Consider the following 115,343-nt stretch of genomic DNA (forward strand, 5'->3'; position numbering starts at 1 on the left):
AAACACTGGAAAATGGTGAATTTTATAATGAGGCAGCCGTTATTTATCTGAAAAGGTTGCATAATAAATCCGATGCTGCGGCTTGCTATGAAAAAGCAAAACAATACAGAAAAGCAATTGATCTTTATAAAGAACTCGATCAGAAAGAAAAAGTAGGTGATCTTTATAAAGAGATGAATGATATAAAAAATGCACATGTCTATTATCAGATGTTGGCAGATGATTTCGTGGATAACAGCCAGATGGTAAAAGCCTCGCTGATCTACAGAAAAAAGATGGAAATGCCTGATGAAGCACAGAAAATCCTATTAACAGGATGGAAAGAAAATAAAGATGCCTTCAATTGTCTGAATAATTATTTTGCAAATATTTTTGATTCTACAAAATTAGAAAGGGAAATTCAGCATTTATATGAAGAAACGCCAGCAGATAAAAAGCTGATTTATCTGGAGGCTATGAAGTATGAATTTAAAAAGAACTCTTCCCTTCAGACTGTCACGAGAAATATTGCTTATGAGATCATTTCCGAAAAGGTAGAAACCCATTCCGAAATTGTAAATGAGCTAAAATATTTTAATCCTGATGATTCGCTTATTTTAAAAGATATTTCAAGGTATAAGACTGGAAGGAATAAGATGTTCAGGAATTAATTGATGTTGGAATTAAAAGATTAAAAGACTTAAGAATTTCATAGTAATCTTTATAAATTCCTAACAAACATAATGGCTGAAGCTTTCAAAACCACCATTTTATCAGGAAAAATATTATCTTTGCGGACATAAAATTATGACAATACAAACAGCACATATCAGTTTAAATCTATGCGATAGCCCTGTACTAAAGGATTCGTTTGGATATGAATGCATGATATGGAATGAGGTAAAATGTGCTGACTTTGTAAATTATTTACTGTAAACTCGTAAAGATTTAATCAAAATACTGCAAAAACGCCTCGATTCCCGGGGCGTTTTTTGTGTTTTTAGAACAGAAATTATTTAGAATGAAAAAAAATAACCAAAAAAGTGAAAATTTTTAATTAGCAATGAAATTTTAATACAATAAAATAGAGTGATAAACAAACCGGTGAGAGACAGTCATTTAGGTAATTAAAGTATCTGCAATAATTTGCGGACAGGAATTTCTATTTCTTTTTATTTAATGTAACTTATTGATTTTTAAGTTATTATATCTGGGATTTATTTGCGAGTTAAAAAAAAACATATTTACTTTGCAATCGAAAATTGAAAGCAACAGGTTTTCAGAATTTCAAAAAGTGTTTAAAACAAAAAATATAATGAAACAATTGCATTACATATTTAATCCGTATTCAAGACTACAAGCAGAGGAACCGAAAGGTTACCCATGTCTTCAGGATAGTGAATTTGTGGATAAAAGGTGCTTATATATTTGGGTCAGCTATTGATCTGACACGTCAAAATATATACAGCACCTCCCGAAAAGAGGTGCTTTTTTTATGGTTTCTTTAGCTTATTTGGTAAAGCGTCGGTTTGTGGCACCGGAGAATAGGGTTCGATCCCCGGAGAAACCCAAAGTACAATTCCTTAGCTTAATGAACCTGACCACCGGTCTTTTAAAACCGGAAAAATGGGAGGTTTAATTTCTCTGGGATTAAAAGGAGAGTAGATAAATAAGGGTTGGTTGCGGCTTACTGCTCATAAGTTCTACGATAGTCGTGAAGGTTCAATTCCTTTGCTCTCTGCAAAAAAGGTCTATTGAGGTAATGGCTAACCTGCCCGACTGTCTCTTGGGCACTGCGAGTTCGATTCTCGCATAGACCGCAAGGTTCACGGAATATTTCGGCTCCGACTGTCTCTCGGAAAAGAAATAGGAAGCTGAACCTTATAACTGGAAAGATAACGGTGGTTGTTTACCCGCCTTGGACGCGGGAGGTCGCAAGTTCGAATCTTGCTTTCCAGACTATTTTTAATTGAACGCGAAAAGTTGAAATGCAGGTCAATTATCACTAATGAACGATCAATTATAATGAATAAAACCTGATGGTTCGCCGAAGTGGAAGAGTCGGGGCGGTCTGCAAAACCGTTGCGTAAGCTGAGTGGGTTTGAATCCCATAACCATCTCAAATAACTAAAATGAGATTAGTTCCGGAGAAAAGTTAAAAGGATGTCGGGCGCAGAAGTTCTTATATCAAACAAAAAATTAAGACAGGCCTTTTGCTTACTCCATTATAATGATCAGAAATTATGATGAAATCAAAACCTCTATTCATCTTTATCACTGATCTTTATACAAATCGGGAAGTGCGCCGGAGTTGGAGAGCCGGGGCAGACTGTAAATCTGTTGCTTTATTGCTGAGTAGGTTCGAATCCTACCACTTCCACTACAATCAACTGATAATGTAATGGCAGCATGCAGGAACTGTACTCTTGTCGCTTAGGTTCGATTCCTAATCAGTTGATTATTATTAATAAAAGATAAAAGATAAAAGATAAAAGATAAAAGATGATTCATAAATTTTAAGACTAATATCTTATCAATCAATGATCAATCATCATTGATCAATCACATAACGAAAGAGGAAAGAGAAGGGTTTGTCAAGCGCAGAAGATCTTTACAAACACTAACAAGCAAAAGTTTACACCGACAAACTTTCTCTAACCTTAATTAAAAGTGTTGATTGATCATAGATCAATGATTGCAGGTATTATAATTTATCTGTTAAAATGTCTCATCAATTATAATTTGTAAAAAATACGGGAATGGCGGAACTGGCAGACGCACTTGACTTAGACTCAAGATATTGAGGGTTCGACTCCCTTTTCCTGTACAAAATGTTAATTCATATAAAGATAAATAACCATTTGGTTTTTATAATGAATTTTTATTTATCTATAATCAACGATAATTACGAAGGTACAGGTTCGATCCTGTCTGTTCTGTAATTGCGGACAAAACTTATATGTAACTCAGTACTGCAGAATGATTCATGGTGTAATCGGCAGCACACAAGACTTTGACTCTTGTTGTTCAGGTTCGAGTCCTGATGAATCAACAAAATCTTTACTCAATCATCGCTTATCAATTATAAAGAACAATATGTAGAATTTAAAAAAATGTAAAAAAATGGAAACGCAACAAGAAATATGGCAGAATATGAGTGGGAAATTTTTCCACAAGCCTATCACACAGTTGATAGAAGAAGCCATCATCCGCGAAGAAGCTAATGGATACCGACTGAAAGTTTGTGTGGGATCAGATTCTCATGTGTATGGAGATACTATTAGTTATGCTACGGCAGTAGTATTTATTCGTGAAGGAAAAGGTGCGTTTACTTTTATCAGAAAACAAAAAGAAATTCAAACAATCAGCATCAAAGAGCGGATGCTTAATGAGGTGAATAAATCTGTAGAAATTGCTTATACCATCTGTCCTGTTTTAGATAAATATGGGGTCGAAATGGAAGTTCATGCTGATATCAATACGGATCCTGATTTTAAATCCAATGTAGCCTTGAAAGATGCCATGGGGTATATTTTGGGAATGGGATATGTATTCAAAGCTAAACCTTATGCTTTTGCGAGCTCCAATTGTGCAGATATGATGGTTTAATAATAAATCTTGATGATTTTATGAAAATGATACAAAAGCTTTTGTTTCTTGATGATATCAGGTGTCCGGAAGAAGCCTATCACTATACAAAACAGGATTTTTTCTTATTGAAAGACTGGATCATTGTTCGGAATTATAAGCAGTTTATCCATTGGATTTCAGAAAAGGGACTTCCGGAAATGATCTCTTTTGATCACGACCTTGCTGATGGAGAGCACACCGGTAACTGGGATTCCGAAAAGACTGGATATGACTGTGCAAAATGGCTGATAGAATATTGTATGGATCATCATTTGGATGTACCTCAATTTTACAGTCATTCCATGAATCCGGTGGGTAAAAAGAATATTATTAACCTGCTTGAAAATTTTAGAAGACAGAATGAGCTCTTTTCGGTTGATCTGACATAGGAACCAGAGCTCATTTGAAGTTGACCAATTATTAATAACAAAGTACATTTTATACATGTACGACAAAAACTATGAAAACAACAGATCATATACTTATTATAGACCTCGAAGCAACATGTTGGGACAGCCGGCCGCCAAGGGGACAAGAAAGTGAGATCATTGAAATCGGGGTTTGCGTTATGGATGCAAAGACCGGCGAGATCTCAAGAAACGAAGGGATTTTGGTAAGACCTCAATATTCAAAGGTGAGCCCATTCTGTACGGAGCTGACTACCATCACCCAAAAGATGCTGGATGAAGAAGGTGTTTTATTTGATGATGCCTTAGATATACTCCGGGCAGAATATCATTCAGAACATCTTACCTGGGCAAGTTATGGCAATTATGACTTGAACATGCTTCAAAACCAGGCCAGAAGATTTAATCTTGATTATCCCTTAAGTGATAGTCATATTAATGTGAAGACATTGTTCGGGTTTGTTCATCCTACGATCAGGAAAAGTGTAGGAATGAGCAGGGCTTTAGGGGAACTTAATCTTAAGCTGGAAGGAACCCATCACCGCGGTGTGGACGATGCTAAAAATATTGCCAAGATTTTACATTGGTGCCTGCAAAATAACTAATTACGGTAAAACTCCCTTTCTAAGAAGGGAGTTTTATTTTTCCGATAAATTTACAGTTTGTATAATCTTTTTGCAGATTGGGATATAAAGCTTTTCCGGGATGGAATGTCCCATTCCTTCGATCATCATAAGCTCTGAATTCGGAATAGTCCGGTAAAGATCCCTGGCAGATTCAGGATGAAAAATAGGGTCATCTGTTCCGTGAATGATAAGAACAGGTGCTAAAATTTGTTGCAGGTCATTGGGGTTGTATATCCAGGAGCCCATAGCCAACATTTGCCTGAACATACCATTTTTTGTTTTAGAACGGATTAATTCCTGTTCTATTAAACTTCTTTCCTGCATTTCGTTCAAAGGGAAATTGCCTGATATCCTTTTGGCAAAAATTATTTTTTCTTTAATATAAGCTTCTTTGTTGGTAAGATAATCAACAGGAGGTTGGGTCATCATTGCCATGACATCCGGATTTGCAGAAGGCAGCTGAGGATTGAGCGAGGTAGACATAATAATGGTGACCGATGATACTCTTTCGGGAAAGTAAGAGCCCAGCAATTGTGCAATCACCCCACCCATGGATCTGCCAATAATATGAGCCTTTTTAATGTGTAGATGATCCATAAGCCCTATAACGTCTTTTGCCATATCCTTCAGTGAATAGGGAATGTCTTCTTTTCTGATCTCTGAAAAGGTTTGCTCGATATTTCCTCCGAATTGGATTTCTTTTTCCGCAGTAAAAACAGAAGCCCCGGAATCCCTGTTATCAAAACGGATGACTTTGAAGCCTTGTGAAGAAAGCTGCTCGCAGAAAGAATTATCCCATCGGATCATCTGGCTGCCTAATCCTGAGATTAAAATTATAGAAGTACTATTATTTTCTCCAAAGATCTCGTAGCATAAATCTACATTGTTAATGATTGCTGTTTCCATTGTTGGGTTTTATCGATTGAAGCAGAATCTCTTCCAGTGGTAACAGTCGAGAATCTTCAATAGCTGCGGTGCGGTGGCCTGCGATTTTCATGTATTCTTCGTTTTGTTCAAAATTTAAAAAGTCGCCTACACTTTTTTGACGGATGAGCATGCAAATGTCCCAATACTCTTTTTCAGGCCCTATTAAAAAATGATCCCCTTTTCCAATAAAAAGAATTTCACCTCCACTGGCTGTGAGAAAGGGTTCTGTTTCCTGTATGTATCGGCAATATGCATCCCAGCCACTTGTGATCCCGGAAGATTTCAGTTCCGGATGAGATGAATAATCGGCTTCTTTTTTTAATTTAATAAGATTCAGATTAACGATAGAACCTTTTATATTTTTACTGAATAAATGTTTTCCTGCCTCGAAGGTAGGATATAGATAAGATGTTGTCATTTTTTTATAACTAATAAAGATTTTCCGGGAGCTCAATATCTTCGATACAATTCTTTTCTGCCTTTAAAACTTCCTGACGGTAATTGATATAAGGATTGTTCTGAGGCTCCACTACCGCAATACATTCGAATATAAATGCATTTTCACCGTACTCATTCCAGTCAGACTGCAATTGCCGATGCGTGTACTGGCCAATATTGAGTGAGAATTTTATTTTATTCTCCAATGCTTCCACATTAAGGGAGCCTTGGATAAACTGCTTTCCGTTTATGGTATTTTTAATAGAAAGAACTCCCATTGTTACAGGATGATTTTTAGCTTTTTCTCTAAGTTGCTGTTTAATTGTATTTTTCATTTAAATTCATTGTCTGTTTATTATTGTATCGATCCTCCCAGCTCAAATAGGAATTCTGAAGTAGCTTTAAGAGATTTGTTCTTCTTAAATGATAATACTTCTGCTGTAATATTTTCTGCTGTTTTTTTTGCTTCTTCAAAGACTTTTTTCCCGGTATCAGTGATTACAACATAGCTGATCCTTGCATCTCTCTCATTGGCTTCTCTGGATACAAGACCTATTCTTTCAAGGGGATTCAAAAGGCGTGTAATCCCTGAAGCTGTTAAACCTGTTTTCTCCGCCAGATCTATTCTGCGGATCTTATGTTCTGAAGACCCTATAAGAATATACAGGATCGTAAAATCACTGAAGCTAAGTCCATGCACACTCAATGCATCAAATTTTCTTGAAATAATGGCCTGTACTTTTGTAATGTTCATAAGCAGTAGTAAATCTGTACTTATCATTGAATTATATTTGAGTTGTCAAGTATTTTTATTGTGCAAATATAAACATTTTAATTAATTACGTATTATGGTTAGTTAATTTTATTATTTAATTGATTCAAAATGTGAATGACTGGATAGCCCAAATAGGTAACTAAAAAACAAGTCTTTTAGAGTAAGAGAATCGATTTCCTGTATAAATAATTTATTACGCAAAATGATTGCGTATTTCTATAATTACTTTGCATTATCAAAATGAAATAATAATAAGGTTTGGAAAAAAACAAACCTTAATGAAGATATCAGACAGGTCTTGTTGAGTGTTTCGGTATATCACCATTGCAGAAGGATTGTTGAGAAACATGATCTTATTCTGTTCAGCTTGATCTGAAGGTTTGAGGAGTTTTCCAAAAAACTTCTACCATGTGCTATGGGTCGAAGGTTCGAATCCTTCTGTTTCCTTATGGAAATATAACTCAGTTGGGTAGAGTAATAGCTTTATGCGTGGGTTCGATTCCCACTCTCATTTAGGATGAGATAGCTCAGTTGGTCAGAGCACTACGCTTTTAACGTAGGTTAAAATAGACTCAAAATCTATTTTGCAGAGTTTAATATTTCTCTTCAAAAAATGTATGTATGGAAAAAGTCTGAGCTTTTTCAGTTGTTCAGTCAATGTTTTGGAGAAGCCTGTAAAAAAGTTTTTTGTGAAAAAATAACCTGACGGATCATGATAAAAAGCTGTATGGTGTAAATGAAGTTTTTTTTGTGTAGCAGTGACAGTGAAAACGCTCAAAAGCCCGTGTACCCAGAAAGTAGTATTGTCATGTATGTCTTGAAATAATTCTTTCAGAAATGCTTATTTCCGCTGTTTTCAGAAGAAAAATCCTCAGTTTTTTCCTTTTATAAAGTATAAAATAACCTTAAAATATAATATGATGTTTAGAAATGTACAAATTAATGCATATCAGGTAGGTCTGGTATTTAAAAACCGGAATCTTATTGAGATTTTACGAGAAGGCCATCACTGGATTTTTGGAAATAAATCTGTGGATATCTATGAAATGAAAACACTTTTGCAGATAAATGACGACCTGCTGCTTTTACTAAAACATCAGGAGTTAAGCGCTATGCTTGAATTGGTTGAGGTAAAAGACGGAGAACTTGTTTTAGTCTATGAAAACGGAATCTTTAAAGAAGTTCTGCATGTAGGGCAATATGCTGCTTGGAAAGATGTCGTAAACAGGACCTTTCAAAAGATTGATATGACGAAAGTTGATATTACTGAAAAAATTTCCAAAACGATTCTGGAAAATCCAAAATTGAAAAACCTTGTGAGAAAATTTGTGGTAACAAGTCAATACAAAGGTTTGCTCATTATTGATGGAAAGCTGACAAAAGTGCTGGAAGCAGGGACTTATTATTTCTGGATGAATGAAATTTCTGTTGAAGTAAAAAGTGTAGATACCCGCATGCAACAAATGGAGATTGCAGGTCAGGAACTTTTAACAAAAGATAAAACAATGCTTCGTATCAATTTTTATGTCCGTTACCAGGTTGAAAATGTGGTGAAAGCATTGATGGATAATAAGGAGTATGATAAGCAACTATACATTATCATGCAATTGGCTTTGCGTGAATTTGTTGGGGCTTTAACACTGGATGAATTGCTGGTGAAAAAAGATAATGTAGGACAGGAGATTCTTGCTAATATGGGTAAAAAGGGTGAAGATCTTGGACTGAGAGCTACAGATGCGGGGATTCGTGACGTTATTCTTACCGGAGAAATGAAGGAGATCATGAATCAGGTTTTGATTGCCGAGAAAAAGGCTCAGGCCAATAGCATCATGCGTCGGGAGGAAACAGCTTCTACAAGGAGCTTGCTGAATACCGCAAAATTGATGGAAGAAAATGAAGTGTTGTGGAAACTGAAAGAAATGGAATATATGGAAAGGATCGCGGATAAAATCGGAGATATTACCGTATCCGGAAACAGCAATATTGTTTCCCAGCTTAAAGAGATTTTCGCAAGATAGAAAACTGCCCCAATTATTATATATGAGCAGGTTTCTGTAAAGAAATCTGCTTTTTTAGTACCATCTGAATAAGTAAAAGGAAATTTTAAAAATTATAGGTAATGAGAAAAAATACCGTTTTTAAGAATGATCAGGGAAGACAAGAGATCTTGACAATGTATGATGCTGCGCTGCTGGGTTGTGGTGTGGGAATTAAGCAAAGAGTATGTAAAACAAGTTTTGGAGATACATATATGGTAGAAGCCGGTGAGGAAAATGAAGACATTCTTGTGCTTTTACATGGCGCGTCATCCAATTCGACGTCATGGATCTCAGATTTCCATGTGTATGCTCAAAAGTATAAAGTAATAGCCGTTGATATTATCGGTGAACCCGGGAAAAGTGCGGAGACGCGGCTTTCCTATGAAACCATGGATTATGCCCTGTGGTTACATGAGGTGTTTGATGCAATGCAGATAAAAAAAGCACATATTGTAGGGTTGTCCCAGGGAGGATGGCTGGCAGTGCGTTTTGCAGGGTGTTTTCCTGAAAGGGTAAACAAAATGGTTTTGCTTTCACCAGCCGGTATTGTAAGAACTGCAGGGAGTTTTATATTTAAGGCGATATTCTACTCGCTGTTTGGAAAAGCGGGCAGGAAAAAAATCAACGAAATTATATTAGGAGAACAGTCCGTTGATCCAAAGGTTATAGAGTTTATGGATCTAATGCAGGATCATGTCAATGCACGGATGGATAAAGAGTATATCTTTCAGGATGAGGAGTTGGAGAACCTTACCATGCCGGTTTTGTTCATTGGAGGAAGAAGAGATGTTATCCGGTCTACAGAACAGATTTCAAAACGTCTTGGAGGTATATTGCCGGACTTGAAAACAATTATTGATGAAAATAAGGGACATGTACTCGTGGACACGTCTGAAGAAATTGTTAATTTTCTTCAGAATTGATGGTATGCCAATTTGAAAATTCTGGTCCGCAAACGGGCCAGAATTTTTAATTCAAAAAGATTTTGAGCGGATGAATTTATTTCCCCTCGTTATTTTTACTGACCCACTCTTCATAAGAAATTACACCCCATTCAGGTCTGCCTTCACCTTCTAAAACAGAGATGAATTCCAGTTGATTTCCGTCGGGATCATTAAAATAAATAGCTAAAGCCGGCATCCATGCAAAAACCATAGGCTTGTCTATCCCGTCTTTTAAGAAATTATAAGGTTTCAGATTTCTGTTTTGTAAATAGTCAACAGAATAGTTCAGGATGTCTTCCTTATCACTTGAAAAAGCAAAATGCCGTGGTTGTAAATTTTCTTTTTGCTCCCATAAACCCAGCATAAAGTCCTTTCCTTTACCAATCCATAAAAATGCAATAGGTCTCGTTTCGTCACGATGAGCCAGTGTGAGGCCTAATACTTGGGTGTAAAATTGAATGGCATTCTCCAGGTTACTCACTTGGATATGGGTTTCATATAATCCTTTGATCATGATTTTTTTGTTTAATGTGATGATACAAAGCTATACATAAAGACAGGAAAATAGGAGAGCCGGATTTCGGCTTAAGTGACCAATTTTACGGTTGCTGTCTAAGTTCTGTGGGAGTTTTGCCTTTCTGATGTTGTATGAAGCGGGAAAAATGCGTTGGTGAGTCAAATTGCAGCTCATTACTGATTTCTTTAATACTTTTCTCAGTATATTTCAGAAGTACCTCTGCTTCACGCAAAATTCTGTTTTGAATAACTTTTAAAGCCGGATATCCTAAATGTTCAGTTACACACTCGCTGAGGTATTTAGGGGTTATGTTCATTTGGTCCGCATAAGATGCCACGGCTTTATTTTCTTTGAATTGTACGTCAACAAGCTGCCGGAAGCGGTGCATAATCTGAAATTTCCGGTTGATCGAAGTATCGGAATTCAGCAGGCAGATTTCGCAAATCCTATTGTATTCAAATAAAATCTGTACAAGATAAAGTCGTATCATTTCCATTCCGAAGGGAGCTTCTGTGTCTATTTCCTGTGAAATTTTATTGAATTTGTACAGGAAATCTTTTTGTTGTTTTCCTTTCAGAGGAAATGTCGGAGGATAGTTGGGATTAATGAACATGAGATCATTCAGCACATGGTTATAAGCCCAGCCTTTTTTTAAAAATGAAGGTTCAAAAAAGATGAATTTTGCATCAAATGTTTTCTGGGGCTTTTCTAATGCTACCCATGATTCTGCCGGAATCACAGAAACACTGTTGGGCTTGATTAAAAATTGATGCGAGCCTGCTTTGATTCTGGTTTTACCCTTCACTCCTATAATAATCATATAAAAATGAATGCGGTTACCCTCAAGAGGTATTATCTCTTTGCCACTGACGGACAGGCATACAATGTCCATTTCCTTTTCGGGAAGGATGTAATTGAAATAACGACCGACAAATGATACAATATTCAGCTCGTGCTCTTCTTTCATGATGAACAAAGTTATCAATCTGTTGATTAAAAAAATCAATATTTTATTTCTTTATAGAAAAGCTATGATAGGCATTATGATTCGAATGTACAGACCTATCTAGCTTAAATAAAAAGCCGGCAAATAATCATTCGCCGGCTTTTTATTATTTTTTTTAACTGATTTCTTCTTCAAAGTTCTTTTTCCATTTTGCAATGGTAGTTCTGCTTATCTTGTACTTTTTAGACATATAACTTGTCGAAAAGCCATGCTTTTTTTGATATTGCAGCAGTTTAAGCATTGTTTTTTTGTCGTAGGTCTTTAGTTTTTGATTGTTTTTTGAGCTTTCTTTTGATTGTTCAAAAATTCTTTCATTGAATTTTAAAACATCATCAGAAGTGTTAAGTCTTTTCAGTAATTCTTTAATTTTGGGTTCTTCTAATTTATCCGGATGCTCCAGTCTGAGCATATCATGGTAAATCTTGCTGTAATTTGGTCGCATTATATCTTATTTAATGGGTGTGTTTATTTTTTGCAGCCAACGGTGAAGGGTACTTTTAGGAATAGAATATTCTTTAATGACCTCATTCAGAGTCATCTCTCCTGATTGAATTCTTTTAATGATGAATTCTTTTATTTCCTGTGTGTAAATGTTTTTTCTGAAATAAGGGATTTTGTCTGATTTCTCCGTATTCTTGTTTACAGCTGCCGGTGGAGCGTATAAAATAAGGTGAGAACTATATAATCTGAAAAAATCGTACTCCAGTAATTTGCTGCATCGTAGCAGAACTTCTGTATCTATCGATTTGCTGTTGTACATCTTTTCAACAAATTCTTCATCCTTGTTTAAGAAATTACAAATTCTTTCCATTGTAATTCCTTTATCGTCAACCCGCTCTTTCACGAATTGCCCGATATGTATTTCTTTGTATAACATTTTTATTAGATAATATTTTATAATTAGTGTTTGCTTAGATAGATTAGATAAAATAGTATATCAACTGTATTCTGAATATGTGATACGTATAGAAATAATAGAATATGTTACAAAATAGGTAATCAATTGCCCTTGTGAGCAGCGAAGATGGTAAAAAGCAAAACTTCTGGAATAGCATGGCTATTATTTGCTGAATTTTTTAGTATGTAAAGAATGACTTGAGTATCCTTCTAACCTCCATCGATGCTTTTAGCGATTATTTATCTTTTGTCTCGTCTAATAAAATACTATAGATATCAGATTTTATGACTGCAGTAGCAATAATATATTATCTAAAGCCCTTTCATTCAATTTTTTCTTTATATTGTTTACTCGTAGATTAATTTTTTTTATAAAAGTTAAATAAGAAAAATCTTATTTTAATTTAAAGTTATATAATAAAAAATCAACTTCTTGATTTTCAAATATAGAAAAATTTAAAATTGATGCAAAAAATATAAGTAATAAATAATGTTAAAAAATGACATTAACGGAAAAATTAAGGTTTTAAATTTTTATATTTTTAATAATATAAATTTATGTGTGAATTATTTGAAATAATGCTTATTCGTTTATGCTATTTTGAGAATTCGTTTATTGTGTATAATATTTCAAGTATTTACCTTTGTGATTAACTATGGATGCATTCACTAATATCTTCGATTTTCCTAAAAAAATTAATTATAAAAATGAATTACTTGCGGGATTTACTGTCGCAATGACCATGATCCCGGAGTCTCTTTCATTTGCGATTCTTGCGGGACTTTCTCCGCTTACGGGCTTGTATGCCGCTTTTTTAATGGGATTGATCACGGCTGTTTTTGGAGGGAGGCCGGGAATGGTGTCCGGAGGAGCAGGTGCTACAGTCGTGGTATTGATTGCTTTGGCTAAATCGCATGGAGTAGAATATCTGTTCGCAACCGTTGCTTTAGCAGGAGTTTTCCAGATATTGGTTGGTGTTTTTAAACTGGGGAAATTTGTTCGCCTTATTCCTCAGCCTGTTATGTATGGGTTTTTGAATGGTTTAGCGGTCATTATTTTTATGGCTCAGGTAGAACAGTTTAAATTTGTAGATGGCAACGGAGCCGTTCATTGGCTTCAGGGAAGTTCTTTATATATTATGGCCGGACTTACGGCTTTTACGATAGCCATTGTTTATTTTTTTCCTAAACTGACCAAAGTGGTTCCTGCCTCATTGGTTGCCATTATTATTGTTTTTGGACTTGTCCTGGGATTAAATATCCATACAAAGACTGTCGCGGATATTGCACACATCAGCGGAAGTTTTCCTCCATTTCATATTCCTGCCGTACCATTTTCATTGGAAACCCTGAAAATTATATTTCCTTACGCATTAATCATGGCTGGTGTAGGCCTTATAGAATCTCTTTTAACTCTTTCGATGGTTGATGAGATCACCAATTCCAAAGGAAATGCTAACCGTGAATCTGTGGCTCAGGGACTTGCTAATATTACCAATGGTTTTTTTGCCGGAATGGGCGGTTGTGCCATGGTAGCTCAGACGTTAGTTAATCTCAATGCAGGATCCCGAGCCAGGCTTTCAGGAATCATTGCATCAATAACGATTTTGATTATTATTCTGGTAGGAGCACCATTTATTGAAAAAATTCCAATGGCTGCTTTGGTAGGGGTAATGATGATGGTAGCCATCAGTACCTTTCAGTGGGTTTCGATAAGGATTGTCAATAAGATGCCAAAGTCTGACATATTTGTTGGGGTGATCGTCGCGATGATAACAATAGTTTTGCATAATCTGGCCTTAGCTGTTCTTGTAGGAGTCATCATTGCGTCGTTGGTATTTGCCTGGGATAATGCAAAAAGGATCAGAGCAAGAAAGTACGTTGATGAAGATGGAGTGAAGTATTATGAAATCTCCGGCCCTTTATTTTTCGGATCTGTAACCGCATTTGCAGAGAAATTTGATCCGGCAGCCGATCCGGATAAGGTTGTCGTGGATTTTAAAGAAAGCAGAATTGTTGATATGAGTGCAATTGATGCTTTGGATAAGCTGTCCAGACGGTATCATGAGCTCAATAAAACCTTACACCTACGCCATTTAAGCGAAGACTGCAGGAAAATTTTAAAAACAGCGGAAGCGGTAATTGATGTTAGCATAGAAGATGATCCCACTTATAAGGTAATGCCCAAGAAATAGACAAATGGTAGGTACGTGCCATGATGAGTTGTCGTTTTTTTCTTAATTATTAATCATAAATCTTAAAAAGTTATAAAAAAAACAGACTTTAATTTTAAAAAATTATCTTTGGGAGGAATTGAATAGATTCAAACTAAAAACTAACGACGAAAAAATGAAATTATATGGAGTAATTTTTAGCAATGCTCTGTGTAAATTGTAATACGTACCATTTTGAAAACAGATATTGACATCCACAACCACTATCATTTCTCTTTTGATTTGTGGCTTACTTTGATAAAATCTCACCCTGAATTTAAAGCAAAAAGAGTTGAGCTGTTCACCTCGTTTTTTACCATTAATCAACCCATAGAAACTGTTACAAAAACAGTAAAATATTATGATGATTTGTGTAATACGATGAATGAAGTAACAGGAGGGAATGTGGATACATTTGAAATTTATCTTCTTATATTAAGCGCTTTACAGGTTGATATAAAAGAAATCAATACGGATGATCTCAATGCATTTTATATAAAAAGCGAAGAATTGTTCCTGGAGTACAAACCGGTTATTATTTTTGACAATATACACCAGCTTTTCGACGAGATCAAAAACCAGGGGAAGACCATCAATATTTTAAGTAATACCGGCTTTATAAAAGGGAAAACGCTTAGAAAGTTTTTAATAGAAGAGAATCTGGACGATTATATCGATTTCCATATCTATTCAGATGAGATCAATTGTTCAAAACCCAATCCGATTGCTTTTCAGGAAGTGAAAAGTAAAATCAAGAACCAGGAGCTGGAACTTCGCCAGATTTTGCATATCGGTGATAATGCGATTGCCGATTTTAATGGAGCGAAAAGCTTTGGTTTCAATGCACATTTACTTAAACATTCAATATAATAACTATGAACACGAGGTACAGTTTACATCATATTCATTCTGCGGAAGAGTTTAGCTTTTCTCCGGCAGAATACAGTTATTTTAAATATGGAGATAAATCTTATGCCGAGAAGTTTGCTAAAGAATTATTCGAAGGATTTATTAGACATTATGAAGGGCTTTTTGATGCCGATAAAGAAATCGTGATTTTACCGAGTCCTTATATGGCAATTCCCACTGCTTCAAACTTTTTATGCTTTTATTTTAAAAAGTGCCTTGATTTCTATCTTTTTCAAAAAGGAAAGAAGTCAAGTATTTTATCCAAGATCAACCGTAATCATACCTATACGACAGATTATGGAAATCTTAATTTCGAGGATCGGAAAAATCTGATTGCTAATGATACGTATTATATTGACAAGGATTTTCTAAGAGGAAAACTTTGTATTTTTATAGATGATATCAAAATTACAGGAAGCCATGAGCATACTGTAAACAAAATATTGAATGAATATGACGTACAAGCTGATTTCATATTCTTATATTATGCGGAGTTAATGAATTTTAATATTGACCCGAAAATTGAAAACTACTTCAATTACTATGCAGTAAAAAATGTAGATCACATTGCTGAGGTGATGGCGAGGCCTGGTTTTCAGTTTAATACGAGAATTGTGAAATATATTTTAGGGTTGGATTCAAGTAATTTTGAGTATCTTACGTCTAAAGTAAAAAAGGAACAGATCGATAGCTTGCTTGAACTGGCAATCAGCAATAACTATCATTTAATAGAAGAATACGAAAATAACATAAATGCTTTAACACAAACAGAATTATATTATGGCTATTAACTTACAAAAAGGACAAAGAGAAAATATAAATGCACCTAAATTTACCGTAGGTTTAGGATGGGACATCAATAATACATCTACAGGAGGTTCTTTCGATTTAGATGCTTCTTTATTTTTATTGGGAGAAAATAAAAAATTGGTTTCAGATAATCACTTTATTTTTTACAACAACCTGGAATCTCCGGATAAAGCTGTAATCCATACGGGAGATAATTTAACAGGAGATGGAGATGGCGACGATGAGCAAATTAAAATTGATCTTACCAAAATCGATTCTGCTGTAAAGGAAATAACAGTGGTTGTTACCATTCACGAAGCTGAAGCAAGAAAACAAAATTTCGGACAGGTAAGAAACTCTTTTATCAGAATTTTCAATACCGATACCAACGAAGAAATTCTAAAATATGAACTGGATGAGGACTTCTCCATCGAAACAGCGGTAGAATTCGGAAGAATCTATAACAGAAACGGAGAGTGGAAGTTTGAAGCGGTAGGAAGCGGACAGAGAGAAGGGCTTGAAAAATTTGTATCACTTTATCAATAATTTATCATGGATAACGAACCCAATCAACCTATCGACCCACTTCAGTCAATTGAACCTCTTAAAACATTTGAGCCGGCACAGCCTGTTCAATCCAACCAGGGAACACCTGGGGTTCTGGTGGACCGCGATGGAAATGTGAATTTAAGCCAGATCAAAAATGATGATCTGCAAAAATATGAAAATGCAGCGAATGCCATAGATGAAACTAATCCCGGTTCTATCGTAAATTTTGGTTCTGAACTGCAGAAGACGCTTGCAAATCAGAGTGATAGCTTTCTGAATAACGTCAGGAGGTCCAATTCTGGTGAAGTAGGAGAGCTGATCAATAATTTATTGGTTGAGCTTAATTACGTGGATGTAGATGAAATCAATGGCGGAAATAAAGCGAAAAGCTTTTTAAGCCGTTTGCCATTCATGAAAAAAGTAATCACCCAGGTTGAGAACTTATTTGCGAAGTACGATAAGATTATCAATAATATTGATCAGATCTCTTATAAAGTAAATGCGGGGATCATTACTTCTACAAAGGATAATGCAGTATTGCAAACGATCTTTGACAGTAATGTGAACTCTATTAAACAAATAGAAGATCTTGTAATTGCAGGGAATCTAAGAATGGAGAGAGCGGGAAGAGAACTTGCAGAAATGGAAGCGAATATCCAGAATTATGCTGATTATCAGATTGCAGATAAAAGAGACTTCATTAACAGGCTGGACAGAAGATTGGCTGATCTCAAAGTTGTTCGTCTGATCATGATGCAGTCCCTTCCGCAAATCAGATTGGTACAGAACAATAATGTTTCCATAGCTGAAAAGGCACAGACTATCCTTACCACAACATTGCCGGTATGGAAGAATCAGCTTTCTTTAGCTGTTGCCATGCACAGACAGCAACAGAATATTGAAATTCAGCAAAAGGTATCTTCCACTACAGAAGAAATTTTAAGGAAAAATGCAGAACGTCTGGGGCAAAACTCCAGAAACGTTGCGAAAGCAAACGAGCAGACCATTGTATCCGCTGAAACCTTGAAAGAAACAACAGCCATGTTGATCAATACCCTGAATGAAGTAAAGCAGATCCAAAAGCAAGGAACAGAAAACAGAAGAAAGCTGGATCAGGACCTGCAAACATTAGAAAGCGAACTAAAAGCAAATATCAGAGGTTAATAATACGATACACCGGTGAATGATGAAGCTGTAACCATACTGTCTCAGAGTAAAAGAAGATTAACGAAACTTAAACTTCTTGCCAACTTCTTTGAAAATGTTAATATAATATCCATTTACATTAAAACAGATATTATACATAATCTGTTCAATGAAAATAAGACACTGGATTTTCAGAAGCTTGAGCTTTTTCACCTTCAGTATACGGACAGCCTGATAGAATTGTTGACCAAGATAAAGAAGAAAAAGGAAAACGATCTGCTGGCGGTTATTAATGAAATTGATATTAATAATCAATATATTTCAGCTTTTGAAGAAAGGAAAGTTGATAGTTTTGAAATAGACAGGAAAATGTACAGCGGTATATTTTCTACGCATTTGAAAAATTTGTATAAAGATCTTACAGAAGATAAATTCACCCTGAACTGGAATGATGTTTTATATTTTCATAAAAAATATGCAACGGAATTTTACAGAACGGAGGCAGATGAATCAAAACTTAAGCTTCATCCGGTTCCTTCTTACCAGTACAATGATTATTTTATTGAAAGGAAATTATTAGGTAAGCTTAATATACAAAACTTTAAAGTACGCTTTATGTGTGGTTACAAAATCGACAGAAATGAATATGAATTATTTCGGATCTTTCAATCGGATGAACACTTTATCTTCAACATTGAAGAGAAGAGATTATACCTGATCGATGATGAGCTTGCGTACTTAAATACTGCGGAAAATGAATCGAACCAGATTGTTATTATCAACCAGCTAAAGAGGAAAAATCAGGAGCTGGAGGAATCAATCGGTGAAAGAAAACGTACACTACCTGAAGATGTAGAGACTGTTTTAAAGGACTATCTTCGAAACTTAGAAAACGTTGATATTATGAGCAAAATATTTGATGTCAATGAAGAAACAAATATTCTGCGTGCAATGCTTAATTTGAATTTGAATAATTAGGAAGGAGGGAAAATGCAAATTTGCTGAATTGTAAAAAGGCCAAATTGCATTATTTGTAGAAACTGTAAAATAGTTACTATAAGATAAAAAAAGAAGCAATTTCACAATTATTCAGTTTAACGGATTAACTTAAAAAAGAAACTACCTTCAAAAAAGGTAGGATAAAAGTAATTTTGCGATTCAGCGGTTTCGCAGTTCACTAAAAAAATAATTAAACATAAAAAAATGGCTATTAACTTACAGAAAGGTCAAAGAATTAATCTTACCAAAGAAAACGGAACTACTCTTACGCAAGCCTGTGTGGGAATTAACTGGGGGGCGATTGAGAAAAAGAGCTTTTTCGGGGGAAGTAAAAAAGAAGCAGTAGACTTAGATGCGAGCTGTATTTTATATGATTCCAATAAAAATGCAACGGAAGTAATCTACTTCGGAAACCTAAAGTCTAAAAACGGATCTGTGAAGCATAGTGGGGATGATCTTACAGGGGATGTAGACGGAGATGACGGTTTGGATAATGAGGTTATTACGGTGGATTTCAATCAGCTGGATCCCGGTGTTGAGCATGTTGCCCTGGTTTTGAACAGCTACAGAGGTCAGGATTTCGGAACCATTCCGTTTGCGTCCATTCGTATTTATGAGGGAACACCGACTAATGTAAAAGAAGTTTTCGCTAAATACGATATTGCTAACGACAAATCATTCAGCGGGCATGTTGCGATGGTAATGGGAGTTTTTTACAGAAGAAACGGGGAATGGAAATTCAACGCAATCGGAGATCCTACCGCAGACAGAAAACTGGAGCAGACAATCCAGACCGTACAGCAAAAGTATTTATAAGAAAAAAATATAGCACATAGACTGATTTACAGGCGTAGTGAGCTGATTATTGTTGATTGTAAATTTATTAAACAAGACTTTTGTCAGGCTTAGTTATGCTGAAATTGGTTATATTTACGCGCATTAAAATAAATGGCAATAATTGTACTCCGTACAGCTATTGCTTTTGTCGTATATAAAAAAAACACATAGTAAAGTGGAAAAACATCAAAGTATTTTAGAACTGCATCCTGGTTTGGTGTGGGGATTTGCGGTAACGGTTGTTATCATGCTGCTTCTCGATTTGGGAGTTTTCAACAAAAAAAGTCACGAGGTTTCATCTAAAGAAGCAACGATCTGGTCTGTAGTGTGGATTTCATTGTCCATGATCTTTTCAGGAGTGGTATATTGGGTGTTCAACCAGGCTGATGGGCATCATCTTGCTGTAGAAAAGTTTACCCAGTATCAGGCTGCTTACTGGATAGAAAAAGCCCTTTCAGTGGATAACCTGTTTGTATTTATCCTTGTTTTCGGATTTTTTAAAGTTCCGAAATATTTACATCATAAAGTTTTGTTCTGGGGAATTATAGGCGCGTTGATTTTCAGGGCGATATTTATTTTTGCCGGAGTCGAACTGATCAATTTAACTTATTTACCTGAAATGCACATTTTTGGTGAAGCTGTTAAGATTAATATTGTAATGGCACTCTTTGGTATTTTCCTTATTTACGCCGGTATTAAATCCTGGGGTGACGGAGGCGATGATGAGGATGAAGATTTCAGTAATACTGCCGGGGCTAAGCTTATCAAGAGTTTCTGGAAAGTTGCCGATAACTATGATGGAGATAAGTTCTTTACCGTTAAAAACGGGATCAGAATGGCGACTCCACTTTTGGTTGTTGTAGGAGTAATAGAATTTACAGATGTTCTTTTCGCTGTAGATTCAATTCCTGCTATTTTTGCGATTTCTGATGATCCGTTCATTCTTTATACTTCGAATATTTTTGCAATTCTAGGACTTAGATCATTGTATTTCCTATTAGCGAATTTTATTCATATGTTCAGTAAATTACCTTACGGATTAGCTATCATCCTATCTTTCATTGGAGTTAAAATGTTAATTGCACCATGGATTCATATTTCATCACCAATCTCATTAGGGGTCGTGGGTGGAGTACTGGTGATTTCAGTTATTTTATCAATCATGTTCCCTGAAAAAGAGGACGAAGCAAAAGAAAAGCTTGAAGAAAAATAAATCATAAAGCCTTACTGAAAAGTAAGGCTTTTTTATTGAATCTAGTTTTTTTATTTCGTGCCAATTGTTTTCAAGGTTATCCATGCAACAGTTTATTGATCTTGCGCCGGGTTTGTACAGATACCTTATACGCTTCATCCCGGAGTTTCTGGATTTTACCAACGGGCTGGAAAATAGTCTTGCTTTCAAAAGGATTAAAAGACAGGAGTTCGTGTTCACACGATCGCTCAAGTATACTATCCCTTTTGATTAGTACTTCACCTATTTTAATAAGGGGAGCATTCTTCCATTCACGATTTAAAATATTAATGGGCTGATCCTTTAAATCACAACACAGCTGAACCAATACATCCGCCACATACTCATTGGAAGAAAAGTAATTTTCAATAGCTTCACGGGTACCTGTTTTTTTTCCAAAATTCTTCTCCGGAGATTGAGGTTTTAGCTGTATTTTGATCATATATTCGCCTAACCGGTAGGCTCCGATAGAGTGAAAATCAAATGAAAGGAAGAAATTGTTACGCCGGCTGATCAACCTGAACAGATGCTTTAAAAATGAAAAGGTGAATACTGATGGGGTTATTTTTATTATCTGGTAAGCAAGAGGAAATACATGGTTCCATTTTTTTATAAAAAATTGGTTTATTGAGGTAAAAAGCTTCAAAAATGTACTTACTGAGTTAACCGGGAACAAAGGGAAATTAACCAATGGATAATTGGCCAGAACATCGCCGGTTTCGTCTTTTATTTTTACTGAAAAACCGTAGGCTGGCATTTCTTTTTTCGATTTTGTAATTTTCAGATGTGCATTGGAAAACCTGATGATAAGATCATATTTTTCCTTATCAAAAAAGGGTTGCAGATTATCGGGTAGATTTGTATTTACTTTGAACTCTCCTTTTAGAACCGCATATGTTGTAGCATGAGCATTTCGCGTCGCATAATCTACATCGCTGATAATGGATGACTGTTCAACAAAATCTGAAATACTTTTTTTGTTGATTGTAAGAAGTTCTTTTTCCTCCTCCGTCAGTTCATTGAATTTCTTATTATATAATATTGGGCTTGGCATTAATTTTTAAATCCAATTATAACACCAAGTTTCGAATTGCATGTTAAAATAATGTTATTTTAGTGTTTTATCTGCTTAACATTCGGTTTTCAGTGTTTTTCAGAAAGTTTATCTTTGTAAAAAATTAAATAATGGGAGTAGCAGATATGTTATTTAAACGCAAAAAAGAACTGGCAGAAAAAAATCTTAATGAGGGAAAAGCCTTCATGGAAGAAAATGCCAAAAAGGATGGTGTTGTAACGTTGCCAAGCGGATTGCAGTATGAGATCATTACAGAAGGTAATGGAGCTCAGCCTAAAGCAAAAGATACGGTAAAATGTCACTACCACGGAACCACAATCAAAGGAGAGGTTTTTGATAGCTCTGTAAAAAGAGGAACTCCGGCGTCATTTCCTTTGAATAGAGTAATATCCGGATGGACAGAAGCTCTTCAGCTAATGCCGGTAGGAAGTAAATGGAGATTATTCCTTCCTCCTAACCTGGCTTATGGTGAGGAACAGATCAGCAAAGAAATTGGCCCGAACAGTACCCTTATTTTTGAAGTTGAACTATTGGGAATTAAATAATTTACTGATTAAATAAAGCTTAAAATTTACCCGATTTCTGGGTAAATTTTTTTATTTACTTTAAATTCGTATTTTAGATTTTAAGTTGTTTAAATAGGTGATAGATTATTTTTAATAATGCATGCAATCTCCTTCAACAGCTGACTACACAAAAATAGATTGAATGAAAAAGCTGCTTTACCTTTTTGCTATTTTTAGCTTAATAACTTCATGTGTTTCCAAAAAAAATCAGGCCATAAAGCAGAATATTCTTACTTTAAAAGATAGCTACTGCAAAGCCCCGTTCCAATACAATTACAGCAAAAAGCTTCCTTCCTATAATTCTGACTCTATTCTGGCTGCGAACAAGGAGCTTAAAGGAATGTTTTCCGATCAGAGTATCCTTATCCTGAATGCTCTGGATAATCTGGACGAAGTGCATCAGATTATGGAACTTAAAAAAGATACCTCACTAAGTGCTCAGGTTAAAGTTTTACAGCTTAAAACTAAAATTAACAGTAAAATTACGATTGCACTCACAGAGCTGGATGCTGTAGCGGCTGAATTTGATTGCGAAGGAGAGCGGGTGGCTCAGATTGGAAGCTATGTAGATAATCTCAATGCTTCCAGGAATAATAAACTTATTTTATATTCCATTGTGGCAGGAGCTGCGGCATCCATTGCGGGAGGAATTGTAAAAGATGAGGGATGGAGCAGTGCAATAGATATTGGAGGGGGTGCTTTGGGGGCCGGATTCGGATTGGCTACCCTGAACCCGAAGGGTAAGAAGGTAGAGTTTATCCATCAAAGAAATCTGCTCAGGGATATATGGAACGAAAGACTTGAATCTCCTAATTTTCCACCATTTATCTGGTACATGTATACCGAGAAGAAGTTTTCCAATAAAGAATCAAGTTCAATCATCCAGAGTATGAAACAAAGGTGGCTTCATTATCAGTTCGATGATGATAGGAAAGCTGCAGACAGTTCGGTTATTTTTAGTGACGGAGGATTTTATCGTGCTGATGACCTGCAAAACCGTGCAGCAATGCTTAATCAGATGCAATCAGCAACAAGAACGATCAATCAGAACATCAACTATTTGCTTTTGGATTTGGATAAATTGGTACTTTAAGAAAAATTTAACTGTAATAAATTTTGTTACAATTAAAAAATTGTTTTACCTTTGTCCTGTAATTAAAATGAACAATACAAGATTTGCTACGGCAGTACATATTATGACCTTATTGGCAGATAGTCCGGAGGAGTGGTTAACTTCTGAGTGGATGGCTGGCAGTATTAATATTAATCCTGTTGTTGTTCGTAAAGAGTTAGGGGTTTTAAGAAACGCTGGTCTGGTTGCAAGCAGACAAGGTAAAGAAGGAGGAAGCCAGCTTTCGAGGAATGCGAGCGAAATCCGTATTTCTGATATCTACTCAGCAGTAAAAAACACTGAAGTTCTGGGTAAAAAAAACCTAAATCCTAATCCGGCTTGTAATGTCGGAAAAGAGATTAATAATCATTTAAACACATTATTCAGCGAAACAGAAAAGTTAGTGATTCAATTTTTAGGGGATAAAACATTACAGGAGTTTTGTGATCAATTCAATTAAAATTTTTTACCCTTAAATGTAACAAAATTTATTACAATTTAATTTAAAAATAAACATTATGAAAAAAGTAGCAGTAATTGGTGCAACAGGATTTGTAGGTTCACATGTAGTGAAAGAATTGGAAAACAGAGGTTATGAAGTAGAGGCGATCGTAAGAGATGCTTCTAAAGTAGAGCAAAATGACAAAGTAAAGGCTAAAAGTGTTGATGTAAACAATGTAGAACAGCTAGCCGAAAATTTAAAGGGAATTGATGCTGTAATCAGTACTTACAATGCCGGATGGACAAATCCGAATCTATACAATGACTTTCTTACCGGTTCTGAAAACATTGAAAAAGCAGTTGAGAAATCGGGAGTAAAAAGACTTATAGTAGTAGGAGGTGCAGGAAGTCTTTATACACCGGATCATGTACAAATTGTAGACACGCCGGATTTTCCCGAAGCATATAAACCTGGAGCTACCGCTGCCAGAGATTATTTGAATAAGATCAAAGAAAATAATACGCTTGACTGGACCTTCTTTAGCCCTGCAATTGAAATGAACCAGGCTAACGTAGGAACAAGAACAGGAAAATACAGAACTTCTTTAGAAACTCCGGTATTGAATGAAGAGGGAAGAAGTATTCTGTCAGTAGAAGATGTAGCAGTTGTTCTGGTAGATGAATTGGAACAGAACAATCATATCCGTGAACGTTTTACAGCTGCTTACTAATCAAAACAACATTTTATGATGCTGAGAAAAAAATTATTATCATTACTGGCTGTCTTAGTTTTTGTAGGGAGTGCATGGGCTGCAACCCTAAAAATAAAAGTATATAATCCGGGAGCAAAAGCTATTTTTCCGATTACCTCTACTCTTGTATACGGAGATAAAGATGCCATACTGATTGATGCACAATTCCAAAAACAATATGCGGAAGAATTGGTAAAGGAAATAAAGGCAACAGGCAAAAATCTGAAAACCGTTTTTATTTCGCACAGCGACCCTGACTTTTATTTTGGGCTTGATGTTATTAAAAAAGCATTTCCTAACGTAAGGATCATTTCCACTGCGCAGACAGCTTACCTTATTTCAGCTTCTAAAGATGATAAGCTGGCAGTATGGAATCCTCAGTTGAAAGCGGATGCTCCCTCAGAGGTTTATGTTCCTCAAGCTGTAGACTCAATTCCCGATTTGGAAGGAAATAAAATTGAGATCAGACAGAACCCTGACGATCCTGCCCATAGCTTTCTGTGGATTCCTTCGTTAAAAACAATTGTTGGAGGTATTTCCGTTTCTGTAGATTCTCATATCTGGATGGCAGATACTCAAAACAATGAAGCTATTGATAAATGGATTGCACAGATTGACGCAATGAAGGCTTTGCAACCACAACAAGTTGTTCCGTCTCATTTTGCGAAACTAAATTTGTCTCCACAATCTCTGGACTTTGTTAAAAAGTATTTAGAAAACTATAAAAAAGCCGTTCATGAGAACAAAAGTTCAGATGCTGTAGTGAAATATATGGTGAATCAATATCCGGATCTTCCTGGAAAAGATGAGTTGGGGATGGGCGTTAAGGTATTTTTAGGAGAGATGAACTGGGATCTGAAATCGCCATATCCGGCAATCGGAAGAAAGGTTGAAGTGGATTTTGGAAAAGGAAAATTTGTATTGGATTATAAAGATAATAAAACGATGTCTTTTAGTGGTACAGAAGCTTTTAAAGGTATTTCAGATACTGTTGAGTATACGGCAACTGAGATTGCAAAAAATATATTCATGGTGTATTGGCATGAACCTAAAACCGGTGAAAATGTTACCCATATTCAGGATTATAATAAAAACATAATTTATACGAATATTGCTGGAAAAAACGGATCGTTCGATCATTTTAAAGTACCGTTTAAAATCTTGAAATAAAATAATAGGTAAAAACTCGGCTGCCGTCAGGCAGCCGAGTTTTTTTAATCCAATAATTCATTTAGGTATTTGAATTAAAAGACATAACGTAGCCGGCAACCTTAGCGGATTCTTGATTGATTAAAATTAAAACGATAGAATATTTGTGTATAAAACTCTCTCAGATATAACGGATTACACAGTCTCTTTTTCAAGTATAAATTTCGAATAAAACAACAAAAACGGCTGTCTTTTGACAGCCGTTTTTATATTATAAATTCATAAATAATTTCGGATTCACCGGAGTATTGTTTTTGTGCACTTCATAATGAAGATGAGGACCTGTGGAACGTCCTGAATTTCCGGATTTGGCAATCACCTGACCTACTTTTACCTTATCGTTTACTTTTGCGATCAATTCGGATAAGTGGCCGTATAAAGTTGCCAAGCCATTTCCATGGGAAACAATTACGCAGTTCCCATAACCTCCCTTCTGTCCTGAGAAAATAATGGTTCCGGCTGCGGCTGCTCTTACATCAGAACCATAAGCAACAGCAATGTCCAGACCTTTATGAAATTGCATCTGATCTGCTTCGGCAGGTGGATTATTTTTTTCTGTTGGTGCTGTTTTGGAAGATGACGGATTGGCGGCTAAGGTTTTTGTAGAGGTTGATGCAGCGGATGGAGTAGCGGTGTTGGTTGCTTTTGGAGTAACCATTACTTTTACCTCTCTTTTATTTCCGTAACTGTCTGTCAATTCAATGATCTTTTCAACAGGTTCGGCTTTCACTTCTGGTTTTGGAGCTGCGGCAACTGCTGGTTTAGAATCTGCAACCGCACTTGTCCTTACGGAAGCATAGACGGTCTTAAATGGAATAGGATTTTTTCTGACTCCAAAATTGGACGAAATATATCCGTCAGTTGGCATTCCCAATGGAACCTGCATCAGTTTTTTTTGTAAATCCATTAAATATTGACTGTAACGGTTGGCTTGTTTGGCCAGATAGACAGAGTTTGAAATACTATCTTTACTCAGAAACATCAGCTTTTCACTAGGAACATCTTTAGACTTCAGGAATGAGTTAAGCTGTGCTACGGTTTGATCTACTAAAGTAAGATCTGTTTTCATTTTTAAGTAATCTACACTGTCTTTTTCAGTGTTTATTTTTACAAGGTTTACTTCGTATGTTTTATCATCCTTTTCGGAAGATAACTTAGCTATAAAGATGCCTTGAGCAAAAACTACCAGTAAAAGTCCTCCCAGGAGTATATTTACCTTCTTTTTGCTGCTTAGAAATTTATTCATATTTCTTCAGTTAGTATTAAAACAGTATTAGCCTGCAAATTTAATTAAAAAACAGTTTTATGAATTATTTTTAATTAAAATTTACTTATTTCTGTATTTAACGTGGATTTAAAGGTTTAATTGTGTGAAAGTGTTAATGTTTTCAAAAAATTAGGTTTTATCACGCTCCGAAAGAGTTCTTAATTTTTTGTTTTAATATCTTTGCAGTTCACATTTCAATTATGGCGAAAAAGAAAACTATTTCAGAATCTTCAAATCCGAAAAAGAATAAAAGTGAAGTTTCCGTAGGAGTGGTAGGAAGTGGAAGTTTTGCAACTGCGATTGTAAAAATGCTTGTTGAAAACTGTAAAGTAGTACATTGGTGTGTACGAAGTGAATTTGTAAAAGGAGCTATTGAGCTTCGCGGGCACAATCCTACTTATTTAACTGCAGTTAACTTTAATCTTAAAAATTTAAAACTGACAACTGATATCAATGAGCTTGTTACAGCCTGTGATATTATTGTACTGGCAACTCCTTCTATTTATCTTTCAGATACATTGGATAAGATGACCTGCGATTATAAAGATAAAATTTTTGTTTCTGCAATTAAAGGGATCATTCCTAAAGTAAACGATGTGGTTGCTCATTATCTGAGAGATGAATTTCAGATAGGATTCCGAAATCAGGCGGTAATTGCCGGACCTTGTCATGCTGAAGAAGTGGCAATGGAGCGTCTTTCTTATCTTACCGTAGCCACTGTAGAGGATGAAGTTTCCGAGAAACTGTTGAACATCTTTAATTCCGATTTTATAAAAGTCCACTCAAGTAAAGATATCTTAGGGAACGAATACAGTGCAATCCTTAAAAATATTTTCGCCATTGGTGCAGGAATAGCAAGTGGCTTGGGTTATGGAGACAACTTCACGGCCGTATTTGTGTCGAATGCGATCAGAGAAATGGAAACATTCCTTGAAGCCATATATGAGGCACCGAGAGATGTTAATGAAAGTGCCTATCTAGGAGACTTATTGGTGACGGCCTATTCATTGTTTTCCAGAAACAGAAGTTTAGGGAATCTGATCGGAAAAGGATACACTGTAAAATCTGCTATCCAGTCCATGAACATGGTAGCAGAAGGATACTACGCAGCTAACTCTATTTATAAAACGGCTAAACAAAAAAATCTGAAACTTCCGATTGTTGATACCATTTATGGAATTCTGTATGAAGGTAAAAATGCAGAAAAACAGTTTAAAAAGCTGACCGCAAAATTGAACTAAAACGACTTGAAAATTACAGGACAGAATATAAACATCAGCAATTTGCTGATGTTTTTTTATTGGAGACTATTTTTACCGGGGCACAGATCTTTGATTCAATTCAGTGTATATAAAAACGGAATGCAATCTGTCTTGTATCTGAAATGTATTGGTAAATAGTAAGGACTTGTTATATTCCGAACTTACCATATGATAATATTTCAAGAGATTACATTTTGTAAATTAGATATATGAAAAAGATAGGATTTTTATCGTTTGGACATTGGGGAAATCATCCTTCATATGATACCAAAACAGCAGGTGACACTTTGTTACAATCCATAGATCTGGCTGTAGCTGCAGAAGAAATTGGAATTGACGGAGCGTACTTTCGAGTGCATCATTTCGCTAACCAGTTGGCGTCGCCGTTTCCTTTGTTAGCGGCTATTGGTGCCAAAACCAAAAAAATTGAAATAGGAACGGGTGTCATCGATATGCGGTATGAAAACCCATTGTATATGGTAGAAGATGCCGGCGCAGCAGATTTGATTTCTGGAGGCCGGTTACAATTAGGCATCAGTAGAGGTTCACCAGAACAGGTCATTGATGGTTGGCGATACTTCGGATATGATTTGGAAGATGGACAATCAGATGTTGATATGGGACGTCGTAAAGGTTTGGAGTTTTTTGATTTGTTGAGAGGAGAAGGGTTTGCTCAACCTAATCCTAATCCGATGTTTCCTAATCCTCCAGGATTATTGCGTATAGAACCCCATTCTGAAGGATTACGTGATCGCATTTGGTGGGGCTCTGCTTCGGATGCCACTGCAGTTTGGGCGGGAGAAACCGGTATGAATCTGCAAAGCTCTACTTTGAAGTTTGATGAAAGTGGAAAACCTTTTCACATTCAGCAGGCTGAACAAATTCGTTTGTATAGAGAGGCTTATAAAAAAGCAGGACATACACGGACCCCGAGAGTTTCTGTGAGCCGGTCTATTTTCGCAATCGTCAACGATCAGGATAGATATTATTTCGGGCATGAAGCCGACAGAACAGATAAAATAGGTGTTTTAGAGGGGAACCAACGTGCTATTTTCGGAAGAAGTTATGCTGCTGAACCGGAACAGCTCATTAAGGAGTTGGCTCAGGATGAAGCCATTCAGGAAGCAGATACTTTATTATTGACAATTCCCAATACATTGGGTGTGGATTACAATGTACATGTACTTGAATCCATTTTGAAATATGTGGCTCCTGAATTGGGCTGGCGTTAAAAAATCTGAAATGGCGGGAAAAATTTGGTATAAAACAAAAATTGCAGTTATTGGAGCCGGGCAAGCCGGACTTTCTACAGCATATCACCTCAAAAAAATGGGACTGGAAATCGGTCGGGATTTTATTATTTTAGATGCTGCACCTTCAGCTGGAGGTGCATGGCAATCCCGTTGGGACTCCCTGACCTTGAGTACAGTAAACCGCATTCATGATCTGCCGGGAATGTCATTTGAAGAAACTATTCAGGGAGATGAAAAGGAAGTTCGTGCTAATATTGCCGTTCCGCATTATTATGATTTGTATGAGAAAGAGTTTGGGTTACAGGTCTATCGGCCCGTAAAGGTTGAAAAAGTGAGCCTGAACGGAGAACGGTTTTATATTGATACATCATCCGTTTCCTTTTCTGCATTAGGCATCATTAACGCTACGGGAACCTGGGAAAATCCATACATCCCGGAATATCCGGGTGCTAAGCTTTTTAAGGGCGAACAGCTACATACTCGGAATTTTAAAAATGCTGAATACTTCAGGGGAAAACACGTGGTCATTGTCGGAGGTGGTATTTCTGCGATTCAATTGCTGGATCAGATTTCAAAAGTAACCACCACTACATGGGTTACACGAAGGCCTCCGGAATTTCGTGAAGGACCGTTTGATGATATGGCCGGGAGTTTAGCAGTTGCGATGGTTGATAAAAGAGTGAGAAGCGGATTATTGCCAACATCTGTTGTTTCGGTAACGGGCTTACCTGTTACTGATGAAATTAAAAATATGGAAAAAAGAGGTGTTCTCAAACGGTTTCCTATGTTCAGCGAGATTACGGAAGAAGGTGTTAAATGGGAAGATGGAAGACAGGAAAAAGCTGATGTCATTCTTTGGAATACGGGTTTCCGCTGGTCTCTGTCTCATTTAGATGCTGTTTTGCCTAAGGAAGAAGGTGGAGGTATCATCATGTCCGGAAGACTTGCCACTGAAGTTTCAAAAGAGCCGAGAATTCATTTGGTGGGTTATGGACCTTCAGCTTCCACTATCGGAGCAAACAGAGCTGGAAGTGCTGCGGCAAGGGAATTGGTTAAGACGCTAGGAATTGAGAAGTAAATTGATGTCTAATTAGAAGCATTTCGTATTCATCAATCCATAACCTGAATGGTGTAAAAATTTAACCTAAAATTTTGTACTTTTTCTAGTGCAGATACAGGTTAGATATTCTTAATAACTTTTGTGTTAAAATCCTTAAACGCAATCTTCTTTTTAAAACTTTTCACGAAATTAGTAGTAAATTTTATGTTATGTCACATTCGCTTATAAGCAGAACGCCAAAACCAAAATATGACGTTGTACTCATTGGGGGTGGTATCATGAGTGCCACTTTAGCCACATTACTCCACGAATTTGATCCCGATCTGGAGATCGCAATTTTTGAAAGGCTTGGCAGGTTTGCCAAAGAAAGTACAGCAGCCTGGAATAATGCCGGAACAGGGCATTCAGCATTTTGCGAATTGAATTATACTCCGGAAAAAGAAGATGGGACCATTGATATTTCAAAGGCAGAAAGTATTGCAGAACAATTTGAAATTTCCAAACAATTTTGGTCCTATTTACTTCAAAAGGGATATATCAAAGATCCAAAAGATTTTATCAATTCATGTCCTCACATGAGTCTGGTATTTGGAGATAAGGACGCAGAATACCTGAGAAAGCGCCATGATAAGATGGTGAAATCCGTTTTATTTAAAGGAATGGAGTATTCTACGGATCATGAAAAACTGCGGGAATGGATTCCCTTAGTGATGAGCAAGAGAAATGCTTCTGAAGTAATGGCAGCAACCAAAATGGATCTGGGAACGGATGTTAATTTTGGTTCCCTTACCCGAAAAATGGGAAGACATTTATTAGAAGATTCCAATGTAGAGGTTTTTTTATATCATGAAGTAAAAGATATTGATCCCAGAGAAAATGGACAATGGGAAATGAAGGTTAAAGACAGGATTCACAATCACAAACAAGAAGTAGTTGCAGATTTTGTATTCATCGGTGCCGGAGGTTATGCGCTTCCGTTGCTTGATAGTTCAGATATTAAGGAAAGTGAAGGGTATGGAGGTTTTCCTGTTTCGGGTGAATGGCTGGTAACGCATAATCCTGAGCTGGTAGAAAAACATCAGGCTAAGGTATACACACAGGCTACAGTAGATGCTCCGCCAATGTCTGTTCCTCACCTTGACCTTAGAATTATTGACGGTAAAAAAGCACTCCTGTTTGGACCTTTCGCCGGCTTTTCAACCAAGTTTTTAAAAGAGGGTAGTTATCTTGACCTTCCTGAAAGTGTGAATACAAAAAACATACGATCCCTTTTCGGGGCCTGGTGGCATAATATTCCTTTGACAAAATATCTAATTCAGCAGGTAGCCATGACGAAAGCTCAAAGGATGCAGCATTTAAGAGAGTTTGTTAAAGATGCCAATGAACCAGACTGGGAATTAAAAGTAGCCGGACAAAGAGTTCAGGTTATTAAAAAAGATGAAAAGGAAGGCGGAAAACTGGAATTCGGAACCGAAGTGGTTGTTAATAAGAGTGGAACCATTGCCTCTTTACTGGGAGCTTCACCGGGAGCTTCTACTGCTGTTTATGCTATGCTTAATGTTCTTGAGAAGTGCTTCGGTGAAAAACTTCACGGGGAGTGGAAAGACAAATTAGTGGAAATGATCCCTTCTTACGGACAAAAACTTGCAGATAATCCTGAACTTACAGATAAAGTGAGAGCTTATACGAAAGAGAAGCTGGAGCTCCATTATTAGTATAGATAAAAGATATTAGAAATAAATTTCTTTTATAAGTAAACGCCCTCATTGAAATTGATGAGGGCTTTTTTGGGGTGGAATTTGGATGAAGTATTATCTATCAGTATTGTAAAGACTTATTTTATGTGACAGAAGTAATGGATGATAAAATTCACATTAAATCTTCTTATATTTCTTTTTAACGTGAAGTAAAAGGGTTATTTTTGCATTCTTTATTAAATTAAACACAAGGCATGAAAAAACTCTACTTCAGTGTACTTTCTATGTGCATTATTTCCGGGCTATCAGCTCAGGAAGTGGTTTGGCAAAAAGATATCAAATCTTCTACCCAGGATTTCCTAAGCCAGGTAACCACAACAATCGATCAGCAGTATTTGATAACAGGAAGTGTCATACAGGCGGGAAACCAGAAGAAAGATGCAGGAAGCAATACCCAGCAAAATAGTGGTTACGACTTTCATTTGGTGAAGCTGAACCAACAGGGAGATCAGGTTTGGGAAAAGTATTTCTCCGGAAACAATCATGATTATTTGTCTTCTACCGTAGCTACCCAGGAAGGAGGCTTTTTAATTTCAGGAACCTCATATTCCGGAAAGGGATCGGATAAAAAAGATGAATCGAAAGGAGGATCAGATATCTGGCTCATTAGGATTAATGAATTTGGAGATGAATTGTGGCAGAAGACTTTGGGAACAAGTGCTGATGAAGAAGCCAGATCGGTTATCCAAACTACAGATTTAGGATTTGTTGTAGCCGGAAATGTTCAGAATGCATCCAAAGGTTATGGTTCAAAAGATATCCTGGTTATCAGACTCGATAAAAATGGAAAAGAACTCTCACAACTTATTTTAGGAGGAAGGGGATTAGACGAAGTGGAGAAGATGATCCCAACAAGAGATGGTGGTGCTTTGTTAGGGATGTATTCAAGAAGTTCAGAGTTTCGTGTTTCCGATTCCGGGAATCAAAACTCAGCTACAGGAACCTCAGATTCCATATCCCGCTATGCAAAAACCACTGAAAACTTTGGTGAAGGAGACTACTGGATCATAAAACTAAACAAAGAGGGAAAGGTAGAATGGGAAAAGAATTATGGAGGAAAAGGAGATGACCATCTAAGAACACTGGCTTTAACCTCAAACGGTTATATCATTGGAGGAGAATCCAGAAGTGAAAGATCCGGAAACAAGACGGTAGGAATAGAAGAAGGAACAGATTTGTGGTTGGTTTCTTTAAATGAAAGAGGAGATGAACAGTGGCAGAAATCCTACAATTTCAAAAACAGGGATGTTTTGATGGGTATGAGTGTGATACAGAGCCAGGAATCAAGAGCCGGGAATCAAGAGGTTACCAAAGGAATATTGTTGGGTGGATATACTCAGGCAGAAGGAAGAATAGAAACAGATGATGAAACATTCTGGATGCTGTATTTGGACAGTACTGGAAATGAACAGTGGAGAAAGCATGTGAAGGGAGAATCCAGAAAGAGAGAGGAGAGATTATCGGATATTAAGCTGAACAGAGATGGTTCCATCATTTTAGCAGGAACCAGTGCAGAGGAATTAGGGAAGGAGAACTGGAAGATCCTGAAGTTGGGAGATAAACAACTGGATCAGTTGATTGAAAAACAGGATATCAAGATCTACCCGAATCCGGTATCAGATTATACTTATGTAGAAATAGGTCTTGAATTTAAGGAAGCGGATATTACTTTGTATGATATGGGCGGAAGACAGCTTCAGAATCTAAAAACCAAGAATAAGGTAACTAAGATTAATACGCAGCCATTGATACAAGGTGCTTACCTGGTGGTGATCAAGACGGATACGAATAAAACAGCGAATGCTAAATTGATTAAAAAATAAACTAAACAGTGAAAAAAATAATTTATAGATATATTATTGTTATATTATTGTTATATTATTTTGTTTAATAAATCAAAATTTGATTGCCCAACCTCCTGGAGGTCCAGATGGCACTGGTGTAAATAATATACCACCAGTGAGTATCGGTGAAAAAAATATAAATCAATTATTTATTGCTCCTGAAGTAAGTCAATTACTCAAAGTTAATTTCATTCCAATGAACTTATATACAGGGAGGCTAAATCTTGAAATTCCACTATACGAAATTAAAACTGGTGAAATCTCGGTACCCGTTTCTTTAAAGTATAATTCAGAAGGAATAAAAATAGAAGAAGAATCATCAAATGTAGGTGCTGGGTGGGTTTTACAAGCAGGGGGAAGTATTAGTAAAATGGTAAGGGATATAGAAGATAGGACTGTATATTTAAGACTTTATTCAATAAATTCTAGTTCCTATTCTACAAAAGCTGTCGCTGCGGGAAGTCTTACTTCTCCAAGTAATACAGCAATAGATGCCAGTAAAGATCTAATGCCTGATTTATTTATAACAACAGCTCCAGGACTTAATTCTAAATTTTATTTTACACTGGATTCTAATGATAATATCTTAGTAAAAGAAATAGGAAATAAAGGGAACAAAATTATACATGGAGATATTTATGGAAAAGTATATGAAGGTGATCTCAAATCTCTTGCATGGGTTGGTGTCAATAAAGTGTTTCCCTACTATAATAATCAAGCAAGGCTGAATGACATTCAGGGAGCAGTTGATGATATTTTTCAGAATTATCCAGGTAATTTTTCTGATTACGCCAGTTTTAACATTACAAATCCACAAGGCACAAATTATAAATTTAAAACCTCAGACATCAATGTAGCATTTCCAACAGGTGTATCTGATGATATTTATTATTTCGGAGTTCCAAACCCATTCAAGTTTTTTTGGGCGGTTCGTGGTTTTATGATGGAAAAATATAACATTAATAAAGGAACATGGCATCTTGATGAAATTACTGATATTGCAAATAAAAAAGTAAGTTTTGAATATTTATCATTTACCAGTTCAAATATAACAAAATACCCAAATACAATAATAGGTGGAGGAACCGTCTCTGTAATCAATGAAGGAGGAACTAAGAAGGAACTAAATGGTGTTCCTTCTTGGTCATATTCTGGAGAACGGAACAATGACTTTTCATTTTATTCTATGAATCCTTTGTATCATTACGTCAGTAAAATAAAATGGGATAACGGTGAAGTTGAATTTTTATATGAAAAAGACAGGGAGGACATTTTAGGTAAAAAAGCGCTTTCAAAGATTAAGATTAAAGATAAACAGCTTAAAGTCATAAAAGAATATTCTTTTGTATATAATTATCTATCTCCCGGAGAAGCTAAAAGATTAAAACTTGAAAGAATAGATATTTGGGAAAATGGACAGCAAAAACCTTTCTATGAACTTTCATATTATGAAAACAGTAATTTACCTTCAAGAAAATCGTTTAAGAAAGATTTCTTTGGGTTTTATAATAATAATAGTCTTTCTGATGATCTGTCGATAGAGAGTTACATTCCTAAATTATATTTTGTAAGAGGAAGAAAAAACCTATCAATTACACCATTTAATGTCACTAATTCTATAACAATTCCAGGAGGAATAAGAAATGTAGAAGCAAATAATTATTCAAGTACAGGACTATTAAAATCTATAAAAAGTATAACTGGCGGATACAACGAATTTATTTATGAAAGTAATATTTTTAGGTTTTATGGTCAGGATATTCTGGGTGGAGGTAGCAGGATTTTATCACAACTTATTAAAGAAGGAGGGGGAGCTGAAAGAAAAATAAAGTATAAATATGTTACTAAAGAAGGTAATTCATCAGGTACTATTGCAAATCTTCCAAAATTTGGTAGTATCGGCATGGTTGAAACGGTTAATGGAAATGATGTTTATCACATGGGAATTCAACTCCGATCATCCAGTAATATTGAATTAACAGATGGGGCATTTGTAGGCTACGAAAGAGTAATAGAAGAAGAGGAAGGAAAAGGATATGTAGAATATTTATATACTTCCCCAAAACAATTTCCAAATATCTATTCTACGGCTTATGTACCTGTGGGAGGGATATATGACAACCAGCCATTAAATAAAATTATCGATAGCAGTTTTTTTCCTGGTGATGTCTTCATGGAGAATGACAAGACAGGCCGATTACTAACTCGAAATATTTTTGATAATAATTCGAATTTATTGAACAGCAGTTCATATCAGTATATGGATAAGGTTTTTGAATTAAAAAATTATAATAGTACTAAACAAATTATTAGAGGTATACAATCAGGATCAATGACATACAAGTATGACGTTAATCTCCAATTGATAAATTCTGTAAATTTATTAAGCTCTGAAGAATCTATTGATTATTTTAATGGAAAACAAATAAAAAACGCTACACATTATACTTATGGTAATACTTCGAATCCATTTTTAACATCTTCAAGAAAGATAGATTCTACAAATAAATTTGATGAAACTACTTATAAGTACGCTTTTGACAAAAGCAATCAATTAATGATTGATAAAAATATGATTGCTATTCCATTGGAAACAATGGAAACAAAAACGATTGACGGAAATAGTAAAACTCTTTCAAAAACTGAAATAATATATCCAAAAACACCAGCAGAAATTATCAATAATACTGCAGGATTAGTGCTTCCAATATCAATAAATACATATAATTTAAATGATAACTTATATAGAAAGATAACTTATGATGCTTATGATACAAAAGGTAATTTATTACAATATACAACCAGCGATGGAATACCTACCGCAATTATATGGGGCTATAATCAAACGCTTCCTATAGTTAAAATAGTTGGTGGAATTTATCCAAGGAGTCCAGACGGATTTCGAAATAGAATACCCCCCGCCCTAGTAAATAATTTGATGGATTTGTCAGATAAAATTCTATCACCACCATCAGGAACTACTTCCGAACAAGCAAAAACAAATTTATTGAATGCTTTAGATGACTTCAGAAAAAATTCAATATTAAATGAGTTTCAAATCAGTACTTATACTTATGATCCTCTAATTGGTATAACAAGTATAACTCAACCCTCAGGAATTAGGGAAGTGTATATTTATGATTCGAGTAATAGATTGAAAGAAGTTAGACAGAATTCTAATACAGGTAAGTTGATAAAAGCTTTCAAGTACAATTATAAAAACTAGTAAAATGAATAATACAATTTTTAAATATTCCACTGCAGTTATACTTCTTTCTTTATGTAATAATTTGATTGCTCAGGGACCTCCTGGAGGAGGAAATGTACCTCCAGTAAATATAGGGGAAAAAAACATTAATCAGCTGTTTGTTGCTCCAGAAGTGAGTCAGCTATTGAAAGTTAATTTTATTCCTATAAACTTATATACAGGAAAATTAAACCTTGAAATTCCAATATATGAAATCAGAGTAGGTGATATTTCTGTCCCAATATCTTTAAAATACAATTCTGAAGGTATAAAGATAGAGGAAGAATCTTCAAATGTTGGAACAGGATGGGTATTACAAGCTGGAGGAAGTGTAAATAAGATGATAAGAGATATTGAAGATAGAAGTACATATCTAAGGACTTTTCAAAATCCATCAGGAATAGGGTTTATGAATAGAATTGTAGCCGCTGGTAATCTAGTAGATATTACTAATGCTAATCTCTATTATTTTAGTAATGATCTTATGCCTGATTTATTTTTCGCAACTGCTCCGAATTTAACCTCTAAATTCTACTTTGACAGAAGCAGCAATAATATTTCAATTAAAGAAGTTGATAACGCAAACAATAAAATATTACCAGGAAATTCAAGCGCAAATGTATATAATGGTGACTTAAAATCTTTAGCTTGGGTGGGAACAGATAAAGTTTTTCCTACATTAAATCAAGCACAAAAAGATGAAATACAACAAAAAATAGATTATTTATTTCAAACATATAAAGGTTCTGATTACGAAAATTTTACAATTATTAATCCTATCGGGGTCAAATATAAGTTTGAGACTTCGGACGTAAATGTATCATTTCCAACTGGACAAGGTGGAGACTTGTATTATGGATCTAATCCTGCACAACTTATATATACAGTTAGCAATTTTTTATTTGAAAAATACAATATCCAGAAAGGCACATGGCATCTTGATGAAATAACAGATACCTCAAATAAAAAAGTACACTTTCAATATAACACTTTTAACAGTTCAATAATAAAAAAATATCCTAATAAAATGTCTGAGGGGACAGTTTCTTTATCTAATCAGGGAGGAAATTTAAATGAAGATAATGGATTCCTAACTAACCTCAGTTCTTCTACAGATTTAAATAAGGATAAATCTTTTTATTCTATGAACGCTCTATATCATTATGTCCAAAAAATAAATTGGGATAATGGAGAAATTGAATTTTTATATGAGACAAACAGAGAGGATGTTTCAAGTAAAAATGCTCTTTCAAAGATAATTGTCAGAGACAAACAATTTCACATCATTAAAGAATATTTGTTTATATATAGTTATTTATCAACTGGGGATTCTAAAAGACTAAAACTAGAAAAAATAGACACAAAAGAAAATAATTTACAAAAAACATTATATAATTTTTCATATTATGAAAATAATAATTTACCATCTCAAAATTCTTTTAAAACAGATTTTTTAGGTTATTTTAACAATAGTAGTTTGTCTGATAATTTATCTTATGAGAATTATATACCCAAGTTATATTTTGTCAAAGGAAGGAAAAATTTATCTATAACACCCTTTTATGTGAATGGTTCTTACCCACTTTCTAATGGAGTAAGAAATATAGAAGCAAATAACTATTCCAGTATAGGTTTATTAAAATCCATAAGAAACAGAGCTGGAGGTTACAATGAGTTTACTTACGAAAATAACACCTTTAGATTTTATAATCAAAATATTATTGGTGGGGGAAGTAGAATATTGGAGCAAACCATTAAAGAAGGTAACGGATCTGAAAGAAAAATAAAATATAAATATTTAGATGAAAATGGTAATTCGTCAGGTGCTATCTCAAACATTCCAAAATTTGCTGATATAACGAAAATAAAAACTGAAAATGGTAATGATCTATATACGTTTCGTACACAGTTGCGGTCATCAAGCAATATCGAATTGACAGATGGAGCCTTTGTAGGTTATGAAAGAGTAACTGAAGAGGAAGAAGGGAAGGGATATATAGAATACATATATACTTCTCCCAGACAATTTTCTAACAATTACCCTGTAGCTACCTATCCCCAATCTCCTTATTTAAATGAAATTAGCAATAGTAGTTTCTTTCCAGGTGATATTTTTATCGAAAATGATAAAACTGGTAAACTAATTAGTAGAAAAGTTTTTGATAATAACTCAAATTTATTAGAAGTCAACACTAAACAATATACTGATAAAGTGTTTAGCACAAAAGATTATACTACTAGAAAACAATTGTCAAATTATACATCTGGTACTACATTTATTTATGATTTAAACTTCCAGCTAATAAATTCCAAAAACCTTTTATCAACAGAAGAAACTATTGAGTATTTTGATGGAAAACAAATTAAGAGTATTAGCAGTTACACCTATACTAATTCCTCAAACCCGTTCTTAACATCTTCAAAAAGAATTGATCCTACTAATAACTCTCATTTGACTACCTACAAATATGCTAGTGATAAAAATAATCAACTCATGGTGGATAAGAATATGATTGGGATTCCGCTGGAAACAATTACTAGTAAAACCATTGGAAATAATACTAAAACAATATCCAAAGTAGAAGTAATTTATCCACAAACTCAAGCAGAAGCTAATGCTAAAACACAAGAATTAGTGTTACCCTTATCTGTGTTATCTTACGATATTTCAAACCTTTCATCTTCAGTTATCTCCGAAATTACCTATGATAAGTATGATACCAAGGGGAATATCCTTCAGTACACAGCAAAAGACGGAATTCCGACAGCTATCGTTTGGGGATATAATAATACCAAGCCTATTGCCAAAGTACAAAATGCTACTCATGCTCAATTGGTAAACTTGGGTCTAATTACAGCTATAGTGAACGCTTCAGACCAAGATGCAGCTGACCCAGCTAATGAGCCTACATTAATAACAGTATTGGATAATTTTAGAAAGAACTCTGGTTTGTCAGCATATCAGGTTTCCACCTACACCTACGATCCTTTAATCGGAGTAACCAGTGTTACTCCTCCCTCTGGTATTAGAGAAGTTTATATCTATGATACCGCCAATAGATTGAAAGAAATAAGACACGACTCTAAAACTGGTAATCTGGTAAAAGAATTCAAATACAACTACAAAAACTAAGGAGATGATGAAAAAATTACTTCAATTTATAATATTATTATCAGGAGCTTCTCCACTATATTCACAAATTATACTCAATACTATAGTTTCCGAACAAAATAAATTGGTTACAGCTCCTTCAAGTATTAGGCTTTTACCAGGATTTGGAATTAAGCCTTTAAATGTTGGAACATTTCGTGCCTACATAAGTCCTAATTCAGGTGGTGGAATTACTCCAGTAGACCCAAGCCCTTCTACCGGGATGAACTCTAGTGAAAATTATATCTTTACAACGCAATGTCTGGATGCAAATTGTATTAAAAAGACAGAAACTGTTCAATATTTTGACGGATTAGGAAGGCCTAAGCAAGTGATTAATATAAAAGCCTCTCCTACAGGGAAAGATGTGGTTACTCATATTGAATATGATGGATTTGGAAGACAGGTAAAAGATTATCTACCTGTTCCACAAGGACAAACCCTAAACGGGGCAATTGTCCCCAACCCTCTAACAAATGCTACTCAACCTGATATCTATGGTCAGGAAAAGATTTTTTCAGAAAAAATTATAGAGAATTCTCCTTTAAATAGGATATTAGAACAGAGACAAATAGGAACAGCATGGAATGGAAAGCCTGTTACTTTTCTGTACGATGCCAATGCAGCTGATGAAGTTAAAAAATATACAGCCACAACGAGCTGGTCAAGTGGGACAACAGCATCTGCTTTAAGTCTGTCAGGAAGTTATCCAGCTAACCAGTTGTATAAAAATACAGTTACAGATGAAGATGGAAACCAATCTATAGAATTTAAAAACGGTCAAGGGCAAACTATTTTAGTGAGAAAAGTTCTTAGCGCTTCAGAAAATGCTGATACTTATTATGTTTATAATGAATACGATCAGCTTGCTTTTGTAGTTCCACCAATGGCCACTAAAGCTTCAGATATAAATGCTGTATTGAGTACCCTTTGTTATTCATACCGATATGATGGAAGAGGTAGATTAGTACTTAAGAAACTTCCAGGCAAAGGCTGGGAATATATGGTCTATGATATGCAGGATAGATTAATCATGACCCAGGATGCTGTAATGGGAGCTAATAAACAATGGCTTTTTACTAAATATGATCAGTTTGGAAGACCTGCATATACAGGGATCTATACTTCGGATCAGGTTTACGGTCCTGCCGGAAGATTACAAGAACAGACAGCGGCAAATGCGAAGGGAAGTAATAATGTAACCAGAACTTCTAATAATACCATTGGATTTACAGATAGTGGAACCGGGATGTCGGTGTATTATGATAATGGAACTTCAAGCTATCCTAATACTATAAGCAGACTTCTGAGTATTAACTATTATGATACATATCCACCGTATAACTTTAATCCTCCATTTCCCTCAAATGCTTTGACAGATAATTCAACAGGGAATTCTGTAAGCACAAAAAGTTTACCTGTTATGAGCTTGGTCAAAAATATTGAGGATGATAATTGGACTAAAAGCTATACTTATTATGATAATAGGGGTAGAGTTACTGGAACTTATTCTATTAATCATTTGGGAGGTTATACCAAAACAGATTCTCAATTAGATTTTACAGGGGTTCCTCAAACCATTACAACCGAACATACAAGGCTTACAGGGGATCCTAAAAAAATAATCACTGAAACATTTACTTATGATCACCAGAACCGACTGAAGATTCATAAGCATAAAATTGATAATAACCCCGAAGAAATCCTAGCTCAGAATGACTATAATGAGCTTTCCCAATTGAGAAATAAAAAAGTAGGTGGAACTGTGCCATCTAGTCCTCTTCAAAGTATAGATTACTTTTACAATATACGTGGTTGGATGACTCATATTAATGACCCTCAGGCTCTCAATGGGAAACTTTTTGGGTATTCTATAAAATATAATAATCCTGAATCTCCTGATATTGTGCCGGGAAAATTTAATGGGAGTATCTCGGAAGTGGATTGGATCACTTCCAATGATGGTATATTAAGGAGATATAATTATCAGTATGATGCTTTAAATAGAATGAATAAAGGGCTTTATTCAGAACCTGGTTTATCAGTTATACAGAATAAGTTCTTTAACGAAGAATTGACATATGATCTCAATGGGAATATTCAAACCCTTAAAAGGTACTCTAAACCTTCGCAAGGAATGACAGCGGAAGTAATTGATGATTTGATTTATAATTATGAAAATAACAATCAAAGTAATAGGCTTTCAGCTATTACATTACCAACAGGGGTTGTTAATAATCCATCTGGCTATAATGCATTGGGTAAAGTAATAAGCTATGACAATAATGGGAGGATGACCAACCATTTGGATAAAGGAATCAATAAAATCGTCTACAATTATTTAAATTTACCCGATAATGTAACGAAAGGTACAGGTACTTCAAGTCAGATCATTAATTATATCTATCGGGCTGATGGGGTAAAGATTAAAAAGATAATCTCTGGAGCTGGGATTACAGGGATAGCTCAGATAGACTATTTGGATGGATTTCAATATCAAGATGGAGTGCTGCAATTTGTTCCTTCATCAGGAGGTTATTTTGATTTTGCAAAAAACAAGTATATTTACAATTATACCGACCATTTAGGAAATGTAAGATTAAGCTATATGAATAATGGTGCAGGAGTAGAAGCAATTGAGGAGAACAATTACTATCCTTTTGGACTAAAACATGAACGTTATAATAATATAGGTGGGAATTCTGTTTACCAGTATAAATACAACGGAAAGGAGCTTCAGGAGACTGGTATGTATGATTATGGAGCAAGGATGTATATGCCAGATATTGGTAGATGGGGCGTGGTGGATCCGAGAAGTCAATACACTCACGAGGCCTATAGTTACGTTTGGAATAACCCAATAAGTTTTTGGGACCCTACTGGAATGCAAGGAGAATTAGCTTATCCAGACCGGGATGGTAAATTTAAAGGAGAAACATGGACTGATGTGGATGGAACGTTTAAATGGAATGGGCAAACATGGAGTGATGTAAGCAATGGCAGTTCCGTTATCACTCAAGTAACTCTTGCGGGGAAAGCTAAGAGTAATAATTCTGGTCCCGGAAGTTTAGCTATGGCAGCTTTGTTAGTTTCACAAGCTGATTCTCCCGTACCTGGTCCTGCAGATATAGTAGCAGCGGGAATGTTAATAGGAGCCGGAGTTTGGTGGACATATAACCAATTTGTACCACCAAGCACGGGATATACTACTATTGCAGATCCCGGTGTGGGAATGAGAAATTTAAAGACTGAAGATACTGCTGAAGAGGATAAGGATGTGAATGGTGTTGAAATACCCCAAGAAGGAGACAATTCCGAATATGTAGACAAAACAGGTAAAAGAGCTGTTAATAACAAAGAAACAAATGTTTCTGAGGGGGATTTTGTGGGTAACTTAGAAAAATCGGGTTATAAAAAGACCAAAAGTTCGGAAGATGGAAAATCAAGAACTTATTCTAATGGGAAAACTTCTTATAACCTTAGAAATGATAAGAGAGGAAACCCTACCGCTGATTTCAAAAAAAATCCAGATGGAGTAGGTAAAACAGATATTAAAATACGACTAAAACCATAAATATGGAAAATTTTGTAGTTGATAGAAAAGAGTTTGAACATTATAAATCGAGAATGAAAAAGTTATTTCCTGATTATATCTCATTTGAAAAAAACTCTTTTAACAATAACTTTAAGTACTTTATAGCTTTTGATTTTGACTATATTTTTGAAGAGATATTTTTTGAAGGAATAATATCTTTTTTGAATAAGATTAAAAACGGGAAGTTATTTTTCTATACAATTGATCCTTCACCTGAAGACTATTTTTTTATACATTTTAATAAGTATAGTGTTTTTGAATTAGAAACAAATAAAAGTTACGATGATTTTAATTATATTATGTATAAAGACCCTGGTGTAAACACTGCAGATGCTATTGGTATAAACTCAAACGAAATATCATTTTTTTCTGATTCAGATGATTGGGCAATTATAGGTTCAAGAGAGTGGGAAATTGCGATTGCAGGATTCATATCTTTGGAAATGAAAGAAAAATTTTTGAGTTCTTTTGGAGATAATTCAGATATATTCACCTCTATTGGACAACAGGTAAATATATTAGATGATATGTTAAATTTTGATAATGAGCTTAAAGAAGACTATAAAGAATTGTCAAAGAATTATCAAGATAGAGAATAATCCCCTCTTGTTAGTGCGAGCGTCCCGCTCGTACCGGTAGATAAAAACAAACTCACCGTAAAACGGTGAGTTTTGTGTTTAAAATTCATTGAATTTTTCTTTTGGAGAAAAAAGCGTCAATGATGTGAAAAATATGATTGTGGTCTTCTGGTTATCCACGATGTAAATGCAGTTGATTTAGTATCACAAAAAAATAAAAATACTAAGGAATGATAAATGAATTAAAACACAAGAGGAGAGAGTACTTCTTCAAGGAAATGATATTGAAATGTGGGTAAATACAAAAACCAAAACAATAGAAACGGCTTATCCGATAAGAAAATAATATGAATACAGTAAAAATATCTACAAATGAAAGCTCTTTCGAAAAATATAAAGAGACTATTACAGGGGTTGTCTATTTGGACTTTGGTGATTTTTCTTTCCCAGAAAAAAACTGGAATGACTTTGTAATTGTAATTATGAACAACTGGATTAAATCAATTAACAATATTAAATTGGGGATTTCTGAATATGCAGATCTTTTGTTTTTTGATGGTTCTTTTTATGTAAGAATTAAAATTACAGATAAAGATAATTGTCTAATTGAATGTATTGAAAATCACAGAACAGAAAAAATTATATTTAAAGAACAGATAAAATTTAAGAAGTTAGAAAAAGAAATTTTCAGTACTGCAAAACTATGTAAAGTATTTTGTACAAGACAAAATTGGAGAAGTGAAGAACTCGATGAATTAGATTATTTATTACGAAAGTAAAGAATAAATAGTTTGCTTATTTTAAAACAGTATCAATAAATTAATATCAAGATGAACAAAAAAGCCAATTCCATGAATTGGCTTTTATATTGTAAAGTACTTTTCCAATAAAAATTCCTTAACACAATCATAATCCATTCAAAATATACATTTCAATTGAAATTTAAATAAATTTGCAGGATATATTATTTGCAATTCATATAAAGCCGTGGAAGAAATTGTTGTAAAGCCTATTATTGCCAGAGAACTTCTTGAATCCCTTAAGACAAAAGTGGAAGAGGAGAAGCAGGTTATTGTGCACTGCTGCTTCCCGGCCTCTCCTTTTTTGGGCAACCTGATCCGGATATGGAATACCACGTATCTTTTTGATAACAGTTCGGAGCATCAAAGTAAGCTGATCCACGCTGAAAATATTACAATATTTCCGGATTGGACTCCGGTTCCTTTTATGCGGGATTTTTGGTTTACACTCATATTTTCAGGGTTACCAAAAGATTGTAAAAGTTTTGATCTTAAAGAAGTCATTCCTGAAGAAGGTGGATTTTTTGTACAATCCATCAAGAGAAATGCAATGGATGTATACAGAGTGAAAATATCAGAATCTTATTAAATGAAAACCAGAGAAAAAAAATTACAACAGATCATTGACTGGGCGAAAACGAATTCGGATATTCGTGCTGTTTTGTTAACCAGCTCATTAGTAAATCCTTATGCTCCTGTTGATGATTTTAGTGATCTGGATATTGAACTTGTCTTTGAAAAAATGAAACCATATGAATCTGACAAGACATGGTTGGAACTTTTTGGGGCGCCCATTTCAATGGTGGAAGAAGATGAAACATTTTTTGACGGAGTCCATGCAATGAAAATGGTTTTGTATGAAGATCTTGTGAAAGTGGACTTCAAACTCTATGAAAAATCTGAATTTATAAAAGAAATAAAAAAAGATGAGCTTCCTGAAGATTGGGACGTAGGCTATAAAGTTCTGATCGACAAAGATGAGTTGACAAAGAATCTGAAGGACCCGACTTATCAGTCTGTGATGATTAAAAAACCCACAACGGAAAGGTTTCAGCAACTGATGAATGATTTCTGGTGGGACACAACTTATGTGGCAAAATGCCTTAAGCGTGAAGATATTTTTTATGCTAAATTTATGAGTGAGGATGTAATCAGAACTGATTATCTTGTTCCTTTGTTGGAATGGTATATTGCCAGTGAAAACGGATGGAACAATATAACGACAAATAAACACGGAAGACTTTTCAAAAAGTATTTGTCTCCAGATCTATGGAAAAGGATTGAAGCTACTTTTTCCGGAAGTAGTATTGAAGAAAACTGGAATGCTTTATTGGCATATGCAGATCTTTTTCATGAAATAGGAACTGACCTAGCCAGAAAGCTCAAAACTTCATATCCTGAAGAGCACGAAAGTAAAGTACGAAAGTACCTTACGATGATAAAGACTCAGGATTAGTCGAATTCATTTTGCCGGATTAGGTTTTCAATGCAGTATTCAGTAATTGCAACAATCGTTACAAAAGGATTCACGCCAATGGTTCCCGGAATTAAAGATCCGTCCAGGATGAAAAGATTTTCATGATCTTTTAATTTACCATATTGAGTGGTGGCTTCACCTAATACACAACCTCCTAACGGATGATAACATATATTAGGCCCAAAACCATTTTTAAAAAGAAAATGGCTTCTGGTACCTCCATTAGCCCGGTTCATTTTCCGGATAAAATAATCTGCATTCTCTCTCATCTTTTTTGTATGACTTTCATTCCAGTCAATATGGAGTCTTTGAGTTGTGGTATCAAAAGATACCTTTCCCTTTTTATCAACCCTGTTGATTAGCAGATATAGTGCAGTAGCTACATCCATACCCATTGGCAATGGTGCAATCTCCGTGAAAAAAGGATGTTCTTTATCTTCCCAGTTGTCAACTCCACCTACAGGAATAGTGGATTGCTGAACTCCTGTACCTCCGGACAGAGGTCTGACCCAGTTTCTACCGGTCATAAAGTTTCCGTTATTACCCCAATTTTCCCCTACATTACTGTTGAGTGTAAGCTGGTTTTTCGCATGGGATTTTAAAAGAAGCTCTAAAGTTCCCATAGTTCCTGCAGATACGATCAGCTTTTTACAATGAAAAATTTTCTCTTTGATTACTTCTCCAGAGGTATTGATCTGTTTGACATCCAGTGTATAACTTTTGTCATCATTTAATTTGATGGAATTAACTGAATGGAGATCCAGTATTTCAAGATTTCCCGTGTCTGATGCTTTTTTTAAATACGTTTTATCAAGACTGTTTTTACCGTGATTATTTCCATAGATCACTTCTGTATTAAGCGCAGATCTCGGAACTTCATTTTTATATTCTCTCTCCATGTATTTGAAATCATACACATTCGGAACACGGATGGTTTTAAAGCCTGCTTTATGAGCCTCTTCTTCACCTACTCTTGTAAATTTATAATAAGGACAATCATGCAAAAACTGTTCATCAATCACATTGACCTTCAGCTCTTTTCTGGCGAGAGGAAAATAGTAATCATAAAACTTTTCGGCATCAAGCTGTGGAAAAACTTCTTTAAAATAACTTTCTTTAGGGGTTACAGCCATTCCGCCATTTACGATAGATCCTCCACCAACACCTCTTCCCGTCCAGATATTGATATGTTCAAAATCCAGTCGGTCCAATGCACCTGTAAAAGGTTTTAAAGAGAACAGGTTCATAAAGGGTGCAATGGTCTTCTTTTTCAGCCATGCAGCACTTTCTCGGGGTTTTAATAAGTTGGAAAAAGGAATCCCGGATTTTTCCCAATTCAGTCCCATTTCAAGCATTAATACTTTTTTTCCCGCCTCACATAAGCGTAAAGCTGCTACGGCGCCTCCGTATCCGGAACCGATAATAATGACAGGGGCATCCAAAATTTCTGTTTTTTCAGGAGATTTTGGAGCGGAACCATATAAAAGATGCGTACCTAAAAAGTAAAAGCCAGATATTCCAATGATACCTGTTTTAATGAACTCTTTTCTATTCATGTTCGTTATTTTCCAAAAACTATGCTAGAAAAACACAAAAAATTATAATTTTTAATTAAAATTAATGGGACTTTTTATTGTAATTTTAACCTTTAATAGATGAATAATGAAAAGATACCTGTTACTATTGCTGCTGTTTCCTTGTTTCGTTTTTTCACAGAAATCAATCCTTAAGGAGAAAGCTGAAATCAAAAAATTCCAGAAGAACCTTAATGCGGAGTATTTAAATCCTAAAGAAACTCCTTTAAGAGGAGATAATTTTACAAATTTTAAAGCACATCCTTTTTTTCCTGTGGATCTAAAATACAGAGTAGAAGCTAAGCTGGTACGAACAGCTAATGCTGAACCGTTTGAAATTCCTACTTCATCAGGAAAGACTAAGCAATATAAAGAATATGGTAAGGCTAGCTTTACGTTGGAAGGGCAGGAGTATACGCTTACTTTATATCAAAGTCTGGATCTTTTAAAACAAGAAAAATATAAAGACTATCTTTTCCTTCCTTTCCGTGACCTGACCAATGGAAAAGAAACTTATGGTGGCGGAAAATATATGGACCTTAAAATTCCGAAAGGAAACACTCTTATTCTGGATTTTAACCAGTCTTATCAACCGTATTGTGCATATAACGCTTATGATTATAACTGTCCGGTTGTTCCCGAAGAAAATAAACTACCTGTGGAGATCCGTGCCGGAGTAATGTATAACGATATTTACCACCATTAATATGATTCATTTAGAATTTTACAAGCCCGAAGATTTTTCCGGAGTTAACTATACATTGGATGACGTTCAATCGCAGTATACATCAACTGCCGAATTTGCTATAGAGAGAATCAGAGAAAGAAATGATGGTAAGGGATTTTCTGTGACGATCTTTGAAAATGAGAATCCTGCAGGCTATTTTGCCTTGGATTTCGGTGATGATAAACTGGATCTTACCCATAATCCGAAATCTGTTTTATTAAGATCATTGTCTATTAATCCCGATTTTCAGGGGAGAGGCATTGGAAAAGCTGCTATGAGCCTTGTAGATGATTTTGTAAAAAATCATTTTAAAGATTGTGATGAAATCGTTCTTGCTGTCAACGAAAACAATATTTCTGCATATGAGCTGTACATAAAAGTAGGCTACATATTCGAGGGGAAAACCAGAATGGGACGGAGTGGTCCGCAACGGCTGATGTATAAAAAACTTTAAGAAAATTTTAAAGTAAAAAAATTCTGCTTGGCGCGATCTTTCCACTAACTTTGAGTAACATCAAATAAAAAATATGGAAATATCCCTTCATAATCAGGTGGCTGTCGTTACGGGAGCATCAAGTGGAATAGGTACAGGAATCGCTAAATCCTTAGCTTCAGCAGGTGCCACGGTCATTGTTAATCATTCTTCAGAAAGATCCGTTGAGGAAGCCAAAGCTGTCTTAAAAGAAATAACGGATGCTGGAGGAAAAGGAATCACCTATCAGTGTGATGTTTCGAAAGAAGATCAGGTGATCGCTATGTTTCAGGAAGTGATTTCCCGATTCGGAACTGTGGATATTCTTGTTAATAACGCCGGGATTCAGAAAGATGCTCAATTCACCGAAATGACCATGGATCAGTGGAATGCTGTAATTGGGGTTAATCTTACCGGACAATTTCTTTGTGCCAGAGAAGCAATTAAGGAGTTTCTTCGCAGGGGAATAGATCTTTCTCGTTCTAAGGCTTGTGGGAAAATCATTCATATCAGTTCTGTCCATGAAATTATTCCATGGGGAGGCCACGCCAATTATGCATCAAGTAAAGGGGCTATCCGTATGCTGATGCAAACCCTGGCACAAGAGTATGGAGCACAAAAAATTAGAGTTAATTCTATTTGTCCTGGGGCTATCCAGACACCAATAAATAAAAATGCCTGGGATACTCCGGAAGCACTCAACAGTCTTCTTAATCTAATTCCATACAATAGAATCGGACAACCGGAAGATATCGGAAACCTGGCCGCTTTTCTGGCGAGTGATCTTGCAGATTATATAACAGGAACCAGCATTTTTGTAGATGGAGGAATGACGACTTTTGAAAGCTTTTCCACAGGCGGATAAATAATGATTTGCCTTTAATTTACTATTTCATTCTTAAAACTACATATATGACAGAACAGCAGAGACTTTCTGATATACAATGGAAAAAATGGGGTCCTTATGTAAGCAATAGGGAATGGGGATTGGTACGTGAAGATTATAGTGCGAATGGAGATGCCTGGAACTATACCAATCATGATATTGCTGAAGCGAAGGCATATCGTTGGGGGGAAGAAGGGATTTGCGGGATTTGTGATGACTGGCAGAAATTGGTGTTTTCCATAGGGTTCTGGAATAAAAAAGATAAGATGATAAAGGAGCGTTTCTTTGGTCTTTCAAACGGCCAGGGAAATCACGGTGAAGATGTTAAAGAATATTTCTATTACCTCGATTCCACACCTACCCATTCCTACATGAAAATGCTTTATAAATATCCTCAGAATGCTTTTCCATATGAAGATCTGCTAAACATCAATGCAGGAAGAAGTAAAAATGAAGATGAATATGAATTGATAGATACCGGTATTTTTGAAAGAAACGAATACTTCGATATCTTCATTGAATATGCTAAAGAAGGGGCAAATGATATTTTAATACAATTAACGGTTACCAATAAATCTGAAAATGAAGTTCCGCTTATCATCTTACCAACACTTTGGTTCAGGAATACCTGGAGTTGGGGATATGATGATTATAAGCCTCTGCTAAGCTCAAAAGAATTTTCAAAGATTAAAATTGAGCATAAGGATCTTGAGGTCAGAAATATCTATTCCAAACAATCCCGGAAAACATTGTTTTGTGATAATGAGACCAATAATGAACGGATATATCGTTCGGCTAATAAATCAAGATACTGTAAGGACGGAATTAATGACTTTATTATTAATCAGAATTTATCGGCCATAAATCCGGAGAATAAGGGAACAAAAGCCTCTTTTTATATTGAAGATGATTTTAAAGCAGGAGAAACAAAAACCTTTGAGTTTCGGCTCTCCGATAAAGAATTATCAGAACCATTTCAGGATTTTGAGGCAATTTTCAATTCAAGAAAAAAAGAATCTGATGATTTTTATAATGACATCCAGAAAGGAATCCGGTCTGATGATGAAAAGCTGATTCAGAGGCAGGCATTTGCAGGCTTGTTGTGGAATAAAATGTATTATCATTATAATGTTGAAAAGTGGCTGAAAGGTGATCCTGCAGAAATGCCTCCACCTAAATCCCGTGGGAGAATAAGAAATTACGATTGGAAACATCTGAATAATGAACATATCATTTCGATGCCTGATAAATGGGAATATCCATGGTATGCAACCTGGGATCTGGCATTTCATGCCATAAGTTTTTCATTGATTGATCCCGATTTTGCTAAATATCAGTTAAAGTTGTTCCTGTTCGAATGGTATATGCATCCTAACGGGCAGTTACCCGCCTATGAGTGGGATTTCGGTGATGTAAACCCACCGGTTCATGCCTGGGCGGTTTTTAAAGTTTTTAAAATCGATGAATATCTGAAGGATAAGCCTGATCTTGAATTTCTGGAAAGTGCTTTCCAGAAGCTATTGATGAACTTTACATGGTGGGTGAATAAAAAGGATAACAACGGGAATAATATTTTTGAAGGCGGATTTTTAGGACTTGATAATATAGGCGTTTTCGACAGAAACAGTACACTCCCGAATGGAGAACAGCTGGAACAGGCGGATGGAACCAGTTGGATGGCCATGTTTGCGCTCAATATGATGAGAATTGCCTTAGAGCTTGCTCTCTATAACAGGGTTTATGAAGAGATGGCAATGAAATTCTTTGAACATTTCCTTTCTATCGCCCATTCTCTTGATAATATGGGTGATGAAAACTTTGGCCTCTGGGACGAAGAAGATGAGTTCTTTTATGATGCTATTTCTTCCAGTGATGGAAATCATATGTATCTTAAATTAAGGACAATAGTGGGACTCATTCCTATGTTTGCGGTTGAGGTAATTGACGATGAGGTGATTGAAAAACTTCCTAATTTTAAAAAGAGGATGCATTGGGTATTGGAAAACAAACCCGAACTGGCAGCCCTTGTTTCGCACTGGGAAGTGAAGGGGCAGGATTCAAAGCATTTGCTTTCTCTGTTGAGAGGACATCGCTTAAAGAGGCTTCTCAACAGGATGCTGGATCCAAACGAGTTTTTAAGTGATTATGGTGTGCGCGCACTATCCAAAGTATATGAAAAAAATCCTTATACAATTAATCTCAATGGGGTTGATTATTCTGTAAAATATACACCTGCAGAAAGTGATAGTGGGCTTTTTGGTGGAAATAGTAACTGGAGAGGTCCTATCTGGTTTCCTATTAATTTTCTGATTATTGAGAGTCTTCAAAGTTTTTTCTTTTATTATAGTCCTGATTTTATGGTAGAATATCCTACTGGCAGTGGAAATTATTCTAATCTTGAGGAGATTGCAGATGCTCTAAGTAAAAGACTCGCAAAAATATTCCTTAAAGATGAAAATGGAGATCGGCCGGTCAATTCACAGTATCCAAGGTTTCAGACAGATCCTGATTTTAAGGATTACATTCTTTTTTATGAATATTTCCACGGTGATACAGGGCGTGGAGTAGGAGCTTCTCATCAGACAGGATGGACCGGACTGATATCTAAAATTCTTCAACCAAAATTCCCCAAAAAGGAAATAGCGGAATCTCAAACGGAATTGCCGGAAGAAACGAAATAGTTGAGCTGGGAGCAATTGGCTAAAAAGCAAGCGAGCAGAATAATAATGTATTAAATACAATTTCACAATTCAGCTACCTTACAACATAAACCGATGACAACCATAATAAAAATGAACTTATGATTGTGTAATTTACTTATTCAAATATCTGCTGGATCACTTCCAGGGAAGTTGGAATCTTAAAGTCTGTAATATGGTAATGGTAATAAACCAATATACTATCCAGGAGATCCTTTCTTAATGCTGAATGAATTTTTAATTCATAAGGATTCTGTGAAGAAATAATAGATTTCCAAGCGGCTGAGATCTCATGGCTGAATAATTGATGAGCCGGTTGAGGTGAAAAAGTTCCTGTTTCCGGATCCAGATACTGGTGATGGTCGAGTAGGGGTGCTACACCCTGGATTTTTAAAATTTTAATTAAAAAAATCAAATGGGATTGATAATTCTTTAGAGAGAGTTCATCAATAAACTCGTCAATGGAAAAATAAAGATTGGAATTTTTATGTTCATTTCTCAGGATCTGATTAAGAAAATCTGAAATAAAGAAAACTACAGTATTGATCTTTATATCGGTGTAAATATCGTTGTTTTTTACCAACTCGAATCTGGTAACGGACGGTATTCCGCTACTTTTTCCTACAGGAATGGAAAAACTGAGTTGGTTTAACGGAAGCAATAATGCTTTTTTCTTATTTCTTTTGGAGTAAATCCCCTTCAGGAAAAAAGTCTGAAAGCCTTCCTCTTCTGTAAAGCAATGAAGAACCGCATCATTTTCCCCGTATTTGATAAATGAAAGTAAAAATCCTTTTTGTGAATTCATTAATTAACCACAGCTATTTTGGCGGTCGCTTTATCAGAACCATCTTCATTGGTCATTAAGACAAAATAGATACCTGATGCTACTCTGGTTCCTCGCTGATTATTAAGGTCCCATTCATAATAACCACCTCTTGCTACTGCCGAGTGAATAACGTTTCCTGCAACATCAGTTATTCTTATGTTTGTTTTTTCTGCCAGACCTTTGATTGTAACTTTTCCTTTGAAATTGGAATATACCACAGGATTCGGGTACACCACTACATTTCCGAAGCCCGAAGTTACATCCGCTACATCTCCCTGGTAGGTTACAATTCCATTGTAAGAAGCAAAATATACCTTTCCTGTTTTTCGGTCTACTTTAATATCAGTGATGCTATTCGTAGGCAATGGTGAATTTTCCTTTGTAAAATGCTTTATGGTTCTTTGTCCATCTGAAGACAGATAATATACTCCTCCACCATCTACTGAAATCCATTTATAATCTCCTGCATCTACTTCTATTTGTAGAATTTGAGAATCACGGAAAAGCTCCTCACCTAGATTATTCTGCTCTATGATAATAGGGTTTACAGTAGGATTGGGTTCTTTAATGGCTGTTACTGCATTGGATAAAATACGTAGTCCTGTGTCAGAACCGATCCACGCATCTCCGGCTTTATCAATGGCGACAGAAACCGTTCCTCCTGAATTGGTTGGAAATCCGCTGGCTTGAGTCAGGATATAAGCGGTATCATCAGATACGTTTGTTGGAGTCTTTTTATAATCATATACTAAAAAGTTGTTCGTCCTTGGGATCGGTACCCATAAAAGATTTTCATAATATAGAGCTTTCTGCACACCGTGGCTCAGACCTGCTACTTCCTTTATAATAAAATTGTCAGCAGTTTTATCATACGGAACTATAGCCATAGATCCATTATCCATAAAACCTACAGTAGCAAATAAGTTATTTTGATCATCATAAGTTAAGCCTACAGGTCTATAGGCAAAGTTATTAGGTGGTGATAAGCTGTAATATTTAGTAAAATCAAAATCTTTATTCGTGCTGTTGTATTTCATTTTGTAAATACCTTGTCCTCCATATACATAGTTGGTGAAATAGACTTCATCCAAATTGCTCGGATCGGCCACAGCATCTAAAATATTAAATGACTGTGTTTGTCCTATAAAATAAGATGAATATATCCATTGCATTCCGTTAAAGTAGTAGAAACCGGGGTTTCTAGGATTACTTATAGGAGTGTTGAATCTTGCTTCTCTACCTCCGGTTGAAACTAAAATTCGATTTTCACCATATAAATTAAGTTTATAAGCATAGTTGAAATAGGGACCATCCGGTTTAAATGCATTATTGGTTTCATCTTTAATTCCCGAAAGAATGGTTCCTCCATATATCTTCGAACCTGTCCTTATAGCGGTATTACATTCTTCTCCTACACTCGCAGTCCCAACATAGTTTCCGTTGGTATTGAAAGTGTAAATCCTACTCTGATCGGTAACAATAATGCCATTTGAACTCACTACGATATCCTGTACTTTTCCAAAAGTCTGTGATAGTGGAGTAGAGACACCATTATTAAAGATGTATGCTGTAGTTGCAGAAGAAAAGCTAATAACAGGATCAGAATCGATTTGGGTAAATGTTCCCGGGACATCAGTTGTCCAGGTAGAAAATACCGGAAAAGTCGTATTCATTTCATGGCTCTTTAAACCAGTATTCGTTACAGAATATACCTTATTATCTACGATAGTTGCTTCATTACTCGCTTCATATACACCTCCTGCAAGAAAAAAAGCAGAATCGTTAAACTCTTTTTTTCTAAGATCAAAAATAGAGACTCCATAGCCAACTGAAATAACAGCCTTATCTCCTGTAATTGATATATGATTGATTTTTTTGCTTCCGTTGTATCCTGTAGCAATGGGGATATCTACAACATAAGTAACACCGTCCGGAGTAACAATATCCAAGGAGCCGTTTTGATAACCAATAAGTCCGATCTTGGTTTGAGCATTGTAATCAAAAGCAGAAATACCTACTTCATGAAGGCCGTTTGCTTTGGATAACTTCGTAATTTCACCTGTCGAGATGGTATAATAGAATAGCCCGTTTTCTGCAGCTGCAATTATTTTCCCATTATCTTCTTTCATGGAGATAACATTGTTGTAGGAGAATATATCCGCCCATTTTTTTGAAGAGATAACCTGAGCATTAGCCATTTGAAAGCATGCTAAAATACCAAGGGAAATTATGGAGAGTTTTTTCATATTATGCTATTATACTGCTATCTATTACCTGATTATTCCAGGAGATATGTTGTACGTTTTTGTTATTGTCAAAGTGGAAATCTATTCTGCCTAAAAGAAGTCCTGCCCATCCCACCTGATTTACCAGGACATTTTTTCCTTGACGGTTTTTAAAGGTTTGGGGTTCCGGTAAAAATGTATGGGTATGTCCTCCTAAAATCAGATCGATATTTTCTGTACTTGCAGCCAGTATCTTATCACTTACCTTATCGGGCTCTCCTTTGTAATCGTAGCCAATATGTGATAAGCAAATTACAAGATCACATTTTTGTTCATTTTTCAAAAAGTTTGAATAATGTTGTGCAACTTCAATCGGATTCGAATATACAGTTTCCTGATATTGTTTTTTACCCACTAGCCCCTCCAATTGAATGCCTACTCCGAAAATCCCTACTTTGATTCCGTTTTTATTGAAGATTTTATAGAGAGATGTTTTACCATCTAAAACTGTATTTTTAAAATCGTAATTCGAGCAGATGAATGGAAACTGTGCATTAGGCAAAACATTCAGAAACCCCTGTAATCCATTATCAAAATCATGATTCCCCATGGTAGAAGCATCATATTTCATCATGGACATTAATTTGAATTCAAGTTCGCCGCCAAAGAAATTAAAGTATGGTGTTCCCTGGAATATATCTCCCGAGTCAAGAAGCAATACATTGTTTTCTTTACTTCTGATTTGCTGTATTAAACTTGCTCTTCTTGCAAAACCTCCCTGATTAGGATTTTTTGTATAACTTTCATCAAAAGGTTCTATTCTGCTGTGCTGATCATTGGTATGAAGAATAGTAAGTTTATTTGTTGAAGATAAGGTACTCAGTCCGAAATCTTCAGCCATCATCATATTGGGAGCTAAAGCCATTGCCATAGTCCCGCCACCAATTGTTTTTATAAATCTTTTTCTATCCATTATTTCTTACCGATAAAATTTAAACGAACATCTGTATTGGGAACAATCTGGGGGTTTTTCTTAAAACAATCAATAAAAAGATCTCTCATTTTAATTCCCGTAGAAATTGATTCCCCTTTTGCAAAGAAATTCATGTTATCACCTCCTAATGCTAAATAATCAGAAGTTGCAATATAATAATCCTGACTTGAATTAATGGTTTTTCCGTCAATTAAAGTTTTGGACGGTTTGCCGTTTTGAGTTTCTATATACAAGTGAGAAACCGGATTATTGACCTCATTTTTTGCATAGTATTCAAATAAACCCTGCAAGTCGGATCCCTTCATTTTAACAATGACCACTTCATTTTCGAATGGCATCACTTCGTATACATTTTTGAGTAAAATATCACCCTTGCCAATGGAAGTGCGAATACCTCCTATATTGATGAGAGCAGCGTCAACATTCTTTTGCAGGTGTGACTTTGCCCATTCATTGGCTCCTTCAAAAGTATAATCAGCTAAAAGATTTCCCAGATTGCTGTTATCACCTTGTTTGGTAAGATCTGTGTTCGTATGGGAAATTTTTTGATTCATTTCCCGATCCAGTTTTTGTTTATAAGGTTCAATAACTTTTACAAAAGCCTCATCATTCTTCAGATCTTTATTAATGGAAATATTCTTTTGTGTTTCCACATTTGCTACCTGTAAAGGAATTGTTTTACAAGAAGTAAGCGAAACCAAGGCAATTCCCAGCAATAAGAATTTATTTTTCATAATTTCTTTTAGTATATGCAAATATAATTATATGTAGAATAAAACATTATTATTTATTATAAATTCTTAGTCGAAATTATTAAATTTGACAAAAATAATTCTAACAGATGAGCATTTTAAAAGGAGTAGGTGTGGCTTTGGTAACACCCTTTAATGAAGATTTATCCGTTGATTTTGATAGTTTAACAAAACTTGTTGAATATAACATTGAAAACGGAACCAGTTATTTAGTTGTTTTAGGAACTACAGCGGAAGCTGCAACACTTTCTGCAGAGGAGAAGAAACAGGTTACAGATCATATCATTAAGGTAAATAGTAAACGCCTTCCTTTGGTTCTGGGAATTGGAGGGAACAATACTCTTGAAGTAAAAAAACAAATTGAAGAAACGGATCTTTCATCATTTGAAGCAGTTTTATCAGTTTCTCCTTATTATAATAAACCTAATCAGGAGGGGCTTTATCAGCATTATAAAGCTCTGGCTTCTACAGGAAAAAAGATCATTATCTATAACGTGCCTTCCCGAACAGGACAAAATATAGAGGCAGATACTACGATTCGATTGGCTAAAGAATTTCCTAATTTATTCTTAATTAAGGAAGCCGCTCCGAACATTCTTCAATATTTCGATATTTTAAGAAAGAAGCCTGAAGGTTTTTCATTAGTATCGGGAGATGATGAATATGCATTGCCTGTAACTTTGGCAGGGGGTGAAGGAGTTATTTCCGTTATAGGACAAGCATATCCAAAAGAGTTTTCTACTATGATTCAGTTAGCTTTGGATGGAAAAGTAAAGGAAGCTTATGAAATTCATAACAAACTTGTGGAAATCACAAGATTGATTTTTGCCGAAGGAAATCCATGTGGAATTAAAGTGATTTTGACAGAAAAAGGAATTATTAAAAATTATTTAAGACTTCCTCTCGTAGCAGCATCAGAAGGACTTTACGCGAAAATAAAAGCTGAAATGGCGAATATTTAAGATACGTAAGACGTTAAAAATAAATATGCGGTTACGTTATCTGTCAATAAATTAAATAACATAAAGTGAAAGGTTCGTGCCTTTCACTTTTTTTAATGATAAAATTATGGAATTAGTAAAAGCAACAGAAAATGACATTCCTTTAATTCAGGATTTAGCCAGAAGGTCATGGGAAAATGCCTATGCAGAAATACTTTCGGCTGAACAGATGGAGTATATGTTGGGTACAATGTATTCTACAGAAGAGATTGCAGGGCATTTGCAGCACCCTCATTATCATTATTATCTTATTAAAGATGGAGAAAGTAACTCTTTTGAAGGATTTATAGGCTACGAAAATGCCTACGAAAATCAAACAACAAAACTCCACAGGATTTATTTGGTTCCCGAGAGTAAAGGAAAAGGATTTGGGAAAAAAGCACTCGCTTTTTTGGCAGACAAAACACTTGAAGCTGGAGATGGCAGAATAATCTTAAATGTAAATAAATTTAATGCCGCAAGACAATTTTACGAATCTCAAGGATACCGGATCTACGACGAAGGAGTATTTGATATCGGGAATGATTTCGTGATGGACGATTATCTCATGGAGTTTATAATTCACGAACAATAGACTTATAATTGTGTAACAATATCTGATAATTCTATAACGGGTGACTTGGTTATAATTGTGATATTTGCAAAGAACCAAATCACTTCAAAAATAATACGTTCATATACTTGGTTTTAAGCTGTATTGGCTTTTATCAGTATATTTTTTTCATCCTTAGTGTTTAAATTCCTGTATTCTTTAATGCAGGAGTTTTTTGCGTTTATGAAAATTATTTTAACTTTATTAACCTATTTCACATTTATATGAAATAAAAGTTTATATTTACAAAATAATTAACACACTTGTACTAGGATGAAAATGTATGTGAAATTTGATTTCAATGCTCTTTGTAAAAAAGTGTTGGATGAAAAGCTTAAAGAACAGGGTTTGAAATACCGTTTGCTGAATTTTGGGGAAGTTGAATTTTATGAAGCATTTACTCAGGAACAGCACAATAATTTCAAAAAGAATCTTGAAGATTATGGCATCGAAATTATCGAGAGCCAGAAGATTGCATTAGTCCAGAAAATAAAAGATGCAATCGTAGAATTGGTTTTCTCAAAAGATATTGTTGCTGTTAAAGCGTCTATTTACATTGCTGAAAAATTGAATCATAGCTACGGATATCTTTCCAATCTTTTTTCAGAAGTCGCGTACACATCTATAGAAAACTTTATTATTCTACAGAAGATAGAATATGCCAAGGAGCTGATTATTACAAATAAACTTAACCTTACGGAGATTGCACATAAGCTGAACTACTCCAGTGTTGCTCATCTCAGTACACAATTTAAAAATACAACGGGTATCACTCCTTCCCAGTTTCAGAAAATTATTATCAAAAGGAGAAAAGAGCAGACTGTGGCTGTTACTAATAAAATGCTTTATGAATAAAGAATATTTAAATACCATACTTGTTGATAATGACGAAGGCAATATTATTCTATTTAAAAGTATACTTAAAGATCTTAAAATAACAGTAAAGGTGCAGTCGTTTTCCAATGGTGAGGATTTGATGAAATATTTAAATAATGCGGAGGCTCTTATTCCGGAAGTGCTGCTGATGAACTACACCATTCCAAAAAAAGGGATGCTGGAATGTCTGGAAGAGATTAAAAAAGATGTGAGGTTGAACAGTATGGTCACAGGGGTATATTGTGATACATTGTCAGAAGAAGAAGTCGAAAGGATTTTTGTAAAAGGTGCAAATATTTATATAAAAAAACCAGATAATTATAAAGACCTGAAAAGGGTAATTTCCGAGGTAGTGACTCTAAATTGGCAATACCACACATCAGGACTCAATAAGGATAATCTTATCCTGAAAGTATGATAAACATTGATGTTTCTGGATTTTAATTCAGAAATAAAATAAGACATATTATATAATACTCACCAATAGGTGAAAATTTTATAACTATTAAATATAATAATATAAATAGTTATTAATAACAATTGATGAAATTTGTACAAGAAACGTGCTAACACAAATTAATCATAAAAGTAATTAATATAAATAATTATTTTTCAAATCTTGAAAGTAAAAAATGTTAATCACGATGTTAGTAAAACAAAATGGATTATTCAGTTCCAATGTTAAGCGTAGAAGATCTTTAAACAAAACGGTACAATCATGAAAACTCAAGCGTCGGGGGATATTATAGTCGTTTCTTTTAAAATCCTTTCGACAAACACAGTTAGTTTTTATAATAAGTAAGTTGGAAACATAATTCATTTTGTTTTTTCAAAATTTATTTAGTAGTGGCTTAAAATAAAAATGCAAATGCTATAAATATTTTCACTCCACATCAAATTACAGAATAATAAGCATTCTACTAAATAAATTTTTTACCACGAGAATAATTTCTTCTAAATAACAGTTTTATAAGGGGGCCGCGGAAAGATCTTTTTCTTTTTGCGGTTTTTTTTATGATATTTTGCTCCATTTATTTTTCCCTTTATAGTATTTCAGATAGTAGTTTTTAATAATCTGATGCTCCGCAAGACCAAGCAGGGGATCTTTTTCAAGAATCTTTTCAACTGTTTTCTTTGTTGTTTTTATAATCCCGGAATCTTTTACCAGGTCAAGTCTTTTAAAATCTACAACACCACTTTGTTGAGTACCTAAAATATCACCAGGTCCGCGTAATTGCATATCTACTTCTGAGATTTTAAATCCATCATTGGTTTCTGTCATTGTCCTGATGCGGGTTCTGCTTTCAGTTGATAGTTTATCTGAAGTCATGAGAATGCAATAGCTTTGTTCCGCCCCGCGGCCCACACGTCCTCTTAACTGATGGAGCTGTGACAAACCAAACCTCTCAGCGCTCTCTATAACCATTACTGAGGCATTGGGAACGTTTACACCCACTTCAATTACTGTCGTTGCAACCATAATTTCTGCTTTCCCGGATGCAAAATAATTCATGGCTGCGTCTTTTTCATCCGGCTTCATCCTTCCATGGAGCATACTCACATTATAATCCGGAAAAGAGTTCATAACATGATCCAAACCTTCCATTAAATTTTTATAATCTAAAGTTTCAGATTCTTCTATCAGCGGATATACAAAATAGACCTGTCTGCCTTTTTTTATTTCATCTCTACAGAAATTATAAACATAGGTTCTGTCTTTTTCTCTTCTATGAGCTGTTATAATCGGTTTTCTACCTACGGGCATTTCATCAATCACAGAAACATCCAAGTCCGAGTAAAAGCTCATAGCCAGGGTTCTCGGAATAGGAGTGGCTGTCATAACAAGAATGTGTGGCGGAATTTTGTTTTTTGCCCAAAGTTTTGCCCGTTGTGCAACACCAAACCGATGTTGCTCATCTATAATGGCAAGCCCGAGATTTTTAAACTTAACCTTATCCTCAAGTATGGCATGAGTGCCTACTAAAATAGACAGCTCTCCGTTTTCAAGCTCTTGATGAATGATTTTCCTTTCAGAAGCCTTTGTGGAACCGGTTAAAAGCCGGACATTAATATCTGTTTTTTCAAGCAATTCTTTTATTCCGTTATAATGCTGTTGGGCAAGGATTTCAGTAGGTGCCATCATACAACTTTGAAAGCCGTTATCCATTGCAATAAGCATAGTAAGCAAAGCAACCATCGTTTTTCCTGAGCCTACATCTCCCTGAAGAAGCCTGTTCATCTGTATCGGTTTCTTCATATCTAAGCGTATTTCTTTTAAAACACGTTTTTGGGCATTGGTAAGCTCAAAAGGAAGATGGTTTTCATAAAAACCGGTAAAGTAGTCTCCCACAATAGGAAATGGATTGCCGAACGCCTGGCTTTTATGATGAATTTTCTTTAAAACATAGCCTAGCTGAAAGAAAAATGATTCTTCAAATTTCAACCGCTGATCGGCCTTTTCAAAATATTCCATACTCTGTGGAAAATGGATATTTAAAAAAGTATGTTGCCTTGATAAGAATTTAAAGGATTTTATCAGGTAATCCGGTAGGTTTTCCTCAATAAGATTGGGGATCTCTTTGCAGATATTTCTGAGAATTGTTTGAAAATATTTTTGGTTTAAACCACGTTTTGTCAGCTTTTCAGAGCTTGGATAAATTGGTCTCAGGCGATTATCATTTTCTCTTTTTTCTTCAATTTCAATTTCCGGATGTGGCATTGAAAACTGACTGTTAAAAAGATTGATCTTTCCGAAAATATAAACTTCCCTGTTGATGGGAAGCTGCTCTTTCAGCCATTTTGAATATTGGAACCATACAAGATCCATTGTTCCGGTTTCATCATTGAATTTAGCAGAGAGCCTTTTGGTTTTTCCGGTTTGAATTTCCTGAACATGGGTAATTTTTCCTTTTAGCTGAATCTCCAGATTGTTTTCCTGAAGATGAGAAATTTTATACACTTTATTTTTATCCAGATACCGGATAGGATAGAAGTTAAGCAAATCTTCGACAGTAGAAATTCCCAACACACTTTTAATGAGTTTAGCTTTTTCAGGACCGATTCCTTTAACGTATTCTATAGAGGTTTCTAGATTCAATTTTAGCTTGGATACAGGTTTCTGATCCGCGATAGTAAATGAAAAAATAAAAGTCCGAATTTCGGTAAAATAAAAAAAACTTCCAAAAAATTGGAAGCCTTAATTATTAATTTGGAAATCCCAAACTAGTTTTTTATTTTGGATTTAAACTTTTTCTGGTAATCTTCCCATTGTTCGCGCGTTTTAATTTTTTTATACATATCCTTTGAAATAAATTCCAGGTAAGGCTCTAGCTCTATAGCTGAAAGTTCACCCTGAAGAATAGTGATGGGTCCTCCTTTCTCATCCAGAAAAACAGTGCTTGGAACTGCCGCAACGTTCATATATTGTGTAAATTCATGGAGTGAATTTTTTCCTTTTTTGTGCTCAACGGAGTGATTGGAAAATGTTCTCCCGAAAATTTCAATATCTTTTTTCTCTTCTGCATTGAACTTCACCGGATAATAGTTTTCATTCAGGATCTGCTCAATCACAGGATGACCAAATGTTTTTTTGTCCATAATTTTGCATGGACCACACCAGTCGGCATAAAAATCAATAAGAATTTTTTTAGGATTTTGTTTCTGAGCCTTCAGGGCTTCTTCAATAGTCATCCATTTGACTTGTGCGAAGCTCAGGGTAAACAAAAACAAACTTATTATGCTTAGAATTTTTTTCATATAATTTTAAATTATTAATAAAATTAAGCATAATAAGCTTATATTTTATTTTACATCTTGCATTAATTTTCTCACAAGCTTGGACATCAAAATTAATACCACACCAGCTGTCAATGCATAGATTCCCAGAGTTTTATATCCGTCGGTATAAGCAATAAGTTTACTCATGTTGGTATTGCCGGTATTGGCCTCCGAAAAACTTGCTCCGATTTTACCGGCTGCAAACTGTCCGAATGCACTTGCCAGAAACCACAATCCCATCATCATTCCGAACATTTTCTTTGGTGATAGTTTTGTGATAATAGACATTCCGATCGGCCCCAAACATAATTCTCCGAAAGTAATGACCAGCCAGGTAAAGGTAAACAGATTAAGTGAAGATTTTCCATCAGCACCCGCAAAATATCTTAAACTATAAAATAAAAAGAATCCGGCTGCAAGGAATAAAAATCCAATCCCGAATTTGTTGATGGTATTCGGTTCTAATTTTCTTTTATTTAAACCAATCCATGCCAGCCCGATCAATGGACTGAAAATGATAATAAAAAATGAATTGGCACTATTATTAATAACATTAGGATCCATACCAAAGCCTAAAAGCTTATGTACAAGATTATCTTTTGCAAATAAAGATAAAGAACCTCCGCTTTGCTCATAAATAGAGTTGAAGACAAAGTACATGAAGATGAATATGAATGCGGCAACAAGCTTTTTCTGATAAGGTGTGGTTTGTTTTAATGTTTCTATGATAAAATATCCGACCGCAACAATTCCTATCAGGTACATAAAATAATCGGTATAATCCGTATTCTTGACCATGATAAAAATAAGCGGCATACTTAGCAACGCTCCGATATAAACCAACACTTCACGAGTCGTTCTTTTGGATTGTGGAAGAGCCTGTAATGGAGAATCTCCGATAGGGCCTAAGGTTTTCTTTGTCGCAAAAAATGTAATCAAGCCTAAAATCATTACAACGGCAGCTGCAAGGAAACACCATGACCATGAATAATATTTCCCCAGATAAACACATAAGCCACCCCCAAGTAACCCACCAATATTAATACCTGCATAAAATAATCCATATCCTGCATCCCTTCTTGGGTCATCCTCCTTGTAAAGTTCTCCTACCATCGAAGAAATATTAGGTTTGAAAAAACCGGTACCAATGATTGAACAGGTAATTCCGAAATAAAAGAAATCATGGGGCGAAAAGGCAATAATAAGATTACCAATGGACATGATAAGTCCGCCAAAAACCAATGATCTTTTAAATCCCAGGATCTTGTCTGCAAAAATTCCCCCGATAAAGGTGAATGCATAAATGAAGGCCTGTATTGCTCCATATTGTAAATTGGCTTTATCTTCCAATAAGCCCAATTGGTCCACCATAAAAATGGTAAGAACTCCGCGCATCCCGTAAAAACAAAAACGCTCCCACATTTCTACTGTGAATAGCGTCCAAAGCTGTTTAGGATACTTGCCTTTAAAATCTTGTATTTCTTCTAATGTATACATAGTAAATGAAAATAAACGAAAAGCTGTTTCATTTTGAAACGGCGTGCTAATTTATAAAAAAACCTCTGACAAAGCAGAGGTTTTATAGTATTTTATTAATGCAACTACTTTACACCGTGCATCATTTTCTTTAAAATAGGTGAAATTAAACCTAAAATTACCGCAGCAATACCGCAAAGTACTACGAATACCATGAAGAATTGAAACAGGTTGTGAATTTCAAATCCGGCAAATGTAGGATTGTGTAATGGGAGCTGGGCTTTATCAAAAGCAGCTATTTGATCAGCTGTTAAAGTTACTTTTTTGTCTAAAACATCCTGAAGGTTTACTCCGATTTCCTCCGCTTTTTTAAATTTATCACCTGTTGCAGGAATAAGAGCTCCTAATGAACCTGCTAAAGCATAACCTGCTGCATTGGAGATAAAGAAAACCCCGTATAATAATGAAGCGAATCTTTTTGGAGCTAACTTACCTACTAGTGATAAACCAATAGGAGAAAGGCAAAGCTCACCACATGTCTGGATGAAATACAATAGCATCAACCATTTGATTGCTAATAGACCTGAGCTTCCAAGATCTTTTACATTGTGGGCAATGATGAAATAAGAAAGCGCAATTAATGCCAATCCCATAGCTTGCTTGAACGGAGATACAGGTTCTTTTCCTTTGGCTCTTAATTTGTCCCAGATCAAACTGAACGGAACGGCAAGTATAACAACAAAGATCCCGTTGAAGATCTGAACCATGGAAGGAGGCATATTCCAGCCTAAAATATTCCTGTCTGTCTGGTTATCCGCAATGAACGTCAGGGAAGAACCTGCCTGCTCAAAAGCGGCCCAGAAGAAAATAATAAAAAATGATACGATATAAATTACCCAGATTCTCTGTCTTTCCACTTTATTTTCAGCAGAAGTCATAATCAGGAATGCTAAAGCGATACCTGCCGCATAGATGAAAGGATAGATAATTCCTTTGATAAGTTGTCCCATCTCTACTGAATTGAATCCAAATTCTCCTACAAGAAGATATCTGAAAGCAAAAAATAAAACGACAAATATAAGCCCCGTTATTCCTAATGACGGACCTGAGAATTTAGCCGTTTGGGTTTCCCCTTCTTCAAAATCTGCACTTGTATTATGTTTTGGTAATCCTCCGATAGGTCTTCCTTCCGGAGTCACCACATATTTGTTTTTAAGGATGAAGAATGTTACCGTTCCGATAATCATGGCAATAGAAGCTGCAAGAAATCCCCATTTGAAGGCGAAAATATCTCTTACCCCTGTTGCTGCATCTTTAACATCCCCAACGTATGGACAGATAAATTGCCCAAGGAATGCTCCGATATTGATTCCCATGTAGAAAATAGTAAAGGCAGAGTCCAGCTTTGATTTTTCCTGCTTGGGATAAAGGCTTCCAACCATTGAGGAGATATTCGGTTTAAAGAAACCGTTACCAAAAATGATAATGAACAAGGCAAGCCACATGATAAGCTTAGCACTTCCGATATCAGCAGAAAAAGTGGAGGCACTTATGAACAGTAAAAACTGACCAATGGCCATTAAGGATCCACCAATAATAATGGCGTATCTGTTACCAATATATTTATCAGCAATAAATCCTCCTAAAAGAGGTGTTAAATAACACAAAGCTAAAAATCCACCGTAAATGATCGCTGCATCAGCTTCTTTTATCAATAGGGAGTTTACCATAAAGAGCGTTAAAAGTGCTCTCATCCCATAAAAGTTGAAACGCTCCCACATTTCTGTTCCGAAAAGAACCCATAATCCTTTGGGATGTCTGGAGCTCTTATTCTCTACAAGTTCATCCGGTTTCGGACTTAATGCTTCAATATTATCCATTCTTATTGTTAATTTTTGTTAAGACTAGCAAATATAGTTTTTTTTGAGTTTTTGGCAAGATTTTAATTTTATATTTAAATAAAAAAGCTGTAGATCAATTCTACAGCTTTTATTATCTATTAAAAAGGGTTAATTAATGCCCTTTTTCTTTCATGATCCTGTTTAACCTTTTAAGCATTGAAAGCCCTAAAAGCGTAGCAAAAATCAATAAAGCAAAGTTAACCAGGAAATAATTCATCTTGTTATCATAGCTGTACCACGTACTTGCCAATATTCCTGATAACTTATTTCCGACTGAATTGGCAAGGAAAAAACCACCCATCATCAATGCTGTAATTCTTGCAGGAGAAAGCTTAGAAACAAAAGAAAGTCCCATTGGGGAAAGGCAGAGTTCTCCTACTGTAATCACTCCATAACCGGCAACAAGCCACCATGGAGAAACTTTTACAGCTCCGTTATCTCCGGCCATTACTGCCAATACCATTACCAGGCAGGATAATGCGGAGATGAATAAGCCTAAAACAATTTTTGTAGGAGTAAGCGGCTCTTTTCCTTTTCTTCGTAATATTGCCCAAAATCCTACGATCAGAGGGGTTAAAGCAATAACCCAGAAAGGGTTTATGGATTGAAATAATTCAGTGTTGTATAAATAAACCTTATTTTTTGGATTTTTCTCTAATTCAGCACGTTGTTCAGAAGATATATTTTTAAAATAAACATCTTTCCCCTGCACTTTAATTGTATTTCCGTCTTTATCTTTCTGTGACTGGAATTGATTGTCATAAACAGGAACTTCTTTGTCCTCATAACTTTTACCATCTACCATATAGATATTCTCTAAAGGTTTTTCTATGGCTGCGGGAACACTTCGATCGGTATAATAATTCGCCCATCTTGTTAAAGCGGTTCCGTTTTGTTTAAAAACTGCCCAGAAAAACATACTGATCATAAAAACAGATAATAATGCTCCGATAGCCGTTTTTTCTTCTGGTTTTGCTTTAAAATAAAGTGATCCATAAAAATAGATGACAGGAATACATGCAAAAATAAATGCATCGGTGCTATCGCTTCCAAATATATTACCCGGAATAAACCATCCGATGGCTCCGGCAATAATAGCCGGTAAAAAAACCTTAATTAAGATTTCCGAAAGCTTAGTATCTCCTTCCTGAACAGGTTTCATCTGAGCTGCGTGGATATAGTGCTTCCTCCCAATGGTAAAAATAACCATACCGATAAGCATTCCTACTCCGGCCGTAATGAAAGCTTCACCCCAACCAAATTTGTTACGCATGAACGCAGCAATAATATTGCAGATAAATGCTCCTATGTTGATCCCCATATAGAAAATATTGTAACCAGAGTCCTTATTGGCTTTATAAGGTTCTTCAGAATACAGATTTCCGAGAAGGGTAGAAATGGTTGGTTTAAAAAAACCGTTTCCTATGATAATAAGTGCCAGAGAAGTGTAGAATAAAGGGAGATCCTTGAAAACGCCCATTCCTATATATCCAGCAGCCATCAGAATTCCTCCCAGATAAATAGATTTGATATATCCCAAAACCCTGTCTGCCAAGAAACCTCCAATAAACGGGGTTAGATAGGTAAGTGCAATATAGGTCCCGAAAATATCGTCAGCGGTTTTGTCCGGTAATCCCAGACCTCCTTTTAAACCGGTAGGTTCAATAACATACAAAACAAAAATTCCGAGAATCAAGTAGTACCCGAACCTTTCCCACATTTCGGTAAAAAATAGAAAAGGCAGGCCTTTAGGATGTTTAGTCTTCATCTATACAAATTTCAAATTTCCCAAAAATAAGTTTTTAATTTTAATTGATAAAATAAATTACTCTTTAGAAAAACGATAAATGAAATGAATATTAAAAAACCTTCTAACGTAAATCAGAAGGTTTAATAAATATTTTTAACGATGGATTATAAATTATTAAGGATAAAATCCGTCATTTTTTGATAGACCTGAGGTCTTGTTTGTCCGCCACTAATTCCGTGGTTTTTATCAGGATATGCCATGAAATCAAATTGCTTTTTGTTTTGGATCAAGGCCTCCGAGAATTCCATAGAATTCTGAAAATGTACATTATCATCGGCAGTACCATGGATTAGTAGAAATTTACCTTTGAGCAGTTTAGAGTATTCTGTTGGAGAATTTTTATCATAACCGTCAGCATTTTCCTGTGGAGTTCTCATGAATCTTTCCGTATAAACAGAATCATAATACCTCCAGTTGGTAACCGGAGCAACAGCAATTCCTGCTTTGAAGACGTCGGCTCCTTTTGTCATAGCTAAACTTGTCATATATCCACCAAAGCTCCATCCGAACATTCCGATTCTGCTTTTATCAATATAAGATTGATTTCCAAACCATTTCGCAGCGGTAATCTGGTCTTCAATTTCATATTTTCCGAGGTTCATATATGTTACCTTTTTATATTGAGCTCCCTTGTAACCAGTACCACGTCCGTCTACACACGCTACAATATATCCTTTCTGAACCAAATGATTGAACCACAAGGTATTTCCTTGATCCCAAGAATTAGAAACCTGCTGAGAACCGGGCCCGGAGTATTGGAACATAAATAAAGGATATTTTTTATTCGGATCAAAGTTTTTAGGTTTTATGATCCATGCATTCATCTGATCACCTGCATTATTTGGAATGGTAATGAATTCCTTCACGGCAAAATTATCTGCTTGTAATTTTTGAAGCTGGTCGTTATTGTTCTGAAGTTCTTTTACTGTTTTACCATTACCGTCCTTAAGTACAAAAGTATAAGGCTTTGAAACAGAGGAGGAGGTTTCAATGAAATAATTATAGTTTTTGCTGAAATTAGCAGAGTTATTTCCTTCTGTATTGGAGATCAGCTGTGATTTCCCATTCTCAATATTGATTTTGGATACTACCTTGTTAATACTTCCTTTTTCAGTGGTCTGAACATAGATTTCTTTAGATTTTGGATTGTAGCCATAATAATCAGTTACCTCCCAGTTTCCTTTTGTAACCTGCTTCTTCAGTTTACCATCTTTGTCATACCAATATAGGTGACGGTGCCCGTCTCTTTCTGATCCCCAAAGGAAAGAATCATCCTCCAGGAATTCCAATGTTGGACTGTCCGTATCAATCCACTTATCATCTGTTTCTGTAAATAATTTTTGAACAGCACCGGTTTTTGTATTAACTTTTAAAACATCAGAAGCGTTTTGTATTCTTTCTGAAGTAATCAAAACCATTTCGTCAGGTTTTGCTGTCTGAAATACATTGGGAATATAATAATTCTTGAAGGATCCAAGATTTAGGGGCATTGTTTTTCCTGAATCAAGACGGTATAATTGAGCTGATACAACAGAATTCTTTTCTCCGGCTTTTGGATATTTATAACGCATTTCTGTCGGATAAAGAGTTTTACCATAAATAGGAATATAAATTTCCGGAACCTGGCTTTCATCTGATTTTATGAAAACAATGGCATCCGAATTTTTGGTCCATTCATACTGTCTTGCATGTCCGAATTCTTCTTCATATACCCAGTCAGCAAGTCCATTGATAATTGAGTTTTTCTTTCCGTCCGTCGTTATCTGAGTGATCTTTCCGGAATTCAGATCCTGAAAAAACAGGTTATTGTCTGCAATAAATGCCAGTTTAGATGCATCCGGTGAAAACCTGGGCTCCTGAACGGGTTTCCCTTCATTAACAGAAATGATTTTCCCTGATTTAAGGTCTTTAACTTCAAATTTCCCTAAAAACGAATGTCTATAAATAGGCTGTCTTTCTTTAAGCAAAAGAATTTTGGATTCATCATCGGAAAACTCATAGCTTTCAAACTGCCCGTCTACTATATTACCTTCTTTTTGAGAATTTTTATAAGAATATTTTGCGATACCGCCTTGCTCAATAACCAAGTAGTTTTCTCCGTTTTTCATGGAAGTAATTCCGGCAATGCCTTTCCCACGGTAATATCCTGAATATATTTTATCTAATGTGATTTCTTGTGCAGATAGATTTTGAAGAGCTATGGCAACACCAAGACTTAATAGGATTTTTTTCATTTCTAATTTTAAACAGATTCAAAGATAATAATTTTATCAAACGCACAAAAAAGCTTTTTAATATAAGGCTTTGGCAAAAAAATTGAATGTATTATTACAAATCAAGCTAAAATAATAATTATGGAAACGAATGCATTCAATCAGAAATTAAATCGTTACGTTTTGAATGATCAAATAGTGTATACGGGTTTTTCGAGCTTTAAAGATGCTGAAGCATGTGCACAGAAAAAGGGCGGAACTTTAGTGGAAGTAAGCTTTAAAGATGGAAATGATAATCCGCAGATTTCAGATGAAGCAGGGCTTATTGAAAAAAAATTACATTATTATGTATATGCAGGTGATGAATATAAATTTATCCATTCCTCAGATCCGGGATTCAGAAAATACGCAGACGATCTGCAGAAAATAAAAGCTAAGATGCGTCAGGATGCTCCTGACGAAAGATATTTAGCCAATTTTGAAATTGAAAATGCAGAAGATCCGATTATTGTGATCAAAAATGATCGTTTAGAATCGGTTACTTCAAGAGAGCGTTCAAAATATTTGAAACACGCTGAAGTTTATGAAATAGGGGTATCCCTGCCAAAATCTTAAAAAAATAGCATCATGAGCAAGACAAAATATTCAGATAAAGCTCAGGAAAAAGTAGGAAAAGTAATGCACGAATTCAAAGAGGGTAAATTAAAATCTTCTTCTGGAAAAAAAGTGACAAGTAAGAAACAAGCTGTTGCAATCGGAATTTCTGAAGCAAGAGAGAAAGGCTTGAAAGTGCCTAAAAAGAAAAAAGACTAACTTAAAATAAAAGCTGCCGGAGAATTCTCCGGCAGCTTTTATTTATAATATTGACCTAAAAATTATAAGGGTCTCAATTTTTTAAATTTCTCAATTCAGCAATTTCACCCTAATAATTATACAGCATGCTATAGTATTCATCAGCCATTCTATCGCTGTTAAACTGATGCTTAACATCGTCCATGGCATTGTACTGTATTTTCCTCCAGCTGTCTGCATTATCGTAGTAGGTTGGGAGGATCTGGTTTTCCAGGATTTCATATAACTGGTTTAAATCATAGTTGTCCTGTTCGTAGATGCTCATATTCAGGTAATCTGCTTTTTGAACGACAAAAGAGTTTTGCCCGTGTCTTGCAAACTCAGGAATCCAGCCGTCATCTGTCGAAAGATTTACAGAACCATTCATAGCTGCAGTCATTCCTGAAGTTCCTGAAGCTTCTCTTGGAACCCTGGGATTATTCAGCCATAGGTCTGAACCCTGTTTTAGTGATTTGCTTAAAGAAAGCTCATAACCTGTAAGGACAGCCATGTTTTTATGATTTTTACTTTCTTCTACCAGTGTATTGAACGTAGAAATGGCAGAATAATCCATTGGATAGGGTTTCCCTGCCCAAATTATCTGAACAGGATGTTCAGGATTATTCAATAACTTGTAAAATCTGTCCTTATCGTGCAAAAGCAGATCAGCACGTTTATAACCGGCAAATCTCCTTGCCCAGACTATAGTAAAAATGTTTGGATTGAAAAGATTTCCTGTTTGATCGGCAACGATTTTAAAGAGTCTCTTTTTTAAATATTTTTTACGGTAATCAAATGCCTGATCGTCTCTTTCATCTTTGGAGTTGTAGAGGCGCTTATCTGCCCAGTATTTAAATTCCTGTGCGTTGGTGATTGATTTGATTTCGCAAATTCCGGGATATTTACTCCACATTGCTCTGGAAACCACACCGTGAAGTTGTGAAACACCATTGGCAACTTTAGCCATTTTTAATGCACAAAGAGAATGATTGAAACGCTCATCATCTACTCCTTCTATGCTTTTGGCTTCTTCCATACTAAAGCCTGAAAAATAAGACATGTCATAACATAATTTCAGATTATGTTTTTCATTTCCCGCTTCTTCAGGAGTGTGCGTTGTGAAAACAAGTTTCTCTTTTACTTTGCTTAAATCTCCATTGTATTTTCTTAATAAATAAAATGCAGCGGGTAGAGCATGTGCTTCATTCAGATGATAAATATCTCTTTCCAGATTCATTTCGTCCAGTAATTGGGCACCTCCTTTTCCCAGTAATATATATTGAGCCAGCTTTGTCGATTCATTGGCATCATATAGTTTATGACAGATTGTTTTTGAAACGTGGTCATTTTCCGGTACATCTGTTGATAGAAAAAACATAGGGGTGGTATGGAAAATTTCAGGATCCAGATACCATACTTTCACCCAAACAGGAGCGCTGTGGATTTCAATTTGGAATTTTATTCCGGTATCTTCCAAAAAACTATACATTTTTTTTGTCCATACCGGCTGTAGTGTCTGATCGTGGTTTCTTGCCTGATCATAGTAGCCGAATTTCCAGAGTATTCCTATTCCTATAAAATCCTGCTTTAAATTATAGGCGCTTCTCATGTGTGAACCGGCTAAAAAGCCCAGTCCTCCGGAATATATTTTTAAAACCTGTTCAATGGCAAATTCCATTGAAAAATAGGCAACTTTTTTTGAATATTGGGGATTGGTATTAAAAGGTATTTTAAAGTTTTTAAAATCCATGTATCGCAATTTTGTATTTAAAAGCCAAAGGTATTGAATATGAAAGTAAACTATACATTAATTATTTGACAATTTATTTTTAAAAATATCTGTTGAATAGTTTTTTTGCTTACCTTTAAGTGTAATTTTTTGATAATCAAAAACTTCTCAGATGAAACTTTAGGTTCCATGTTTTATTAACCATTAATAAAAAGGCAGTCATGAAAAAGGTGTTTTCCGATGAAGATTTAATCAAGAATCTAAGCTTATATTACCTGAATCGACATTTGAAAAAAAAGCCGATAGAAAAGTATCATCGTAAAATAGACGAATCTCAGCTTCATGACCGCGAAAAGTATAAGAAAAAATCAGAAATTTTACTGTTAAATTCTTTTATGCATCATTTTCCTGATGTTAAATTTGAAAACCTTACCTGTGAAAGTCCCGACTTTATCGCTAATTTAAATGATAAAAAAATTGGGATAGAACTCACTGAGGTGATCAATCATTTGGAAATGAAGAAGATAGAAAGTAATCTTAACAAGATTTTCCGTCAGGCTGAAATATTATTAGAACAAGAAGACACTACGAAATATCGTGGTGTTTATTTTTTAGAATTTCATTCGGATTTCAGGTTTGATAATCCCGAGGAACACCAGGAAAGTATTCTTGCCATCTGTAAGAGCATAAAGAAAAACAAACCGGTAGGCTGCGTTAAAAAAATCAGGAAGTCTTTTCATCGTAGAAATGTATTTATTACACATGAATACAGTATGAATTTATTTGATGAATTATGCTCGGATAAAATACTTGAACTGATTGAGAAAAAGAATGAAAAATTTCCTTATTACGACACTTCAGTAGACGAATGCTGGCTTGTGATCGTTTCAGATATGAATTCTATTGCATCACGATATACCTTTATTCAGGATAAAGAACATCTGAATGAAGTCAAAAGTCCTTTTCACAAAATTTTCCATCTTGAGAATTTATGTGGGAATTTGACAAGTATAAAATAATTCTTTAATAGATGTGTTTTTGTTTAATAATTACATATTTTTAATATGTATTGTTAATGATTTTTGTTATTTTATAAATTTTAATGAAATAATAAGTATATTTGATATATGTGTTGTGTATTGATTTAATTATTGATTAATTTCTAACAAAAGCATATATTCATGAGGAAAAATTTACTTATTATTTTTTTATTGATCTCACAAATCCTCTTTTCCCAGGCAGATTGTTCATCTGCATTATCGGTTTGTGGAAATTCAAGCATTACATATTCTCCCACAGGAATTGGAGCTGTAAATGAAAATTTAGGAGGGTGCTTAATAACAGGCGAACACAATTCAATTTGGTATAAACTTACTATTGCCACTGGCGGAACGCTTACTTTTGATTTGGTGCCCAATGATCCGGATGCGGATTATGATTGGGCTATTTATGGTCCTAATGTAGCTTGCGGAAGTTTAGGATCTCCTATACGCTGTAATGCTGCAACTGTGATTGGTGTAGGTCCGTCTACAGGATTAAATATGACAAGTACGATTGTAGATGCGCCTGGTGGATCACTGACTCCTTATTGTAAATATTTAGATGTTTTGCCAGGTCAGACTTATTATTTATATATAGATAACTGGGTGGGTGCTGCCAGTACTACAATGGCTCCGTTTTCTTTGACCTGGGGAGGTACTGCTGCCTTGGCGTCTCCTTTCACTGATCCTGCGATACAGCCACATCCATTTGTCCCTCCGGGAGTTCCCGCGGCTAATCCGGCTGACCCACGTGAAGTTATTATATGTAATAGTCCGGCTGTTTTTGATTTCAGTACTTTGACGGCAGGCATTCTTAATGCGAACCCTAATTTCCAGATAACGTACCATACCTCACAAAATGATGCCCTTTCCGGTGCAAGCCCTATTTTAACTCCCATTACCGTTAATACAACAACAACTTATTATTTCAGTATACATTATCAGGATCCTGCGAATCCCAACAATCCAATCAATTCATGCAGGCAGGTGGGTGCCTTTAAATTTAAGCTGGGAAATATAACGGGGAATAACGTTTCTTTATTTGCCTGCAACAATAATAATGCGGGTACGGCAACATTTGATCTTACAACTGCTGCTGTTTTTGGTGATCCTACAGCAGTTAAAAAATATTATCCGTCTTTAAACGATCTTAATGCAGGTACTAATGAAATTCTGAATCCTTCTGCATATGTATCTGCTGAAGCAACAGTATATGTAAAAATAATTTCCCAGCTGGGATGTATTGGAACAGGGATGATTTATCTTAAGTTTTATCCTGTGGTGGTTGTAAATGATGCTATTTTGAGATCATGTTTTATTGAGGGCGCCTCCTCTACAGCGTCTTTTAATCTTACCGCCGCATCGGTTACTACACAGGCACCCGTAACCAAGAAATATTATCCTTCACTTACTGACGCGGTGAATGGAACAAATGAAATCGCAACACCGTCTGCGTACATCGCTTCTAATGGTGTGGTATACATAAAAGTATTCAATTCAAATAATTGTTTTGCCGTCGCAAAAGTTACTCTAGCTGTGCTCCCACCGGTAAAATCGACAGTCCTTACTGATAAAACCATCTGTATGGAGGACACTACCACATTGGATGCCGGTCCCGGCTTCGATTCATACCTCTGGAGTACAGGAGCTACAACCCAGGCGATCACAAATGTAAGCGTAGGGACTTATTGGGTAAAACTAAAAACTGGAGAATGCATCACAACTCAGGAGGTAAAAGTGTATGCAAGTGAGCAGCCGGTAATATCCAATATAGATATTTCGACCAACACTATTACAGTTACGGTTAACGGAGGAACACCTCCTTATCAATATTCATTAGATAATATCAACTGGCAGACTTCTAATGTATTTAGCAATGTACCGAGAGGAGATAGCCAGGTTTATGTAAAGGATTCTTATGACTGTGATCCAATTGATATTACTGTGGTGGTACCGAACCTGATCAATGTAATTACACCGAATAATGATGGAATTAATGATGTAATTGATTATTCAGCGCTGGCTAACAAACAAAATTTAATATTGAGTATCTTCGACAGGTATGGTAATAAGGTTCACCAAGCCGACAAAACAAATGGATATAAATGGGATGGTACTACCAATGGCAGTAAAAAGGTTCCTACAGGGACATATTGGTACTCTGTAACCTGGAACGAAAATGATAAGAAAAATACACCGGTTAAATTCTCAAGCTGGATACTGGTGAAAAACAGGGATTAATATTTGATAATCATAAAAAAAAACCATCCTAAAAAGATGGTTTTTTCTTTCAATATTTTTAAATTTAATGTATGAAAGAATTATTTATTAAACGATTCAGTTATTATAAATCTCTTGGAGACAGGGCTTTTGAACAACTGTCAGAAGAGCAGCTATTCTGGCAGTTTAATAACGAGAGCAATTCCATTGCAGTAATTGTAAAGCATGTTGCAGGAAATATGATTTCACGATGGACGAATTTTTTAACAGAAGATGGAGAAAAAGAATATAGAAACCGCGATGAAGAATTTGTCAATGCATTTAAAACAAAGGAGGAGGTTATCAATTTCTGGGAAAAAGGCTGGAGTTGTTTATTGAATGCATTAGATCAGATCACTGATGAAAACCTGTATGCTACGATTTATATTAGAGGAGAAGGGCATACGGTTTTAGATGCTGTTTTTCGTCAGCTGGCCCATTATCCCTATCATATCGGGCAGATCGTTTATATTGCTAAAATGATAAAAAATGATGATTGGAAAACGCTTTCGATTCCAAGAAATAAATCTCAGGAGTTCAACATGGAAATGAAAAATAAATGGAATGATACTGAATTTAAAGGTAATTCCTCACCCGTTTGTTTTGAAAATAACCCGGAAGTCAGAGACGATTACAAACAATAGACCGAATCAATTTAGAGTCTTTATTTAAATTACTATCTTTGCACTCATAAAATTCAGGACTGATAAAAATGTCAAATTTTCATAAAACCGCCGCATTTCATACCCTAGGCTGCAAATTAAATTTTGCGGAAACATCTACTATTGCTCGTCAATTAACAGATGCCGGATATGATAAGGTAGGTTTTGATGATAAGGCTGATGTTTATGTGATCAATACCTGTTCCGTTACTGAAAATGCAGATCGTGAGTGTAAACTTCATGTAAAAAGAGCAATGAAAGCGAATCCAGAAGGACTGGTTGTTATTGTTGGTTGCTATGCTCAGCTCAAGCCTGAAGAAATTTCACAGATTAATGGAGTTGATTTGGTATTAGGTGCCAAAGAAAAGTTCAATATCCTGAGTTATCTTGACGATTTAGAAAAATCTGAAAGTGAGGGAATTGTTCATTCCTGTGAGATTGAAGAAACCGACTTTTTTATAGGAAGCTACTCAATCGGTGACAGAACAAGAGCCTTTTTGAAAGTTCAGGACGGTTGCGATTATAAATGTACCTATTGTACCATTCCTTTAGCAAGAGGGATTTCAAGATCAGATACGATCGAAAGTGTTCTTAATAATGCTAAAGAAATTGCAGCAAGAGATATCAAAGAAATTGTCCTTACCGGAGTGAATATTGGGGATTATGGAAAAGGTGAATTCGGGAATAAAAGACATGAGCATACTTTTCTGGATCTGATTTCTGAGCTTGATCAGGTAGATGGGATCGAGAGAATACGTATTTCGTCTATTGAACCTAATCTTCTGAAAGATGAGAGCATTGAACTGGTTTCCAGAAGCAGAAGCTTTGTTCCTCATTTTCATATTCCTTTACAATCCGGATGCGATGATTTGTTGAAAAAAATGAAGCGACGTTATTTAACAAAGCTTTACCGGGATAGGGTGCATAAAATTCGTGAAGTCATGCCTCATGCAGCCATTGGTGTTGATGTGATTGTTGGATTCCCTGGAGAAACTGAAGAAAAGTTCATGGAAACCTATAGCTTCCTTAATGATCTTCCCATCAGTTATCTTCATGTTTTCACTTATTCTGAAAGAGAAAATACCGAAGCAGCAGATATGGAAGGGGTTGTTCCCATCCCTGAAAGAAAAAAACGCAACAAAATGTTGAGGATTCTTTCGGAAAAGAAAAAAATGTCATTTTATCAAACTCAGCTAGGAAAAACACTTCCGGTCCTTTGGGAGCATGAAAATAAAGATGGCAAGATGTATGGTTTCACTGAAAACTACGTAAGAGTCCAAAAAGATTTTGACCAGGCATCGATTAACCAGATTGAATTTTTAAAACTTGAAAAAATAGAAGCTGACGGTACGGTTTCAGTACTTAATTCTTTTGAGAGCTTTTTAGAAAAGGTATAGCCTTTTTATCTCCTTTCTTATTCATATTATTACAGACTTTTCATCATTATTGATGAAAATAGAAAGCAAATTGTCATTACCCAAAATTCAGAGAAGTTTTCGTACCTTATAAATTTCGAAAGTGCATTGGACGGCACGATTTTGTTGATTTGTCTTAAGATATAAATTTCATGCTCCTGTTGAAAACTGAAAAAAACAAAAAATACAATAAATTGAACCGTTTTTAATGGAGCTGAATGCGGGAAAGTATTCTGTATTTTTTTAACTTTGATAAAATTCAAAAACGATATGAGAGATAAATTTTTGCTTTGGGGTGCTATAATTTTAGTTGTAGCCTGGGCTATCGCTTTCTTGATAAAAGCGGATTGGTGGATTCCTATTTTACTTACTATTATTTATGCTGTTGGAGTTTATAATGTTACACAATCAAAGCATGCAATTTTAAGAAACTTTCCTGTTTTAGGATATTTCAGATACTTTTTTGAAAGCATCTCTCCTGAGATGCAACAATATTTTATTGAGAGGGAAACAGATGGGAAGCCTTTTCCCAGAAATCAGCGTTCAGCTGTTTACCGGCGTGCAAAAAACCTTAGCGACACCGTGGCATTCGGAACACAACTGGAGGTTAATCACAGAAAATATGAAGGGATTAAGCATTCTATATATGCTAAATCGCCATCCGAAGAATTACCAAGAGTATGGGTAGGAGGGGAACAGTGTACACAACCTTACCATGCGTCGTTATTTAATATTTCAGCGATGAGTTTTGGAGCATTAAGTGACAGGGCACAAATTTCACTGAACAGGGGTGCGAAAAAAGGTAATTTTTATCATAATACAGGGGAAGGAGGTATTTCCCCACATCACCTGGAAGGAGGTGATTTATGCTGGCAAATTGGGACAGGATATTTTGGATGCAGGGATGAAGAAGGAAAGTTTAATCCGGATCTCTTTATAAAGTATTCTACATTGCCTAATGTGAAAATGATTGAGATTAAACTATCTCAGGGGGCAAAGCCGGGACATGGGGGAGTTTTGCCGGGAGTAAAAAATACACCTGAAATTGCAAAGATTCGTCACGTAACACCTGGAGTAACCGTGATTTCGCCACCATCGCACTCTGCTTTTTCCAATGCAGCAGGTTTATTGAGATTTGTGCAGCAACTAAGAGAACTTTCCGGAGGAAAGCCTGTAGGGTTTAAGCTTTGTATAGGAGATACAAAGGAATTTGAAGACATCTGTGTTCAGATGAATGTGTTAAAAATATATCCGGACTTTATTACCATAGATGGAGCCGAAGGAGGTACGGGTGCTGCACCACCAGAATTTTCAGATGGCGTAGGAATGCCTTTGGAACCGGCGTTGATTTTTGTAAATAAAACACTTAACAATTATAATGTTAGAAAAAAGCTAAGGGTCATTGCCAGTGGTAAAGTACTGACAAGTCTTGATATTTTAAGAGCGGTAGCCATGGGAGCTGACATGTGCAATAATGCCAGAGGATTTATGTTCTCACTGGGATGTATACAGGCGCTCAGATGTAATACCAATAATTGCCCTACAGGTGTTGCTACGCAGGATAAGATGCTGATCAAGGGACTGGATGTTACAGATAAAAGTGAAAGGGTATACCATTTCCATAAAAATACCCTTCATACATGTAATGAGTTGATTGCCGCAGCAGGGCGTAGTTCTTATGAAGAAGTAGATGCATCTATGTTTATGAGGGGAGACGAATTCGATCATCTTGCGGATCTTTATTTTCCTGATATTTTAGGAAATGTAAGACAGAAAACAAGAATGTAGATCAATAAAAAGCGCTTCAGTTATTCTGAAGCGCTTTTTTTATTGATGTTTAACTTTTACTTATTCATTTGCAGGTCTATCTGATGTTCCATACACCTGGAAATTAAATACAAATGTTCTGTTTTGAAGAGAATATCCCGTATAGTTATAATGGGCCTCTCTTCCGAAAGCAGCTCTGGAAGGAACAATAATTACTCCCTGCAGGTTATAAGGAGCCCCATCTGTTAAAGCAGGTGATGCTGCTTTGAAAAACTTCAACCCTTCCTGGAATCCTTCTATTTCATAGAATTTTCTTTGTTTTGCAACATCTGTTGTAGCATCTGCTAATACTTGTTTCTTTACATAATACCACATAGGATCCGAAAGGGGAGATCCGGTTCCATTTACTGTATTGACAAGGTAAGGGGAAACTGAAGATGCTGTAAGCGCTACGGTTCCGTCTGTATTGGTCGCCAGGTAATAATTTGCTCTTACCATCATCCTAAGAATATCGGTAGCGCCTATTGTTTTTGACGGAGAAGGCTGTGCACCTACTCTTACGATGTACACAACTCCTGAAGGAAGTTTTACAGGATTTAATTCTGCTAATTTCTTCTCATGGTCATCAATGGTATCAGTAGCACTGAAAGCTTTTATATTTCCTTGGGTATCAAGATAGTTGTCGTTCAGGAACTTTTGGATAGCCTGATCATCATAGGTATTTCTTACTGCTACATCATCGGGCTCAACAAATGTTTGTGCCTCATCATCTTTTTTACAAGCAGAAAAACAAAGAGATCCTGCAAGGATATATAAAAATATTTTTTTCATTTCAAAAACTTTAATTACTTTACAAATAATATAACGGCAAAAGTATAAAAAATTATGAGAATAGATAAATTTTTATGGAGCATTCGTTTTTATAAAACGAGAACTGTTGCAACTGAGGAGATTAAGAAGAACAGAGTTTCCATTGGAGATACTGTTGTAAAGTCTTCAAAAGAGGTAAAAGAAGGAGATGTAATAAAAATCCGTAAAAATCAGATTGATTATAAGATTAAAGTAATCCAGATCCCGAAAAGCAGGATAGGAGCTAAACTGGTATCTCTTCATATCAAAGATGTAACAGACAAAGAGCAATACGAATTGCTTAAAATGCGTAAAATGACCCAGGACTATTACAGAAGCAGAGGAGAAGGCAGACCAACTAAAAAGGACAGACGGGACATGGATGGATATGTAGAAAATGATATTGCATCAGATTTTACGGATTGGGACGACTTTTTTGGTGAAAGTGAAGACGACGGAATGGAAAATGAGGTTGAAGAGAAATCATAAATAGAGTTTCTCGATAATTTCATCAACGATAGCTTCAGGTTCTCTGGAGTCAGTAGTCACACTAATCATCGCCTTGCTATAGAATTCATTTCTTTCAAATAAATGCTTAGCAATAAACTCAGGAAGGTTTTCATCAGAAATATTAGCGATTAATGGTCTTTTTTCTTTCTGTTTTGAAAGCCTTTCTGCTAAAGTACTAACGGAAGCTCTCAAAAAAATGCTCTTAGAGTTGTTATTAATGATCTCCATATTATTGTAATAAACAGGAGTTCCACCACCGAGACTTAAAATGAGATTTTCTTCGGTAGCGAGTATTTCTTCCAAAGTTTCTCTTTCCAGCTTTCTAAAGTAGATTTCACCCTTTTTTTCGAAGATTTCCGGAATAGTTAATTTATTTCGTCTGGAAATCTCTTTATCGAGGTCAATTAATTTAAAATTTATTTTTTCGCTTAAAATTTTGGAAATGTGTGATTTGCCACAACCCATGTATCCGACTAGTGAAATTATCATGAAATATTTTTAAACAAATTTGCGAAAAAGTTTTGAGAAATTAAAAAAAGTTATATCTTTGCACCACTTAAAACAAGGGACATTACTTAAATGAAAGTTGTTTAAAATAAGTGGCCGACTCGGTAGCTCAGCTGGTAGAGCAATACACTTTTAATGTATGGGTCCTGGGTTCGAATCCCAGCCGGGTCACTAGCAAAAATATTACTAAATTTTGTAATTTTTTTGCCTGCGTGGTGAAATTGGTAGACACGCCATCTTGAGGGGGTGGTTTCCTAAGGATGTGCTGGTTCGAGTCCAGTCGCAGGCACTGCAAAGAAAAGTAAATTTTAAGTTGCATATTGATTTAAAATTTGTAAATTAGAATTACGACCGACTCGGTAGCTCAGCTGGTAGAGCAATACACTTTTAATGTATGGGTCCTGGGTTCGAATCCCAGCCGGGTCACAAGTTTACTGAAAAGTAAATTTTTTTCATATTAATATTTTGTGATTTGGTGTTCAAAGGCTTCCTTCAGGAGGCCTTTGATTTTTTGTATATGAGCAGGTGAACAAAAAAAAACTTCGATTAAGGAATCAAAGTTTACATTTTTGTATTGCAAAATTATCAGGAGATTGTGTTAATCCAAATGCATATTGTCAATTAGTCTTACACCGTCTACTACAACAACGATAAAAGCTCTGTAGGATTTATCTTTATAAAAGAAGTCTGTTTCTTTTAATGAGTTTTCATCTGCGATCATAAAGTACTCAAGCTTCATACCGTGCTGATGATCGAAAATATCAACAACTCTTTCTTTAATTTCAGGAACGGTGATTACTCTGAACCAATCATTGACCTTTTTTAATGTTTCATAAATAATTTTTGAGGCTTCCCTACGATCTTCATGCAGTCTTTGGTTTCTTGAACTTAAAGCGAGTCCATTATCTGCCCTGTAAATAGGAACACCTGTAATTTTTATAGGAAGATGCTTTTTCTCAACCAATTTTTTAATAATAGCAAGCTGCTGGAAATCTTTTTCTCCAAAATAAGCATTGTCAGGTTGTATTTGCCTGAAAAGCTCTTCTACTACCGTTCCTACACCATCAAAATGGCCAGGTCTGGATTTTCCTTCCATTTCATTTTCCAGGCCGTCAAAATCATAATGATGACTTTCAGCTTTTTCAGGGTAGATATCTGTAATTTCAGGGATATAAACGGCGTCAACTAATCCGGAATTTTCTAAAATAAGTATATCCCGGTTCACATCCCGTGGATATTTTGCAAGATCATCAGGGTTATTGAATTGAGTAGGATTAACAAAAATTGAAGAAATTACAAGATCATTTTCATTCCTTGCTACTTCATAAAGAGAAAGATGCCCATTGTGAAGAGCTCCCATTGTAGGTGCAAATCCTATTCTTTTTCCCATTTCTTTCTGTCTTTCAATGAAATCCTGAAGTGTTTTTTTATTTTTTAAAACTTCCATAATTAATTTTAATAGCAATTCAAAAATACTAAAATATCAGATAATAAACTGCGTTTTTGATAATTTGAAAAAGGTAATTTTCGTAAAAAAATGTTAATTAAAATAATGTTGGATGTTTTTTTGTAATTTTGCACATTAAAGCATTTTTACAAAAAATTAGATAGAAATTTATGCCGAATCAAAAAATACTGTACATTACTACAGAAATGTATCCATATCAGGAAGATACAAACATGGCTACTGTGGTAAACAAAATGGCGCTTAAAATGCACAATGAAGGCAATGATGTAAGAGTTTTTATGCCAAGATTTGGACAAATAAGTGAAAGGAAATTCCAACTCCATGAAGTTATCCGTCTCTCAGGAATGAACATTATCATTAATGACCTGGACCAACCTCTAATCATTAAAGTGGCATCTCTTCCGGGGGAAAGACTTCAGGTCTATTTTATAGATAATGAAGAATACTTCAAAAGAAAACAATATTACTATGAAGATGATGGTAGCCCTTTTGAAGATAACGACGAAAGAGCGATATTTTTTGCAAGAGGAGTAATTGAGACTATTAAAAAGCTGAACTGGGTTCCGGATATCATTCATTTGAATGGTTGGATGGCCTCTTTTGTTCCTATTTATCTTAAAACTTACTACAAATCTGATACGTATTTTAAAGACGCTAAGATTGTTCTTTCATTATATAATGAAAAAGACGCCCCTCTTAACGATAAAATCGGAGAAAAACTAGAATTCGATAATATTTCGGGACTAAAAGCGTTAGATAAACCAAGCTTTCAAAGTTTTGTCATTGAAAGCATGAATTATGTAGACGGGGTTGTAAAAGGAGATGAATTCCTGGATGGAGACCTGGATAAGGCATTCAATGAAACATCTACAACCAAATCGGAATATCTTGATGTAGATTCCATAAACAAACTTTATTAAAAAGACATTTAATGACTCGTACTATTAAAAGAACTTTTGCCATACTTTCTCTGGCAATTTTCGGCAGTGTGTTACTTTATAATTGTGAACCGGATCCGGATTCTTTGGGAGAACAATTATTTTTAGATGGGGCAGCTCAGGGAAATGAAAAGGCTTATGAAGTAATTGCTTTCAATATTGATAATAAAGATACAATCAAAAGTGATGCTACTCAATTAGGGTCAGCTGTTCTAGGTGCTTTTCAAGAAGGGCAATTTGGAATGCAGAAAGCATCTTATGTTACACAGTTAAGATTATCTACTTATAATCCAGATTTTGGAACTAACGCTAAGGTAGATTCAGTGGTTTTGGTTATTAAACCAACTTATGCATCAGATTCGCTTACAACAACTACAGACGAAAATTATGTCTATCCTGATGGTAATGTACCTGCGAAAAAAGAAGTAAAAACATATCCTATTAATAAATATGGTAAAGCTAAAGCAACATTTCATATCAATGTAAATGAAGTTACCGATTTCCTAGGAGCAGCGACTGACAGTGTTAAATCAAATGCTAATTTTGCTTACAATGCAACTGTATTAGGAACAAAAGAATTTAAAGGGACAATTAATACAGTCGCTATTACTAAAGATTCTGATAATAGTTCATTATTTACTACTACAACACCAGGTATAAGAATTTCATTGAACAAAGATCTGTTCCAGGAAAAAATTATTGATAAGAAGGGTAAGCCTGAACTCGCTGATGCTTCCAACTTTATCAGACATTTTAAAGGACTTAGGATTTCAGTTCAGGAAAATGACGGATATTTATTCCAGTTTTCTCCCAATGATATGGAGCTGATTATGTATTATAAAAATGATAAAGTAGAAAATGGAACTAATACCCGACCACAATCAACATATGCATTTGCTTTAGGAGCGGGTAATTCTCATATTGGACAATATGAGTATGATAGAACGGGTTCTGGAGCATCTACAGGAGTGATAGGAAATAGAGTGACTGGAGATAAAAAATTGTATGCACAGGGAATGGGTGGCCCATCTATTGGAATTAAGATTCCAAAAGAGACTGTTGATAGTCTTAAAACTTTATATCAACAAAATAAAGCTGCTATTATAAGTGCTAAAATCAGAATATATACGGACAAAGCAACATGGAATAACAGCTATAAAAAACCGACTGCATTAACCTTTTTGCAGAAAGATAGAAATAAGGATAAACCTTTAATTACAACTACTGGTTTTACTAGTGATGTATTAACTCTTGCAGGCTCTCCTAATTATACAATTTATAAAACCTTTGATTTAGATAAGAATCCTGATCCTGGTTATTATGATTTTATTGTTACGAAATCAGTAAAAGATTTAGTAGAAGGAAAAGTAGATAATTATGCATCAAACAATACCTATAAATATTATAGAATTGATATTGGAGCGTTCTTATCCAATTCAGATAATACAGGGTTAGCAGGAGCTAGATTTACATCAAGATCTTATGCTAGGGAAAGAGCCGTTTTTGTAGGATCGGATAAGACAAATGCTCAAAGAGCGAGGTTAAAAGTTACTTACGCGACAAAATAAACTTAAAACATACACCAAATAAAATAAATTATGTGCGGAATAGTTGGATATACAGGCTTTCAGGATGCCTATGATGTAGTTATTAATGGTCTTAGAAGACTAGAATACAGGGGATACGACAGTGCGGGAATTGTTTTGGAAAATGCAAACAATTCATTTGAAGTTGAAAAAACAAAAGGAAAGGTAGATGATCTTGTTAATATTTCAGCTCAATTAAAAGGTACTGCGAAAATTGGGATGGGACACACACGTTGGGCAACTCATGGGGTTCCAAGTGACAGAAACTCTCACCCGCATTTATCTAATAATAATAAAATTGCAATCATTCATAATGGAATCATTGAAAACTATGATACCATTAAAAAAATGCTTGCTGATAAAGGATTTACTTTCAAGTCTGAAACAGATACTGAAGTTTTAGTGAATCTTATCCAGTACTTTATGGATATAAATGTAGCAACAGATTTTCCAACTGCGGTAAGATATGCACTTAACGAGGTATACGGAGCTTATGCTATTACTGTAATGCACGAGGATTATCCGGGTGTTTTGGTAGTAGGAAGATTAGGTTCTCCTTTAGCAATTGGTATTGGAGATAAAGAATATTTTATTGCATCTGATGCCTCGCCTTTTGTAGAGTTTACAAAAGAAGCAATCTATCTTGAAGAAGGACATATGGCTACAATTTCTTTGGAAGGAGGAGTGGATATCAGAACAATCAATGAAAACTCAAGAATAGAGCCGGAAATTCAGCAATTAAAATTAAGCCTTGAGCAGATCGAAAAAGGTGGATATGAACACTTCATGCTTAAAGAGATTTTTGAGCAACCGAAATCGATCCACGATACAATGAGAGGTAGATTACTTGTGGATGAAGGAATCATCAAGATGGCAGGAATCTGGGATCATGTTGAGAAATTCAAAAATGCCAACAGAATTATCATCATAGCTTGCGGTACTTCATGGCATGCAGGTTTAATTGGTGAATATCTTATAGAAGAATATGCAAGAATCCCTGTTGAAGTGGAATATGCATCAGAATTCAGATACAGAAACCCGATTATTACAGATAAAGATGTTGTAATTGCGATTTCCCAATCGGGAGAAACTGCCGATACAATGGCGGCTTTAAAACTGGCAAAAGAAAAAGGAGCGTTTATATATGGTATATGTAATGTAGTGGATTCATCTATTGCAAGAATTACGGATGCCGGTTCTTATACGCATGCAGGACCAGAGATCGGAGTAGCTTCTACAAAAGCATTTACTGCCCAGCTTACGATCCTTACACTTATTGCATTCAAGCTAGGAAAGCATAATGGCAACCTTGGAAATGCTGAATTCATGAGTCTCATTTCAGAGCTTGATGCAATTCCTAAGAAAATTGAAGAAGTTTTGAGTTCAACACATGAGTTGACTCAGAGTATTGCTAAAGATTTCGTAGGGGTTCATAACTTCTTGTATTTAGGTAGAGGCTATAATTATCCAGCGGCTTTAGAGGGAGCTCTTAAATTGAAAGAAATCTCTTACATCCATGCAGAAGGGTATCCTGCAGCGGAGATGAAGCACGGACCTATTGCTTTGATCGATGAGAATATGCCAATCGTTATTATTGCGCCTAAAAAAGGTCACTATGATAAGATCGTAAGTAATGTTCAGGAAATTAAAGCAAGAAAAGGAAAGGTGATTGCTGTTGTTAATAAAGGGGATCAGCAGGTAAGCGAAATGGCAGACTACGTTATCGAAATTCCTGAAACTTCAGAATGCTTCTCTCCAATAGTTGCATCTGTGCCTTTACAGCTGCTTGCTTACTATATTGCAGTATATAGAGGAGCCAATGTAGATCAGCCCAGAAACCTTGCTAAGTCGGTAACTGTAGAATAAAAATACTAGGAAATAAAATAAATTTAGATTTCTCGCGTTATTTCAAAAAAAATCTTAAAAGTTTCTTAAAAAAATTATATATTTACGGCTTAATTATAAAAATTAACATGAAAAGGATATTTCTTTTATTATTGTCTGCGTCGGTAGCGTCGGTATCTTGTTCAGGTGGTGGTAGCTCTTCTGTAGGGAAGCCAGGAACAAAAGGAGAGTTGATACCAAGAGAAAAAACTAAATCATTTGTTGCTGAAAGACCATACGGTATGGTTGCAATTCCTGCAGGATCTTTTATCGCAGGTTTAGCTGATCAGGATATCACTCATACTCCTGAGAAATCAGCACTGAAAACAGTAACTGTGTCCTCATTCTTTATGGATGAAGCAGAAACTACTAATGCAGAATACAGAGTATTCATTAACTACGTAAGAGACTCTATTGCCAGAACTCTACTTGCTGAAGCTGCCGGAGAAGGTGGTGAAGGTGGAGGAAGAGGTGCCAGCATCGGAGATTATGCATACCTTGCTAAGAAAGAAGAAAACCTTACTCCGTATCAGGAATATTTAGAAGGACAAGGAGGAAGAGAAGATGGAGGATATGATGCAAGTAAAAGACTAGATTGGAAAATCCCATTGCATTGGAATACTTCAAAATATCCTGATGTAGAATATGCGGAAGTTCTTGAGTCTTTATATTTACCAGCTTCTGCCAGAATTGGTAATGAAAGAATCCTTGATGTTAGTAAATTAAAATATAATTACCAGTGGGGAGATATGGATGCTGCTCTTGCTGACAATGAAAGAGGGGTAAACTACCTTAAAAGCAAAAGTATAGCAATCTATCCGGACACAACTGTTTGGGTAAAAGATTTCCACTTCGCCTATAACGAGCCATTATTTGAACAATATTTTTGGCATAAAGCTTATAAAGATTATCCTGTTGTTGGGGTAACCTGGGATCAGGCAAGAGCATATTGTAATTTCAGATCTAAATTGAAAACGGATTACAATGAAAGCTTAAAAAGAAAAAAACAGAGACCATTACAATTCCGTTTACCTACAGAGATCGAATGGGAATATGCTGCAAGAGGAGGTATGCAGAATGCTACTTATCCTTGGGGAGGTCCATATTTGATGGATGACAGAGGATGCTACCTGGCTAACTTTAAGCCTAAGCGTGGTAATTACATGGAAGACGATAAAAAAGGTACTTATACATATACAGCTCCAGTAAAGAAATTTAAGAAAAATGGATTTGGGTTATTTGATATGGCTGGAAACGTTTCTGAATGGACAGAATCTTCTTATAACAATTCTTCATACGGATTTTCTTCAACTCTAAACCCTTCTACTAAAGATAAATCAGATTCTAAGAAATCTGTAAGAGGAGGTTCTTGGAAAGATATAGGCGCAATGCTTATGACTGGTGCAAGAGATTGGGAAAGAAAAGATTCTGCAAGAAGTTATATTGGATTCAGAACTGTACAGGATATTCCTGAAGCTGCTGTTAAGCCAAGAAGGGTTAACAGATAATCAGATACATAATTATTTTTCGATACAATTTATTTTTAATCATTAAAAAAAACTAACTTATATGTTTAAGACTAAAGATGCTTGGATGAATTTCTTTTATTCATTCGGTGCTGCAATTGTAATCCTTGGAGCTTGGCTTAAGATTACTCACATTAACTTGGGACCAATCAGTGGTAACGTTGCTCTTACAGTAGGACTTATTACTGAAGCAATCATCTTCATTATTTTCGCTTTCGACCCTCCAAAATCAGAAGAGTCTTATGCCTGGGAAAATGTTTATCCTGAATTGTTAGATAAACATGCTAACCCGAACCCTTTACATTCTAATGTTTCTTCAAGAAATAATGCAGCTGCTCAATTTGCAGAATTAGAGAACTCTCTTTCTACAAAATTGGATAAAATGTTACAGGATGCTAAATTAGATGTTCAATTGTTTGAAAGATTAAGAACAGGAATTGATAAATTTTCAAATTCAGTGGATCAGATCAATCAGACGGTAGATGTTTCTGCTTCTACTCACAAATATAATGATCAGTTAAACATTGCCGCTCAGCACATGGAAAGCATGAACGCTTTATACGCGATGCAATTGGAGAATGGTAAAAGACAATCTGAATTTGCCAATAAATATGTGGCAGATATGCAGAAGTCTGCTGAGCATTCAGAAAAATTCAACCAGGAGTTACAAGGTTTAACATCAAACTTAAATAATTTAAACAGAGTTTATGGTGGTATGCTAACTGCTATGAAGTCTTAATTTCCAAACCATTTCTAAATTTAATTTTTAATCCAAACAAAGAAAAAGAATGGCACAAGGAAAACAGACTCCACGTCAGAAGATGATCAACCTAATGTATTTGGTGTTCATCGCTATGATGGCCCTAAATATTGATGCGGAAATCATCAGATCTTATTATGATTCGACTAAAGCTCTTAATGAAACAAGAACTTTAACAGAAAGAAAGAATGAGAAAATTTTTGAAAAAACTCTAGAATTAAAGGCACAGCAAGTGCCGGATACTTATGCTACTCCATGGGAACAGTATAAGGTTTTAAAAGCTAAAATTAATGCCTTAGTAGAAAGTGCTGAAACAATTAAAACTAAATTAAAAACTGAATCAGAATTCTCTGATAAAGTGGATGTAAGTGAGAATTTTGCAGCTCTTAATAATAACGAAGCAACTACGCATTATTTTTTTGCTGACGGAGATGAAAATAGCCCTTCTAAAGGAGCATTGGAATTGAAGTCCAAAATTGATGAAGTAAGAAATTATATTGTAGCAACTTTCGGAAAAAACAATCAGTTAAATGATTTGATTGAAAGAGCCAATAAATCTTTAATTGCTGAATACCCTAAAGGAAAATCTCCAAACGAGAAAACATGGTTTCAGAATAAGTTTTATCATCAGCCTTTAATTGCAGCAATTTCTAACCTGGAAATTATCCAGAATGATGCGAGAAACGTACAGTCTGATGCATTGGCCTTATTACTTCAAGAGAAAGTAGATGCTAGTATTAAATTCAGCAGCTATGAGCCAATTGTTGCAGGACCTGTTGATATTCAGGCTGGAAAACAGGCTGAAGTAAAAGTAATGTTAGGTACTTATTCTAATAGCAATAAGATTAGCATTACGGGAGTAAATAAAGTAGAAAATGGAAAAGGAACAATTTCTATTTCAGGAAATGGTATTGGAGAGCATAAACTAAACGGTACTATTACCTTAACAGATGCTTCCGGTAAACCTCAAAGTTTCCCTTGGACGCATACATATAATGTAATTGCAGGACCAAGAGAAGTAAAACTTGAAAAAGGATTATTACTTTCTCCGGATAAGATGAATGTGTTGTACAGAGGATTAGAAAACCCGGTATCCGGTTCTATCCTGGGTGCTGACAATTCTAAATTATCATTATCTGCTCCTGGTGCTGTAGTAAAAGGTAATGGTCCTGGAAAATGGAATATTATTCCTTCTACGGGTAATACTGTGAAATTAACATTATCTGGAACTGATCCTTATGGTAAAACGGTATCTCAGGTATTTGAATACAGAATTAAGAATGTTCCGGCTCCTCAAGGTCAGATGAGAGGTCAGACAGTATTGAATATTCCTGCTACTTCGATTCCAAATCAGATGGTACAGGCAGCAATACCAGATTTCGATTTCCCTGTTTCATTCACTGTTAATCAGTTTATGGTGAAGGTACCTGGTAGAGCAGCATTGCTGATCAAAGGTAATAGTCTTGAAGAGGCTGCCGGATTGGTTAAAAATGTAAGAGCGGGTGATGTAGTGTATGTTTTTGATATTAAAGCGACTGCTACAGGATTAGGAAATCAAACATTGAAGAATATTTCTCCTGTTGTAATCAATGTTCAGTAATTTTAATAAGTTAAAATAATATTATGAAAAAATATATAAGCGCTTTTTTAGTAGTAGTTTCGGGAGTTGCTTTTTCCCAGACTATTCTGAATGCTTCTTCTCCTGAAGAGTTCAGACAAATGAGAGCTGAAAACAAGCAGAAAGTTGGAGATACTATTGTTGATAAAACGGTAAAACCTTTGGAATACGGTTTTGTTGAGGACAAAGATATCTTAAAAAGTATGTTTGTTTGGGAGATTATTGACATGAATGATAAGATTAATCAGCCATTATACTATGATAATCCTGATGGTCTTCTTGCTACTCAAACAAGATCTTTATATCAATTATTGCTGGATGCTGCAATAACAGGTAAAATCCAGGAAGTTTATGATGATGAGAATTTTGTAACTAAATTAACTCCTGAAGGAATTCAGAAAAGATTGGAAAGTGTAAGAGTTTCTGACGCTGCTATTGATATCCTAAACTCTGGAAGACAGCTTACAGAACAGGAGAAAAAAGAATATACCGATATTTTTAAAACGACGACTGATAAAGTTAAAGTATTAAAAATTATGGGTATGTGGTTTATCGATAGAAGAGATGGTCAGATGAAATACAGACCACTGGGTATTGCAGCAATGGGACCAGATCCTGCTGTACAAGGTAGAACAGGGCCAGACGGACAGCCTTTGGCCGGAGCTAATGAGCTTATTGACCTGTTTTGGATTTATTACCCAAGTGCGAGAGAGATATTAGCGAATAACTTCGTGTATAATAGAAAAAACTCTTCTGCTGATCTTTCTTTCGATGATATCATCAATGCAAGAAGATTCTCTTCAATTATCTATAAATCTTCAAGTGGTTTAGGAGATGGTGTAATCAAAGATTATATTCCTAGAAATGCTGATGAGCAGATAGAAGAAAGCGACAGAATTAAAGCACAGATTCTTGACATGGAAAATGATATGTGGAATTATTAATATTTCACTTGATATTTATACAAAACCTGAGTATTTTTACTCAGGTTTTTTTATTATGAAAAATGTAGACTATATTATTGTAGGGGATGGATATGCCGGGCTTTTTTTTGCCCATCAGTTAATACAGAATAATAAATCATTTATTATTTTTTCCGAGAAAAAGAAAAGTGCTTCACAGGTCTCTGCAGGAATCATTAATCCTGTGGTATTAAAGAAATTTACAACGTTCTGGTTAGCTCAGGAACAAATAAATACTCTAAAAAGAACCCTTTTAGAAATTGAATCATATACAGGGAGAAACTATTTGATTGATAAGCCTATTCATCGGGTTTTCCATGATGAGAATGAACAAAAGCTTTGGGTTAAGAAGTCTGATCATTTAGAATTACAAAACTTTTTGAATAAGGAGTTTCAAAGTTTAGAAGGAATTAATAATCCTTTTAGTACGGGAATCGTTAATCAATCTGCGAGATTGGATGTCAGTAACTTTTTTAACGATTTTTTCAATTATTTTGAGGACAAAGGAAATCTTATCAATGAGAAGTTTGATTATGATAGTCTAGATATATCTGGATCCGAGTATAAAGGAATTCGTTTTAAGAATATTGTTTTTTGTGAAGGAATGGGGGTGATGAAAAACCCGTACTTTTCAGATATTGCTGTAATTCCAAACAAAGGACATCATATTAGAGTCAAATTATCAGAAAAAATTTCAACTGTCGATACCATAAAGAAGAAACATTTTTTATTTCCCATTGATAATGGACTTCATTTTTATGGTGGCACATATGATCGTGAGCAATTGCATCACGAAATTGACGATTCTGCGGTAGACCAGCTGTTAAGAGGGTTATCTGAAGTATATCCTTACGATTTTAAGATACAGGAAGTTAATTTTGGTTTCAGGCCAACTGTGAAGGATAGGAGACCTATTATTGGGAGTCATAGTGAATATTCCAATATGTATGTTTTCAACGGATTGGGGGCGAGGGGAATATTAAACGGATGTTATTTTTCCGGAAGTTTGTATCAGCTTATAGAGAAAGGAATTCCTTTACCTGATGAAGTTGCCCTTAAAAGGTTTACATAATACGTGTATGTTTTTCGTTACCTAATTAAAAAATTAGTATATTCAGGATATGTGAATTATATAAAAATGAATGAAAATATTCTTGGTATTGTGGCAGGTGTGCTCACTTCTGTATCGATGGTTCCTCAGCTTATAAAAGTTCTTAAAGAAAAGAATGTTGAAGATATTTCATGGATCATGCTTCTGGTTCTTATTTCCGGTTTGTCTTTATGGGTATGGTATGGATTGCTGAAGGATGAACTTCCCATTATTTTATCCAATGCATTTGCTGTCGTGCTGAATGTGGTACTTTTAATCTGTTATATGATCTATAAAAAAAAATAAAAGGCACTTTCTCATGAAAGTGCCTTCTTATCTGTATACATTTCTATTTATTCTTGTAGGGAAAATTTTGCCAAGGGTGCCATTTTAGCTTTATTAAGACTCAGGATTTTGCCACTTACAGAATAATTATCTGCTGCCAATAAAGCCTTGGTAAAACGTTGCTCTATTTCCAGATCATCACAAGCCATCATGGTAGAAATCCCCTGATTGAACTTGATACGCATAATGTCCTGTTTGATTTCAAAAGTACCTCCCAGACCATTACATCCAGCGTTTCCTTCGTACCGCATGTCAGTCATATTCAATTTGAAATAAGGATTATTTTTCGGGTTTTTTAGCTGTATAGGCTGACCGTTAATTTCAATCAGTTTCCAAGTTTTTCCGGTAATATCATTACTGTTCTTATCGGCTGTTTTTGCAGTACAGCATATCGCCAGGATAAGTACAGAAAGTATTAAGACATAGTTGTGTAGTTTTTTCATGGGTGTTGTTTTTAATTAAAACATCTAATTTTTAGTTTGACAAAACTAATATGATGCCATTTTGCTGGCAGTGGCCCCTTTCTTTTCCTGTTTGTGGTGGAACAAGACCATGTCAACATTTCTTTTTAGAAAAGTTATATTTCCTCTGATATTAGAATACTGATACTCTGGATTGGATGCAGTATAATCTGGCAGATCTTTGTTCTTTTTAAGTTCGTAAGATTTACCATCAAGGTGAATAACAGCCGTATTATCTGTATTATTGATTGCGACTTCTATTTTATCTCCATAATTGTCTGTAAAAACTTCTTTGGTAATATCATCTGTTTCTACAGGTTGAGAGGCGATAACTTCGGGTTCTTCTTTGGCTGAGCTTTTACATGCTGCTACGGAAACTACAGCGAGAACAAGGATAATAATGTGAACTATTTTTTTCATAAGTATTTGTGATTAGGTGTTTCATTGGTTACTTGTTTGTGAACTGTAAAATTACAAAATATTTACGGTGTATTTGTTAATTTTTAATAAATTAATTAAATATTCATATCAATAGTATGGAATGCATCTTTGTTTCGGAAATGGTTATTTTTATTTTTTTTAACGATTGTTTCTGTTTTACGGAATTATTTGTATTGGCAATCTACACTGTATTTCCCATTAGAAATGATGAAAAAACCTGTTGTAATCTCAGGTATCTAGATGCCGGGAATCGAAAGAAAATAAATCAATTCCGATGATTGATATTTGTGAGTGAGTTAAATTTTGTTAATCTGTATAAAATATTCAAATCTAAGCTTACCTTTGCCACTTCAAAATGAGAAACTATATTGTGTATTTTTTGACGAGTCTATTTCTGCTTTTCATAGTGGAAAGCAAAATCAATGTCAAAACATTACATAACCATCTACCTGTTTCTCATCATTTACCTAAAAAAGCCAATCGTTTAAATCAGACCTACGATAAATTATCGATCCAGCAAATGCCGGATGGTGTTGATAATTCTTCTTTAGAGCTTACAGAAGAAGATTTTCAATGGTCGGATAGTGTTCAGGATGCTATTCTTTTTGTGGGCGTTTTCGGTTTGGTATATTTCTTCGGACTATTTAATTATAAAAAATTAAAAGCCCGTATTCAAGGATTTGTTTCCAATTATTCCTCTGTAAAAAAGTTTATTCTGATCCGATCTATCAGAATTTAAAATTCATTTTTCAATGTATGATTCTACTCTGATTACAGAGTGGAGCAGTATGCGTTGTGCTTGTTGGTAGTGGGCATAGCGTTCTCTCTCAATTACCATTTCTATTCTATTAAAACATTAACGATTTATATAATTTCAAAATTATGAAAAGAGCTGCCTCGGGCATTGCGCTAAGCACCCTCTTGTTATTTGTTGGCTGTCACAACAAAAAAGAAGAAAAAGAAGAAGTAACAACCTTTCCGGTTACGTCTCCGGTAAAAATGGATACTGTAATCAACAAAGAATATGTTACGCAGATCCAATCTGTAAAAAATATCGAAGTCCGTGCACAGGAGAAAGGATTTCTTGAAAAGATCTACGTGGACGAAGGTCAGTTTGTTCACGCAGGACAGACTTTATTCCGTATTATGCCTCAATTGTATCAGGCTGAATTAATGAAATCCAAAGCTGAAGTGGAACAGGCCAATATTGAATTAAAAAATGCAAGTACATTAGCCAGTAATAATATTGTTTCAAAGAACGAACGAGCAATGGCAAAAGCTAAGCTTGATGCTGCTAATGCAGAAATGAGACTTGCCCAGATTCATTTATCATTCACCGATATAAAAGCTCCGTTCTCAGGAATTATTAACAGGATTCCATTGAAACTCGGAAGTCTTGTCGATGAAGGAGATCTGTTGACCAGTTTGTCTGATAATACCAATGTTTACACTTATTTTAATGTATCAGAGCCCGAATATCTGAATTATCAGACTCATGCCGCAGATAGAGGAAGTAAAGAAGTAACTCTTATTATGGCTAATGGAGATGCACTTCCTCAAAAAGGAGAGATCCAGACTATAGAAGGGGAATTTGATAATGAAACGGGGAATATAGCCTTCCGGGCAAAGTTTCCCAATCCTGATAAACTTTTGAGAAATGGAGAAACAGGAAAGGTAAGAATGACCCTACCGCTCAGAAATGCTTTAATTATTCCACAAAAGGCTACTTATGAAATTCAGGATCAGAAATATGTGTTTGTCGTTGGCAAAAATGGCGTATTAAAATCCCGGAATATAAAAGTGGCTTATGAATTACCTGATCTATATGTTGTGGCTTCAGGCCTGGCAGCAGGAGAGCAGTTTCTTTTAGAAGGTGTTCAGAAAGTGAAGGACGACCAAAAAGTAAAAGTGAAATTCCAGGATCCGCGGAAAGTAATTCAATCATTGAAATTAAAAGCAGAGTAGTGTACTCGTAAAATGAAGCTGTATGTTTAAGAAATTCATTCGCAGACCTGTTCTGTCTATCGTAATCTCATTGATTATTGTGTTTATGGGAGTTTTATCACTTGTTAAGCTGCCCATAACACAGTTCCCGTCCATTTCTCCGCCTAAAGTAAATATTACTGCGGAATATCCGGGAGCAAACAATGAACTGTTAATTAAATCTGTAGTTATTCCACTGGAAAGAGGACTCAATGGTGTTCCGGGGATGAAGTATATGACTTCTGATGCTGGAAACGACGGAGAAGCCTCCATCCAGGTTGTATTTGATTTGGGAACTGATCCGAACGTTGCAGCAGTAAACGTTCAGAACCGGGTATCTTCAGTGGTTAACAAACTTCCTCCATTGGTTGTCCGAGAGGGGGTGAAGATCACCCGTGAAGAGCCTAACATGTTGATGTATATCAACCTGTATAGTGATGATCCCAAAGCTGACCAGAAGTTTCTGTTTAACTATGCGGACATCAATGTAATGTCTGAATTGAGAAGGGTAAGTGGCGTTGGTTTCGCTGATATCCTGGGAACCCGGGAATATGCGATGCGTGTCTGGCTAAAACCGGACAGATTAACGGCCTACAATATTTCAGCAGACGAAGTAATGGAAGCTTTGAATGAGCAGAGTTTAGAGGCTTCACCGGGGAAAACCGGAGAAAGTTCGGGAAAACGTTCTCAATCATTTGAATATATTCTAAAATATCCTGGTCGTTTTAATAGTGAAAAAGACTATGGAAACATTATCCTTAAGGCAAAGTCAGCCGGGGAGTTTGTAAGACTGAAAGATGTAGCCGATATTGAATTCGGAAGTTCAATGTATGATATTTATTCAACATTGAATGGTAAACCTTCCGCGGCAATTACAGTGAAGCAATCTTACGGATCTAACGCAAGTGATGTTATTAAGAATGTGAAAAACCTGATGGCTGATCTTCAGAAAACTTCTTTCCCTAAAGGAATGCATTATGACATCAGTTATGACGTATCCAGGTTCCTGGATGCTTCGATCGAAAAAGTGGTTCATACCTTATTTGAAGCTTTTATCCTTGTGGCGATTGTGGTGTTTCTTTTCCTTGGTGATTGGCGTTCAACATTGATTCCGGCCTTAGCGGTTCCGGTGTCATTGGTAGGAACATTTGCCGTAATGTCTGCATTTGGGATCACATTGAATATGATTTCACTTTTTGCGCTTGTAATGGCGATCGGTGTAGTTGTGGATGATGCCATTGTGGTTATTGAAGCCGTCCACGCCAAAATGGAAGAAAAAAATCTTTCACCATTAAAAGCAACGGAAGAGGCGATGCATGAGATCAGTGGAGCGATTATAGCAATCACTTTGGTAATGGCGTCTGTATTTATTCCTATTGCATTCATGTCAGGACCTGTAGGTGTTTTCTATCGTCAGTTCTCTATTACGATGGCTTCTGCAATTATACTTTCAGGGGTTGTGGCATTGACACTGACTCCGGCTTTATGTGCTTTAATTTTAAAGAATAATCACGGAAAGGCAAAAAGAAGAACTCCGATTACGATATTCCTGGATAAATTTAATGGATTATTTACTAAAGGAGCCGGGAAATATGAAAAGTTACTGAATAAGACCGTAACGAAAAAGATGTTTACGCTTCCTTTGCTGTTAGCTTTTTGTTTATGTACATTCTTTTTAAGCAATTCCCTTCCATCAGGGTTTATTCCTAGTGAAGACCAGGGGATGATCTATGCTATTATTCAGACTCCTCCGGGATCTACTTTGGAAAGAACAAATCAGATAGCAAAAGAACTTTTAAGAGAATCGGAAGATATTGATGGAGTACAGTCTGTTTCTTCCCTTGCTGGTTATGAAATTCTAACAGAAGGTACGGGATCTAACTCCGGAACCTGTCTTATCAACCTCAAAAGCTGGGAAGATCGTAAGGAATCTGCTGCAGAAATCATTGAGAAACTAGAAGAAAAAGCCAAAAATATTCCGGGTGCCAATATTGAGTTTTTCCAACCACCTTCTATTCCGGGATATGGTGCTGCCGGAGGTTTTGAGCTTCGTCTCTTAGATAAGGCGGGTAGCGGGGATTACCATAAAATGGAGCAAGTAAGTAATGACTTCGTTAAAGAGCTAAAAAAACGTCCTGAACTTGGATCAGCGTTTACCTTTTACTCGGCAAGTTTCCCGCAATATATGTTGAGGGTTGATAATGACCTGGCGGAGCAAAAAGGAGTGACTATTGCCAATGCAATGGATAATTTATCAACATTGATTGGTTCGAACTATGAAACCAGTTTTATTCGTTTTGACAGACCTTATAAGGTAATCGTTCAGGCAGGCCCGCAATATCGTGCATTACCAACTGATTTATTGAAGCTATATGTTAAAAACGATAAGGAGCAAATGGTTCCATATTCGGATTTCATGAGGCTTGAAAAAGTATATGGATTATCTGAGATTACAAGACATAATATGTATAATTCCTCAGAGGTAAGTGGAACCCCAGCACCGGGATACAGCAGTGGTCAGGCGATCAAAGCCATTCAGGAGGTTGCAGATAAAACTCTACCGAGAGGATTTGGAATCGACTGGGCGGGTATCTCCAAAGATGAAGTAAGCCGTGGAAATGAAGCCATATTTATTTTCCTTGTATGTCTTGGATTTGTATATCTTATTCTTTCTGCACAATATGAAAGTTTCATTCTTCCTTTGCCGGTAATTCTTTCTCTTCCTACAGGAATATTTGGAGCATTTTTATGCCTGAAACTTTTAGGGTTGGAAAATAACATCTATGCTCAGGTGGCGATGGTAATGCTTATTGGTCTCTTAGGAAAAAATGCCGTATTGATTGTGGAATTTGCCGTACAGAAAAAGGCAGAAGAAGGAATCTCTGTAGTGAAAGCTGCTATCGAAGGAGCAACAATCCGTTTCCGTCCTATCCTGATGACCTCATTTGCGTTTATTGCCGGATTGATTCCGTTGGTAATGGCAACGGGACCGGGAGCAGTCGGAAACAGAACAATCGGAACTGCAGCAGCAGGAGGAATGCTGATAGGGACCATTTTTGGATTAATGATTATTCCTGGATTATACTATATTTTCGGAACGATTGCTGAAAAGTCCAGGCTGGCAAGATATGAGGAAGAAAATCCTTTAACAGAACAAACTGAACCTTATGAACATGATGGAAAATTTGAAGACTAAATCAATACTTACAGCCATAGCATTATCCCTTGTTTTATCAAGTTGTAAAGCACCTATGGCGACTGTTATAAAAGACGAGGTAAAAGAAAATGTACCTCAGAACTTTGGAGAAAATGATCAGCAGGATGCTAATACCAACAGTGGGACAACTCCATGGAGACAGTTTTTTACTGACCCAAATCTTGTAGTGCTGATTGAAACCGCCCTGAAAAATAATCAGGAGCTGATGATTACCTTACAGGAAATTGAAATCGCAAAAAGCGGAGTTCTTTACAAGAAAGGTAAATTGAGTCCTACAGTAGAGGCAAAACTGGGAGCAGGGTTGAAGAAATCCGGACGTTATACCAGTGAAGGAGCAGGAGATGCAACTACGGAGATTGAACCCGGAAGAGAAATGCCTGATCCACTGGGTAATTTTGAAGGAGGATTAATGGCAAACTGGGAGATTGATATCTGGAAAAAACTACGAACAGAAAAAGAATCTGCTGTAGCCCATTATCTGTCTACAGTAGAAGGAAAGAATTTTGTTCTTTCCAGCCTTATTGAAGAAGTGGCGGACAATTATTATGAATTGCTTTCACTTGACAACCAGTTGGATATTATTCAGCAGTACATCAAGCTGCAGGATAAGGCGTTGGAGATTTCTAAAATCCAGAAGGAGGCTGCTGCGGCAACAGAACTGGCTGTAAAGAAATTTGAAGCAGAATTGGCTAAGTCCAAGGCAACGGAATATACAATCCGACAACAGATCACTGAAAAGGAAAATGAGATAAATGCTCTTTTAGGAAGATTTCCACAGCCGATTGTAAGAACTAAGGAAAGCTTTATGTCTACAATTCCTCAGACCGTTTACACCGGTATTCCATCGCAATTATTAGCCAATCGCCCAGATATCAAACAGGCTGAATTGGAATTAAAATCTGCAAAACTGGATGTGGAAGCTGCGCGAAAAGAATTTTATCCTTCCCTTGAGATCTCTGCAGCGCTTGGACTGGAAGCTTTCAAACCTTCTTATCTGGTAAAAATGCCCGAGTCTATCGCTTATAATCTGGTAGGAGAAGTAGCAGGACCTCTGATTAATAAAACGGCGATTAAGGCTAATTTCCAGACTGCTGATGCAAAACAGATACAAGCATTGTATGAATATGATAAAACAATTCTCAATGCATATCTGGATGTTGCTAATCTGATGTCGAAAGTTAAGAATATTGATCAGTATTATAAGTTGAAGTCTGAGGAAACCCACGCATTAGATCAATCTATTGATATTGCCAATCAATTGTTCAGAAATTCAAGAGCAGACTATCTTGAAGTATTATTAAATCAAAGAGATGCTTTAGATGCCAAAATGGAATTGGTAGAAGCAAAAGAAAAACAGCTGAGTACAGTTGTTGATATTTATAAGAGCTTAGGCGGAGGCTGGAAGTGATTATAAATCTTTAATGTTTTTTTAATAGAAGGGGGCTGTCGTCAGACAGCCTCTTTTTTGTTTAAAATATCAATTAAATTTCCATTAAAAAAGGGCCCTGTAATATGCCGGGCCCTTTGGAATTTACCTGCAATTTGCAACTAAATTATATATAAACATGGTTGTTAGTTCGTTATAATCAACATTCAGGAATGCTTTCTTCCTGTTATGGTTGTGTTTTCCAGTGTGTTCCGTTTTTTACAGGAGGATCTGTTTTTGCAACCAGTTTTCCTTCTACCGTCTTTGATTGCTTGTCACTAGCAATTTTAAGCCCAGTGGCATTATTCTTTGCCATTTGAAAGTCGTTTTCATCATCCTGTCTGCAAGCTCCTAAAGTCATACAAACTGCCATAGCAATTATTAATGGAAAGGTTTTTAATGAGATAATCTTTTTCATAAAATTTCAGAGTTAAAAGGTTATCCCGGCCAGGTTTATCATTCAGAATTCTGAGTCCGAAATTATAGGCATAAAATGATAAAAAAAAGTACTTGTTGTCTCTATTCGGCAATTAAGACGTCCTAATTCATAAATAAGGACAATGTTAAATATTTGATTTTCAATTGTTTATTCAAAGTTTTAATGTGTCGAAAACCAAGGGGATTAAATCATAATTGTTTAATAGGAATTAAATGATTTTATGTATTTTTGGTTTATAAATATGGTTTGTTAAATATTCGAAGTGATAAAAAAACTGCTTTTTATACTCGTCTTAGTAATTTTTAAATTATCCTTTTCTCAGGAAGGATACAGTGACTATTATAAACTCCGGTTGAAATACGAAAACTTCGAAGAAAATAACACTCAGGCGTTTCCATATATTCAACCTTATATTAATAAAGCTAAAAAGGAAAAGAATTTTGAAAAGCTTGTTCAGGGATATAAGGATGGAGTATTCTATTCCTCTTCCAACGAACAGAAGCTTATTTATGCAGACAGCACGGTATGGGCTGCTCAGCAATCCGGAGATAAAGATCTCATAAGTACTGCTTATCTAGAAAAAGGGGTTGTTTATTACTATCATTACAAAAGGTTCCAGGCGGCATTGAATGAATATCTGCTCGCTTACGAATATTCGAAGGATACGAAAAATGATTTCCTGAAATATCAGAATCTGTATCATATAGGTGTTGTAAAAAGTTATTTAGGATATTATGAGGAGGCCTCAAAATTATTTGAACAATGTATCGCCTATTACGGACCGAAATCAAAATCCGGATTGCATCCTAATGAAGTGTATAACAATAAAAAAGGTTATCTCAACAGCTTACATCAATTGATTATCTGCTACCGTAATTTACATAAGACGGATCTGGCAGATAAGGCTATCCACACTGGATTAGAGCAGGTAGGTGCCAATGGTGAATACTCGCAAGAGAAAGGCTATTTTCAGCTTGCAAAAGGAATATCGGAATTTGACAGAAAAGATTATATAACGGCTGTCGATGATTTGAAACAGTCGGTTTTACCTATGAAGAAAAGCGGTGATTTTGCACGACTATCCGTAGGATATTTTTATATAGGGAAAAGTTTTGCCGGATTAAAAAAGGATACGGAATCTATTGTGTATTTTAGGAAAGTTGATTCTATATTTCAAAAACATCAATTTATTCTTCCTGATCTTAGAGAAAATTATGAAATCCTGATCAAGCATTATAAGGAAGAAAGGAATCAAGGCGAGCAATTATATTTTACCGGTCAGCTTTTAAAAGCAGACAGTATTATTTCGAAGGATTTTATTTATTTGTCGAGTAAAATTCATAAAGAATTTGATACAAAGACTTTGCTCGAAGAAAAAAGTAAACTGGAGAAAGCCAATTCCTGGGGCAATATTATTATAGGAAGTTTAATTGTTCTGGCGATTATACTTACCATCCTTCTTGTCATAAGATATAGAAGAGAAAAGGACATTCAGCAGAAATATATCCTTTTGGAGGAAAAATTCAGTTTACATCAAAATTCAGTACCTGAAAAATCATTGTTGAATATAGATGCTGAGGAAAAGAAAACCGGATTAGATGAAAATAAGGTAGAAGAGCTTCTCACCAAGCTGAAAATATTTGAAGCAAAAAAAGAATATACTCAAAAAGGTCTTACCATTCACAAACTGGCCGGGCAGTTGGGAACCAATTCAAATTATCTTTCTCAGGTGATCAATGATTGTAAAGGAGTTAATTTCAATAAATATCTAAGCGAGCTCCGGATTAATTACATAACAGCACTTCTATTTGAGAACAAAGAATATCTTAAGTACCGCATAGAAACTTTAGCAAAGGAGTGTGGTATCGCATCCAGACAGAATTTTTCAGATTTATTTTATGAAATTAATGGGATCCGACCAACGGATTTTATCCGCAAAAGAAAACAGGAACTAGATAGTAAAAATAGTTTCTCGGCATTTAATCCTGCGTAAAAAAACATTTACTTCATATCCATATTCTGTTTTGAGTTTTTTTAATAGGAATATCTTTGTTATATTTATTGAAAAAGCTATCACAAAACAAAAGATCATGAAAAAATTCCTTTTAGCAATTGCAGTCATTGTCGTGGTGATCGTTGCGGTATTGCTGATCAAGACATTTACGTATCCGTTTAAAAAAAATAATCTAAGTTCTGTTCCGGAAACAAAATGGGTTAAAAATGATTCTGCCATCCAAAGGTTCTCAGGTGGAATTAAAATACCTACAGTGTCAGCGGGTGATCTGGATGTTTTTGATTATGCTCCATTTGGACAATTCAAAGAATATCTGAAAAAATCATATCCTTTAGTCTATCAAAACACAGAAAACTATGAAGTTAATACCTATGGATTAGTTTTTAAATTAAAAGGAAGCAAACCTAATCTGGAACCTATCCTTTTTTTATCACACATGGATGTAGTGCCTCCGGGCGATGCTGATATCAAAAATAATGAACAAAATGTTTTCAGACCCGATGATAAAGCTTTACCCGCTGTGACCAAAGTAGCAGAAGATTGGGATTTTTCTCCTTTTTCCGGGGCGGTTGCGAATGGAAGAATTTATGGAAGAGGAGCGATCGATATGAAAGGAATGCTGTTTTCCCTGATGGAATCTCTTACCAATATGATTAAAAGCGGAACAGTTCCTCAACGCGATATTTATCTAGCTTTTGGGTTTGATGAAGAAGTAGGAGGACGAAAAGGGGCAAAACAGATCGCCGAGGATTTTAAGAAAAAAGGATTGACGTTTGATGCGGTTTATGATGAAGGTGGATTGATCCTGGAAAAAGGAGGGGTTAAAGGAATAGATTCTGATGTTGCCGTAATCGGTTGTGCTGAAAAAGGATTTCTTTCTGCAAAAATAAAAGTGAAAGGATTGGGAGGGCATTCCTCAATGCCACCTATGGAAAGTGCCATCGGTAAAGCTGCCGTTATCATGCAAAGATTGGAAAAAGATCAGATGAAGCCAACCATCACTCCTCTTATTAAAGAGTTTTTTGATAATATTGGTGGAACAATGCCATTTGCAAATAGATTGGCTATTTCTAATCAATGGCTTTTAAAATCCGTGTTGCTTTCACAGTTGGCTAAAAACAATTCCACCAATGCTTTGATACGCTCTACAACAGCTCTTACCATGATGAAAGGGAGTGACGGAACTAATGTACTTTCCCCCGAAGTTGAGTTTGTGGTTAATTTCAGATTACTTTCAGGCAATTCTGTAAAAGATATAAGAGATCATATTGCTCAGGCGACCAAAGGTTTTGATGTAGAAGTGGAAGAGATTGACAATACCAGAGAGGCTTCTGCGATATCACCGACGAATGTTAGGGCATATAAAGTGATTGAACAGGGGATTAAGGAGGTTTATCCTAATTCTTTAGTCACTCCTTATCTTACCATTGCCGGAACAGATGCTTATAAATATCAGATTGTAAGTAAAAATATTTACAGGTTTATGCCTATTAAGATTACTGATGCTGAAAAACAAAGCATTCATAGTACTAATGAGTATATCAGTATTGAAAATTACATGAAAATGATTCATTATTTTGAGTATATCATGAAGAATTATGATAAGTGATTCATACGTATTATAGCCTGATAGCCTGTAATTGATCCCGCTTCAAATTTAAATTTTTACTAAAAAAATATTAAACGTCAAGTTTTGACGCTTTACTGAAATAGCTTTGTCTTATCAAAATATAAAGCTATGGAATTGCCTTTTTATTTAAGCTATAAAGAGTTTGAAAATAATTATTACAATAATCTTGAAAAGTGGTTTGAAGAGCATCTGAATACCAGTGAAACTGATTTTTTGAAAAGTCTTGTGGATATGTATTGTCCATATCTGTATTACAATTTCACTCATGACAGGATTCAGGCTGATGCATCTATTCAAATCAAAGATTGTTTTTTCCCATACCATGAAAAAATTGGCTTATCTTTTTGTACCAACTGTGAAAATGATACAGAGAAGAAGCATAAAAAGCAAATGAACCATGTATTTGAATGGAGAACAATAACAATGATGGAATATGCGCAACATATTCTTGATAAAATAAACCGGTATTTTGCTAAAAACGAGATCTCTCCTAAAGATAAAAATGTTCTAGATTATATTAACAGTCGTGAAATCATTACTTTTAAAGATGGAGCGGGATATTGTGTGAATTACAATCAACATCAGAAAACTATTTCTTTTTTAAAGGCTTACCTTCCTTGCCATGGGCAAACTGTAAATATTGGAGTTTATCGTGATTTTATTTTTTCTGTTGTTCAGATCGCTCAATTTATCGATCGGAAATTAAGAGCTGTACAGGCTACAGAAATGACTATTTATAATAAGCTGAAATCAGATGCAAGATTCAAGGTACAAATGAGCCATCAGTTTCTTACCATGTGTAACTAATTATACAACCGACACCAAAACATTCATTATAACTCAATTATGGTTTGATTGGTATTTGATACTGATCAAACAAACAAATCCTGATTACATGATCAGGATTTTGTTTTTATTATTGGGTTATCTGTATAGGATGTTTTAATCTGAGAGAAAATTCCTGAAGGTAATACAGCCAGTTTTTACCGGAAGTAATTTCACCTGCTTTATCCCAGACAGCACCCGTATAAAAGGTAACGGCCTGATTGCTTTTTACATTAGTTTCCGAGCCCAGATGTTTATTCTTATCAATAATAAGGTTATTGCTGTGAGGGTATAGAATGGCGCTACCTACAGTTCCGTTTTTTGAGTTCTCAGGCCAGTAAGCAGCCAGCTGATTATCCTGGTCGATGATTTTTTGACCCTTACCATCCCAATGAACAATACCGGTAAAAACAGGAAGGGTCTTTTTTCCTTTAAAGTCATACCTAATGACAGATTTGTTAAGTTGTGAGTCTGCATCCAGACTGATCCTTTTGAGTGCGGAAATTTCATAGCCGTCAATTTTTACTTGGGGATAAGTGAGTTCAAATGTAAATCGAAGAGGACCTTCTTCAATGATTTTGTAGGAAGTATAATTTCCAAGATAGGCAAAATTATTATTTATAAAAGGAAGGACGTCACCCGCTCCCAAAGTATGGCCCACCTGAAAAAAGTCCAACCCATCTCCATTATCCTGATGGTAATTATTGAGTTGATACCATTGGTTGATAATCATTTTGTTGGTTCTTTTTGTCCAGGCGTCCATTCCCCAACCGTTTTGTTCAGGAACTTTTTCCAGTTCTTTTCCATACATACGGAAAGCGATCTTCTCGTTTTCCCATGCAAAATCTCCAAGACGTTCGGGTACAAATCTTCCGTACACTTTAGGCTCAAAATGCTGTGGTGAAGATTTATAAAATTCTATTTTTTTTATTTCGCCAGCCCTAAAGTCGCTTTGAATAAGAAGGTCGCCGTTGGCCAACCACTGATAGGGGAGCTCCTTTTTGGAAGATGCATCATTAATGGTAAAGCTTTGACCGGCGAGAACCCTGACTTTTTTTAAAGGAATTTCGACGGACTCCATATTTCGGGGAATCGTAAGACTGTTTTTTAGCTCTAATTTTAATAATATGGATTGTTGGGCATGCATGAAAGATACACAATGTATCATTACTAAGCCCCATAATGTTGATTTCATGAATTTCCGGTTTATTGTAAATACCAATCTTTATATCGTTTCAATGCTTCCAGAAAATAATAATCAGCATATATTAACGGGACATCGATTTCTGAATGGAGTGGTAGCCCACCTGTACTATGCATGAGGAGAAAGCCACCATTCGTTCCGGCTTTTGCCTGATAATGATCTCCTGATAAGCTTACTATCATTTGCCGTGCATTGTCGATATAGTTTTTTCCTTCATCCGCTTTTACATACTGTCCTAATTCCAGTAAGGCAGATGCCATAATTGCAGCGGCAGAAGCATCACGGGGAACTTCAGGAATTTTTGGATCATTGAAATCCCAAAAAGGAATCTTGTCCTCCGGTAAATTTAGATTATTCAGAATAAATTTTGCGATATGCGTGGCCTGGTCAAGATATGCTTTATTTTTAGTAAAGCGGTACATCATGGTATAGCCATATAAAGCCCATCCTTGACCTCTTGCCCAGGCAGAAGAATCTGAATAGCCCTGAAAGGTTTTTTTACCGAAAACTTCACCTGTATTGACATTATAATCAATTACATGATATGAGCTGTAATCGGAACGAAAGTGATTTTTCATGGTTGTATTAGCATGGGCGATTGCAATCTCTTCTAACTTTTTATTACCTCCATTTTGGGCTGCCCAATTGAGCATTTCCAGGTTCATCATATTGTCAATAATAACGGGACCTTTAAAGTCTGCCATCTTATCCCAGGACAAAATAGCCTGCATTCCCGGCCGGAATCTTGTGGATAATGATTCCGCTGAAGTAAGAATGATGTCTTTATATATAGGGTTTTTAGTGATTCTGTATGCATTGCCGAAGCTGGTAAACATCATAAAGCCTAAATCATGATCTCGTGTAAATGTTTTATTAGGCTCAATCAGCTGTAATCTCTTTTCTGCTTCTTTTCTGATCTCAGGATCTCCTGTCTGTTCATAAATCATCCATAATGATCCGGGATAGAAACCTGAACACCACCATGTAATATCTTTTGTGGTTACTTTATCAATAGACGCATTATAAGATTGAGGCATTTTATCCTGTGGTATGCTTTTCATTAGCTTCTTGTATTGCTTATCTGCGAGCTGAAATTCATTCTGAATTAGCTCAGACATTTGCTTACTATTCTGTGCAAATGCTAAGCTGGTGATGGTCAGAAATAAGCCTGTTGTTATGTTTTGTAAAATCATAGATTATGCATATTAGAAGTACAATTTAATTAAAATTTATAGAAAATATTTAAAATCCGCATTATGAATGATGTTTGAAAAATATTTTATAAGATTAATTGCGATGAAAATGATGAGTTATTTTATTTGAAATAATTTATAACTTATTTATTTTGAAAACATTTGATTTATTTTTTTAACTTTGAGTTAACGATAGTGGAATATTCTTATAAGAGTACATTAGGCAGACAGATTAAGATTGTATCATGTTTTTTATCAGGTTCTTAAAATTGAATTATTTATATCTAATCTTTTAAAACCAATCAAGTTATGAGAAAAACTATTTTATTTTACTGTTTATGCCTACCAATGCTTTATTTTTCACAGGTTGGTATCGGTACAACTAACCCTCAGGCAGTTTTACATGTTGACGGAGCAAAAGACAATGCGGCCACAGGCGCCCCGACTGCAGCTCAGGAAGCTAATGATTTTGTTGTTACCGCAGCGGGAAATGTGGGAATAGGAAATGCCAGCCCACAAAGGTCATTGGATGTAGATGCCAAAAATCAAAGCCTTAGAATCCGGAATTTAATCAGACAAGTACCTTCAAGTTTCGATATACTTACAAGGGATTTGGCTACCAGTGATGTTGTAGCTACGTCTTATAGTTATACCGAAGCTGTAACTGTGGCGGCTGGAGCCAGTGCAACAGTTACAGTACCCTCTACGGTGAATATTGCTACCGGTCTTTTCATTGTAAAATCTACAAATGGATGTGCAAGAGCTATGATTACAACCTTTGTATATAATGGCTTGTCTCTCGGATATGTATCAGGAGTAGCAAGAGATAAAATTGGAAATCCCACTATTGCTCCGATTGCTCCTTCTGCCAATACTTCGGGAACATGGAGTGTCGTATTTCCCAATGTAACCAATTGTGCTGATGGAGGTACGGGAACGCAATTCGACTTTACTGTTATGAAGGCTACAACTGATTCGTACACTATAACCAATAATGGAAATGTATCCAAAACATACCAATTAACGGTTAGCCGTTTATAAGATAAGCATGCACAGAATAATAAAAAAACATTGAAATTCAATGTTTTTTTATTTTAAAAAGATAACCAAGCTTTCGGTTCGGCATTCACAAGAGTTTTTTAACTTTTTGCTCTTTATTTTGAGTAAATTATTTTTACTAATCTTTTTAGGCTGAATAAATTTGGCTTGTTTTATGTAATATATACCACAGTTTAAAAAATAAAAAAAATGAAAAAGAAATTATTTGGCTTATTAGCTTTTGTGTTGTTTGCAACAGCTATTAATGCCCAAGAGACTGTAAAAAAAGAAGTTAAAAATGTAGGTAAAGCCATTGAGAAAGGAGCAAAAGCAACTGGGGAGGGTGTGAAAGATGGTGCTAATTGGGTAGGTAAAACAGCGACCAAAGGTGCAAAAGCTACTAAAAAAGGAGTTAAAAAAGGTACAAAATGGGTTGGTAAAACAGCCACGAAGGGAGCCGATGCGGTTTCAGATGGTTATAAAGATGTGAAAGCAGATTTAAAGAAATAATTTTTTCAGAAAAAATAAGAAAAAACGACTTCAGTAATGATAGTCGTTTTTTTATGATCTATATCTTTTGAATTAATTCTCTTTATTAGGGGCGTGTAGTTGTTGGTTCATCCCCGGATTAATATTTTATTTTAGACTAGAAATTATTACAAAAAAGGAGCCTTTCAATTGAAAGGCTCCAATCCAGTATTTAAAAAAATTTTAAAAAGTGTTTTTTGCGTAAAAGCTTCCCGGGGCAGGGAAGCTAATTTAACTTGATGAAATTTATCAGTTGGAAAACTAATATTCGAATATACTAATTGTGAACAAGCTTTTTTATGATCGTGATCATAATAATAGGTGTATTTTGATAGTAATATCTGTTGTGTAAAAATTATGTAAAAACGAAGTAGTAAGTACCTGTTTTGTATATATAAAGCTCTGAAAATAAAAATATAGAAAAATAGTGATGCTGTATAAAAAAATAACGTACTGATTTTCAGTACGTTATTTTGCAGAAAGGAAGGGATTCGAACCCTCGATACAGTTACCCGTATACTACCTTTCCAGGGTAGCTCCTTCAACCACTCGGACACCTTTCTGTTTGAGATTGCAAAAGTAATGTATTTTCTTGAATTTACAAATAATTAAAGCAATTAGTCTGTAATTTCTCCACATAAACTCTTTGAAAAGTTTTCTGCAAAGCTTCCCTGATATTTAGGATTGCCGACTAAATGCATCGCTTTTGTTATTGCAGTTTCTGCGGTCATATCTTTTCCGCTTATGGCACCAATCCTCGAGAAAATATTGCTGTTTTCGTATTTTCCAAACGAGATTCCTCCTGAAATACACTGACTTACTACTACGATTTCAGTTCCGTTATTTCGGATTTCCTCAAGTGTCTGTTGTGTTTTTTCGCTGCTGAAAATAGTTCCGGAACCAAAAACCTGAAGGATAAGGACTTTCATTTTGGGAATTTCCTTGAAATGGCTTAAGTGCATTCCCGGAAAAATTCTCCAGAATAAAATATCCTCGGAAATATGATCATCAACGTGAAACTCCACATTCTGATCACAACGGTGAAGGTTATCTTTGATGATATTAAGGTGAACCCCGGATTGACCCAGAATAGGGTAGTTCGGACTTGCGTATGCATCAAAATATTCTGCGGAATATTTTAATGTCCTGTTTCCTCTCAATAGTTTATACTCAAAATAGATGGCAACTTCCTGAATAACAGGTTCGTTGTTTTCATATAAACTGGCGTAATATAAACTTGTAAGCAGATTTTCTTTAGCGTCGGTTCTGAGATCTCCAATAGGAAGTTGTGAACCGGTAAAAATAACCGGTTTTCTCAGTCCTTTCAACATAAAACTTAGTGCAGAAGCCGTATAAGACATGGTATCGGTTCCGTGAAGAACCAGAAAGCCATCATAATGATCGTAATTTTTATGAATATAATGCGCAATGATTTTCCATTCTTCCGGTCCCATATCTGAAGAGTCCAGAGGTTTTGCAAAAGGATGGACGAAAACTTCACATTCCATAAGTTTCATTTCCGGCATTTTCTCAAAGATATTTCCGAAATCAAATGCCCTAAGGCTTCCGGTTTCATAATCTTTTTCCATTCCAATAGTTCCACCAGTGTATATCAACAGGACTTTTCGTTTCATGTATTACTTTTTATTAAGAAGTTGAACCTTGTGCAGGTTTATAAACTCAAAATTACGTTAATTTGCAAAGATTTGAAAATGAATGAAACGCTTCATGATAAATTTTATAAAATCATTTTATAATGAGTTGCGTTCCATCTTGTTATTAAAAAGAAATTGAATGCAGATGAAAGATTTAGCACAAACTTTTGAATATTTAAAACAATTTTTAACGGATGAGAGATTAAGGAAGATCGAACATTTTTCCCAGGAGAGTTCTGATTTTGTGCTTCCCGTAATGGAAGATATTTATCAGTTCAGAAATGCAGCAGCGATTGTTAGATCTGTGGAAGCCTGTGGGTTTCATAAAGTGGTAGCTATGGAAGAAGAAAATGTTTTTAATCCCAATCTTACCGTTACAAAAGGTGCTGAAACATGGGTTGAAGTAAAGAAAATGGCTAAAGATATTTCGTCACTTCAGGAAATTAAAAATGAAGGTTACAAAATTTTAGCCGTTTCACCGGAAAAAAATGCTGTAATGCTTCCTGATTACCACATTACGAAGCCTATTGCCCTGGTATTCGGAACTGAGCTGGAAGGTGTGTCAGAAGAAGTTCTTGACTTTGCAGATGAAACACTGGCTATTCCCATGTATGGCTTTACAAAGAGTTTTAATGTTTCCGTTGCTGCAGGAATCTGTATGTATGAATTAAAACAAAAGCTTCTCAGATCAGGAATGGAATACAAACTCAATGAAGAGAAACTCCTGAAAATGAAAATACGATGGGCTGTGAATTCTATAAGAAGCGGCCATGAAATCCTCGAACATTATTTAAAAACATAATTCCCATTGTTAATCTGATGAAAAAATATACCCTACATTTATTTATCTTTTCTTTTGTAATGTCCCTTATCAGTTTAGTTATCATGGAAAAAGGGTATAAAGAATTATATCCGTTTTTCAGTTGGAAGCTTTTTACAGTGCCTAGCGGAGGAGAGGCTACGGAAGACCAATATAAACTCTATGGAATCACCGATAGTGATACCATTAGAATTGTAAATAAATCCGTCCGCAGCTATGATGCCAATGACAAAGCTGTAATCGTGGGAACCTATGGTAAAAGAATAGAAGATAATGTGAACAGGGAAGAAAATAAGAGGAAGCTACTGATTTTCGCAAAAGATACTGAACCTCAATATAAAGGTTATCTTCTTTATAAAGAGACTTATCGTCCGAAGGAAATAGGAGAAACAAAGATGAATATCAACAAAAAACTGATTGTAAAACTGTGATGAACTATCCTCAGCTTACTGTATTCAATTATAAGGTTGCCTACTACATGGTAAGGTTTTTCGGATTGTACTGGCTGGTAGCGCAGTATCTGGAATTTATCAGATTGAAAGAAAGACCTGCGACAATCTATGAACCTGTTTTCCAGCTTGAAAAGCTGATCTTTCCTGAACTTCCGGGGACCTTTGTT

Annotated in this window: 99 protein-coding genes and 11 tRNA genes (2 of these 110 cut by a window edge); 78 read left to right on the plus strand and 32 right to left on the minus strand. The window is 35.5% G+C overall.

Annotated elements, in window-relative coordinates; genetic code table 11:
- The 11 genes from G9C87_RS17980 to G9C87_RS18030 form a co-directional block, all read left to right on the plus strand.
- Positions 1-650, plus strand: the 3' portion of a protein-coding gene (locus G9C87_RS17980) for a tetratricopeptide repeat protein (protein ID WP_172283749.1). The gene continues 370 nt to the left of window position 1, outside the view; only the last 650 of its 1,020 coding nucleotides appear in the window; its start codon lies off the left edge, out of view; its stop codon occupies positions 648-650.
- Positions 651-1,476: 826 nt separating this feature from the next.
- Positions 1,477-1,549, plus strand: a tRNA-His gene (locus G9C87_RS17985).
- 178 nt (positions 1,550-1,727) lie between these two features.
- Positions 1,728-1,799: transfer RNA gene (locus G9C87_RS17990), tRNA-Asp, on the plus strand.
- A gap of 67 nt (positions 1,800-1,866) precedes the next feature.
- A tRNA-Pro gene (locus G9C87_RS17995) sits at positions 1,867-1,938 on the plus strand.
- 79 nt (positions 1,939-2,017) lie between these two features.
- Positions 2,018-2,099 (plus strand) — tRNA-Cys (locus G9C87_RS18000).
- 176 nt (positions 2,100-2,275) lie between these two features.
- Positions 2,276-2,359: transfer RNA gene (locus G9C87_RS18005), tRNA-Tyr, on the plus strand.
- A 373-nt stretch (positions 2,360-2,732) separates the two neighbouring features.
- Positions 2,733-2,806, plus strand: a tRNA-Leu gene (locus tag G9C87_RS18010).
- Positions 2,807-2,959: 153 nt separating this feature from the next.
- A tRNA-Gln gene (locus G9C87_RS18015) sits at positions 2,960-3,031 on the plus strand.
- Positions 3,032-3,102: 71 nt separating this feature from the next.
- Positions 3,103-3,588, plus strand: coding sequence for a ribonuclease H-like YkuK family protein (locus G9C87_RS18020; protein ID WP_172283751.1), 486 nt, complete (start codon positions 3,103-3,105; stop codon positions 3,586-3,588).
- A gap of 20 nt (positions 3,589-3,608) precedes the next feature.
- The gene (locus G9C87_RS18025; protein ID WP_172283752.1) at positions 3,609-3,998 is read left to right on the plus strand and encodes a cyclic-phosphate processing receiver domain-containing protein; all 390 of its coding nucleotides are present in this window, start codon (positions 3,609-3,611) and stop codon (positions 3,996-3,998) included.
- Positions 3,999-4,069: 71 nt separating this feature from the next.
- The gene (locus G9C87_RS18030) at positions 4,070-4,621 is read left to right on the plus strand and encodes a 3'-5' exonuclease (protein ID WP_172283754.1); all 552 of its coding nucleotides are present in this window, start codon (positions 4,070-4,072) and stop codon (positions 4,619-4,621) included.
- 33 nt (positions 4,622-4,654) lie between these two features.
- Here G9C87_RS18030 and G9C87_RS18035 read toward each other — a convergent pair whose 3' ends face one another.
- The 4 genes from G9C87_RS18035 to G9C87_RS18050 are packed head-to-tail and all read right to left on the minus strand — an operon-like array spanning position 4,655 to position 6,788.
- On the minus strand, positions 4,655-5,548 hold the full coding sequence (locus G9C87_RS18035) for an alpha/beta fold hydrolase (RefSeq protein ID WP_172283756.1): 894 nt from the start codon (positions 5,546-5,548) through the stop codon (positions 4,655-4,657).
- Positions 5,529-5,987, minus strand: a complete 459-nt coding sequence (locus tag G9C87_RS18040; RefSeq protein ID WP_172283758.1) for a DUF1330 domain-containing protein — start codon at positions 5,985-5,987, stop codon at positions 5,529-5,531. The genes G9C87_RS18035 and G9C87_RS18040 overlap by 20 nt, the downstream gene beginning before the upstream one ends.
- A 10-nt stretch (positions 5,988-5,997) precedes the next feature.
- Positions 5,998-6,342 (minus strand): GIY-YIG nuclease family protein, encoded by a 345-nt coding sequence (locus G9C87_RS18045; protein ID WP_172283760.1) that lies wholly within the window; start codon positions 6,340-6,342, stop codon positions 5,998-6,000.
- A gap of 20 nt (positions 6,343-6,362) precedes the next feature.
- Positions 6,363-6,788 (minus strand): MarR family winged helix-turn-helix transcriptional regulator, encoded by a 426-nt coding sequence (locus G9C87_RS18050; protein ID WP_172283762.1) that lies wholly within the window; start codon positions 6,786-6,788, stop codon positions 6,363-6,365.
- Positions 6,789-7,699: 911 nt separating this feature from the next.
- Between G9C87_RS18050 and G9C87_RS18055 the strand changes: the two genes are divergently transcribed.
- Positions 7,700-8,800, plus strand: a complete 1,101-nt coding sequence (locus G9C87_RS18055) for a slipin family protein (RefSeq protein WP_228457046.1) — start codon at positions 7,700-7,702, stop codon at positions 8,798-8,800.
- A 101-nt stretch (positions 8,801-8,901) separates the two neighbouring features.
- On the plus strand, positions 8,902-9,744 hold the full coding sequence (locus G9C87_RS18060; RefSeq protein ID WP_172283764.1) for an alpha/beta fold hydrolase: 843 nt from the start codon (positions 8,902-8,904) through the stop codon (positions 9,742-9,744).
- A gap of 76 nt (positions 9,745-9,820) precedes the next feature.
- On the opposite strand, the gene G9C87_RS18065 is transcribed toward G9C87_RS18060, so the two are convergent.
- The 4 genes from G9C87_RS18065 to G9C87_RS18080 all read right to left on the minus strand — a co-directional run bounded on the left by G9C87_RS18065 (position 9,821) and on the right by G9C87_RS18080 (position 12,165).
- Positions 9,821-10,279 carry a VOC family protein gene (locus G9C87_RS18065; RefSeq protein WP_172283766.1) on the minus strand — a complete coding sequence of 153 codons (459 nt, stop codon included), beginning with the start codon at positions 10,277-10,279 and terminating at the stop codon, positions 9,821-9,823.
- Positions 10,280-10,364: 85 nt separating this feature from the next.
- On the minus strand, positions 10,365-11,249 hold the full coding sequence (locus G9C87_RS18070) for a helix-turn-helix domain-containing protein (protein WP_172283768.1): 885 nt from the start codon (positions 11,247-11,249) through the stop codon (positions 10,365-10,367).
- A gap of 154 nt (positions 11,250-11,403) precedes the next feature.
- A complete protein-coding gene (locus G9C87_RS18075; protein WP_172283770.1) occupies positions 11,404-11,730 on the minus strand; it encodes a helix-turn-helix domain-containing protein in 327 nt (108 codons plus the stop codon).
- 6 nt (positions 11,731-11,736) lie between these two features.
- Complete coding sequence (locus G9C87_RS18080) at positions 11,737-12,165, minus strand: helix-turn-helix domain-containing protein (protein WP_172283772.1); 429 nt, start codon at positions 12,163-12,165, stop codon at positions 11,737-11,739.
- Between the two features lie 676 nt (positions 12,166-12,841).
- On the opposite strand from G9C87_RS18080, the gene G9C87_RS18085 reads away from it, so the two are divergent.
- The 8 genes from G9C87_RS18085 to G9C87_RS18120 all read left to right on the plus strand — a co-directional run bounded on the left by G9C87_RS18085 (position 12,842) and on the right by G9C87_RS18120 (position 20,840).
- Positions 12,842-14,380 carry a SulP family inorganic anion transporter gene (locus tag G9C87_RS18085; RefSeq protein ID WP_172283774.1) on the plus strand — a complete coding sequence of 513 codons (1,539 nt, stop codon included), beginning with the start codon at positions 12,842-12,844 and terminating at the stop codon, positions 14,378-14,380.
- A gap of 213 nt (positions 14,381-14,593) precedes the next feature.
- The gene (locus G9C87_RS18090) at positions 14,594-15,268 is read left to right on the plus strand and encodes an HAD family hydrolase (protein ID WP_172283776.1); all 675 of its coding nucleotides are present in this window, start codon (positions 14,594-14,596) and stop codon (positions 15,266-15,268) included.
- Positions 15,269-15,273: 5 nt separating this feature from the next.
- On the plus strand, positions 15,274-16,098 hold the full coding sequence (locus G9C87_RS18095) for a phosphoribosyltransferase family protein (protein WP_172283777.1): 825 nt from the start codon (positions 15,274-15,276) through the stop codon (positions 16,096-16,098).
- Positions 16,088-16,642, plus strand: coding sequence for a TerD family protein (locus G9C87_RS18100; RefSeq protein WP_172283779.1), 555 nt, complete (start codon positions 16,088-16,090; stop codon positions 16,640-16,642). The genes G9C87_RS18095 and G9C87_RS18100 overlap by 11 nt, the downstream gene beginning before the upstream one ends.
- A 6-nt stretch (positions 16,643-16,648) precedes the next feature.
- Positions 16,649-17,809, plus strand: a complete 1,161-nt coding sequence (locus G9C87_RS18105; RefSeq protein WP_172283780.1) for a toxic anion resistance protein — start codon at positions 16,649-16,651, stop codon at positions 17,807-17,809.
- Between the two features lie 15 nt (positions 17,810-17,824).
- Entirely contained in the window at positions 17,825-18,769 is a 945-nt protein-coding gene (locus G9C87_RS18110) for a hypothetical protein (RefSeq protein ID WP_172283781.1), read from the plus strand.
- A 225-nt stretch (positions 18,770-18,994) separates the two neighbouring features.
- On the plus strand, positions 18,995-19,606 hold the full coding sequence (locus G9C87_RS18115; RefSeq protein ID WP_172283782.1) for a TerD family protein: 612 nt from the start codon (positions 18,995-18,997) through the stop codon (positions 19,604-19,606).
- A 196-nt stretch (positions 19,607-19,802) separates the two neighbouring features.
- Positions 19,803-20,840, plus strand: coding sequence for a TerC/Alx family metal homeostasis membrane protein (locus tag G9C87_RS18120; protein ID WP_172283786.1), 1,038 nt, complete (start codon positions 19,803-19,805; stop codon positions 20,838-20,840).
- A 76-nt stretch (positions 20,841-20,916) separates the two neighbouring features.
- Here the strand turns inward: G9C87_RS18120 and G9C87_RS18125 are convergent, their stop codons facing one another.
- Entirely contained in the window at positions 20,917-21,912 is a 996-nt protein-coding gene (locus tag G9C87_RS18125) for a catalase (RefSeq protein WP_172283788.1), read from the minus strand.
- Positions 21,913-22,043: 131 nt separating this feature from the next.
- On the opposite strand from G9C87_RS18125, the gene G9C87_RS18130 reads away from it, so the two are divergent.
- The 5 genes from G9C87_RS18130 (at position 22,044) to G9C87_RS18150 (ending at position 25,973) form a co-directional block, all read left to right on the plus strand.
- Complete coding sequence (locus G9C87_RS18130; protein WP_172283790.1) at positions 22,044-22,478, plus strand: FKBP-type peptidyl-prolyl cis-trans isomerase; 435 nt, start codon at positions 22,044-22,046, stop codon at positions 22,476-22,478.
- 163 nt (positions 22,479-22,641) lie between these two features.
- On the plus strand, positions 22,642-23,592 hold the full coding sequence (locus tag G9C87_RS18135; protein ID WP_172283792.1) for a hypothetical protein: 951 nt from the start codon (positions 22,642-22,644) through the stop codon (positions 23,590-23,592).
- A gap of 67 nt (positions 23,593-23,659) precedes the next feature.
- A complete protein-coding gene (locus tag G9C87_RS18140; RefSeq protein WP_172283794.1) occupies positions 23,660-24,070 on the plus strand; it encodes an Rrf2 family transcriptional regulator in 411 nt (136 codons plus the stop codon).
- A 58-nt stretch (positions 24,071-24,128) separates the two neighbouring features.
- Positions 24,129-24,782, plus strand: coding sequence for an NAD(P)-dependent oxidoreductase (locus G9C87_RS18145; RefSeq protein ID WP_172283796.1), 654 nt, complete (start codon positions 24,129-24,131; stop codon positions 24,780-24,782).
- A gap of 15 nt (positions 24,783-24,797) precedes the next feature.
- Positions 24,798-25,973 (plus strand): MBL fold metallo-hydrolase, encoded by a 1,176-nt coding sequence (locus tag G9C87_RS18150; protein ID WP_228457047.1) that lies wholly within the window; start codon positions 24,798-24,800, stop codon positions 25,971-25,973.
- 250 nt (positions 25,974-26,223) lie between these two features.
- Here G9C87_RS18150 and G9C87_RS18155 read toward each other — a convergent pair whose 3' ends face one another.
- Positions 26,224-27,258 carry a M23 family metallopeptidase gene (locus G9C87_RS18155; RefSeq protein ID WP_172283798.1) on the minus strand — a complete coding sequence of 345 codons (1,035 nt, stop codon included), beginning with the start codon at positions 27,256-27,258 and terminating at the stop codon, positions 26,224-26,226.
- Between the two features lie 221 nt (positions 27,259-27,479).
- On the opposite strand from G9C87_RS18155, the gene G9C87_RS18160 reads away from it, so the two are divergent.
- The 12 genes from G9C87_RS18160 (at position 27,480) to G9C87_RS18215 (ending at position 47,282) form a co-directional block, all read left to right on the plus strand.
- Positions 27,480-28,520, plus strand: a complete 1,041-nt coding sequence (locus G9C87_RS18160) for an NAD(P)H-dependent glycerol-3-phosphate dehydrogenase (protein WP_172283800.1) — start codon at positions 27,480-27,482, stop codon at positions 28,518-28,520.
- Positions 28,521-28,750: 230 nt separating this feature from the next.
- Complete coding sequence (locus G9C87_RS18165; protein WP_172283801.1) at positions 28,751-29,773, plus strand: LLM class flavin-dependent oxidoreductase; 1,023 nt, start codon at positions 28,751-28,753, stop codon at positions 29,771-29,773.
- Between the two features lie 10 nt (positions 29,774-29,783).
- Positions 29,784-30,872 carry an NAD(P)-binding domain-containing protein gene (locus G9C87_RS18170; protein WP_172283802.1) on the plus strand — a complete coding sequence of 363 codons (1,089 nt, stop codon included), beginning with the start codon at positions 29,784-29,786 and terminating at the stop codon, positions 30,870-30,872.
- A gap of 191 nt (positions 30,873-31,063) precedes the next feature.
- On the plus strand, positions 31,064-32,569 hold the full coding sequence (mqo, locus tag G9C87_RS18175; RefSeq protein ID WP_172283803.1) for a malate dehydrogenase (quinone): 1,506 nt from the start codon (positions 31,064-31,066) through the stop codon (positions 32,567-32,569).
- 236 nt (positions 32,570-32,805) lie between these two features.
- Positions 32,806-34,434 carry a T9SS type A sorting domain-containing protein gene (locus tag G9C87_RS18180; protein ID WP_172283804.1) on the plus strand — a complete coding sequence of 543 codons (1,629 nt, stop codon included), beginning with the start codon at positions 32,806-32,808 and terminating at the stop codon, positions 34,432-34,434.
- A gap of 79 nt (positions 34,435-34,513) precedes the next feature.
- A complete protein-coding gene (locus tag G9C87_RS18185; RefSeq protein ID WP_172283805.1) occupies positions 34,514-37,681 on the plus strand; it encodes a hypothetical protein in 3,168 nt (1,055 codons plus the stop codon).
- Between the two features lie 4 nt (positions 37,682-37,685).
- Entirely contained in the window at positions 37,686-40,835 is a 3,150-nt protein-coding gene (locus G9C87_RS18190) for a hypothetical protein (protein WP_172283806.1), read from the plus strand.
- 4 nt (positions 40,836-40,839) lie between these two features.
- The gene (locus G9C87_RS18195; RefSeq protein ID WP_228457048.1) at positions 40,840-44,427 is read left to right on the plus strand and encodes a DUF6443 domain-containing protein; all 3,588 of its coding nucleotides are present in this window, start codon (positions 40,840-40,842) and stop codon (positions 44,425-44,427) included.
- 2 nt (positions 44,428-44,429) lie between these two features.
- Positions 44,430-45,047, plus strand: coding sequence for a hypothetical protein (locus G9C87_RS18200; protein WP_172283807.1), 618 nt, complete (start codon positions 44,430-44,432; stop codon positions 45,045-45,047).
- Positions 45,048-45,373: 326 nt separating this feature from the next.
- On the plus strand, positions 45,374-45,805 hold the full coding sequence (locus G9C87_RS18205) for a hypothetical protein (protein WP_172283808.1): 432 nt from the start codon (positions 45,374-45,376) through the stop codon (positions 45,803-45,805).
- Between the two features lie 208 nt (positions 45,806-46,013).
- A complete protein-coding gene (locus G9C87_RS18210; RefSeq protein ID WP_172283809.1) occupies positions 46,014-46,415 on the plus strand; it encodes a hypothetical protein in 402 nt (133 codons plus the stop codon).
- On the plus strand, positions 46,416-47,282 hold the full coding sequence (locus G9C87_RS18215) for an AadS family aminoglycoside 6-adenylyltransferase (protein ID WP_172283811.1): 867 nt from the start codon (positions 46,416-46,418) through the stop codon (positions 47,280-47,282).
- Here the strand turns inward: G9C87_RS18215 and G9C87_RS18220 are convergent.
- Positions 47,279-48,859, minus strand: a complete 1,581-nt coding sequence (locus tag G9C87_RS18220) for a GMC family oxidoreductase N-terminal domain-containing protein (RefSeq protein ID WP_172283813.1) — start codon at positions 48,857-48,859, stop codon at positions 47,279-47,281. The two genes, G9C87_RS18215 and G9C87_RS18220, sit on opposite strands and share 4 nt — an antisense overlap.
- Before the next feature lie 106 nt (positions 48,860-48,965).
- Between G9C87_RS18220 and G9C87_RS18225 the strand changes: the two genes are divergently transcribed.
- The 4 genes from G9C87_RS18225 to G9C87_RS18240 all read left to right on the plus strand — a co-directional run bounded on the left by G9C87_RS18225 (position 48,966) and on the right by G9C87_RS18240 (position 53,643).
- Positions 48,966-49,583 carry a DUF1684 domain-containing protein gene (locus G9C87_RS18225; RefSeq protein WP_172283815.1) on the plus strand — a complete coding sequence of 206 codons (618 nt, stop codon included), beginning with the start codon at positions 48,966-48,968 and terminating at the stop codon, positions 49,581-49,583.
- A 1-nt stretch (position 49,584) separates the two neighbouring features.
- On the plus strand, positions 49,585-50,058 hold the full coding sequence (locus G9C87_RS18230) for a GNAT family N-acetyltransferase (RefSeq protein ID WP_172283817.1): 474 nt from the start codon (positions 49,585-49,587) through the stop codon (positions 50,056-50,058).
- A gap of 73 nt (positions 50,059-50,131) precedes the next feature.
- On the plus strand, positions 50,132-50,941 hold the full coding sequence (locus G9C87_RS18235; protein ID WP_172283819.1) for an SDR family oxidoreductase: 810 nt from the start codon (positions 50,132-50,134) through the stop codon (positions 50,939-50,941).
- A gap of 47 nt (positions 50,942-50,988) precedes the next feature.
- Positions 50,989-53,643, plus strand: coding sequence for an MGH1-like glycoside hydrolase domain-containing protein (locus tag G9C87_RS18240; RefSeq protein WP_172283821.1), 2,655 nt, complete (start codon positions 50,989-50,991; stop codon positions 53,641-53,643).
- A gap of 136 nt (positions 53,644-53,779) precedes the next feature.
- Here G9C87_RS18240 and recO read toward each other — a convergent pair whose 3' ends face one another.
- From recO to G9C87_RS18260, 4 genes are read right to left on the minus strand one after another with little or no spacing between them, the layout of a single operon-like run.
- On the minus strand, positions 53,780-54,466 hold the full coding sequence (gene recO, locus G9C87_RS18245; RefSeq protein ID WP_172283823.1) for a DNA repair protein RecO: 687 nt from the start codon (positions 54,464-54,466) through the stop codon (positions 53,780-53,782).
- Positions 54,466-56,733 carry a hypothetical protein gene (locus G9C87_RS18250; RefSeq protein ID WP_172283825.1) on the minus strand — a complete coding sequence of 756 codons (2,268 nt, stop codon included), beginning with the start codon at positions 56,731-56,733 and terminating at the stop codon, positions 54,466-54,468. Before G9C87_RS18250 ends, recO begins: the two co-directional genes overlap by 1 nt.
- Before the next feature lies 1 nt (position 56,734).
- On the minus strand, positions 56,735-57,685 hold the full coding sequence (locus tag G9C87_RS18255) for a bifunctional metallophosphatase/5'-nucleotidase (RefSeq protein ID WP_172283827.1): 951 nt from the start codon (positions 57,683-57,685) through the stop codon (positions 56,735-56,737).
- Positions 57,685-58,440, minus strand: coding sequence for a 5'-nucleotidase C-terminal domain-containing protein (locus G9C87_RS18260; protein ID WP_172283829.1), 756 nt, complete (start codon positions 58,438-58,440; stop codon positions 57,685-57,687). Before G9C87_RS18260 ends, G9C87_RS18255 begins: the two co-directional genes overlap by 1 nt.
- 107 nt (positions 58,441-58,547) lie before the next feature.
- Here G9C87_RS18260 and dapA point away from each other — a divergent pair, with 107 nt between their 5' ends.
- The 4 genes from dapA to G9C87_RS18280 all read left to right on the plus strand — a co-directional run bounded on the left by dapA (position 58,548) and on the right by G9C87_RS18280 (position 61,345).
- The gene (gene dapA, locus G9C87_RS18265; RefSeq protein WP_172283831.1) at positions 58,548-59,420 is read left to right on the plus strand and encodes a 4-hydroxy-tetrahydrodipicolinate synthase; all 873 of its coding nucleotides are present in this window, start codon (positions 58,548-58,550) and stop codon (positions 59,418-59,420) included.
- Positions 59,421-59,526: 106 nt separating this feature from the next.
- On the plus strand, positions 59,527-60,033 hold the full coding sequence (locus tag G9C87_RS18270) for a GNAT family N-acetyltransferase (RefSeq protein ID WP_172283833.1): 507 nt from the start codon (positions 59,527-59,529) through the stop codon (positions 60,031-60,033).
- 291 nt (positions 60,034-60,324) lie between these two features.
- Positions 60,325-60,906 (plus strand): helix-turn-helix domain-containing protein, encoded by a 582-nt coding sequence (locus tag G9C87_RS18275; RefSeq protein ID WP_172283835.1) that lies wholly within the window; start codon positions 60,325-60,327, stop codon positions 60,904-60,906.
- Positions 60,899-61,345 carry a response regulator gene (locus tag G9C87_RS18280; protein WP_172283837.1) on the plus strand — a complete coding sequence of 149 codons (447 nt, stop codon included), beginning with the start codon at positions 60,899-60,901 and terminating at the stop codon, positions 61,343-61,345. The genes G9C87_RS18275 and G9C87_RS18280 overlap by 8 nt, the downstream gene beginning before the upstream one ends.
- 594 nt (positions 61,346-61,939) lie before the next feature.
- On the opposite strand, the gene recG is transcribed toward G9C87_RS18280, so the two are convergent.
- The 6 genes from recG to G9C87_RS18310 form a co-directional block, all read right to left on the minus strand.
- Positions 61,940-64,057, minus strand: coding sequence for an ATP-dependent DNA helicase RecG (gene recG / locus G9C87_RS18285; RefSeq protein WP_172284181.1), 2,118 nt, complete (start codon positions 64,055-64,057; stop codon positions 61,940-61,942).
- Between the two features lie 92 nt (positions 64,058-64,149).
- On the minus strand, positions 64,150-64,683 hold the full coding sequence (locus G9C87_RS18290) for a thioredoxin family protein (protein ID WP_172283839.1): 534 nt from the start codon (positions 64,681-64,683) through the stop codon (positions 64,150-64,152).
- Between the two features lie 45 nt (positions 64,684-64,728).
- Positions 64,729-66,201 carry a peptide MFS transporter gene (locus G9C87_RS18295; RefSeq protein ID WP_172283841.1) on the minus strand — a complete coding sequence of 491 codons (1,473 nt, stop codon included), beginning with the start codon at positions 66,199-66,201 and terminating at the stop codon, positions 64,729-64,731.
- Between the two features lie 104 nt (positions 66,202-66,305).
- Entirely contained in the window at positions 66,306-68,060 is a 1,755-nt protein-coding gene (locus G9C87_RS18300; protein ID WP_172283843.1) for a peptide MFS transporter, read from the minus strand.
- A 133-nt stretch (positions 68,061-68,193) separates the two neighbouring features.
- Positions 68,194-69,849 (minus strand): peptide MFS transporter, encoded by a 1,656-nt coding sequence (locus G9C87_RS18305; protein ID WP_172283845.1) that lies wholly within the window; start codon positions 69,847-69,849, stop codon positions 68,194-68,196.
- A 146-nt stretch (positions 69,850-69,995) separates the two neighbouring features.
- Entirely contained in the window at positions 69,996-72,125 is a 2,130-nt protein-coding gene (locus G9C87_RS18310) for a S9 family peptidase (RefSeq protein ID WP_172283846.1), read from the minus strand.
- Positions 72,126-72,245: 120 nt separating this feature from the next.
- On the opposite strand from G9C87_RS18310, the gene G9C87_RS18315 reads away from it, so the two are divergent.
- Both G9C87_RS18315 and G9C87_RS18320 read left to right on the plus strand, forming a co-directional pair.
- The gene (locus G9C87_RS18315) at positions 72,246-72,719 is read left to right on the plus strand and encodes a hypothetical protein (protein ID WP_172283848.1); all 474 of its coding nucleotides are present in this window, start codon (positions 72,246-72,248) and stop codon (positions 72,717-72,719) included.
- 12 nt (positions 72,720-72,731) lie between these two features.
- Positions 72,732-72,917 (plus strand): DUF6496 domain-containing protein, encoded by a 186-nt coding sequence (locus G9C87_RS18320; protein WP_172283850.1) that lies wholly within the window; start codon positions 72,732-72,734, stop codon positions 72,915-72,917.
- A gap of 109 nt (positions 72,918-73,026) precedes the next feature.
- Here G9C87_RS18320 and glgP read toward each other — a convergent pair whose 3' ends face one another.
- A complete protein-coding gene (glgP, locus tag G9C87_RS18325; protein ID WP_172283852.1) occupies positions 73,027-74,685 on the minus strand; it encodes an alpha-glucan family phosphorylase in 1,659 nt (552 codons plus the stop codon).
- 200 nt (positions 74,686-74,885) lie between these two features.
- On the opposite strand from glgP, the gene G9C87_RS18330 reads away from it, so the two are divergent.
- The 5 genes from G9C87_RS18330 (at position 74,886) to G9C87_RS18350 (ending at position 81,828) form a co-directional block, all read left to right on the plus strand.
- Positions 74,886-75,683, plus strand: coding sequence for a hypothetical protein (locus G9C87_RS18330; RefSeq protein ID WP_172283854.1), 798 nt, complete (start codon positions 74,886-74,888; stop codon positions 75,681-75,683).
- Between the two features lie 162 nt (positions 75,684-75,845).
- Positions 75,846-77,945 (plus strand): gliding motility-associated C-terminal domain-containing protein, encoded by a 2,100-nt coding sequence (locus tag G9C87_RS18335; protein ID WP_172283855.1) that lies wholly within the window; start codon positions 75,846-75,848, stop codon positions 77,943-77,945.
- A gap of 71 nt (positions 77,946-78,016) precedes the next feature.
- Positions 78,017-78,607 carry a DUF1572 domain-containing protein gene (locus G9C87_RS18340; protein ID WP_172283857.1) on the plus strand — a complete coding sequence of 197 codons (591 nt, stop codon included), beginning with the start codon at positions 78,017-78,019 and terminating at the stop codon, positions 78,605-78,607.
- A 68-nt stretch (positions 78,608-78,675) separates the two neighbouring features.
- Positions 78,676-80,022, plus strand: coding sequence for a tRNA (N(6)-L-threonylcarbamoyladenosine(37)-C(2))-methylthiotransferase MtaB (gene mtaB / locus G9C87_RS18345; RefSeq protein WP_172283859.1), 1,347 nt, complete (start codon positions 78,676-78,678; stop codon positions 80,020-80,022).
- A 288-nt stretch (positions 80,023-80,310) separates the two neighbouring features.
- Positions 80,311-81,828, plus strand: coding sequence for an FMN-binding glutamate synthase family protein (locus G9C87_RS18350; RefSeq protein ID WP_172283861.1), 1,518 nt, complete (start codon positions 80,311-80,313; stop codon positions 81,826-81,828).
- Between the two features lie 60 nt (positions 81,829-81,888).
- On the opposite strand, the gene G9C87_RS18355 is transcribed toward G9C87_RS18350, so the two are convergent.
- Positions 81,889-82,638: a hypothetical protein gene (locus G9C87_RS18355; protein WP_172283863.1), complete on the minus strand. Its 750-nt coding sequence runs from the start codon at positions 82,636-82,638 to the stop codon at positions 81,889-81,891.
- A gap of 54 nt (positions 82,639-82,692) precedes the next feature.
- Between G9C87_RS18355 and G9C87_RS18360 the strand changes: the two genes are divergently transcribed.
- Positions 82,693-83,145, plus strand: coding sequence for an RNA-binding S4 domain-containing protein (locus G9C87_RS18360; RefSeq protein ID WP_172283865.1), 453 nt, complete (start codon positions 82,693-82,695; stop codon positions 83,143-83,145).
- Here G9C87_RS18360 and G9C87_RS18365 read toward each other — a convergent pair.
- The gene (locus G9C87_RS18365) at positions 83,140-83,655 is read right to left on the minus strand and encodes a shikimate kinase (protein ID WP_172283866.1); all 516 of its coding nucleotides are present in this window, start codon (positions 83,653-83,655) and stop codon (positions 83,140-83,142) included. The two genes, G9C87_RS18360 and G9C87_RS18365, sit on opposite strands and share 6 nt — an antisense overlap.
- Positions 83,656-83,771: 116 nt before the next feature.
- Between G9C87_RS18365 and G9C87_RS18370 the strand changes: the two genes are divergently transcribed.
- The 3 genes from G9C87_RS18370 to G9C87_RS18380 all read left to right on the plus strand — a co-directional run bounded on the left by G9C87_RS18370 (position 83,772) and on the right by G9C87_RS18380 (position 84,099).
- Positions 83,772-83,844: transfer RNA gene (locus tag G9C87_RS18370), tRNA-Lys, on the plus strand.
- A gap of 35 nt (positions 83,845-83,879) precedes the next feature.
- Positions 83,880-83,962 (plus strand) — tRNA-Leu (locus G9C87_RS18375).
- 64 nt (positions 83,963-84,026) lie between these two features.
- Positions 84,027-84,099: transfer RNA gene (locus G9C87_RS18380), tRNA-Lys, on the plus strand.
- Between the two features lie 172 nt (positions 84,100-84,271).
- On the opposite strand, the gene panC is transcribed toward G9C87_RS18380, so the two are convergent.
- The gene (gene panC, locus G9C87_RS18385; RefSeq protein WP_172283868.1) at positions 84,272-85,120 is read right to left on the minus strand and encodes a pantoate--beta-alanine ligase; all 849 of its coding nucleotides are present in this window, start codon (positions 85,118-85,120) and stop codon (positions 84,272-84,274) included.
- A gap of 170 nt (positions 85,121-85,290) precedes the next feature.
- Between panC and G9C87_RS18390 the strand changes: the two genes are divergently transcribed.
- From G9C87_RS18390 to G9C87_RS18430, 9 genes are all read left to right on the plus strand, one after another.
- Complete coding sequence (locus tag G9C87_RS18390) at positions 85,291-86,061, plus strand: glycogen/starch synthase (RefSeq protein WP_172283870.1); 771 nt, start codon at positions 85,291-85,293, stop codon at positions 86,059-86,061.
- An 11-nt stretch (positions 86,062-86,072) separates the two neighbouring features.
- Positions 86,073-87,647, plus strand: a complete 1,575-nt coding sequence (locus G9C87_RS18395; protein ID WP_172283872.1) for a DUF4270 family protein — start codon at positions 86,073-86,075, stop codon at positions 87,645-87,647.
- A 30-nt stretch (positions 87,648-87,677) separates the two neighbouring features.
- A complete protein-coding gene (glmS, locus tag G9C87_RS18400; protein WP_172283874.1) occupies positions 87,678-89,531 on the plus strand; it encodes a glutamine--fructose-6-phosphate transaminase (isomerizing) in 1,854 nt (617 codons plus the stop codon).
- Positions 89,532-89,638: 107 nt separating this feature from the next.
- On the plus strand, positions 89,639-91,057 hold the full coding sequence (gldK, locus tag G9C87_RS18405) for a gliding motility lipoprotein GldK (protein ID WP_172283875.1): 1,419 nt from the start codon (positions 89,639-89,641) through the stop codon (positions 91,055-91,057).
- A gap of 61 nt (positions 91,058-91,118) precedes the next feature.
- Complete coding sequence (gene gldL, locus G9C87_RS18410; RefSeq protein WP_172283877.1) at positions 91,119-91,814, plus strand: gliding motility protein GldL; 696 nt, start codon at positions 91,119-91,121, stop codon at positions 91,812-91,814.
- 49 nt (positions 91,815-91,863) lie between these two features.
- Positions 91,864-93,435, plus strand: a complete 1,572-nt coding sequence (locus G9C87_RS18415; RefSeq protein ID WP_172283879.1) for a GldM family protein — start codon at positions 91,864-91,866, stop codon at positions 93,433-93,435.
- A 23-nt stretch (positions 93,436-93,458) separates the two neighbouring features.
- Positions 93,459-94,397: a gliding motility protein GldN gene (gene gldN, locus G9C87_RS18420; protein WP_172283881.1), complete on the plus strand. Its 939-nt coding sequence runs from the start codon at positions 93,459-93,461 to the stop codon at positions 94,395-94,397.
- Between the two features lie 55 nt (positions 94,398-94,452).
- Positions 94,453-95,487: an NAD(P)/FAD-dependent oxidoreductase gene (locus G9C87_RS18425; protein WP_172283883.1), complete on the plus strand. Its 1,035-nt coding sequence runs from the start codon at positions 94,453-94,455 to the stop codon at positions 95,485-95,487.
- A 66-nt stretch (positions 95,488-95,553) separates the two neighbouring features.
- The gene (locus G9C87_RS18430; RefSeq protein WP_172283885.1) at positions 95,554-95,811 is read left to right on the plus strand and encodes a SemiSWEET transporter; all 258 of its coding nucleotides are present in this window, start codon (positions 95,554-95,556) and stop codon (positions 95,809-95,811) included.
- Positions 95,812-95,858: 47 nt separating this feature from the next.
- Here G9C87_RS18430 and G9C87_RS18435 read toward each other — a convergent pair whose 3' ends face one another.
- Both G9C87_RS18435 and G9C87_RS18440 read right to left on the minus strand, forming a co-directional pair.
- Positions 95,859-96,293, minus strand: coding sequence for an META domain-containing protein (locus G9C87_RS18435; protein ID WP_172283887.1), 435 nt, complete (start codon positions 96,291-96,293; stop codon positions 95,859-95,861).
- 45 nt (positions 96,294-96,338) lie between these two features.
- Positions 96,339-96,731, minus strand: a complete 393-nt coding sequence (locus G9C87_RS18440; RefSeq protein WP_172283888.1) for a hypothetical protein — start codon at positions 96,729-96,731, stop codon at positions 96,339-96,341.
- A 376-nt stretch (positions 96,732-97,107) separates the two neighbouring features.
- Here G9C87_RS18440 and G9C87_RS18445 point away from each other — a divergent pair, with 376 nt between their 5' ends.
- The 4 genes from G9C87_RS18445 (at position 97,108) to G9C87_RS18460 (ending at position 103,360) form a co-directional block, all read left to right on the plus strand.
- Positions 97,108-97,491, plus strand: a complete 384-nt coding sequence (locus tag G9C87_RS18445; RefSeq protein WP_172283890.1) for a hypothetical protein — start codon at positions 97,108-97,110, stop codon at positions 97,489-97,491.
- Positions 97,492-97,634: 143 nt separating this feature from the next.
- On the plus strand, positions 97,635-98,717 hold the full coding sequence (locus G9C87_RS18450) for an efflux RND transporter periplasmic adaptor subunit (protein WP_172283892.1): 1,083 nt from the start codon (positions 97,635-97,637) through the stop codon (positions 98,715-98,717).
- A gap of 22 nt (positions 98,718-98,739) precedes the next feature.
- Positions 98,740-101,931, plus strand: coding sequence for an efflux RND transporter permease subunit (locus G9C87_RS18455; protein ID WP_172283894.1), 3,192 nt, complete (start codon positions 98,740-98,742; stop codon positions 101,929-101,931).
- Complete coding sequence (locus G9C87_RS18460) at positions 101,903-103,360, plus strand: TolC family protein (protein ID WP_172283896.1); 1,458 nt, start codon at positions 101,903-101,905, stop codon at positions 103,358-103,360. Before G9C87_RS18455 ends, G9C87_RS18460 begins: the two co-directional genes overlap by 29 nt.
- Positions 103,361-103,565: 205 nt before the next feature.
- On the opposite strand, the gene G9C87_RS18465 is transcribed toward G9C87_RS18460, so the two are convergent.
- Complete coding sequence (locus G9C87_RS18465) at positions 103,566-103,796, minus strand: hypothetical protein (protein ID WP_172283897.1); 231 nt, start codon at positions 103,794-103,796, stop codon at positions 103,566-103,568.
- A 283-nt stretch (positions 103,797-104,079) separates the two neighbouring features.
- Here G9C87_RS18465 and G9C87_RS20960 point away from each other — a divergent pair, with 283 nt between their 5' ends.
- The 3 genes from G9C87_RS20960 to G9C87_RS18480 all read left to right on the plus strand — a co-directional run bounded on the left by G9C87_RS20960 (position 104,080) and on the right by G9C87_RS18480 (position 108,268).
- The gene (locus G9C87_RS20960) at positions 104,080-105,810 is read left to right on the plus strand and encodes a helix-turn-helix domain-containing protein (RefSeq protein ID WP_172283899.1); all 1,731 of its coding nucleotides are present in this window, start codon (positions 104,080-104,082) and stop codon (positions 105,808-105,810) included.
- Between the two features lie 97 nt (positions 105,811-105,907).
- Positions 105,908-107,440, plus strand: coding sequence for a M20/M25/M40 family metallo-hydrolase (locus G9C87_RS18475; RefSeq protein ID WP_172283900.1), 1,533 nt, complete (start codon positions 105,908-105,910; stop codon positions 107,438-107,440).
- 129 nt (positions 107,441-107,569) lie between these two features.
- A complete protein-coding gene (locus tag G9C87_RS18480; RefSeq protein WP_172283902.1) occupies positions 107,570-108,268 on the plus strand; it encodes a hypothetical protein in 699 nt (232 codons plus the stop codon).
- A gap of 109 nt (positions 108,269-108,377) precedes the next feature.
- Here G9C87_RS18480 and G9C87_RS18485 read toward each other — a convergent pair whose 3' ends face one another.
- Complete coding sequence (locus tag G9C87_RS18485; RefSeq protein WP_172283904.1) at positions 108,378-109,481, minus strand: DUF4861 family protein; 1,104 nt, start codon at positions 109,479-109,481, stop codon at positions 108,378-108,380.
- Positions 109,482-109,492: 11 nt separating this feature from the next.
- Entirely contained in the window at positions 109,493-110,683 is a 1,191-nt protein-coding gene (locus G9C87_RS18490; protein ID WP_172283905.1) for a glycoside hydrolase family 88 protein, read from the minus strand.
- Positions 110,684-110,992: 309 nt separating this feature from the next.
- Between G9C87_RS18490 and G9C87_RS18495 the strand changes: the two genes are divergently transcribed.
- Both G9C87_RS18495 and G9C87_RS18500 read left to right on the plus strand, forming a co-directional pair.
- Complete coding sequence (locus G9C87_RS18495; protein ID WP_172283907.1) at positions 110,993-111,724, plus strand: hypothetical protein; 732 nt, start codon at positions 110,993-110,995, stop codon at positions 111,722-111,724.
- A gap of 207 nt (positions 111,725-111,931) precedes the next feature.
- Entirely contained in the window at positions 111,932-112,231 is a 300-nt protein-coding gene (locus tag G9C87_RS18500; RefSeq protein WP_172283908.1) for a hypothetical protein, read from the plus strand.
- A gap of 494 nt (positions 112,232-112,725) precedes the next feature.
- On the opposite strand, the gene G9C87_RS18505 is transcribed toward G9C87_RS18500, so the two are convergent.
- Positions 112,726-112,812 (minus strand) — tRNA-Ser (locus G9C87_RS18505).
- A 54-nt stretch (positions 112,813-112,866) separates the two neighbouring features.
- A complete protein-coding gene (locus G9C87_RS18510) occupies positions 112,867-113,883 on the minus strand; it encodes an asparaginase (RefSeq protein ID WP_172283910.1) in 1,017 nt (338 codons plus the stop codon).
- Positions 113,884-114,049: 166 nt separating this feature from the next.
- Here G9C87_RS18510 and G9C87_RS18515 point away from each other — a divergent pair, with 166 nt between their 5' ends.
- The 3 genes in view from G9C87_RS18515 to G9C87_RS18525 are tightly spaced (at most 17 nt apart) and all read left to right on the plus strand, a layout consistent with a single transcriptional unit that may run on beyond the window.
- Entirely contained in the window at positions 114,050-114,706 is a 657-nt protein-coding gene (locus G9C87_RS18515; protein ID WP_172283911.1) for a TrmH family RNA methyltransferase, read from the plus strand.
- Positions 114,707-114,723: 17 nt separating this feature from the next.
- Positions 114,724-115,155 carry a hypothetical protein gene (locus G9C87_RS18520; protein ID WP_172283913.1) on the plus strand — a complete coding sequence of 144 codons (432 nt, stop codon included), beginning with the start codon at positions 114,724-114,726 and terminating at the stop codon, positions 115,153-115,155.
- Positions 115,152-115,343: the beginning of a hypothetical protein gene (locus G9C87_RS18525; protein ID WP_172283914.1), read on the plus strand. It continues 657 nt past the right edge of the window; only the first 192 of its 849 coding nucleotides appear in the window; the start codon lies at positions 115,152-115,154; its stop codon lies beyond the right edge, outside the window. The genes G9C87_RS18520 and G9C87_RS18525 overlap by 4 nt, the downstream gene beginning before the upstream one ends.

Origin of the sequence: Chryseobacterium sp. LAM-KRS1, assembly GCF_013184525.1 — a bacterium.
Lineage (GTDB): Bacteria > Bacteroidota > Bacteroidia > Flavobacteriales > Weeksellaceae > Chryseobacterium > Chryseobacterium proteolyticum.

Coding starts and splice junctions, on each gene's coding strand:
- G9C87_RS18230 (WP_172283817.1), top strand. CDS start 49,585: ATGATTCATTTAGAATTTTACAAGCCCGAAGATTTTTCCGGAGTTAAC.
- G9C87_RS18435 (WP_172283887.1), bottom strand. CDS start 96,293: ATGAAAAAACTACACAACTATGTCTTAATACTTTCTGTACTTATCCTG.
- G9C87_RS18255 (WP_172283827.1), bottom strand. CDS start 57,685: ATGGATAGAAAAAGATTTATAAAAACAATTGGTGGCGGGACTATGGCA.
- G9C87_RS18020 (WP_172283751.1), top strand. CDS start 3,103: ATGGAAACGCAACAAGAAATATGGCAGAATATGAGTGGGAAATTTTTC.
- recO (WP_172283823.1), bottom strand. CDS start 54,466: ATGAATTCACAAAAAGGATTTTTACTTTCATTTATCAAATACGGGGAA.
- G9C87_RS18135 (WP_172283792.1), top strand. CDS start 22,642: ATGAAAAAGCTGCTTTACCTTTTTGCTATTTTTAGCTTAATAACTTCA.
- G9C87_RS18190 (WP_172283806.1), top strand. CDS start 37,686: ATGAATAATACAATTTTTAAATATTCCACTGCAGTTATACTTCTTTCT.
- G9C87_RS18075 (WP_172283770.1), bottom strand. CDS start 11,730: ATGCGACCAAATTACAGCAAGATTTACCATGATATGCTCAGACTGGAG.
- G9C87_RS18035 (WP_172283756.1), bottom strand. CDS start 5,548: ATGGAAACAGCAATCATTAACAATGTAGATTTATGCTACGAGATCTTT.
- G9C87_RS18350 (WP_172283861.1), top strand. CDS start 80,311: ATGAGAGATAAATTTTTGCTTTGGGGTGCTATAATTTTAGTTGTAGCC.
- G9C87_RS18510 (WP_172283910.1), bottom strand. CDS start 113,883: ATGAAACGAAAAGTCCTGTTGATATACACTGGTGGAACTATTGGAATG.
- G9C87_RS18070 (WP_172283768.1), bottom strand. CDS start 11,249: ATGAAAGAAGAGCACGAGCTGAATATTGTATCATTTGTCGGTCGTTAT.
- G9C87_RS18140 (WP_172283794.1), top strand. CDS start 23,660: ATGAACAATACAAGATTTGCTACGGCAGTACATATTATGACCTTATTG.
- G9C87_RS18060 (WP_172283764.1), top strand. CDS start 8,902: ATGAGAAAAAATACCGTTTTTAAGAATGATCAGGGAAGACAAGAGATC.
- dapA (WP_172283831.1), top strand. CDS start 58,548: ATGAGCATTTTAAAAGGAGTAGGTGTGGCTTTGGTAACACCCTTTAAT.
- G9C87_RS18205 (WP_172283808.1), top strand. CDS start 45,374: ATGAATACAGTAAAAATATCTACAAATGAAAGCTCTTTCGAAAAATAT.
- glgP (WP_172283852.1), bottom strand. CDS start 74,685: ATGGATTTTAAAAACTTTAAAATACCTTTTAATACCAATCCCCAATAT.
- G9C87_RS18040 (WP_172283758.1), bottom strand. CDS start 5,987: ATGACAACATCTTATCTATATCCTACCTTCGAGGCAGGAAAACATTTA.
- G9C87_RS18295 (WP_172283841.1), bottom strand. CDS start 66,201: ATGTATACATTAGAAGAAATACAAGATTTTAAAGGCAAGTATCCTAAA.
- G9C87_RS18425 (WP_172283883.1), top strand. CDS start 94,453: ATGAAAAATGTAGACTATATTATTGTAGGGGATGGATATGCCGGGCTT.
- G9C87_RS18085 (WP_172283774.1), top strand. CDS start 12,842: ATGGATGCATTCACTAATATCTTCGATTTTCCTAAAAAAATTAATTAT.
- gldN (WP_172283881.1), top strand. CDS start 93,459: ATGAAAAAATATATAAGCGCTTTTTTAGTAGTAGTTTCGGGAGTTGCT.
- G9C87_RS18430 (WP_172283885.1), top strand. CDS start 95,554: ATGAATGAAAATATTCTTGGTATTGTGGCAGGTGTGCTCACTTCTGTA.
- G9C87_RS18130 (WP_172283790.1), top strand. CDS start 22,044: ATGGGAGTAGCAGATATGTTATTTAAACGCAAAAAAGAACTGGCAGAA.
- G9C87_RS18030 (WP_172283754.1), top strand. CDS start 4,070: ATGAAAACAACAGATCATATACTTATTATAGACCTCGAAGCAACATGT.
- G9C87_RS18095 (WP_172283777.1), top strand. CDS start 15,274: ATGAACACGAGGTACAGTTTACATCATATTCATTCTGCGGAAGAGTTT.
- G9C87_RS18105 (WP_172283780.1), top strand. CDS start 16,649: ATGGATAACGAACCCAATCAACCTATCGACCCACTTCAGTCAATTGAA.
- G9C87_RS18260 (WP_172283829.1), bottom strand. CDS start 58,440: ATGAAAAATAAATTCTTATTGCTGGGAATTGCCTTGGTTTCGCTTACT.
- G9C87_RS18315 (WP_172283848.1), top strand. CDS start 72,246: ATGGAAACGAATGCATTCAATCAGAAATTAAATCGTTACGTTTTGAAT.
- G9C87_RS18310 (WP_172283846.1), bottom strand. CDS start 72,125: ATGAAAAAAATCCTATTAAGTCTTGGTGTTGCCATAGCTCTTCAAAAT.
- G9C87_RS18485 (WP_172283904.1), bottom strand. CDS start 109,481: ATGAAATCAACATTATGGGGCTTAGTAATGATACATTGTGTATCTTTC.
- gldK (WP_172283875.1), top strand. CDS start 89,639: ATGAAAAGGATATTTCTTTTATTATTGTCTGCGTCGGTAGCGTCGGTA.
- G9C87_RS18305 (WP_172283845.1), bottom strand. CDS start 69,849: ATGAAGACTAAACATCCTAAAGGCCTGCCTTTTCTATTTTTTACCGAA.
- G9C87_RS18320 (WP_172283850.1), top strand. CDS start 72,732: ATGAGCAAGACAAAATATTCAGATAAAGCTCAGGAAAAAGTAGGAAAA.
- G9C87_RS18450 (WP_172283892.1), top strand. CDS start 97,635: ATGAAAAGAGCTGCCTCGGGCATTGCGCTAAGCACCCTCTTGTTATTT.
- G9C87_RS18460 (WP_172283896.1), top strand. CDS start 101,903: ATGAACATGATGGAAAATTTGAAGACTAAATCAATACTTACAGCCATA.
- G9C87_RS18180 (WP_172283804.1), top strand. CDS start 32,806: ATGAAAAAACTCTACTTCAGTGTACTTTCTATGTGCATTATTTCCGGG.
- G9C87_RS18480 (WP_172283902.1), top strand. CDS start 107,570: ATGGAATTGCCTTTTTATTTAAGCTATAAAGAGTTTGAAAATAATTAT.
- G9C87_RS18125 (WP_172283788.1), bottom strand. CDS start 21,912: ATGCCAAGCCCAATATTATATAATAAGAAATTCAATGAACTGACGGAG.
- G9C87_RS18115 (WP_172283782.1), top strand. CDS start 18,995: ATGGCTATTAACTTACAGAAAGGTCAAAGAATTAATCTTACCAAAGAA.
- G9C87_RS18365 (WP_172283866.1), bottom strand. CDS start 83,655: ATGATAATTTCACTAGTCGGATACATGGGTTGTGGCAAATCACACATT.
- G9C87_RS18250 (WP_172283825.1), bottom strand. CDS start 56,733: ATGAAAAAACTCTCCATAATTTCCCTTGGTATTTTAGCATGCTTTCAA.
- glmS (WP_172283874.1), top strand. CDS start 87,678: ATGTGCGGAATAGTTGGATATACAGGCTTTCAGGATGCCTATGATGTA.
- panC (WP_172283868.1), bottom strand. CDS start 85,120: ATGGAAGTTTTAAAAAATAAAAAAACACTTCAGGATTTCATTGAAAGA.
- G9C87_RS18025 (WP_172283752.1), top strand. CDS start 3,609: ATGAAAATGATACAAAAGCTTTTGTTTCTTGATGATATCAGGTGTCCG.
- G9C87_RS18520 (WP_172283913.1), top strand. CDS start 114,724: ATGAAAAAATATACCCTACATTTATTTATCTTTTCTTTTGTAATGTCC.
- G9C87_RS18390 (WP_172283870.1), top strand. CDS start 85,291: ATGCCGAATCAAAAAATACTGTACATTACTACAGAAATGTATCCATAT.
- G9C87_RS18280 (WP_172283837.1), top strand. CDS start 60,899: ATGAATAAAGAATATTTAAATACCATACTTGTTGATAATGACGAAGGC.
- G9C87_RS18360 (WP_172283865.1), top strand. CDS start 82,693: ATGAGAATAGATAAATTTTTATGGAGCATTCGTTTTTATAAAACGAGA.
- G9C87_RS18355 (WP_172283863.1), bottom strand. CDS start 82,638: ATGAAAAAAATATTTTTATATATCCTTGCAGGATCTCTTTGTTTTTCT.
- G9C87_RS18160 (WP_172283800.1), top strand. CDS start 27,480: ATGGCGAAAAAGAAAACTATTTCAGAATCTTCAAATCCGAAAAAGAAT.
- G9C87_RS18220 (WP_172283813.1), bottom strand. CDS start 48,859: ATGAATAGAAAAGAGTTCATTAAAACAGGTATCATTGGAATATCTGGC.
- G9C87_RS18050 (WP_172283762.1), bottom strand. CDS start 6,788: ATGATAAGTACAGATTTACTACTGCTTATGAACATTACAAAAGTACAG.
- G9C87_RS18445 (WP_172283890.1), top strand. CDS start 97,108: ATGAGAAACTATATTGTGTATTTTTTGACGAGTCTATTTCTGCTTTTC.
- G9C87_RS18500 (WP_172283908.1), top strand. CDS start 111,932: ATGAAAAAGAAATTATTTGGCTTATTAGCTTTTGTGTTGTTTGCAACA.
- G9C87_RS18080 (WP_172283772.1), bottom strand. CDS start 12,165: ATGTTATACAAAGAAATACATATCGGGCAATTCGTGAAAGAGCGGGTT.
- G9C87_RS18045 (WP_172283760.1), bottom strand. CDS start 6,342: ATGAAAAATACAATTAAACAGCAACTTAGAGAAAAAGCTAAAAATCAT.
- G9C87_RS18440 (WP_172283888.1), bottom strand. CDS start 96,731: ATGAAAAAAATAGTTCACATTATTATCCTTGTTCTCGCTGTAGTTTCC.
- G9C87_RS18495 (WP_172283907.1), top strand. CDS start 110,993: ATGAGAAAAACTATTTTATTTTACTGTTTATGCCTACCAATGCTTTAT.
- G9C87_RS18240 (WP_172283821.1), top strand. CDS start 50,989: ATGACAGAACAGCAGAGACTTTCTGATATACAATGGAAAAAATGGGGT.
- G9C87_RS18330 (WP_172283854.1), top strand. CDS start 74,886: ATGAAAAAGGTGTTTTCCGATGAAGATTTAATCAAGAATCTAAGCTTA.
- G9C87_RS18155 (WP_172283798.1), bottom strand. CDS start 27,258: ATGAATAAATTTCTAAGCAGCAAAAAGAAGGTAAATATACTCCTGGGA.
- G9C87_RS18225 (WP_172283815.1), top strand. CDS start 48,966: ATGAAAAGATACCTGTTACTATTGCTGCTGTTTCCTTGTTTCGTTTTT.
- G9C87_RS18235 (WP_172283819.1), top strand. CDS start 50,132: ATGGAAATATCCCTTCATAATCAGGTGGCTGTCGTTACGGGAGCATCA.
- G9C87_RS18215 (WP_172283811.1), top strand. CDS start 46,416: ATGAAAACCAGAGAAAAAAAATTACAACAGATCATTGACTGGGCGAAA.
- G9C87_RS18145 (WP_172283796.1), top strand. CDS start 24,129: ATGAAAAAAGTAGCAGTAATTGGTGCAACAGGATTTGTAGGTTCACAT.
- G9C87_RS18195 (WP_228457048.1), top strand. CDS start 40,840: ATGATGAAAAAATTACTTCAATTTATAATATTATTATCAGGAGCTTCT.
- mtaB (WP_172283859.1), top strand. CDS start 78,676: ATGTCAAATTTTCATAAAACCGCCGCATTTCATACCCTAGGCTGCAAA.
- G9C87_RS18200 (WP_172283807.1), top strand. CDS start 44,430: ATGGAAAATTTTGTAGTTGATAGAAAAGAGTTTGAACATTATAAATCG.
- G9C87_RS18515 (WP_172283911.1), top strand. CDS start 114,050: ATGAAAGATTTAGCACAAACTTTTGAATATTTAAAACAATTTTTAACG.
- G9C87_RS18475 (WP_172283900.1), top strand. CDS start 105,908: ATGAAAAAATTCCTTTTAGCAATTGCAGTCATTGTCGTGGTGATCGTT.
- G9C87_RS18055 (WP_228457046.1), top strand. CDS start 7,700: ATGATGTTTAGAAATGTACAAATTAATGCATATCAGGTAGGTCTGGTA.
- G9C87_RS18490 (WP_172283905.1), bottom strand. CDS start 110,683: ATGATTTTACAAAACATAACAACAGGCTTATTTCTGACCATCACCAGC.
- G9C87_RS18165 (WP_172283801.1), top strand. CDS start 28,751: ATGAAAAAGATAGGATTTTTATCGTTTGGACATTGGGGAAATCATCCT.
- G9C87_RS18455 (WP_172283894.1), top strand. CDS start 98,740: ATGTTTAAGAAATTCATTCGCAGACCTGTTCTGTCTATCGTAATCTCA.
- G9C87_RS18270 (WP_172283833.1), top strand. CDS start 59,527: ATGGAATTAGTAAAAGCAACAGAAAATGACATTCCTTTAATTCAGGAT.
- mqo (WP_172283803.1), top strand. CDS start 31,064: ATGTCACATTCGCTTATAAGCAGAACGCCAAAACCAAAATATGACGTT.
- G9C87_RS18065 (WP_172283766.1), bottom strand. CDS start 10,279: ATGATCAAAGGATTATATGAAACCCATATCCAAGTGAGTAACCTGGAG.
- G9C87_RS18465 (WP_172283897.1), bottom strand. CDS start 103,796: ATGAAAAAGATTATCTCATTAAAAACCTTTCCATTAATAATTGCTATG.
- G9C87_RS18275 (WP_172283835.1), top strand. CDS start 60,325: ATGAAAATGTATGTGAAATTTGATTTCAATGCTCTTTGTAAAAAAGTG.
- G9C87_RS18150 (WP_228457047.1), top strand. CDS start 24,798: ATGATGCTGAGAAAAAAATTATTATCATTACTGGCTGTCTTAGTTTTT.
- gldL (WP_172283877.1), top strand. CDS start 91,119: ATGTTTAAGACTAAAGATGCTTGGATGAATTTCTTTTATTCATTCGGT.
- G9C87_RS18415 (WP_172283879.1), top strand. CDS start 91,864: ATGGCACAAGGAAAACAGACTCCACGTCAGAAGATGATCAACCTAATG.
- G9C87_RS18170 (WP_172283802.1), top strand. CDS start 29,784: ATGGCGGGAAAAATTTGGTATAAAACAAAAATTGCAGTTATTGGAGCC.
- G9C87_RS18290 (WP_172283839.1), bottom strand. CDS start 64,683: ATGAAAAAAATTCTAAGCATAATAAGTTTGTTTTTGTTTACCCTGAGC.
- G9C87_RS18340 (WP_172283857.1), top strand. CDS start 78,017: ATGAAAGAATTATTTATTAAACGATTCAGTTATTATAAATCTCTTGGA.
- G9C87_RS18100 (WP_172283779.1), top strand. CDS start 16,088: ATGGCTATTAACTTACAAAAAGGACAAAGAGAAAATATAAATGCACCT.
- G9C87_RS18300 (WP_172283843.1), bottom strand. CDS start 68,060: ATGGATAATATTGAAGCATTAAGTCCGAAACCGGATGAACTTGTAGAG.
- G9C87_RS18395 (WP_172283872.1), top strand. CDS start 86,073: ATGACTCGTACTATTAAAAGAACTTTTGCCATACTTTCTCTGGCAATT.
- G9C87_RS18335 (WP_172283855.1), top strand. CDS start 75,846: ATGAGGAAAAATTTACTTATTATTTTTTTATTGATCTCACAAATCCTC.